Annotated in this window: 130 protein-coding genes, 1 tRNA gene and 1 pseudogene (2 of these 132 cut by a window edge); 85 read left to right on the top strand and 47 right to left on the bottom strand. The window is 41.2% G+C overall.

Going from position 1 to position 110323, the window contains the following annotated elements:
- Window positions 1-505 carry the 5' portion of a transporter substrate-binding domain-containing protein gene (locus OFO01_RS02505; protein WP_270858608.1) on the bottom strand. 302 nt of this gene lie to the left of the window's left edge, so only the first 505 of its 807 coding nucleotides appear in the window; it begins with the start codon at window positions 503-505; the stop codon falls past the left edge of the window.
- Between the two features lie 225 nt (window positions 506-730).
- Here OFO01_RS02505 and OFO01_RS02500 point away from each other — a divergent pair, with 225 nt between their 5' ends.
- On the top strand, window positions 731-1729 hold the full coding sequence (locus tag OFO01_RS02500) for a putative transporter (RefSeq protein WP_270858607.1): 999 nt from the start codon (window positions 731-733) through the stop codon (window positions 1727-1729).
- An 8-nt stretch (window positions 1730-1737) separates the two neighbouring features.
- Window positions 1738-2838 (top strand): Mbeg1-like protein, encoded by a 1101-nt coding sequence (locus OFO01_RS02495; protein ID WP_270858606.1) that lies wholly within the window; start codon window positions 1738-1740, stop codon window positions 2836-2838.
- Window positions 2839-2872: 34 nt separating this feature from the next.
- Here OFO01_RS02495 and OFO01_RS02490 read toward each other — a convergent pair whose 3' ends face one another.
- The gene (locus tag OFO01_RS02490) at window positions 2873-5248 is read right to left on the bottom strand and encodes a ribonucleoside-diphosphate reductase subunit alpha (RefSeq protein ID WP_270858605.1); all 2376 of its coding nucleotides are present in this window, start codon (window positions 5246-5248) and stop codon (window positions 2873-2875) included.
- 185 nt (window positions 5249-5433) lie between these two features.
- Window positions 5434-6762 (bottom strand): adenylosuccinate lyase, encoded by a 1329-nt coding sequence (gene purB, locus OFO01_RS02485; RefSeq protein WP_270858604.1) that lies wholly within the window; start codon window positions 6760-6762, stop codon window positions 5434-5436.
- A 148-nt stretch (window positions 6763-6910) separates the two neighbouring features.
- Between purB and OFO01_RS02480 the strand changes: the two genes are divergently transcribed.
- Together OFO01_RS02480 and OFO01_RS02475 are read left to right on the top strand one after the other, a co-directional pair.
- Complete coding sequence (locus tag OFO01_RS02480; protein WP_333720417.1) at window positions 6911-7738, top strand: RluA family pseudouridine synthase; 828 nt, start codon at window positions 6911-6913, stop codon at window positions 7736-7738.
- A 200-nt stretch (window positions 7739-7938) separates the two neighbouring features.
- Window positions 7939-8376 carry a hypothetical protein gene (locus OFO01_RS02475; protein WP_270858602.1) on the top strand — a complete coding sequence of 146 codons (438 nt, stop codon included), beginning with the start codon at window positions 7939-7941 and terminating at the stop codon, window positions 8374-8376.
- A gap of 130 nt (window positions 8377-8506) precedes the next feature.
- Here OFO01_RS02475 and rlmN read toward each other — a convergent pair whose 3' ends face one another.
- From rlmN to hisF, 3 genes are read right to left on the bottom strand one after another with little or no spacing between them, the layout of a single operon-like run.
- Window positions 8507-9574: a 23S rRNA (adenine(2503)-C(2))-methyltransferase RlmN gene (rlmN, locus tag OFO01_RS02465; protein WP_270858600.1), complete on the bottom strand. Its 1068-nt coding sequence runs from the start codon at window positions 9572-9574 to the stop codon at window positions 8507-8509.
- Window positions 9571-10080 (bottom strand): purine-nucleoside phosphorylase, encoded by a 510-nt coding sequence (locus tag OFO01_RS02460; RefSeq protein WP_333720420.1) that lies wholly within the window; start codon window positions 10078-10080, stop codon window positions 9571-9573. Before OFO01_RS02460 ends, rlmN begins: the two co-directional genes overlap by 4 nt.
- A gap of 2 nt (window positions 10081-10082) precedes the next feature.
- Window positions 10083-10841 (bottom strand): imidazole glycerol phosphate synthase subunit HisF, encoded by a 759-nt coding sequence (hisF, locus tag OFO01_RS02455; protein WP_270858598.1) that lies wholly within the window; start codon window positions 10839-10841, stop codon window positions 10083-10085.
- Window positions 10842-10928: 87 nt separating this feature from the next.
- Between hisF and rsmA the strand changes: the two genes are divergently transcribed.
- The 6 genes from rsmA to ybaK all read left to right on the top strand — a co-directional run bounded on the left by rsmA (window position 10929) and on the right by ybaK (window position 16510).
- Window positions 10929-11732: a 16S rRNA (adenine(1518)-N(6)/adenine(1519)-N(6))-dimethyltransferase RsmA gene (rsmA, locus tag OFO01_RS02450; protein WP_270858597.1), complete on the top strand. Its 804-nt coding sequence runs from the start codon at window positions 10929-10931 to the stop codon at window positions 11730-11732.
- On the top strand, window positions 11713-13767 hold the full coding sequence (locus OFO01_RS02445; RefSeq protein WP_270858596.1) for a ribonuclease J: 2055 nt from the start codon (window positions 11713-11715) through the stop codon (window positions 13765-13767). Before rsmA ends, OFO01_RS02445 begins: the two co-directional genes overlap by 20 nt.
- A gap of 10 nt (window positions 13768-13777) precedes the next feature.
- Window positions 13778-14737, top strand: a complete 960-nt coding sequence (locus OFO01_RS02440) for a KpsF/GutQ family sugar-phosphate isomerase (RefSeq protein ID WP_270858595.1) — start codon at window positions 13778-13780, stop codon at window positions 14735-14737.
- A gap of 1 nt (window position 14738) precedes the next feature.
- Window positions 14739-15509, top strand: coding sequence for a pseudouridine synthase (locus OFO01_RS02435; protein WP_270858594.1), 771 nt, complete (start codon window positions 14739-14741; stop codon window positions 15507-15509).
- 173 nt (window positions 15510-15682) lie between these two features.
- Window positions 15683-15967, top strand: coding sequence for a hypothetical protein (locus tag OFO01_RS02430; RefSeq protein ID WP_270858593.1), 285 nt, complete (start codon window positions 15683-15685; stop codon window positions 15965-15967).
- 51 nt (window positions 15968-16018) lie between these two features.
- Entirely contained in the window at window positions 16019-16510 is a 492-nt protein-coding gene (gene ybaK / locus OFO01_RS02425; protein WP_270858592.1) for a Cys-tRNA(Pro) deacylase, read from the top strand.
- A 44-nt stretch (window positions 16511-16554) separates the two neighbouring features.
- Here ybaK and OFO01_RS02420 read toward each other — a convergent pair whose 3' ends face one another.
- The 3 genes from OFO01_RS02420 to OFO01_RS02410 are packed head-to-tail and all read right to left on the bottom strand — an operon-like array spanning window position 16555 to window position 18988.
- Entirely contained in the window at window positions 16555-17508 is a 954-nt protein-coding gene (locus tag OFO01_RS02420; protein ID WP_270858591.1) for a hypothetical protein, read from the bottom strand.
- A complete protein-coding gene (locus OFO01_RS02415; protein WP_270858590.1) occupies window positions 17505-18428 on the bottom strand; it encodes a DUF3137 domain-containing protein in 924 nt (307 codons plus the stop codon). Before OFO01_RS02415 ends, OFO01_RS02420 begins: the two co-directional genes overlap by 4 nt.
- Complete coding sequence (locus tag OFO01_RS02410) at window positions 18428-18988, bottom strand: LemA family protein (protein WP_270858589.1); 561 nt, start codon at window positions 18986-18988, stop codon at window positions 18428-18430. The genes OFO01_RS02415 and OFO01_RS02410 overlap by 1 nt, the downstream gene beginning before the upstream one ends.
- A gap of 115 nt (window positions 18989-19103) precedes the next feature.
- Here OFO01_RS02410 and OFO01_RS02405 point away from each other — a divergent pair.
- Window positions 19104-19180 (top strand) — tRNA-Met (locus OFO01_RS02405).
- Window positions 19181-19212: 32 nt separating this feature from the next.
- Here OFO01_RS02405 and OFO01_RS02400 read toward each other — a convergent pair.
- Window positions 19213-20109 (bottom strand): AraC family transcriptional regulator, encoded by an 897-nt coding sequence (locus OFO01_RS02400; protein WP_270858588.1) that lies wholly within the window; start codon window positions 20107-20109, stop codon window positions 19213-19215.
- Window positions 20110-20247: 138 nt separating this feature from the next.
- Here OFO01_RS02400 and OFO01_RS02395 point away from each other — a divergent pair, with 138 nt between their 5' ends.
- Complete coding sequence (locus tag OFO01_RS02395; protein WP_270858587.1) at window positions 20248-21390, top strand: iron-containing alcohol dehydrogenase; 1143 nt, start codon at window positions 20248-20250, stop codon at window positions 21388-21390.
- A gap of 42 nt (window positions 21391-21432) precedes the next feature.
- Here the strand turns inward: OFO01_RS02395 and OFO01_RS02390 are convergent, their stop codons facing one another.
- Together OFO01_RS02390 and purM are read right to left on the bottom strand one after the other, a co-directional pair.
- The gene (locus OFO01_RS02390) at window positions 21433-21876 is read right to left on the bottom strand and encodes a tetratricopeptide repeat protein (protein ID WP_270858586.1); all 444 of its coding nucleotides are present in this window, start codon (window positions 21874-21876) and stop codon (window positions 21433-21435) included.
- 29 nt (window positions 21877-21905) lie between these two features.
- Complete coding sequence (gene purM / locus OFO01_RS02385; RefSeq protein ID WP_270858585.1) at window positions 21906-22889, bottom strand: phosphoribosylformylglycinamidine cyclo-ligase; 984 nt, start codon at window positions 22887-22889, stop codon at window positions 21906-21908.
- A gap of 81 nt (window positions 22890-22970) precedes the next feature.
- On the opposite strand from purM, the gene coaE reads away from it, so the two are divergent.
- The 5 genes from coaE (at window position 22971) to OFO01_RS02360 (ending at window position 26193) form a co-directional block, all read left to right on the top strand.
- On the top strand, window positions 22971-23567 hold the full coding sequence (coaE, locus tag OFO01_RS02380; RefSeq protein ID WP_270858584.1) for a dephospho-CoA kinase: 597 nt from the start codon (window positions 22971-22973) through the stop codon (window positions 23565-23567).
- Entirely contained in the window at window positions 23564-24415 is an 852-nt protein-coding gene (locus tag OFO01_RS02375; protein ID WP_270858583.1) for a diaminopimelate epimerase, read from the top strand. Before coaE ends, OFO01_RS02375 begins: the two co-directional genes overlap by 4 nt.
- Window positions 24416-24424: 9 nt before the next feature.
- The gene (locus OFO01_RS02370; RefSeq protein WP_270858582.1) at window positions 24425-24799 is read left to right on the top strand and encodes a VOC family protein; all 375 of its coding nucleotides are present in this window, start codon (window positions 24425-24427) and stop codon (window positions 24797-24799) included.
- An 83-nt stretch (window positions 24800-24882) separates the two neighbouring features.
- On the top strand, window positions 24883-25284 hold the full coding sequence (locus OFO01_RS02365; RefSeq protein ID WP_270858581.1) for a hypothetical protein: 402 nt from the start codon (window positions 24883-24885) through the stop codon (window positions 25282-25284).
- A 573-nt stretch (window positions 25285-25857) separates the two neighbouring features.
- A complete protein-coding gene (locus OFO01_RS02360) occupies window positions 25858-26193 on the top strand; it encodes a hypothetical protein (RefSeq protein ID WP_270858580.1) in 336 nt (111 codons plus the stop codon).
- Here OFO01_RS02360 and OFO01_RS02355 read toward each other — a convergent pair whose 3' ends face one another.
- Entirely contained in the window at window positions 26194-27318 is a 1125-nt protein-coding gene (locus tag OFO01_RS02355; RefSeq protein WP_270875516.1) for an AAA family ATPase, read from the bottom strand.
- Window positions 27319-27554: 236 nt separating this feature from the next.
- Here OFO01_RS02355 and rpsJ point away from each other — a divergent pair, with 236 nt between their 5' ends.
- The 24 genes and pseudogenes from rpsJ to OFO01_RS02235 all read left to right on the top strand — a co-directional run bounded on the left by rpsJ (window position 27555) and on the right by OFO01_RS02235 (window position 38827).
- Entirely contained in the window at window positions 27555-27866 is a 312-nt protein-coding gene (rpsJ, locus tag OFO01_RS02350; RefSeq protein ID WP_270858578.1) for a 30S ribosomal protein S10, read from the top strand.
- An 11-nt stretch (window positions 27867-27877) separates the two neighbouring features.
- Window positions 27878-28456 carry a 50S ribosomal protein L3 gene (rplC, locus tag OFO01_RS02345; protein ID WP_270858577.1) on the top strand — a complete coding sequence of 193 codons (579 nt, stop codon included), beginning with the start codon at window positions 27878-27880 and terminating at the stop codon, window positions 28454-28456.
- The gene (gene rplD / locus OFO01_RS02340) at window positions 28453-29067 is read left to right on the top strand and encodes a 50S ribosomal protein L4 (protein ID WP_270858576.1); all 615 of its coding nucleotides are present in this window, start codon (window positions 28453-28455) and stop codon (window positions 29065-29067) included. Before rplC ends, rplD begins: the two co-directional genes overlap by 4 nt.
- A 1-nt stretch (window position 29068) precedes the next feature.
- The gene (locus OFO01_RS02335) at window positions 29069-29350 is read left to right on the top strand and encodes a 50S ribosomal protein L23 (RefSeq protein WP_270858575.1); all 282 of its coding nucleotides are present in this window, start codon (window positions 29069-29071) and stop codon (window positions 29348-29350) included.
- Between the two features lies 1 nt (window position 29351).
- On the top strand, window positions 29352-30182 hold the full coding sequence (gene rplB / locus OFO01_RS02330; protein ID WP_270858574.1) for a 50S ribosomal protein L2: 831 nt from the start codon (window positions 29352-29354) through the stop codon (window positions 30180-30182).
- A gap of 2 nt (window positions 30183-30184) precedes the next feature.
- A complete protein-coding gene (gene rpsS, locus OFO01_RS02325; protein ID WP_270858573.1) occupies window positions 30185-30466 on the top strand; it encodes a 30S ribosomal protein S19 in 282 nt (93 codons plus the stop codon).
- 10 nt (window positions 30467-30476) lie between these two features.
- Window positions 30477-30788: pseudogene (gene rplV, locus OFO01_RS02320) on the top strand (50S ribosomal protein L22); the annotation flags it as partial.
- Window positions 30789-30807: 19 nt separating this feature from the next.
- The gene (rpsC, locus tag OFO01_RS02315; protein ID WP_270858572.1) at window positions 30808-31503 is read left to right on the top strand and encodes a 30S ribosomal protein S3; all 696 of its coding nucleotides are present in this window, start codon (window positions 30808-30810) and stop codon (window positions 31501-31503) included.
- 2 nt (window positions 31504-31505) lie between these two features.
- Entirely contained in the window at window positions 31506-31931 is a 426-nt protein-coding gene (gene rplP / locus OFO01_RS02310) for a 50S ribosomal protein L16 (RefSeq protein ID WP_270858571.1), read from the top strand.
- Complete coding sequence (rpmC, locus tag OFO01_RS02305; RefSeq protein WP_270858570.1) at window positions 31918-32100, top strand: 50S ribosomal protein L29; 183 nt, start codon at window positions 31918-31920, stop codon at window positions 32098-32100. The genes rplP and rpmC overlap by 14 nt, the downstream gene beginning before the upstream one ends.
- Window positions 32101-32110: 10 nt before the next feature.
- Complete coding sequence (gene rpsQ / locus OFO01_RS02300) at window positions 32111-32362, top strand: 30S ribosomal protein S17 (RefSeq protein WP_270858569.1); 252 nt, start codon at window positions 32111-32113, stop codon at window positions 32360-32362.
- The gene (gene rplN / locus OFO01_RS02295; protein WP_270858568.1) at window positions 32362-32730 is read left to right on the top strand and encodes a 50S ribosomal protein L14; all 369 of its coding nucleotides are present in this window, start codon (window positions 32362-32364) and stop codon (window positions 32728-32730) included. Before rpsQ ends, rplN begins: the two co-directional genes overlap by 1 nt.
- Complete coding sequence (gene rplX / locus OFO01_RS02290) at window positions 32730-32963, top strand: 50S ribosomal protein L24 (RefSeq protein ID WP_270858567.1); 234 nt, start codon at window positions 32730-32732, stop codon at window positions 32961-32963. Before rplN ends, rplX begins: the two co-directional genes overlap by 1 nt.
- A gap of 2 nt (window positions 32964-32965) precedes the next feature.
- Entirely contained in the window at window positions 32966-33511 is a 546-nt protein-coding gene (gene rplE / locus OFO01_RS02285) for a 50S ribosomal protein L5 (protein WP_270858566.1), read from the top strand.
- A gap of 1 nt (window position 33512) precedes the next feature.
- Complete coding sequence (locus tag OFO01_RS02280) at window positions 33513-33698, top strand: type Z 30S ribosomal protein S14 (protein WP_270858565.1); 186 nt, start codon at window positions 33513-33515, stop codon at window positions 33696-33698.
- Window positions 33699-33710: 12 nt separating this feature from the next.
- Window positions 33711-34106, top strand: coding sequence for a 30S ribosomal protein S8 (rpsH, locus tag OFO01_RS02275; protein ID WP_270858564.1), 396 nt, complete (start codon window positions 33711-33713; stop codon window positions 34104-34106).
- A 76-nt stretch (window positions 34107-34182) separates the two neighbouring features.
- On the top strand, window positions 34183-34719 hold the full coding sequence (gene rplF, locus OFO01_RS02270) for a 50S ribosomal protein L6 (protein WP_270858563.1): 537 nt from the start codon (window positions 34183-34185) through the stop codon (window positions 34717-34719).
- A 10-nt stretch (window positions 34720-34729) separates the two neighbouring features.
- Window positions 34730-35086, top strand: coding sequence for a 50S ribosomal protein L18 (rplR, locus tag OFO01_RS02265; protein ID WP_270858562.1), 357 nt, complete (start codon window positions 34730-34732; stop codon window positions 35084-35086).
- Between the two features lie 15 nt (window positions 35087-35101).
- Entirely contained in the window at window positions 35102-35545 is a 444-nt protein-coding gene (gene rpsE / locus OFO01_RS02260) for a 30S ribosomal protein S5 (protein WP_270858561.1), read from the top strand.
- Between the two features lie 12 nt (window positions 35546-35557).
- On the top strand, window positions 35558-35959 hold the full coding sequence (rplO, locus tag OFO01_RS02255; protein ID WP_270858560.1) for a 50S ribosomal protein L15: 402 nt from the start codon (window positions 35558-35560) through the stop codon (window positions 35957-35959).
- The gene (secY, locus tag OFO01_RS02250) at window positions 35959-37224 is read left to right on the top strand and encodes a preprotein translocase subunit SecY (protein ID WP_270858559.1); all 1266 of its coding nucleotides are present in this window, start codon (window positions 35959-35961) and stop codon (window positions 37222-37224) included. Before rplO ends, secY begins: the two co-directional genes overlap by 1 nt.
- 1 nt (window position 37225) lies before the next feature.
- Window positions 37226-37993 carry a type I methionyl aminopeptidase gene (gene map, locus OFO01_RS02245; protein WP_270858558.1) on the top strand — a complete coding sequence of 256 codons (768 nt, stop codon included), beginning with the start codon at window positions 37226-37228 and terminating at the stop codon, window positions 37991-37993.
- Window positions 37994-38007: 14 nt separating this feature from the next.
- On the top strand, window positions 38008-38226 hold the full coding sequence (infA, locus tag OFO01_RS02240; protein ID WP_005869854.1) for a translation initiation factor IF-1: 219 nt from the start codon (window positions 38008-38010) through the stop codon (window positions 38224-38226).
- Window positions 38227-38278: 52 nt separating this feature from the next.
- The gene (locus OFO01_RS02235) at window positions 38279-38827 is read left to right on the top strand and encodes an ABC transporter six-transmembrane domain-containing protein (protein WP_333720419.1); all 549 of its coding nucleotides are present in this window, start codon (window positions 38279-38281) and stop codon (window positions 38825-38827) included.
- 41 nt (window positions 38828-38868) lie between these two features.
- Here the strand turns inward: OFO01_RS02235 and OFO01_RS02230 are convergent, their stop codons facing one another.
- A complete protein-coding gene (locus tag OFO01_RS02230; protein WP_270858557.1) occupies window positions 38869-39546 on the bottom strand; it encodes a DNA alkylation repair protein in 678 nt (225 codons plus the stop codon).
- A gap of 144 nt (window positions 39547-39690) precedes the next feature.
- On the opposite strand from OFO01_RS02230, the gene OFO01_RS02225 reads away from it, so the two are divergent.
- Both OFO01_RS02225 and OFO01_RS02220 read left to right on the top strand, forming a co-directional pair.
- A complete protein-coding gene (locus OFO01_RS02225) occupies window positions 39691-40467 on the top strand; it encodes a 3'(2'),5'-bisphosphate nucleotidase CysQ family protein (RefSeq protein WP_270858556.1) in 777 nt (258 codons plus the stop codon).
- A 45-nt stretch (window positions 40468-40512) separates the two neighbouring features.
- The gene (locus OFO01_RS02220) at window positions 40513-40899 is read left to right on the top strand and encodes a type II secretion system protein (protein WP_270858555.1); all 387 of its coding nucleotides are present in this window, start codon (window positions 40513-40515) and stop codon (window positions 40897-40899) included.
- A 14-nt stretch (window positions 40900-40913) separates the two neighbouring features.
- Here the strand turns inward: OFO01_RS02220 and OFO01_RS02215 are convergent, their stop codons facing one another.
- Entirely contained in the window at window positions 40914-41516 is a 603-nt protein-coding gene (locus tag OFO01_RS02215; RefSeq protein WP_270858554.1) for a hypothetical protein, read from the bottom strand.
- A gap of 96 nt (window positions 41517-41612) precedes the next feature.
- Here OFO01_RS02215 and OFO01_RS02210 point away from each other — a divergent pair, with 96 nt between their 5' ends.
- From OFO01_RS02210 to OFO01_RS02140, 15 genes are all read left to right on the top strand, one after another.
- The gene (locus tag OFO01_RS02210; protein ID WP_270858553.1) at window positions 41613-42170 is read left to right on the top strand and encodes a TRAP transporter small permease subunit; all 558 of its coding nucleotides are present in this window, start codon (window positions 41613-41615) and stop codon (window positions 42168-42170) included.
- Window positions 42170-43531 (top strand): TRAP transporter large permease, encoded by a 1362-nt coding sequence (locus tag OFO01_RS02205; protein WP_270858552.1) that lies wholly within the window; start codon window positions 42170-42172, stop codon window positions 43529-43531. Before OFO01_RS02210 ends, OFO01_RS02205 begins: the two co-directional genes overlap by 1 nt.
- Before the next feature lie 37 nt (window positions 43532-43568).
- Entirely contained in the window at window positions 43569-45374 is a 1806-nt protein-coding gene (locus OFO01_RS02200; RefSeq protein WP_270858551.1) for a biotin/lipoyl-containing protein, read from the top strand.
- 158 nt (window positions 45375-45532) lie between these two features.
- Window positions 45533-47116, top strand: coding sequence for a phosphoenolpyruvate carboxykinase (ATP) (gene pckA / locus OFO01_RS02195; RefSeq protein WP_270858550.1), 1584 nt, complete (start codon window positions 45533-45535; stop codon window positions 47114-47116).
- The gene (locus tag OFO01_RS02190) at window positions 47091-48392 is read left to right on the top strand and encodes a CAP domain-containing protein (RefSeq protein WP_270858549.1); all 1302 of its coding nucleotides are present in this window, start codon (window positions 47091-47093) and stop codon (window positions 48390-48392) included. The genes pckA and OFO01_RS02190 overlap by 26 nt, the downstream gene beginning before the upstream one ends.
- 9 nt (window positions 48393-48401) lie before the next feature.
- On the top strand, window positions 48402-49799 hold the full coding sequence (argH, locus tag OFO01_RS02185) for an argininosuccinate lyase (protein WP_270858548.1): 1398 nt from the start codon (window positions 48402-48404) through the stop codon (window positions 49797-49799).
- Window positions 49769-50440: a uroporphyrinogen-III synthase gene (locus OFO01_RS02180; RefSeq protein WP_270858547.1), complete on the top strand. Its 672-nt coding sequence runs from the start codon at window positions 49769-49771 to the stop codon at window positions 50438-50440. The genes argH and OFO01_RS02180 overlap by 31 nt, the downstream gene beginning before the upstream one ends.
- A 218-nt stretch (window positions 50441-50658) precedes the next feature.
- Window positions 50659-51906, top strand: coding sequence for a phosphoribosylamine--glycine ligase (gene purD / locus OFO01_RS02175; RefSeq protein ID WP_270858546.1), 1248 nt, complete (start codon window positions 50659-50661; stop codon window positions 51904-51906).
- A 4-nt stretch (window positions 51907-51910) separates the two neighbouring features.
- Window positions 51911-52357 (top strand): RDD family protein, encoded by a 447-nt coding sequence (locus OFO01_RS02170; protein WP_270858545.1) that lies wholly within the window; start codon window positions 51911-51913, stop codon window positions 52355-52357.
- A gap of 28 nt (window positions 52358-52385) precedes the next feature.
- Window positions 52386-54593, top strand: a complete 2208-nt coding sequence (locus tag OFO01_RS02165; RefSeq protein WP_270858544.1) for an LPS-assembly protein LptD — start codon at window positions 52386-52388, stop codon at window positions 54591-54593.
- The gene (locus OFO01_RS02160) at window positions 54590-55324 is read left to right on the top strand and encodes a phosphoribosyltransferase family protein (protein ID WP_270858543.1); all 735 of its coding nucleotides are present in this window, start codon (window positions 54590-54592) and stop codon (window positions 55322-55324) included. The genes OFO01_RS02165 and OFO01_RS02160 overlap by 4 nt, the downstream gene beginning before the upstream one ends.
- On the top strand, window positions 55308-57440 hold the full coding sequence (locus tag OFO01_RS02155) for a polyribonucleotide nucleotidyltransferase (protein WP_270858542.1): 2133 nt from the start codon (window positions 55308-55310) through the stop codon (window positions 57438-57440). The genes OFO01_RS02160 and OFO01_RS02155 overlap by 17 nt, the downstream gene beginning before the upstream one ends.
- Window positions 57441-57452: 12 nt before the next feature.
- Window positions 57453-58307: a universal stress protein gene (locus OFO01_RS02150; protein ID WP_270858541.1), complete on the top strand. Its 855-nt coding sequence runs from the start codon at window positions 57453-57455 to the stop codon at window positions 58305-58307.
- A gap of 41 nt (window positions 58308-58348) precedes the next feature.
- Entirely contained in the window at window positions 58349-59512 is a 1164-nt protein-coding gene (locus tag OFO01_RS02145) for an MFS transporter (RefSeq protein ID WP_270858540.1), read from the top strand.
- Window positions 59509-60000, top strand: coding sequence for a methylated-DNA--[protein]-cysteine S-methyltransferase (locus OFO01_RS02140; RefSeq protein ID WP_270858539.1), 492 nt, complete (start codon window positions 59509-59511; stop codon window positions 59998-60000). Before OFO01_RS02145 ends, OFO01_RS02140 begins: the two co-directional genes overlap by 4 nt.
- A 1-nt stretch (window position 60001) precedes the next feature.
- On the opposite strand, the gene OFO01_RS02135 is transcribed toward OFO01_RS02140, so the two are convergent.
- Together OFO01_RS02135 and OFO01_RS02130 are read right to left on the bottom strand one after the other, a co-directional pair.
- Window positions 60002-60241 (bottom strand): cyclophilin-like fold protein, encoded by a 240-nt coding sequence (locus OFO01_RS02135; RefSeq protein WP_270858538.1) that lies wholly within the window; start codon window positions 60239-60241, stop codon window positions 60002-60004.
- A gap of 27 nt (window positions 60242-60268) precedes the next feature.
- A complete protein-coding gene (locus OFO01_RS02130; RefSeq protein WP_270858537.1) occupies window positions 60269-60529 on the bottom strand; it encodes a helix-turn-helix domain-containing protein in 261 nt (86 codons plus the stop codon).
- 84 nt (window positions 60530-60613) lie between these two features.
- On the opposite strand from OFO01_RS02130, the gene OFO01_RS02125 reads away from it, so the two are divergent.
- Window positions 60614-61354, top strand: coding sequence for a type I restriction endonuclease (locus OFO01_RS02125; RefSeq protein ID WP_270858536.1), 741 nt, complete (start codon window positions 60614-60616; stop codon window positions 61352-61354).
- A gap of 381 nt (window positions 61355-61735) precedes the next feature.
- Here OFO01_RS02125 and OFO01_RS02120 read toward each other — a convergent pair whose 3' ends face one another.
- The 5 genes from OFO01_RS02120 to OFO01_RS02100 form a co-directional block, all read right to left on the bottom strand.
- Window positions 61736-62131 (bottom strand): cyclophilin-like fold protein, encoded by a 396-nt coding sequence (locus OFO01_RS02120; RefSeq protein ID WP_270858535.1) that lies wholly within the window; start codon window positions 62129-62131, stop codon window positions 61736-61738.
- A gap of 16 nt (window positions 62132-62147) precedes the next feature.
- On the bottom strand, window positions 62148-62816 hold the full coding sequence (locus OFO01_RS02115; protein WP_270858534.1) for a flavodoxin family protein: 669 nt from the start codon (window positions 62814-62816) through the stop codon (window positions 62148-62150).
- A 36-nt stretch (window positions 62817-62852) separates the two neighbouring features.
- Entirely contained in the window at window positions 62853-63137 is a 285-nt protein-coding gene (locus OFO01_RS02110; protein WP_270858533.1) for a hypothetical protein, read from the bottom strand.
- Between the two features lie 62 nt (window positions 63138-63199).
- Window positions 63200-64150, bottom strand: coding sequence for an aldo/keto reductase (locus tag OFO01_RS02105; RefSeq protein WP_270858532.1), 951 nt, complete (start codon window positions 64148-64150; stop codon window positions 63200-63202).
- A gap of 111 nt (window positions 64151-64261) precedes the next feature.
- Window positions 64262-65233: an aldo/keto reductase gene (locus OFO01_RS02100; RefSeq protein ID WP_333720416.1), complete on the bottom strand. Its 972-nt coding sequence runs from the start codon at window positions 65231-65233 to the stop codon at window positions 64262-64264.
- Between the two features lie 176 nt (window positions 65234-65409).
- On the opposite strand from OFO01_RS02100, the gene OFO01_RS02095 reads away from it, so the two are divergent.
- Entirely contained in the window at window positions 65410-65952 is a 543-nt protein-coding gene (locus tag OFO01_RS02095; protein WP_270875515.1) for a hypothetical protein, read from the top strand.
- Between the two features lie 52 nt (window positions 65953-66004).
- Here OFO01_RS02095 and OFO01_RS02090 read toward each other — a convergent pair whose 3' ends face one another.
- The 9 genes from OFO01_RS02090 to OFO01_RS02050 all read right to left on the bottom strand — a co-directional run bounded on the left by OFO01_RS02090 (window position 66005) and on the right by OFO01_RS02050 (window position 73478).
- Complete coding sequence (locus tag OFO01_RS02090) at window positions 66005-67006, bottom strand: aldo/keto reductase (RefSeq protein ID WP_270858530.1); 1002 nt, start codon at window positions 67004-67006, stop codon at window positions 66005-66007.
- An 11-nt stretch (window positions 67007-67017) separates the two neighbouring features.
- Complete coding sequence (locus tag OFO01_RS02085; RefSeq protein ID WP_270858529.1) at window positions 67018-68004, bottom strand: alpha/beta hydrolase; 987 nt, start codon at window positions 68002-68004, stop codon at window positions 67018-67020.
- Between the two features lie 39 nt (window positions 68005-68043).
- Window positions 68044-69342 carry an NTP/NDP exchange transporter gene (locus tag OFO01_RS02080; RefSeq protein WP_270858528.1) on the bottom strand — a complete coding sequence of 433 codons (1299 nt, stop codon included), beginning with the start codon at window positions 69340-69342 and terminating at the stop codon, window positions 68044-68046.
- A gap of 33 nt (window positions 69343-69375) precedes the next feature.
- Window positions 69376-69999, bottom strand: coding sequence for a flavodoxin family protein (locus tag OFO01_RS02075; RefSeq protein WP_270858527.1), 624 nt, complete (start codon window positions 69997-69999; stop codon window positions 69376-69378).
- Window positions 70000-70024: 25 nt separating this feature from the next.
- Entirely contained in the window at window positions 70025-70576 is a 552-nt protein-coding gene (locus tag OFO01_RS02070; protein WP_270858526.1) for a flavin reductase family protein, read from the bottom strand.
- Between the two features lie 10 nt (window positions 70577-70586).
- Entirely contained in the window at window positions 70587-71696 is a 1110-nt protein-coding gene (locus tag OFO01_RS02065; RefSeq protein WP_270858525.1) for a carboxymuconolactone decarboxylase family protein, read from the bottom strand.
- A 10-nt stretch (window positions 71697-71706) separates the two neighbouring features.
- Entirely contained in the window at window positions 71707-72594 is an 888-nt protein-coding gene (locus tag OFO01_RS02060; RefSeq protein WP_270858524.1) for an aldo/keto reductase, read from the bottom strand.
- Between the two features lie 87 nt (window positions 72595-72681).
- Entirely contained in the window at window positions 72682-73140 is a 459-nt protein-coding gene (locus OFO01_RS02055) for a hydrogenase maturation protease (RefSeq protein ID WP_270858523.1), read from the bottom strand.
- Complete coding sequence (locus tag OFO01_RS02050; protein ID WP_270858522.1) at window positions 73137-73478, bottom strand: formate hydrogenlyase maturation HycH family protein; 342 nt, start codon at window positions 73476-73478, stop codon at window positions 73137-73139. Before OFO01_RS02050 ends, OFO01_RS02055 begins: the two co-directional genes overlap by 4 nt.
- A gap of 161 nt (window positions 73479-73639) precedes the next feature.
- On the opposite strand from OFO01_RS02050, the gene OFO01_RS02045 reads away from it, so the two are divergent.
- From OFO01_RS02045 to hisIE, 6 genes are all read left to right on the top strand, one after another.
- On the top strand, window positions 73640-74416 hold the full coding sequence (locus OFO01_RS02045; RefSeq protein WP_270858521.1) for a hypothetical protein: 777 nt from the start codon (window positions 73640-73642) through the stop codon (window positions 74414-74416).
- 2 nt (window positions 74417-74418) lie between these two features.
- Window positions 74419-74970 carry a molybdenum cofactor guanylyltransferase gene (mobA, locus tag OFO01_RS02040; RefSeq protein WP_270858520.1) on the top strand — a complete coding sequence of 184 codons (552 nt, stop codon included), beginning with the start codon at window positions 74419-74421 and terminating at the stop codon, window positions 74968-74970.
- Window positions 74960-75934 carry a phospholipase A gene (locus tag OFO01_RS02035; protein WP_270858519.1) on the top strand — a complete coding sequence of 325 codons (975 nt, stop codon included), beginning with the start codon at window positions 74960-74962 and terminating at the stop codon, window positions 75932-75934. Before mobA ends, OFO01_RS02035 begins: the two co-directional genes overlap by 11 nt.
- 474 nt (window positions 75935-76408) lie before the next feature.
- Window positions 76409-77335, top strand: a complete 927-nt coding sequence (locus OFO01_RS02030; protein WP_270858518.1) for a branched-chain amino acid transaminase — start codon at window positions 76409-76411, stop codon at window positions 77333-77335.
- Window positions 77336-77343: 8 nt separating this feature from the next.
- A complete protein-coding gene (locus OFO01_RS02025; RefSeq protein ID WP_270858517.1) occupies window positions 77344-78426 on the top strand; it encodes an SPFH domain-containing protein in 1083 nt (360 codons plus the stop codon).
- Window positions 78427-78489: 63 nt separating this feature from the next.
- Window positions 78490-79290 (top strand): bifunctional phosphoribosyl-AMP cyclohydrolase/phosphoribosyl-ATP diphosphatase HisIE, encoded by an 801-nt coding sequence (hisIE, locus tag OFO01_RS02020; protein ID WP_270858516.1) that lies wholly within the window; start codon window positions 78490-78492, stop codon window positions 79288-79290.
- 158 nt (window positions 79291-79448) lie between these two features.
- On the opposite strand, the gene OFO01_RS02015 is transcribed toward hisIE, so the two are convergent.
- The gene (locus tag OFO01_RS02015; protein ID WP_270858515.1) at window positions 79449-80054 is read right to left on the bottom strand and encodes a lactate utilization protein; all 606 of its coding nucleotides are present in this window, start codon (window positions 80052-80054) and stop codon (window positions 79449-79451) included.
- Window positions 80055-80302: 248 nt separating this feature from the next.
- Here OFO01_RS02015 and rpmJ point away from each other — a divergent pair, with 248 nt between their 5' ends.
- From rpmJ to OFO01_RS01980, 7 genes are all read left to right on the top strand, one after another.
- Window positions 80303-80416: a 50S ribosomal protein L36 gene (gene rpmJ, locus OFO01_RS02010; RefSeq protein WP_270858514.1), complete on the top strand. Its 114-nt coding sequence runs from the start codon at window positions 80303-80305 to the stop codon at window positions 80414-80416.
- Between the two features lie 3 nt (window positions 80417-80419).
- Window positions 80420-80788: a 30S ribosomal protein S13 gene (gene rpsM / locus OFO01_RS02005; RefSeq protein ID WP_270858513.1), complete on the top strand. Its 369-nt coding sequence runs from the start codon at window positions 80420-80422 to the stop codon at window positions 80786-80788.
- Window positions 80789-80798: 10 nt separating this feature from the next.
- The gene (rpsK, locus tag OFO01_RS02000; RefSeq protein ID WP_270858512.1) at window positions 80799-81191 is read left to right on the top strand and encodes a 30S ribosomal protein S11; all 393 of its coding nucleotides are present in this window, start codon (window positions 80799-80801) and stop codon (window positions 81189-81191) included.
- Window positions 81192-81209: 18 nt separating this feature from the next.
- Entirely contained in the window at window positions 81210-81836 is a 627-nt protein-coding gene (rpsD, locus tag OFO01_RS01995) for a 30S ribosomal protein S4 (protein WP_270858511.1), read from the top strand.
- A gap of 10 nt (window positions 81837-81846) precedes the next feature.
- Window positions 81847-82866 (top strand): DNA-directed RNA polymerase subunit alpha, encoded by a 1020-nt coding sequence (locus OFO01_RS01990; protein ID WP_270858510.1) that lies wholly within the window; start codon window positions 81847-81849, stop codon window positions 82864-82866.
- Window positions 82867-82875: 9 nt separating this feature from the next.
- Complete coding sequence (gene rplQ, locus OFO01_RS01985; RefSeq protein WP_270858509.1) at window positions 82876-83232, top strand: 50S ribosomal protein L17; 357 nt, start codon at window positions 82876-82878, stop codon at window positions 83230-83232.
- A gap of 154 nt (window positions 83233-83386) precedes the next feature.
- Entirely contained in the window at window positions 83387-85192 is a 1806-nt protein-coding gene (locus tag OFO01_RS01980; RefSeq protein ID WP_270858508.1) for a Na/Pi cotransporter family protein, read from the top strand.
- Between the two features lie 75 nt (window positions 85193-85267).
- Here the strand turns inward: OFO01_RS01980 and OFO01_RS01975 are convergent, their stop codons facing one another.
- From OFO01_RS01975 to recA, 6 genes are read right to left on the bottom strand one after another with little or no spacing between them, the layout of a single operon-like run.
- A complete protein-coding gene (locus OFO01_RS01975) occupies window positions 85268-85885 on the bottom strand; it encodes a hypothetical protein (RefSeq protein WP_270858507.1) in 618 nt (205 codons plus the stop codon).
- A 10-nt stretch (window positions 85886-85895) separates the two neighbouring features.
- On the bottom strand, window positions 85896-86528 hold the full coding sequence (locus OFO01_RS01970; protein ID WP_270858506.1) for an NAD(P)H-dependent oxidoreductase: 633 nt from the start codon (window positions 86526-86528) through the stop codon (window positions 85896-85898).
- A 9-nt stretch (window positions 86529-86537) separates the two neighbouring features.
- Entirely contained in the window at window positions 86538-87272 is a 735-nt protein-coding gene (locus OFO01_RS01965) for a hypothetical protein (protein WP_270858505.1), read from the bottom strand.
- Window positions 87269-87811, bottom strand: coding sequence for an FtsB family cell division protein (locus tag OFO01_RS01960; protein ID WP_270858504.1), 543 nt, complete (start codon window positions 87809-87811; stop codon window positions 87269-87271). The genes OFO01_RS01965 and OFO01_RS01960 overlap by 4 nt, the downstream gene beginning before the upstream one ends.
- Window positions 87811-89061: a phosphopyruvate hydratase gene (gene eno / locus OFO01_RS01955; RefSeq protein ID WP_270858503.1), complete on the bottom strand. Its 1251-nt coding sequence runs from the start codon at window positions 89059-89061 to the stop codon at window positions 87811-87813. The genes OFO01_RS01960 and eno overlap by 1 nt, the downstream gene beginning before the upstream one ends.
- Window positions 89061-90098: a recombinase RecA gene (gene recA, locus OFO01_RS01950; protein WP_270858502.1), complete on the bottom strand. Its 1038-nt coding sequence runs from the start codon at window positions 90096-90098 to the stop codon at window positions 89061-89063. Before recA ends, eno begins: the two co-directional genes overlap by 1 nt.
- Window positions 90099-90222: 124 nt before the next feature.
- On the opposite strand from recA, the gene OFO01_RS01945 reads away from it, so the two are divergent.
- The 3 genes from OFO01_RS01945 (at window position 90223) to OFO01_RS01935 (ending at window position 93104) form a co-directional block, all read left to right on the top strand.
- Window positions 90223-91086: a menaquinone biosynthesis family protein gene (locus OFO01_RS01945; RefSeq protein ID WP_270858501.1), complete on the top strand. Its 864-nt coding sequence runs from the start codon at window positions 90223-90225 to the stop codon at window positions 91084-91086.
- 163 nt (window positions 91087-91249) lie between these two features.
- Window positions 91250-92290 (top strand): DUF3137 domain-containing protein, encoded by a 1041-nt coding sequence (locus OFO01_RS01940; RefSeq protein ID WP_270858500.1) that lies wholly within the window; start codon window positions 91250-91252, stop codon window positions 92288-92290.
- Window positions 92291-92327: 37 nt separating this feature from the next.
- Window positions 92328-93104 (top strand): UDP-N-acetylmuramate dehydrogenase, encoded by a 777-nt coding sequence (locus OFO01_RS01935; protein ID WP_270858499.1) that lies wholly within the window; start codon window positions 92328-92330, stop codon window positions 93102-93104.
- Between the two features lie 141 nt (window positions 93105-93245).
- Here OFO01_RS01935 and OFO01_RS01930 read toward each other — a convergent pair whose 3' ends face one another.
- The 3 genes from OFO01_RS01930 to dnaG all read right to left on the bottom strand — a co-directional run bounded on the left by OFO01_RS01930 (window position 93246) and on the right by dnaG (window position 97068).
- Complete coding sequence (locus OFO01_RS01930; RefSeq protein ID WP_270858498.1) at window positions 93246-94328, bottom strand: DUF362 domain-containing protein; 1083 nt, start codon at window positions 94326-94328, stop codon at window positions 93246-93248.
- A gap of 83 nt (window positions 94329-94411) precedes the next feature.
- Complete coding sequence (locus OFO01_RS01925; RefSeq protein ID WP_270858497.1) at window positions 94412-95398, bottom strand: argininosuccinate synthase domain-containing protein; 987 nt, start codon at window positions 95396-95398, stop codon at window positions 94412-94414.
- A complete protein-coding gene (gene dnaG, locus OFO01_RS01920; RefSeq protein WP_270858496.1) occupies window positions 95395-97068 on the bottom strand; it encodes a DNA primase in 1674 nt (557 codons plus the stop codon). Before dnaG ends, OFO01_RS01925 begins: the two co-directional genes overlap by 4 nt.
- 60 nt (window positions 97069-97128) lie before the next feature.
- Here dnaG and OFO01_RS01915 point away from each other — a divergent pair, with 60 nt between their 5' ends.
- From OFO01_RS01915 to OFO01_RS01890, 6 genes are read left to right on the top strand one after another with little or no spacing between them, the layout of a single operon-like run.
- Entirely contained in the window at window positions 97129-98154 is a 1026-nt protein-coding gene (locus tag OFO01_RS01915) for a tetratricopeptide repeat protein (protein WP_270858495.1), read from the top strand.
- Window positions 98132-98557 carry a ribonuclease HI gene (gene rnhA / locus OFO01_RS01910; protein ID WP_270858494.1) on the top strand — a complete coding sequence of 142 codons (426 nt, stop codon included), beginning with the start codon at window positions 98132-98134 and terminating at the stop codon, window positions 98555-98557. The genes OFO01_RS01915 and rnhA overlap by 23 nt, the downstream gene beginning before the upstream one ends.
- 58 nt (window positions 98558-98615) lie before the next feature.
- Window positions 98616-99287 carry a ribonuclease III gene (gene rnc, locus OFO01_RS01905; RefSeq protein ID WP_270858493.1) on the top strand — a complete coding sequence of 224 codons (672 nt, stop codon included), beginning with the start codon at window positions 98616-98618 and terminating at the stop codon, window positions 99285-99287.
- Window positions 99288-99295: 8 nt separating this feature from the next.
- Window positions 99296-100366: a chorismate synthase gene (gene aroC, locus OFO01_RS01900; protein ID WP_270858492.1), complete on the top strand. Its 1071-nt coding sequence runs from the start codon at window positions 99296-99298 to the stop codon at window positions 100364-100366.
- 22 nt (window positions 100367-100388) lie between these two features.
- A complete protein-coding gene (locus OFO01_RS01895) occupies window positions 100389-101468 on the top strand; it encodes a hypothetical protein (protein ID WP_270858491.1) in 1080 nt (359 codons plus the stop codon).
- A gap of 15 nt (window positions 101469-101483) precedes the next feature.
- A complete protein-coding gene (locus OFO01_RS01890; protein WP_270858490.1) occupies window positions 101484-102137 on the top strand; it encodes a CatB-related O-acetyltransferase in 654 nt (217 codons plus the stop codon).
- A 50-nt stretch (window positions 102138-102187) separates the two neighbouring features.
- Here the strand turns inward: OFO01_RS01890 and purN are convergent, their stop codons facing one another.
- The 6 genes from purN to tig are packed head-to-tail and all read right to left on the bottom strand — an operon-like array spanning window position 102188 to window position 108062.
- Window positions 102188-102766: a phosphoribosylglycinamide formyltransferase gene (gene purN, locus OFO01_RS01885; protein WP_270858489.1), complete on the bottom strand. Its 579-nt coding sequence runs from the start codon at window positions 102764-102766 to the stop codon at window positions 102188-102190.
- Window positions 102748-104139: an NAD(P)H-hydrate dehydratase gene (locus tag OFO01_RS01880; RefSeq protein ID WP_270858488.1), complete on the bottom strand. Its 1392-nt coding sequence runs from the start codon at window positions 104137-104139 to the stop codon at window positions 102748-102750. Before OFO01_RS01880 ends, purN begins: the two co-directional genes overlap by 19 nt.
- Window positions 104136-105653, bottom strand: a complete 1518-nt coding sequence (locus OFO01_RS01875; protein WP_270858487.1) for a YifB family Mg chelatase-like AAA ATPase — start codon at window positions 105651-105653, stop codon at window positions 104136-104138. Before OFO01_RS01875 ends, OFO01_RS01880 begins: the two co-directional genes overlap by 4 nt.
- Window positions 105650-106168 carry a peptide deformylase gene (gene def, locus OFO01_RS01870; RefSeq protein WP_270858486.1) on the bottom strand — a complete coding sequence of 173 codons (519 nt, stop codon included), beginning with the start codon at window positions 106166-106168 and terminating at the stop codon, window positions 105650-105652. Before def ends, OFO01_RS01875 begins: the two co-directional genes overlap by 4 nt.
- Entirely contained in the window at window positions 106168-106752 is a 585-nt protein-coding gene (clpP, locus tag OFO01_RS01865) for an ATP-dependent Clp endopeptidase proteolytic subunit ClpP (RefSeq protein ID WP_270858485.1), read from the bottom strand. The genes def and clpP overlap by 1 nt, the downstream gene beginning before the upstream one ends.
- Window positions 106752-108062: a trigger factor gene (gene tig / locus OFO01_RS01860; protein WP_270858484.1), complete on the bottom strand. Its 1311-nt coding sequence runs from the start codon at window positions 108060-108062 to the stop codon at window positions 106752-106754. Before tig ends, clpP begins: the two co-directional genes overlap by 1 nt.
- 171 nt (window positions 108063-108233) lie before the next feature.
- Between tig and folE the strand changes: the two genes are divergently transcribed.
- From folE to OFO01_RS01845, 3 genes are all read left to right on the top strand, one after another.
- A complete protein-coding gene (gene folE, locus OFO01_RS01855) occupies window positions 108234-108818 on the top strand; it encodes a GTP cyclohydrolase I FolE (RefSeq protein ID WP_270858483.1) in 585 nt (194 codons plus the stop codon).
- 103 nt (window positions 108819-108921) lie between these two features.
- Window positions 108922-110112, top strand: coding sequence for a NifS family cysteine desulfurase (locus tag OFO01_RS01850; protein ID WP_270858482.1), 1191 nt, complete (start codon window positions 108922-108924; stop codon window positions 110110-110112).
- A gap of 9 nt (window positions 110113-110121) precedes the next feature.
- On the top strand, window positions 110122-110323 hold the beginning of the coding sequence (locus OFO01_RS01845) for an iron-sulfur cluster assembly scaffold protein (protein WP_270858481.1). 800 nt of this gene lie beyond the right edge of the window; 202 of the gene's 1002 nt are visible here — the first part of the coding sequence; it begins with the start codon at window positions 110122-110124; its stop codon lies beyond the right edge, outside the window.

Raw genomic sequence — 110323 nt, 5'->3', positions numbered from 1 at the left:
TATAGCAATCGACGCTGTCGTTGCAGTAAGTGATAGGAATCCCCTCTTTATTTAAAAATGCTTCGCCTGTGGTTTTAAGCAATGCGCCGATTTTTTTGCCTTTTAAATCCAAGACGGATTTGATGTCGCTACCTTTTCTGGTGAGAAGACCCAAATTTACAGTAAAATACGGAGCCGTGAAGTCGGCTAAATGGGCGCGCTCTGGCGTTACAGACACAGCGGCAACTATCATATCAGCTTTATTTTCTTGCAAAAGCGGAAAACGCACATCGTTGGTAACGCCCATGAGACTTATGTGGCCTTGTTTCTCGCCAAAAATCCTTTTTGCCAAAATTTCGGCAAGCTCGACCTCGAACCCCTCAAATTTACCATTGACAAGCTCGCCAAATGGCGGTTCAGCGTCATACACGCCGATACGGATTTCACCTCGCGCTCTAATCTCATCGAGCGAATACGAAAATGCGCTTGTCGCAAGGACAGCCAATGCCAAAAGAAACTTTTTCATGGTATTTCCTTTTTGTAATTTTGCGCAAATTTGCGCCTGGCAAATTGAAATTTGCAACTTTTGCGGGGGGGGATTTACTCCTTTTTGATATTTTATCGCAAAGAGTAGCGAAAATTTAATTAAAATTTAATAATACATATTACAAATTTAATTTAAATTTTACAAAAATTTCAAAATTTAATAAATTTCAGTAAAATCACGGATTAAATTTCACAAAGGCGGGTAATGTTTTCATCGTTTTTTAAAAGCAAAAAATGGCGAATTTTGGCTTGGGGCGGACTAATTTTTATACTCGGTATTAATCTTTTTCAAACCATTTTAAATGTCAAATTTAACGAGTGGTATAGGGCGTTTTACGATATGGGTGGTGAGATCGACAAACACACGATTGACGAGTTTTATGAGGCTATGCTTTTGTTTTTGTGGCTTGCGATGTGGTTTATAGCAGCGGCAGTTTCAGAGCGCTATATCACGCGCGTATGGGTGCTAAAATGGCGCGAGGCGATGACATTTTCATACATTGGCTTTTGGCGCAGGGTAGAGCGCGATATCGAGGGTAGCTCTCAGCGTATCCAAGAGGATATTTATCGTTTCACAAAAACGCTCGAAGATGTCGGCATGCGAATTGTCTATGCCTTTATGACGCTCTTTGCGTTTATTCCGATTTTATGGGGGCTAAGTAGCGGGATAAATTTGCCCTTTATCAAGGATATTCCGGGCTCTCTTGTTTGGATTGCGCTAGCTGTGAGCGTGGGTGGGCTTGGCGTATCGTGGTTCGTGGGACGCTACCTGCCACGCCTAGAATACAACAATCAAAAGGTCGAAGCGGCCTTTCGAAAAGAGCTAGTTTTTGCCGAGGAAGATAAGGCAAACTATGGTAGCGAGGATAAAATTTACTCGCTTTTTGACAAGCTTAAATTTAACTACCACAAGCTCTTTTTGCACTATTTGTATTTCGATACTTGGCTTCACACTTACTCGCAAATCCTTATCATCGTGCCATATCTCATCATGGGGCCAGGGCTTTTTACCAAGGTAATCACGCTTGGCGTGCTAATCCAAACAGCAAATGCCTTTAACAAAGTGCGCCAAAGTTTTAGCGTATTTACGGAGAATTGGACGACGATAACCGAACTTCGCTCGATCCACATGAGGCTTAGCGAGTTTGAAAAAAATATAGGCTATGATCCGTGTCTTGCGCTTGAAAATGAGAGTAAAATTTAAGGCAAAAAATGGCGAATATAAATGATTATCTATTTTGGCGTGGGGATTTGAAATTTGGCATAGGGTGCGAATTTAACGAGCTTGACGCACTTGTTTTGGCACGATTTTCGTATTTGCCATTTCATAAAATTTCATTTACGCCAAATTCTAGCATAGGCAAAATTTGCCAAAATTTGCAAAATTTGAGTGATAGCGAGTTTTTGTGGGACGGCGATAAGGACCTTGCTATAAATTTAGCCAAAAGCGAGCGATTTGGGGATTTGATAGTAAGTGATTTTCAGCGAAACAACGACAAAGAGGCAATTAGCCAATTTGGCGCAGTCTGTATCCATACTGACATAGATGAAGTTTTCATCTCATATCTAGGCACGGATAATTCGATTTTGGGCTGGCAAGAGGACTTTAATATGGCGTTTATGAGGGATCTGCCTTGTCAAATACTTGGCGCACAGTATTTGGAAAAAATCGCTTCAAAATATCCACAAAAACGCCTCAAAATTGCAGGGCACTCAAAGGGCGGAAATGTGGCGATTTATGCTTCGCTTCTTGCGCCAAAAAATATCCAAGAGCGTATTTGCAAGGTCTATAACTACGACGGACCGGGATTTTGGGATAAATTTTATGAGCAAAATTCCAATGCTGAAATTTTAGGCAAAATCCAAACCTATATCCCACAAAAATCGATTATCGGCAATCTGTTTTCGCACAAAGAGAGTGTTAAAATCGTGCAAAGTAGGGCGCGAGGGCTGTTGCAACACGATATTTTTACGTGGGAAGTAGGCAAAAACGATTTTATTTATGTGCCAAATCTAACGCGCACGAGCGAGATTATCGATGAGACACTAAGTCAGTTTTTGCGCACGACAAGCCCATTTTCACGCAAAATTGCAATCGAGGCAGTATTTGAGATGCTAAACTCGACAAACGCGCAAACTTTTGTAGAAATTCCACAAAATTTAAGTGCAAATTTAACCCAAATTCTCAAAAAATATGGCGAAATTCCAAAAGAAGATAAAAAAATGATAGCAAAAATGTTAGGCAAAATTTTGCGCTCTTATATCAAAGTTTCTAGGCAAAATTTAAAGACAAAAATCAAAAATTTGAAGTGAAATAGGGGATAAAATGGCAAATTTTGCCATTTTATTACTGACACCCTTCACACTCGATACTTCTGTCTGCGACATCGGAGTTGAAATCATCAGTTGAAGGGCTTTCGCTTCGCAGATAATATGTCGATTTAATGCCAAGCTCCCACGCAAGGGTGTAAATGTCATTTAGCACCTTACCGCTAGCCTTATCAAGCGTGATGAAAATATTTAGGCTTTGACCCTGATCTATCCATTTTTGGCGGATTGCACCCGCTTTTATAAGCAGTCGCTGGTCTAGCTCGTATGCTGGAACATAGGCTTGCCAAGTATCTGGGCTTAGATTTGGCACGACAACAGGAATCATACCGCTTAGGTTGTGTTCAAACCATTTGCGTTTATAAACAGGCTCGATAGTCTGCGTTGTGCCGACTAAAATCGAAATCGATGAAGTCGGCGCAATCGCCATTAAATAGCCGTTTCTCATGCCGTCTTTTTTGACTTTTGCGCGAAGTGCGTCCCAGTCGCAAGAGTTATCTTCAAAAAGCCCCCCACGACCGACTAATTTTTTAGCATTTTCGTTTGCTAAATCGATTGGGAAAATTCCTTGCGACCATTTTGAGCCCTCAAATTCAGGGTATTTGCCCTTTTCAAGAGCTAAATTTGATGAAGCGTAAATGGCGTTGTAACTTATGTTTTCCATGATTTTATCGATTGTCTCAAAATGCTCGTAACTTCCCCAAATAATGCCCTTTTCGGCAAGCATTTGCGCTTCGCCCATTACGCCTAAGCCTATGGCGCGAGAGCGTAAATTCGTGCGTTTTACCTTTGCGTGTGGGTAAAAATTTAGCTCGATTACATTATCTAGCATTCGCACGGCGATCGGCACGACGCGTTTTATGTCTTCTTGGGTGTGAATTTTGCTTAAATTTATGCTTGCGAGATTGCAAACTGCCGTTGCGCCCTCATCTACGCCCTTTTCGACGATGAAAATGTCTTTGCCGTTTATCGTATCAAGTGCCGTGATTTTTTTGGCTTTTTTGGTGATTTTGCCATTTACCACTACTTCTTCGTTTTCTTCAAAAAGCTCTTCCGTGCCGTCAGCATAGACGATTTTAGTTTTGTAGTGGTTTGCCTGTGTATTTTGAAAAATTTCGGTGCATAAATTCGAGCTTCTAATAATGCCTTTGTGCGAATTTGGATTTACCCTATTTGCGTTATCTTTAAAGCACAAAAACGGCATTCCCGTCTCAAAATAGCTTGTTAATATCTTTTTCCAAAGCTCTTTTGCCATAACGGTTGATTTGCTGATATTTGGGTCGTTTTCGTAGGCGATATATTTTGCTTCAAATTCTTCGCCCCATACATCGCACAAATCAGCCACATCGACAGGGTCAAAAAGCGTCCATTTTTCGTTATTTGCTAGGCGTTTCATAAATAAATCGTTTATCCACAAAGCAGGGAAAATTTCATGCGCCCTACGGCGTTCTTCGCCCGAGTTTTTACGCAAATCCAAAAAGTCGTTTATATCCATGTGCCACGGCTCGATATACACGGCGATTGCGCCTTTTCTGGTGCCTAGTTGATCCACAGCCACGGCTATGTCGTTTGTGATTTTTAGGAAAGGTATTATGCCACCGGCTGCGTTTTTGTGTCCGTCTATGCTACCGCCCATTGCGCGGACTTTGCACCAGTCCCAGCCGATACCGCCACCGAATTTTGATAAAAGCGCCATTTCTTTGTAGCTATCAAAAATTCCTTCGATATTATCTGGCGTGCTTCCTACATAACAGCTTGAAAGCTGGTGGCGTGTAGTTCTAGCATTTGAGAGTGTCGGAGTGGCTAACATGACTTCAAATTTGCTTATTAAATCATAAAATTTTTTCGCCCAGCCTTGGCTGTCTAGCTCATTTTGCGCCAAAAACATAGCTATCGCCATAAACATGTGCTGTGGAAGCTCAATCGGTTTTGCTTGTCTGTCTTTTATGAGATAGCGGTCATAAAGCGTTTTAATGCCAAGATAGGTAAATTGTAAATCGCGCTCTGGCTTAATGTAGGCGTCTAAGTCGTCTAGGTTGTATTTTTCTTTTAGCCCTAGCATGATGCGACCCTCGCTCTCACCGCGCTCAAAGTAGGTTTGAAGCGATTGATAGCCGGTGAAGCCAGATACTTTGTGATACAAATCATAAAGGAAAAGTCGCGCTGCCACAAATGTCCAGTTTGGGCGGTCTATGTCGATTTTATCGACGGCGGTTTTGATAAGGGTTTGCTGGATTTCCTCTGTGGTAATCATATCGCGAAACTGAATTTTCGCATCGACTTCTAGCTCGCTAAGGCTGACATTTTCTAGCCCTGCTACCGCGTCCCCAGTGAATTTTTTGATTTTTGAAATATCGAGTTCTTCGGTTCTACCGTTGCGTTTAATAACTTTCATTTTTGCGTCCGTTTCTAAGAAAAAATAATTGTGCGATTGTATCTTTTTAAAGCTTATGATTTAAGAAAATTTATCAAAATTTAGCTTCGAAGTTTTGCTAAATTTCAAGTTAAATTATTATGGGAAAATTTGGCTATTTTTTGATTTTATGATAGAAAATTTAGCCCAAAATGGGCTAAATTTATTTACCCAAACACACGGGCGAAAATCTTATCCACATTTTTGGTGTAATATCCATAATCAAAGCAAGATTTAATCTCATCTTCGCTCAAAGCTTTTCGCAAATCATCATCGGCTAGTAAATTTTGCAAATACAAACTAGCTCCGTTTTCATCGATAGCTTTTTTGCCTTCTTGCAGATCCGCCCAAACTTTCATCGCGTTTCTTTGCACGATTTTATAGGCTTCTTCGCGGCTCAAACCTTTTTTAGGAAGTTCTAGCAAAACTCTTTGCGAAAAAACTAGTCCGCCCGTTAAATTTAAATTTTTCATCATATTTTCAGGATAAACGACTAAATTTTCGATCAAATTTGCAAGGCGATTTAGCATAAAATCAGCCGTTACAAAGCCATCTGGCAGTATAAATCTCTCAACCGAGCTGTGGCTAATATCCCGCTCATGCCACAAAGCGACATTTTCCATAGCAGGGATCGCCATACTTCGCAAAACCCTGCAAAGCCCGGTTACATTTTCGCTAAGCACCGGATTTCGTTTGTGTGGCATTGCCGAGCTTCCTTTTTGTCCGGTAGCGAAATACTCTTCGCACTCATAAACTTCTGTTCTTTGGTAGTGGCGGATTGCCACGGCGATTTTCTCGCAACTTGAAGCCAAAATTGCCAAAGCGTTCATCACTTGTGCGTAGCGATCTCTTTGTATGACTTGGTTTGACGCTGGGGCTGGTTTTAAGCCTAGATTTTGGCAAACTAGCTCTTCAAGCTCTAATGGAGCGTGAGCGAAATTTCCCATTGCACCGCTGATTTGACCCACACTTATGACGCCATAAGCGTGTTTTATCAGCTCTAATGCGCGGTTAATTTCATCATGCCAAATCGCCAAAACTAAGCCAAAAGTTATCGGTTCGCCGTGAATTCCGTGGCTTCTGCCGACCATAAGCGTATTTTTGTGCTTCATCGCTTGATTTTTGATTGCTGATTTTAGGGCTTCGATGTCAGCGATAATCAAATCCAAGCTATCTTTTATCTGCAACGCCACAGCCGTATCGATACAATCGCTACTTGTCATACCATAATGCACAAATCTGCTCTCTTCGCCCAAGCTCTCGCTCACGCTGGTTAAAAACGCAATCACATCGTGCTTTGTCGTTTTTTCGATTTCGTCTATGCGTTCGACGCTAAATTTAGCGTTTTTGCAGATTTTTTCGCAGTCGCTATCCGGGATAAAGCCAAGCTTGTTCCACGCCTTGACTGCTGCCAACTCCACTTTTAGCCAAGCGTCGTATTTGGCAAATTGCGTCCATTTGTCTTTCATAATTTTTCGTGCGTATCGCTCTACCATTTTTGTGCCTTTATTTGAAATTTGATATAATCCAAAATTATATTAAAAAAGGGCTGAAAACTTAGTTAATATGGCGTATGAGAAATTTAGTTTAGGCGAATTTTCGAATCGGCGAATTTTTGAGATTTTGCTGGGTTTGGGACACGATATGAAAAGCGCTCAAAGGCTTTGCGACAAGGGCAGGGTGCTGGACGGCTCAGGCGTGGTAATGGCAAAAAACAGCGTGGCAAATGGGGAGATTTTTTTGATAGATTATAAATGTGAGCCGAAGGGAGCGCGCGCGATTTTTGAATGCGAAGAATTTGCCGTTTTTGACAAACCTAGCGGAGTGCTAAGCCACCCAAATGGCAGGCATTGCAAATATTCGCTTTATGATGAAATTTGGTCGCTTTACGGTCGCTCTGCGGCGGTCGTGCATAGGCTCGATAAAGAGACAAGCGGCGTGATACTGGTCGCAAAAAATTTGGCTAGTTTAAATGCATTGAAAATGCTTTTTGAAAATAGGGCAGTGAAAAAATCATATTTTGCTTTGGTGAGCGGGAGAGTAGAGCGAGAATTTGTAATCGATGAGCCAATAAGCGAGAGTTTAGAAACCGACGAAGTAATGATTAAAATGCGAATTTGCGAAAATGGCAAAAAGGCGATAACCGAGATTTATCCGATAGAATATTTTAGCGAATTTAATGCGACTTTGGTTCGAGCCGTGCCGCTTACCGGAAGACAGCATCAAATTCGTTTGCATTTGTTTCATGTGAAACACAAAATTTTAGGTGACCCACTTTACGGGACTGACACGGCGACTTTCGAAGCGATTTTGGACGAGAAATTAAGCGTGAGTGAGCGGATAAATCTAACAGGCGCTTCTAGGCTTTGCTTACATGCAGCGAATTTGCGCTTCGAATTTAACGGGAAAATTTATGATATTCAAACAAAGGCTGATTTTAAAAGCGAGTTTTTGAAAGCGTTAAAATTTTGAAACAAAACGGATATAAAAATATTGCCTCAATAAATTCTGTATTTATTACAAATTCCTAAATTTGATAAACTGATTGATATTATGAAAAAACAGTAGCCAAATCAGCTAAAATTTGCAAATTTAAGCAAATTTTAGGGGGGGGGGGGGGGTAAAATATGGGAATTGAATTGTATTCAATAATTTCATTAAAAGGATTTTCTATGAAAAAATCATACTTAGTCTATGGAGTAGTTTTATCTTTTGTTTTGGCTGGTTGTAATTATACTCCGCCACCGAAACACTCAGACATATATTTAAATGATGAAGCTAAAAGCGTTTTACTTAGCGAAGGAACTATGGTAAATTGCCGTGTATTAGGACAGGTTGAAGGCAAAGATGAAAGATATGAAGGAGAATATCCGCCTGCGATTTACACGCAACTTGATGATAATGCAAAAAATGATTTGAGAAACAATGCTTCTGTGTATAATAAACAAGATAGATTGATAAGCGTTAGAATTTTAAATAAAGAAATTCATTGCTTTGACCCAAGACTTGGCTGGACAAATTGCAGTAGCGCATATATGAAAGCATACCCTAATAGTGAAGTAAAATATTTAAAATATAAAGGTGAAATTTTAGATTGTGGCGAAAGATAAGCTCAAAGAATTTGCGAATTTTTAAATTTTAAATTCGCAAATTTACTCTTTTTTCTCGTTCAAAACTACGAACAAAATTCCGCCAATGCCTACAACTGCGACAATGGCGATGAAAACAATTTCGATTATATCAAGTGTGCTCATTTTTGTTTCTTTCTTTGAGTTGTCCGCACGCAGCACTTATGTCAAGCCCTTTGCTTTGGCGAATCGTGCAGGTTACGCCATGCGCGCTGAGATAATCTTGGAATTTCACCATATTTTCGGTGCTTGGGCGCAGATACGGGCTTCCTTCGTGCGGGTTAAAGTATATCAAATTTACCTTTGCTTTTATGCCGTGAAGTAGCTTTACAAGGGTTTTTGCGTCGCTAGGGCTATCATTTACGCCGCCCATGACAAGGTATTCAAACATCACTCGCTTTCGCATATCTATGGGGAAATTTCGCACGGCGTCCATAACCGAAGCTATGTTGTAGGCTTTGTTTATCGGCATTAGCTTAGCGCGAAGCTCGTCGGTTACGGCGTGAAGTGAAATGGCTAGTAAAACGCCCAAATCCATTTTGCCAAGTTTTTTTATCTGCGTGGCAAGACCGCTAGTGCTGATAGTTTGGCGGCGCGGAGCGATAGCTAAGCCGTCATTTTCTTTTAGAATTTGCACAGCTTTTGAGACATTTGCTAGGTTATCAAGCGGTTCGCCCATACCCATATATACGACATTTACGCGTCTTTCGTAAGGGATTTGGTTTGCGATTTTTATGTATAAAATTTGTCCTACGATTTCACCTGCTGTGAGATTTCGCACAAATCCGCCTTTGGCAGTCAGGCAAAATGCACAGCCCATTTTGCAACCAACTTGCGAACTAACGCAGATTGTGTATCTTGCATGGCGTGAAATTTTGCCGTTTTCGTCGGCGACTTCATCTTTCATAGGAAGCAAAACGCTTTCTATGGTTTTGCCGTCTTTTAGCTCGAAAAGATATTTTTTGCTTCCGTCGATACTCTCTTCGCATTTCACGCATTTTACAGGGTCTAAATAGAAATTTTCGCTTAAATTTGCCCTTAATTCCTTTGGTAAATTTAGCATTTCGTCGAAATTTTTAACACCTTTTTTGTAAATCCACTCGTAAATTTGCTTGGCTCTAAATTTTGGCGTTACAAGCTCGGATAGTTCATCAAGTGTGAAATCTAGGATATTTTTCAAATTATTCCTTTTTGTTTTAAGTGATTTTCTAATATTTCTTTGGCTTTTGCGTGATTTTTCAAAAAATCTGCGTGTGCGTTTTGGTTGCAAAAATTCGTCGCGACGAAAATTCCGCGAGCTGGGATTTTGAAACTTTCGGCGACTTTGACGACAGAGTAAAATTCCATATTTTCGATTTTGTAGCCGAGTGTGGCGAATTTTTGCGCGCAAATTTCGTCTGTGGTGATGAAATTTGATGAGTTGCAAAATGTTTCATATGAAACATTTGGGTCAAAAATCGGGCTGTATGAATAGCCTAAAAGCTCGGAAATTTCGTGGTTTGTGGCCGTTTCGCACTCAAAAATATCAAAAATTTTACCTTCGCCATATAGACCGCAACTGCCTATAAACAAAATTTCGCTATGTTTTTCGCTCGCTAAAATTTTGGTTAAATTGACAGCGCAATCCACGAGCCCCACGCCGACAGCGCGCGCGAAGTCGAATTCTTCGCCATTTCCTGCGCACACTATCAACTTCGAACCCTTATGCCGTTTTGCAAAAGATAGGCTTTTAAATCTTTGATTTTTATCTCGCCGAAGTGAAAAATGCTCGCCGCTAGTGCCGCGTCAGCCCCACACTCAAAGGCTTCTTTAATATGCTCCATATTTCCTGCACCGCCACTTGCGATGACGGGGATTTTTAGCATTTTGCTAATTTTGCCCGTGACTTCTAAATCAAAGCCATTTTTGGTGCCGTCGCAGTCCATGGAAGTGAGCAAAATCTCCCCTGCACCGCGGTTTTGCACTTCCTCTGCCCACGCGTAGGCGTCCAGGCCCGTATCCTCTCTGCCACCTTTGACAAAGACATTGTAGCCCTCGCCAGTTCGTTTGACATCGATTGCCACGACGACGCATTGAGAGCCAAATTTTTTCGCTGCTTCGTCGATTAAACCTGGGTTTGCGATAGCCGATGAGTTTAGGCTGACCTTGTCGCAACCCACATCCAAAAGTCGCGAAATATCGTCGATTTTGCGGATTCCGCCACCCACGGTTAGCGGGATAAAAAGCTGTTTTGCCACGCTTTCGACCACATGCACGATAGTGTCGCGATTCTCAAAACTAGCCGTAATGTCTAAAAAACAAAGCTCGTCTGCGCCCTCGTCGTTATAGCGTTTTGCGATTTCGACAGGATCGCCTGCGTCGCGTAAATTTACGAAATTTACGCCCTTTACCACACGCCCATTTTGCACATCTAGGCATGGAATTATTCGTTTTGCAAATGTTTTCAAAATTTTGCCTTTTAAAATTTTTGTAAATTTTAGCCAAATTTCGCTTATATAACCATTTTATAAGTAAAAATTGGATAAAATCTCTCGATGATAGTTGCAAAGAAAAAATTCGGACAAAATTTTTTAAAAGATAGTTTGATTTTAGACAAAATTATCCAATCGATTCCCAAAAATGCTGAAAATATCGTAGAAATTGGGCCTGGCTTGGGTGATTTAACTCGTAATCTTTTAAAGAGTTATAAAGTAAAAAGTTTCGAAATTGATAATGATTTATATCAGATTTTGTGCCAAAATTTCGCCACAGAGATAAAAAACCGCGATTTGGAGCTGGTTTTGGGCGATGTTTTGGAAATTTGGGAAAATTCTCTTAGCGAAAAACCATATTTTTTGGTTGCGAATTTGCCGTATTATATCGCGACAAATATAATCCTGCGAGCCATTGAAGACCCGCTGTGTGAGGGTTTGGTCGTAATGGTGCAAAAAGAGGTCGCGCAGAAATTTTGCGCAGTTTCTGGGAAGCGGGAATTTGGCGCGATTTCGGTTTTGGCTAGCCTCTGTGGCGGGGCGCAGTATCTTTTCGAGGTGCCTCCACACGCTTTCGAGCCAGCTCCGAAGGTCATTTCGGCCGTGATGAGGATAGAAAAGACGCGCAATCCTTTCCAAAGCGTGGAGCAAAAGCGTGAATTTGAGGCGTTTTTGAGAGTGTGTTTCGCCTCTCCTAGAAAAACACTAGCCAAAAATCTAAGCGCAATTGCGTCCAAATCAGATATAACCCAAATTTTCGAAGAACTAGAAATTTTTGAAAACACAAGACCGCACGAGTTAAATTTCGCCTTATTTTTAGATATTTTTAAAAAATTAAAGGTGAAAAATGGAAGAGAAAAAAACTAACAACCAAGCGCAAAACTCTGATTTTACAGGCCCTGAGCGCTTAAAAAAGGTAAATAGACGCCGCAGACACAGGGAAAATTTAAAAAAATCGTTTGATGAGAGCAAAAATCAAAAAGACGAGCAAAAAACCCCAGCAAACGAAAATAAAAAAAATAAAAAATCAAAAAGCGAAAAAGCGCAAAATTTAGCTAGCGAAACAGCCGTGCAAAGCCCAAATTCAGAAGAGGGCGCTAAAAAGAAAAAACGCTCTAAACGCAAGACAAATATGCCAAAAAGCCTAACCGGTACCGAGCCATGGCATGTGGCTATGGACGAGGCAATCGCGGCGAATAAGGCCATGCACGAAGCAAGGCTCTATCCGCTAAAAAATGCGAGCTCGGCTGAGACTATCCGCATAACTCCGCTTGGCGGACTTGGCGAGATTGGCGCGAATATGACGATTTTCGAGACCGCTACGAGCGCGATTATCGTCGATGTGGGTATGAGTTTTCCGGACGATAATATGCCTGGCGTGGATATTTTGATCCCTGATTTTAGCTATGTTCGCAAGATCGCTGACAAAGTCAAAGGTATCATCATCACGCACGCGCACGAAGATCACATTGGCGCAATGCCGTATTTTTTCAAGGAATTTCAATTCCCAATCTACGCTACGCCACTACCTTTGGGTATGATTTCAAACAAATTTGAAGAGCATGGCTTAAAGGCGGAGCGAAGCTATTTCCGCCCAGTGCAAAAGCGCAAAATTTACAAAATCGGCGATTTTGAGGTCGAATTTATCCACATAACGCACTCGATTATCGACGCTAGCGCGCTTGCGATTACCACAAAGGCCGGCACGATTATCCACACGGGCGATTTTAAAATCGATCACACCCCAATCGACGGCTATCCGACCGATTTAAACCGCTTGGCGCATTATGGCGATCGTGGCGTAATGCTACTGATGAGCGATAGCACGAATTCTCACAGAGACGGCATTACCAAATCCGAAAATTCAGTAGGCAGGACATTTGACGGCATTTTTGCTAGCTCGAAAGGGCGCGTGATTATGAGCACATTTAGCTCGAATATCCACCGTGTCTATCAGGCGATCGAGCGCGGTGTGAAATACGGCCGCAAGGTCTGCGTGATAGGGCGAAGTATGGAGCGAAACCTATTTACGGCAATGGAGCTAGGCTATGTCGAGCTTGATCGTAAAATTTTCATCGATCCAGATGAGGTCAGCAAATACCCTGATAATGAGGTCTTAATCGTAACCACAGGCTCTCAGGGCGAGACTATGAGCGCGCTGTATCGCATGGCCACAGACGAGCACAAATACATAAAAATCAAACCAACTGATCAAGTTATCATTTCGGCAAAGGCGATTCCAGGTAACGAAAACAGCGTCTCAACCGTGCTAAATTTCTTGCTAAAAAGCGGTGCAAAGGTGGCGTATCAGGATTTCAGCGAAATCCATGTCAGCGGACACGCTGCCCAAGAGGAGCAAAAACTAATGCTTCGCCTAATCAAGCCGAAATTTTTCCTACCAGTCCATGGCGAGTATAACCACATAGTCAAACACCGCGAAACTGCGATAGAATGCGGGATTGATGAGAAAAATATCTATCTGATGAACGACGGCGATCAAATGGAGATTTGCGAAAAATACCTAAAACGGGTCAAAACCGTCAAAACTGGCAAGGTTTTCATTGACAATCAAATCAATAAGCAAATTTCCGATGAAATCGTAAAACACAGGCAAAATTTGGCCGACGCTGGCGTGGCTGTAATCATCGCTCAAATCGACAAAACAGCCAAAAAGCTTATCAAATCTCGCGTCATTACCTACGGGCTTGTCGCAGAGTCGCAAACATCTGCCTTTACCAAGGATATGGAAGGCTTAATCGAGCAGTTTTTGGCAAATATGAAAACCGAAATTTTGCTTGATAACCGCGTGTTAGAGTCGCAAATTCGCCAAGCCGTGCGAAAGCACATTTTTAGAAAAACGAAAAAATATCCGACAATTGTGCCGGTTATTTACCTAATGTAAGGGGCATTTTATGGGCATTATACAAAACGCAAAAGAGGTTTTAAGGCTCGAAGGTAGCGAGCTTTTACGCCACGCAGAGCTTATCGGCGATGAAATCGAGAGAGCTGTAAATTTGATTTTAGAGTGCAAAGGCAAACTAATCGTAACAGGCGTGGGCAAAAGCGGACATATCGGCGCGAAAATCGCTGCTACTTTGGCAAGCACAGGCACGCCTAGCTTTTTCATGCACCCCACAGAAGCCCTGCACGGCGATCTTGGTATGGTCGGCAAAGATGATTTGGTTTTGGCGATTAGTTTTAGTGGCGAGAGCGAAGAGCTGGTTCGAATTTTGCCACACATTAAGCGATTTGGCGTAAAAATCATCGCAATGGCAAGTAACAAAAATAGCTCTTTGGGGCGAATTTGCGACGAATTTATTAGTCTTAAAATCGAAAAAGAAGCTTGTCCGCTTGGGGCTGCGCCTACGGTTTCTACCACGCTAACATTAGCGTTAGGAGACGCGTTAGCCGTGTGCTTAATGAGTGAGCGAAAATTTCAAAAAGAAGATTTCGCAAACTTCCACCCGGGCGGAAGTCTTGGCAAACGCCTTTACCTAAAAGTCGCCGATGTCATGCGAACTAACGATTTGCCGATTGTTAGTGAGAGTGTTAGTCTAAAAGAAGCCATAAATGCGATGACGCACGGCAAACTAGGCACCGTTTTGCTAACTAACGCTAACGGCAAACTAACGGCGATTTTAAGCGACGGAGATTTGCGACGGGCTTTGATGAGCGAGAATTTTAGCCTTGAAGAAAGCGCGATTAAATTTGCTACAAAATCGCCAAAAACCATTGAAAATTCGAAAATTTTAGCTTCAAAAGCACTTGAAATGATAGAAAAATTCAAAATTCAGCTTCTTGCCGTTACGGACGAAAACGGCACCCCAATCGGCACCGTGCATATCCACGACCTTAAAAACATAGGGCTGTAAAATGGAAAAAATGCGTTTAAATAAATTTATCTCGCACAACACGGGCTATTCACGCCGTGAAGCCGACGAGCTAATCAAAAACGGCAAAGTTAGCATAAACGGGCGAGTTGTTAGTGAGTTTGTCGAAGTCAGCGGCGAAGAAAAAATCCGTATAAATGGGCGTTTGGTCAAGAAAAAAACCGAATTTAGCGTGATTGTCTATCACAAACCAAAGGGCGAATTAGTCACCAAAAAAGACGATCGCGGTCGCAAGACGATTTATGACAGCTTGCCAAACGGATTTTCTAAATTTGTTAGTATCGGACGGCTTGATTTTGCCAGTGAAGGGCTTTTGCTATTAACTGACGCCCCTGCTATCGCCACCGCACTCATGAAAAGCGACATCGAGCGCGAATACTACTTAAAAGTCAAAGGCGAAGTAACCGACGAAGTCGTAACAGCCATAAAAGAGGGCTTTTACGCGGACGACGCCACAAAGGGCGCTCACGCCAAAAGCAAAATCAAATCAATGGAATTTAAGCCATTTTTGGCGTATCGCATAATGCCAAGCAGTGGTGGATATACCAAAATCAAAGCTATCATAAACGAGGGGCAAAACAGAGAGCTAAGGCGATTTTTTGGGTATTTTGACCTAGAAGTGGTAGATCTCAAACGCACGGCATTTGGGCGGGTTACGCTAGGGACTTTGAAGCCGGGCAAATGGCGATATTTGGATAGTAGCGAGTATGACGATCTGAGAGATTTTTTGAAACAAGAAAATATTCGTTATTGATTTTTTGAATTCATAAATTTAGGTTGAATTCAGCCTAGCTTTTGCGTGATTCGTCGTGTTTGCTTCGTTCGATAGGCAAAACAGCCTTATCTCACTCGCAAACACTCGAAAACACGCAAAATCGTCGGCATACGCCGTTTAAATTTATAAATTTTAAGGATACAAGACAATCTATGAGTAAAGAAAATATTATTAGATTTTTAAAAAATATTGCAAAAATCCATATTCCAGTTTTTATAATTCCTTTTATAGTTGAAAGAGAAGCAAATGTTATAGGATTTACAATTGTTTTTTGTCTTATAGGTTTAAGTTTGTTTTATTTTATATGTTTATTTGGTGTGGCTATCACAAGTGGAAAAGAAAATTCTAAAAAATTATCTTCATTTTTTGCAGATAATTTATTTTTTGGAATATGTTTATGGATATTGCTTGGAAGTTTAAATATTGCTTTGAGCTAAAAAAAATTTAAATTTTATGATTTGCAGATAAAAAATATAAAAGGCTTAAAAATGTCCAAAAAAATAGAAAAAACTAACGCTTGTCGCATACTTGACGGGCTGAAAATTCATTACGAAATACTTGAATACGAAGTAGATGAAAACAACCTTGACGCTGTGCATGTGGCAAATTCGTGCAAAAAGCCTATCGAGCAGGTCTATAAAACGATAGTTTGCGAGTGCGGAAACGAATATATCACGGCGTGTTTGCAAGGTGATTTAAGCCTTTATTTAAAGGCGTTAGCTAGAATTGCAAAAGTCAAACGAGCAGAGCTTTTGAGCTTAAAAGAGCTAACAAAAATCACAGGATATGTTAGGGGCGGTTGCTCGCCACTTGGCATGAAAAAGCACTTTCGCACATTTATCGACTCACGCGCGCTAACACAAACGCAAATTTGCGTTAGCGCTGGAATTCGGGGCAAACAAATTTGGCTAAATCCAAACGATTTAGCGACTGCCACAAAAGCCGAATTTGGCGAATTTGCCGTGAAATTAGAAGGCTAAATTTCAGCGCTCGAATTTACCCTAAATTTAAAAGCCAAATTTCGCTAAGAGCGCATTTCGTTTAGCAAAGCCGTAATCTTTGGCTCTTCGCTCGCTTTGATTTCGCTAGTGGCGAAGGATGCGAGATTTCGCGCGATTTCTATCATCATATTTATGCTTAAAATCACATTTGCGTTTTGGTTCGTGTCTATGCGAGTAAAGAGCGTGTCGTTCGAAACCGCGATAAATACGGAGTTGCTCACAGCGTGCATTTGCACTGGGGAGTTTAGGCTAATGCTGATGAGTTCGAGCGTGGTTAGGATTTTGCCGTCTTTTAAAACCTCGCTGTCAAAATTCTCGCCAGCGTAAATATCGAAAATATCGGACTTGGCGATATTTGCCTTTTGGAGTTTGAGATGCGGGGTTTGGAGCATAAACTCACCCTTGCCAATCGCCGAAAAATCGCTAGCAAAGGCGAGCGGATAGTCAAATTTCGCTATAAATCCAGTGTAAATTTTGCCGTCATTTATGCGCCCCCACTCGAATTTATCAAGTCCGAGCAAACTTTTTTTTCGTTTGTTAGTGCGTGTTAGCGCGGCGTCGCCAAATTTCGCCTCGATTTCACCTACTTTGCCTACTAGTGATCGTTTGCAAACGCATGTGTTAGCGTCTTTTTTAATCGGAAGCGAGCTTAAATCCTCTAAAAAAAATGCGCCAAAGGGCTTAAAAGTAAGCCCAGTTTCCTTGGCGATCCAGAGCAAAATTTCATTGTCAAACGCCTTGTCAAGCAGGGCTGAGAAGTGCTGTTTTTGGTTTTTGTCAAAATACGAGTGCGCCAAAATCCCGCAAATCCCAATCAAACAGCCCAAAATGATTTTAAATTTCAGCGAATATCCGCCACTTAAAATCAAAAATGCCAGCGCACAAACTACGCAAACGACGATAATTAGCCGTTTTTTCGCGCTCGCTTCATTTTCTAAAATCGTCTTTTTTTTCAGCTCAAACGATACTATACTCATATTTTCTCCACAAATGCTTTTTGATTATTTTTCAAAATTTTAGCCAAAATTTTAAATTTTTCCAACTCCTTTTTTAGCGTGACGGCTAGGGAGTTTTCGCCAAGGAGCGGGTATGAAATATTTGGCTCGAAGCTGTTTTTACCAAGCGCGATATATAGCCAAATTTTACCTCCCTCACACGCTAGGCTAAGTGGAGCTTTGAAATAATCCCTAAGTGCGATCAGCTGCTCCATAAATTTGGGCGTTAGTATGTAATGCGCGCTGATAGGATCATTTGAATATGTGCGGAAATAGTGCTCAAACTCAGCGTTATCCATACTAACGCGTTTTAGGTGTGAGTTAGCTCTGGCGTTAGTGTCGATGACATGGAGCGTGGAGGCGAAATTTTGGTTAAATTCGGCTATGAGCGTTATACCGTAAAACAGGGTTGTTAGTTTGGGCGTTTGTTTTTGGTTAGTGTTTGTTTGTGTTTGTTTGGCAAGATAAATATCGCAAAACTGCGCCCTCACGCCCTCGATCTCGCCAGCGAAAAAATCATCGCCCCTATACACGCTAAAACCGCTTTCGTAAAACCCGGGCGCGTTAAATTCGGCGAATTCGAAAAATTTCTTGCGCTCGTAGCTTAAATTTTCGTCTTTGGCGATTAGGCTTAGGATTTCGTCCTTAAAGCGCGCGTTAAAGGGCGTTATAAGCCTAGCGTGCGAAATACTAAAAAACATAAGCGAGGCAAAAACGCAAATTATGCTAGAAATGAGCAAATCAGGCACAAATCGTAGCAAAACGGGGAGCAGGACGAAAATGAGCGCAAAGGAAGCTACCTTTAAAATGCGTAAATTTTTAGCGATTTTTGCCCGTTTGGTTTCTAAAATTTCTAAATTTTGGATAATTTCTTCGTTTTTAAATTTTAAAATTTTTTCCATTATTTTAGCATTTCTGATAAATTTGGCGCGCGTTTTTCGCTCTCATCGGCGGCGAAAAATTCGCTTTTTTTGAAGTGAAAAAAGCTAGCGATGAGGTTTGTGGGAAACATTTCGCATGCGTTGTTATACACCATAACTGCGCCGTTGTAAGCGCGTCTGGCTGCGCTGATTTGCTCTTCGACTTCGCTTAGCGTGGCTTGGAGGTGAAGGACATTTTCGTTGGCTTTTAGCTCTGGGTAGTTTTCCACAGCGATTTTTAGTGAGCCAAGAGTGCGCGAGAGTTCGGCGTTTAGGGCGAATTTTTGCGCATCGTTTGTGGCGCTCATCGCTTCGCTTCGCAAAGCCGTGATTTTGCTCAATACTTCGCGCTCGTGCGTTAGGTAGGCTTTGACAGAGGCGAGTAAATTTGGGATCAAATCGTAGCGTTTTTTAAGCTGTGTATCGACGCTAGAAGCGATATTTGCGACCTGATTTCTCTTGGCAATCAAAGAGTTATAAATCCCAATAATGCTAAAAATCAAAACGGCAACAATGATTAAAAAAATAGTAAAACCGCCCATATTTTCCCTTTGAAAATGAAATTTTGCTATTTTAGCATAAATTATATTTAAAATTTTGCGCTTTTTAAATTTTATATAAGTAAAATTTGGATAAACTCCATTTTTCCTACAATGTGTCAAGGTAGCTCAGCTGGTTAGAGCGCTGGTCTCATAAGCCGGAGGTCGAGAGTTCAAGTCTCTCTCTTGACACCATTTTTTTTATACGATTTTAAATCACACCGATTTTAGCTCAGCGTCAATTCTTTTAGCGTTTGGATATGCGCTTTTGGGGGCAGTCCATACATGCGCGCGTATTCTCTGCTAAACTGACTCGTGCTCTCATAGCCCACATCAAACGCCACTTGCGAGACCGAAGTTGTGGTATTTAGCAGCATAAATTTCGCCTCTTCTAGCCTAATTCGCTTTTGAAATTCTAGCGGCGAAAGGGCGGTAAATTTTTTGAAATTGTGGTAAAAAGACGAAACGCTAATGCCGATTTTTTCAGCCAAATCGCTCATATTTATCGCTTCGTTAAAATGCGCTGAAATCTCGCTGATAGCGTGTGCGATTTGGTTTTGCATGGTGCCATTTAGGATAAATTTGTATAAGAAATTCGCAGCTCCCTCATCGCCACTCATCAGCGAATACAAAACCTCTTTTATAGATAGATTTACCAAATACTCGCTGTGCGCGCCACCTCGTTCTAGTAAATGCACCAGCCTAGCGATAGAATCAGCCAAATCGAAGCCGATTTTGCTCACATACAGGCTCTCTTTTAGCTTTTTTTTCGACGGGGTGAAATTTATGTTTTTGATCGCCTCTGCCAAATCATCGACTTTAAATTCGACAATAATTGACAAAAGTGGGCATTGTGTAACCCTGCCCGAAATCGGTATGTGAGTAGGGGTGAGCATGAATTGGTCTTTATTATAAAAATACTCTTTGCCATTAAATTTCACTAGCTTGTTTCCGCGTAGAGCGATACAGATACTAGGCTTGTAAATTCCGCTGCGAAACTCGGTAGTTTCGTCCGCGCGGTAAAATTTAATCTGCTCGATTTGTGTATCTATAATGCCGTAATTTGGATAATTTTTATCAATAAAATTTGCAATTTCATCTAAAATTTTGTTTTTATCCCTCATTTTTACCCCTTTTGAAATTTTGATTTATTTTAGCAAAGAATTTTAAATTTTGCAGAATTAGGCAATAAATTTGTAAAATTTGTCTATAAGAATTTTGTAAATTCGGTTATAATGTGCGAAATTTTTTAAAGGAGAATTATGGAAAATTTCAGTTTTAAAAACCCTGTGCAGGTCGAATTTGGCAAGGGCAAAGAGAAAAATATCGGCGAGTATATGGAAAAATACGGCGCGAAAAAGGCGCTTGTCGTCTATGGAAGCGATAGAGTGAAAAAATCTGGGCTTTTTGATACAGCCATAAATTCGCTCAAAGCGCACGGCATAGAATACGCTGAGCTTGGCGGGGTCAAAAGCAATCCAGTGCTTAGCAAAGTCCATGAGGGCGTGAAAATCGCGAAAGATTTCGGCGCAGATAGCGTGCTAGCAATCGGTGGCGGAAGTGTGCTAGATAGCTGTAAGGCAATCGCGGCAGGAGCGTGCTATGAGGGCGATGTGTGGGACTTTTTCTTCGCAAAAGAGGTTCAAAAAGCACTTATGATTTTTGACATTATCACACTTGCCGCGACTGGTTCTGAGATGAATAGAGGCGGCGTAGTTACAAACGAAGCGACAAAGCAAAAATTTGGCATAGACGGTCCAGCTTTGTTCCCAAAAGTTTCAGTCATAAACCCAGAGCTTCAAGCTACCGTAACGCCTGAGTATTTGGTGTATTCGGCTAGCGATATCATCGCACACTCAATCGAGGGCTATTTCACAGCCACAAAACACCCTGAAATCATCGACATGTATATCGAAGCAAACATCAAAACCGTTATGAAAACAACCGAAATTTTGCTTAAAAACCCTGATGATTACGAAGCTAGGGGCGATTTCGCATGGGCTGCGACAATGGCGCTAAATGGGCTAACTTATGTGGGCGTGAGCGGTTATAGCTACCCAAATCACATGCTAGAACACGCAATGAGCGCGGTGGTCGATTGTGCGCACGGAGCGGGGCTAAGCGTAATAATGCCAGCGTGGATGAAATGGTATAAGAAAAATAATGAAGCCAAATTTGCTCGTTTCGCCAAAGAGATTTTTGGGCTTGATAGCGCAGAGGCTGGAATTGACGCGCTTAAAGCGTGGTTTGATAAGGTTGGCACACCAACTAAACTTAGCCAGGTTAAAATTGATGATAGCAATGTAGGCGAAGTCATGGAAATCATCGTGCGAGACGCGCCAAAATGGGGCTTACCACAATACGACGCAAAAGCTGTGAAAGAGATTTTTGATCTAGCAAAATAGTTTGAAATTTGGCGGAATTTTAAAATTTCGCCAAAATTTAATTTAATATCCCTCTGATTTTAGCCGCTCGCAGGCTCCCCTATCTCCGTTTTTGCACCTGCTTCTGAAATGTTCGACTGATGCCAAACCTCTTTGATAAACACTGCAAGCATTATCGGCATGCTCTTTGTCGCAACATAGTTTTAGATATTTTAGTGCTTTTGCTGAATTTTTCTGTGTGCAATTGCCTCTTATGTAAATACCCGCTAACCTCAGGCAAGCGCCATAAAAAAAGGTTTCATCCGAATTACATATTTTTTCGTAGTATTTTATGGCTTTTGCGCCAACTTCAAAATTTTTGGTTTTATCGCAACTATTTTCTAAATTTGTCGCCAACTCAAAGCATTTATCTAAATTCCCAGCCTCGCACTTTTTTTCGAGCTGAGAAATTTGTGTGTTAGCAAACGCACTAACACACAAAACCAAACAAAAAACGAAATTTTTCATAAATTTGTTAGCCTTTGTTAGCGCGTGATTTACGCCATTATTACGCCATTTCCCTCGCATACTTCGCCGATAACATATCCGTCAGTGTTAGCTAACACAAAATCAGCGTTAGCCTTCGGTGCGACTAACACCAAACCCACGCCGTTATTAAATGTGCGCTCCATTTCGCTAGCTTCTACCTTTTTGGCTAAAATTTTAAAAATCTCAGGCGTTTTGATTGCGTTTTTCTCGATTTTTGCACCAAGTCCAGCAGGGAATACACGAGGCAGATTTTCTACCAAACCACCACCTGTGATATGCGCGCAGGCGTGAATTTTATCTTTTAAAGCCAAAAACTCTTTTACATAAATTCTAGTCGGTTCTAAAAGCGTGTCGATTAGGGTTTTTTCGCCGATTTTCTCGTCAAATTTCAGCCCTAGCTCAGAAACTACTCTGCGCGCTAGCGAAAAGCCGTTTGAGTGCAAACCGCTACTAGGAAGTGCAATCAAAACATCGCCACGCTCTACAAATTTCGTGCGATCTATCTCGTCTTGCTCGGCTATTCCTACGGCAAAACCAGCCAAATCGAAATCTTTGCCCTCATACATCGACGGCATTTCGGCTGTCTCGCCGCCGATTAGCGCGCACTTAGCCATTTTGCAGCCTTCGGCGATACCTGCTACTACGCGTTTTGCGCTTGCGATTTCTAGTTTTGCCGTAGCGTAATAATCTAGGAAAAATAGCGGTGTAGCGAAGTTGCAGATGAGGTCATTGACGCACATTGCGACTAGATCGATACCCACGCCGTCAAGCTTGTCTGTGTCGATTGCTAGGCGAAGTTTGGTGCCTACGCCATCTGTCGCGCCCAAAATCGCTGGTTTTTTATACCCGCTTGGTAGCGCGAACGCACCGCTAAATGAGCCAATTCCGCCAATCACGCCTGGGGTCATTGTGGATTTGACTAGGGGTTTTATACTTTGCACAAACTCATTTCCTGCGTCGATATCGACACCTGCTTCTTTGTAGCTAATCACGGTTTTTCCTTTTTTTGGATTTATTAGAAAATTAAATTATTTTAGCTAAAATTGCATAAAAACGCTATAAAGGGGTGTGAAATGGCATATAAAAATGGTTATGTAATCACAGGCTCGATAGGATCTGGCAAATCTAGCGTTAGTAAAATTTTGCGTGATTTGGGCTATCAAATCATCGACGCAGACGAAATCTCGCACCAGCTATTGGATAAATCCTGGATAGATATTTCAAAAATTTTTGGCAATGAATACATCATAAAAGACGGCAAATCCGTGCGAATCCGCAGGAAAAAGCTAGGCGATTTGGTCTTTAACGACAAGTCAGAGCTTGCCAAACTAGAAGCAATCTTGCACCCAAAAATCAAAGATCAAATTCTAAGACAATCTGAAATTTTAGAACACCTAAATAAGCCGTTTTTCGCCGATATTCCGCTGTATTTCGAGCGCCAAAAATACGATGAATTCGATAAAATCGTAGTCGTATATGCCCCACACGACTTGCTTATAGAGCGCATTATGGAGCGAAACGCACTAACGCGTGAGCAAGCCACGCTTCGCGTTAGTTTGCAAGCAGATATCGAATTTAAGCGCGCAAACGCAAATTTTGTTATAGAAAATGTTAGCGATAAAATAACACTTGAAAAAAATGTGAAAAAATTTTTAAAGGAGATCAATTGAATTTTTCAAAGTATAACGCATGCGGAAATGATTTTGTAGTAGTTGAGTTTTCACAAAGTGCCGAGCGTGGCAGTCTAGCTAGGGTGCTTTGCAACCGTGCAGAGGGTATCGGAGCCAACGGATTTATTTCGTTAAGCAACCAAAAAACCCCTGGAAGCAACGACAATAATATCATTGTGGAGTTTTACAACCCAGACGGCACCAGAAGCCCGATAAACGCAAACGCCGCAATGGTCGTGTGTATGTATGCTTACGAGCGATTTTTATCTGGCAAAAATGTGAAATTTAAAAACGACGCCAATGTAATAAACGGCGAAATTCGCGGATTTGACACAGGCAGAAGCGTGAGTTTTGGCACAAAAAAACGAGATTCAAATTTTGGTCAAATTTACGGCATGGGCTCAAACCGCGCAATCACGGCAAATGTCGAGGTCGAGTTTGATAATGTCAATCGCCTTGGCGAGGGATTTATGAGCAATGGCCACATGTGGTATTTATACGAGGTCGGTATGCCAAATGTCGTAACCTTTGTCAAAGATTTGAGCGCATACAACCACACCCTAGCTACCGAGTTTAGCGAGAAATTTAATGCCAATGTAAGTTATGCTGAGATGAGTAACACAGGGGTTAGGGTGCGCACATACGCACACGGCGCGAAAAAAGAGGTGCTATCATGCGGAACTGGCATAGCTAGCGCATATATCGCGGGCAGAGCGCACTATAATCTGAGCGAAAACGCAAATATGGCGTGCGTGAGTGGCGAAAAAATCGGCGTAAAAATGCGTGGCGAGACTGCGTGTATATCAGGCGATGTCAGACACCTTTTCGACGGCGATTTTATCGCGTAAAGGGCTAGCGTGAAAATCAAAAATATCGATCACTTTGTGATTTTAAGCGCAAATTTAGAGGCGACGCTGAAATTTTACGGCGAAATTTTGGGGCTTGAAATCGTGCAAAACGGCGCCAAAATGGCGGTGAAATTCGGAGATTCTAAAATCAATATCCACCAAAAACTAGCCGAATTTCTACCCGTAGCGAAAAATCAAACCTACGGCTCGGCTGATTTTTGCCTAATCGCGCAAGGGGACATCGATGAAATCGCGCGCGAAATCACCTCTCGTGGCGCTATGATCGAGCTAGGACCTGTGGAGCGAACCGGCGCACTTGGCAAGATGAAAAGCGTGTATCTATACGATCCAGACGGAAATTTGGTCGAAATTTCGGTTTATTAAATTTGATTTGGCGTAAATTTTGCAAAATTTGCGCCAAATTTGCCTTAAAATTTCAAAATTTCATAAATTTATCAAGGATTAAAATGAAAAAATTTCTTAAATTTGGCTTTGTGGTTTGCGTGGCTATGGGGCTTGCGGGCTGTGGCGACCTTTGTAGAACAGAGCCAAATGAAAAGGCAAGTAAAATTTTACATACCGAGATAAAAAATACAGATAAAAATTGGATGTATAGTTGTGGTTTTGTAACTGATTTGGAAGAATATGTTTTAAATATCTATGGATTTAATAATTTAGAATTAGAACAAATAATGAAAAATGTATCAGAATCTTCTAAAATTCAAGGTGTAAATATGAAAATATTGATTTACAAAACACCGCTTCATTTTTCTAGTAATTCTAATAATTCAGGGGTTACTTATAGTCGAGTTGTCAAGCCAAATGAAAAACCATTTTTAACGATAAAAATCAAAAATAAAGGAGAGTAAAATGCCAAAAGTTACGATTTACACAGATACTTGGATTGTTCCACATACATTTTAGGCGTTACGGACAGTAGAATTTGGCGCTAAAACATAGTTAATTTGCGCACGGAACCTGCGCCTCGCAATGGCGGCGAATTTAGTGTCTGTGAATTTTTAGCTCGTGGATTGCTTCGGCGTTTCGCGCTCGCAATGACAAATCGAAGTAAATTTGCACCATTGTCGAAGTGGTTTAGGGAAATTTATATTTTGCTTTTAAGTGTCATTGCGAGGGATTTTGCGCCAGCAAAATTCCGTGGCAATCTACAAAGCATAAATTACCAACCGCAAAAATGGCAAAATTTGAAATTCTAAAATTTCATGAAAATTAAAATTCTGCTATTTGTTATACTATTTATTTTAGCTTTGTAGATTGCTTCGTCGCTGTTTCACAGCTCCTCGCAATGACATTTAAATGCAAAATTTTGCATTTATAATAAAAGGCAAAATTTCGGCGCAGTATTCAAAATTTGCGTAAGCGAAATTTTAAAATAAAATTTAAAAGTTGTATAATCACGGACTTTATTTTAAGGATTAAAAATGAAAAAATTTTTGATTTTGTGCTTTGTTTTTATTGTAATGCAAGCTTCGCAAATAGGTGATGCGAAAAATGATTTTGTGTTAGCGATTAACCATTTTTACAAGTATTTTTTAGAAAACGGACAATTCGATGAGATGGCGCAAAATATGACAAAAATCGTGTTGCCGATTAAGGTAGATGGCGTAGTTTGCGTTGATTTTGATGTAAAAAACAAAAGCGAACTTGAAATAAAAATGAATAAAACTGATGAAAAATGTAGGGATTTTGCACGAAATAGCGGCAAAGTTATCGATATTAAGGGCGCACAAACTAAGGGCAAAATTATTACTCGATAATCACAACCCAAGTGCGAAGCTGTGAAACGGCACGACTTCGCACTTTATCCCCTCGATTTCAAGCGCGCCTGTATTTGCCATGGAGATCACGGCAAGGCGCGTGATTTTGAGCCGTTTTAGCTCCAAAATTAGCTTTTTAAATCTCAAAAACACAATCTCACTCGCGCTAAATGGCACGACCAAAACCCCTAAATTTCGGCTCGGCAGGTAAAAATCCAAATCCTTGGTGTAATAAATGGGTGCGCCTAAATTTGCCAGCTCGCAATACACGGCGTTTAAAAATTTTTTCACAAAATCCTTTTTGAAACCGAGAATTTCTTTGAGATTGAAATTCGAAAAGAACATCTTTTTCGCCGCTTTTTCATCGCCAAATTTTGGGATAAAATTTATGAAATTTTCATCGTCAAATTTCGCTATGGCGGCATAGACGCTGTCCTTTGAAATGCGGATTTTTTCCTTTAAGCTCATATAAATTTTATTTGCGCTAAATGACGCTGCGACGAAAGCCGCGCACTCTTTTAAAATTTTAATCTCGTTTGCGCTTAGAGCCGATTTTAGCGCGTTTTGCTCGGAATTTATGCTTGCTGCGTGGTGCAAAAGTGAGCCACCCACGCTACCGCCTTGTGAGAAAAATGCCGAAATAATGGCGTTTATCTCGCTGTGTCGTTTATCGAAAGCGATAAATTCCTCAAAACAAAGTGGCGTAATTTTTAGCTTTGCAAAATTTGCTAGCTCAAAGCTACTTTTGCGCGTTGAGATGATAATGCTTTGCAAATTTTGCGAGGCGGCAGAGTTTAGCAAATTTTGCAAATGCGAAATTTCGCCCGGCGAAATTTCATCTAAATTATCCAAAAAAAGCGCGATAATCTGCGAATTTTGCTCTAAAAATTTAAAAATTTTATCAAATTCATCGCTTAGATTTAAAAATTCATAGCGCAAATCCGCGAAATTTATATACAAAAATTCGCCCTTTTTGAAATTTGAAATATAATCAAACAAAATCAAACTTTTCCCAGCCCCAAGCGCGCCATAAAGTATAGTTTTGGGCGTATCAATGGAGGTTTTTCTAGCTATAAATTTCGCCTCTTCTGGCGGATTGTCATAAAAATATTCTAAATTTTGCATAAAACGCATTTTAAAATTTTCCTTATTAAAAGGAAATAAATTCAGCAAAATTTACAAAATTTTAAAATTTAAAAAATTTTGCTCTAAATTTCAGAATATTTCCTTATAAAAAGGAAAAAATTCTATAAAATTCACCGAATTTCTTGACAAAATTTTGCCTTTTTCATATAATCCCAGTCTTTTGTTTTTAAGGCAAAAGGTCACGCGTTGTGACAAGTTCTTTTTAAGGAAAGCAGATGCAAAAAATCAGGTTAAAGTTAAAAGCTTATGACCATAGGGTTTTAGATCGCACAGTTGCGGCAATTGTAGAAGCCGTCAAGAGAACAGGCGCCGATGTGAGAGGTCCAGTTCCAATGCCTACGAAGATCAAACGCTACACAGTCTTGAAATCTCCACACATTAACAAAGATTCGAGAGAGCAGTTTGAGATGAGAATTCACGCTCGTATGCTAGATATCGTAGCGGCAACCCCTGATACAGTTGATTCGCTAACTAAACTTGACTTAGCCCCAGAAGTTAATGTCGAAGTTCATGCGATGGGCAAATAAGGAGTTAAAGTATGGAATATATCGTAGAAAAAATAGGCATGAGTAGAACAGTCGGCATCAAAAGCACGCCTGTAACGCTTTTAAAGCTTATTAATACTAAAATTTGCGAAGTATGCAACGACAAGCAAGCTATCGTAGCTTACGCTAACGGCAAAGCATACAACAAATCTATCGCAGGAATTCAGAAAAAATATAGCCTAAGCAAAGAATTTAACAAATTCGCGACACTAAATGTCGAAAATGCTGAGGTCGGCGATCAAAGCACAGAAGTATTAAGCTCAGCTAAAATCGTAAAAGTTACTTTTACTTCAAAAGGTAAAGGTTTCCAAGGTGTTATCAAACGCCACGGTTTCTCTGGCGGTCCAGCAGCTCATGGCTCACGCTTCCACAGAAGACCAGGTTCTATCGGAAACTGCGAGTGGCCAGGTCGCGTCCAACCAGGTATGAGAATGGCAGGTCACACAGGCAATGAGACAATCACTGCTAAAAACGAGATAGTAAGCTTCGATGCTGAGAATAAAATTTTGGTAGTAAAAGGTTCTATCCCAGGATTTAATGGTGCAATGGGCAGAATAAGGATAGTAAAATGAGTAAAGTAAGCGTTCTTAATGAAAAATTAGAAAAAGCTAGCGAAATCGAGCTTCCTGCAAAATATGCAGAGGTAAATTCGCACAATTTATATTTATATGTAAAATCTTACCTTGCTTCACTTCGTGCAAATACGGCACAAACAAAAGGTCGTTCAGAAGTTAGCGGTGGTGGCAAAAAACCATGGCGTCAAAAAGGTCGTGGCGGTGCAAGAGCTGGTTCGACTAGAACAAATGTTTGGGTTGGTGGTGCGGTTGCATTTGGTCCGACAAACAACAGAAACTATGAGCAAAAAGTCAATAAAAAACAAAAACGCCTTGCGCTTGAATTTGCTATGAACGAAAAAGCAAACGAGGGCAAATTTTATGTTTTCGATAACCTAAGCGTAGAAAGCGGCAAAACAAAAGACGCTGCTAAATTTATCGAAAAACTAGGTGTAAGAGATGCTTTAATCGTTAAAAACGAGCTAGATGCACAAACACTTTTAGCATACAGAAATTTGAAAAATTGCTATGTAGTTGATGCTAGCGAAGTAAATGCTTATTTGGTTGCAGTATATAGCTCAATCGTATGCGAAAAAGCTGCATTTGAAACATTGGTGAAAGAGGACTAAAATGGCAGATATAACAGATATCAAAACTATACTTTATACAGAAAAGTCTCTTGGCCTACAAGAAAGTGGCGTAGTTGTTATCCAAACAAGTCCGTCAATGACTAAAAATGGACTAAAAAGCGTTTTGAAAGAATACTTTGGCATCGTGCCTGTAAAAGTAAATTCATTGCGCCAAGATGGTAAAGTTAAAAGATTTAGAGGAAGATTAGGCGTAAGAGATGATGTAAAGAAATTTTATGTCAAACTTCCAGAGGGTGCAACCCTAGAAAATGCGGAGGCGTAAGATGGCGATTAAAACATACAAACCATATACTCCAAGTAGAAGATTTATGACAGGCCTTAGCAGCGATGATATCACTGCAAAAGCAAGCGTTAGAAGCCTACTTGTAAAAATCCCAGCCGCTGCTGGTAGAAACAATAATGGTCGCATTACAAGCCGCCATAAAGAAGCTGGTGCTAGCAAACTTTACAGAATTATCGATTTCAAAAGAAGAAAATTTGGAATTCCAGGTAAAGTAGAGGCTATCGAATACGATCCAAACAGAAATTGTAGAATCGCTTTGATCTCTTATGCTGATGGCGAGAAACGCTATATCATCAGACCAAATGAATTAAATGTAGGCGATGTCGTTGCTTCTGCTGAGGCTGGACTAGATATCAAACCGGGCAACGCAATGAAAATGAAAAGTATCCCAGTGGGAACTATCTTGCACAATATCGAGCTAAAACCTGGCAAAGGCGCTCAAATGGCTAGATCAGCTGGTGGATATGCTCAACTAATGGGTAAAGAGGAAAAATATGTAATTCTTCGTTTGCCAAGCGGTGAGATGAGAAGAGTTTTGGCTGAGTGTATGGCTACTATCGGCGTTGTTGGTAACGAAGACTGGGCCAATGTCGTTCTAGGAAAAGCTGGCCGCAATCGCCACAGAGGAATTCGCCCACAAACCAGAGGTTCTGCTATGAACCCAGTAGATCACCCACACGGTGGTGGTGAAGGCAAGAAAAATTCAGGTCGTCACCCAGTTACTCCATGGGGCAAACCTACAAAAGGTGCGAAAACTCGTCGTAAAAAAGCTAGTGATAAGCTTATAATTTCTAGAAAGAAAGGAAAATAAAAATGGCTAGATCGCTTAAAAAAGGTCCTTTCGTAGATGATCATGTAATGAAAAAAGTAGTAGCTGCAAAGGCTGCTAACGATAACAAACCAATTAAAACTTGGTCAAGACGCAGCACAATCGTTCCTGATATGATTGGACTAACATTTAATGTGCATAATGGCAAAAATTTTATCCCAGTGTATGTTACAGAACACCACATTGGTTATAAATTAGGTGAGTTTGCTCCTACTAGAACTTTCAAAGGCCACAAAGGCTCAGTTCAAAAGAAAATCGGTAAATAAGGGGAAATAAATGAGTAAATCAACTATCAAATTTGTTCGCCTTTCACCGACTAAGGCAAGACTTATCGCAAAACAAGTTCAAGGCATGAACGCTGAATTTGCACTTGCTACATTGGAATTCACTCCAAATCGTGGTGCAAAATATATCGCTACTGCTATTTCAAGCGCAGTTGCTAATGGCGGTTTTGAACCAGAGGAAGTTATAGTAAAAAGTTGTCGCGTAGATGCTGGTCCTGTTCTAAAAAGATTTAGACCACGCGCTCGTGGAACAGCAAGCAGAATCAGAAAGCCAACTTCACACATTAGCGTTGAAGTAGCAAAACCAAGTAAGGAAGCGTAGTATGGGACAAAAAGTTAATCCGATTGGTTTAAGACTAGGTATCAATAGAAACTGGGAATCAAGATGGTTTCCTGCTAAATCAACACTATCAGAAAACATCGGCGAGGATTACAAAATCCGTAAATTCCTAAAAGCTAAACTTTATTACGCAGGAATTAGCCAAATTCTTGTTGAAAGAACAGCTAAAAAAGTTCGCGTAACTATCGTTGCAGCTCGCCCAGGTGTTATCATCGGTAAAAAAGGTGGCGAAGTAGAGAATTTAAGAGCCGAAGTTGTTAAACTAGTAAATAAAGATGTGAATTTAAACATCAAAGAAGAGCGCAAAGTCGGCGCTAATGCACTTTTGGCAGCTGAAAATGTAGCTATGCAATTAGAGCGCAGGGTTGCATTTAGACGCGCTATGAAAAAAGTAATTCAAGGTGCGCAAAAAGCAGGCGCAAAAGGTATTAAAATTTCAGTTTCTGGCCGCTTAGGTGGCGCTGAAATGGCTCGCACAGAGTGGTATTTAGAGGGACGCGTTCCACTTCACACTCTAAGAGCAAAAATCGATTATGGTTTTGCTGAGGCTCATACTACATACGGAAATATCGGTATTAAAGTTTGGATTTTCAAAGGCGAAATTTTGCAAAAAGGAATTCAAGCTGAAAAAACAGAAGAAGCTTCTAAAAAACCACGCAGAACAAGAAGAGGTAAATAGCCATGTTGATGCCTAAAAGAACAAAATATCGTAAGATGATGAAAGGTCGCAATCGCGGCTACGCAACTCGCGGTAATGCTTTGACATTTGGTGATTTTGGTATCAAAGCTGTTGAAGCAGGTAGAATTAATTCACGCCAAATCGAAGCAGCTCGTATCGCGATGACTCGCTATGTAAATCGCCAAGCTAAAATTTGGATTAAGGTATTTCCTGATAAACCACTTACTAAAAAACCTCTACAAACTCGTATGGGTAAAGGTAAAGCTGGTGTAGAAGAGTGGGTAATGAATATCAAACCAGGCAGAATGATTTTCGAGATGACTGGTGTAAGTGAGGAGCAAGCAAGAGCAGCTCTTACGCTATCAATCCACAAATTACCTTTCAAAACAAAAATTGTAACTAGGGATAGCGAAAATGAAATATACTGATTTGAAAGATAAAGATTTAGCTGAGCTAAATAAGATGTTAAAAGATAATAAGTTGCTTTTATTTACGGCTAAGCAAAAGCTTAAAACAATGCAGTTAAGCAATCCTAATGAAATTCGTGCGATCAAAAAAGATATCGCTAGAATCAATACTGCTATAAAAGCAAAATAAGGATAGAGTTATGGCATTTAAAAGAGAAATTCAAGGCGTAGTCGTAAAAAAAGCGGGCAATAAAACTGCTACTATTTTGGTAGAGAGAAGAGTTATCCACCCAAGATATAGAAAAATCGTCAAAAGATTTAAAAAATATCTTATCCATGACGAGAACAATATCGTCAAAATCGGCGATACTATATCAGCAGTTGAGTGCAGACCACTTAGTGCGAAAAAAACATTTCGCTTAAAAGCGGTTTTGAAAACAGGAGTTGAATAATGATACAAAGTTTTACAAGACTTGCAGTAGCTGATAACAGCGGTGCAAAAGAACTTATGTGTATTAAAGTTTTGGGTGGTAGCAAACGCCGCTATGCAACAGTAGGCGATATTATAGTTTGTTCTGTAAAAAAAGCTCTACCAAATGGCAAGATTAAACGCGGTCAAGTTGTAAAAGCCGTCGTCGTTAGAACAAAAAAAGAGCTTCACAGAGGAAATGGCTCTTTGATTAGATTTGATGAAAATGCAGCTGTAATTTTGGATGCAAAAAAAGAGCCGATTGGCACTCGTATTTTTGGCCCAATCGGTAGAGAAGTCAGATACGGCGGTTTTATGAAAATCGTTTCATTGGCTCCGGAGGTTCTATAATGGCAGTGAAATTTAAGATTAAAAAAGGCGATCAAGTAAAAATTATCGCAGGTGATGATAAAGGCAAAACTGGCGTTGTAAAAGCTGTTTTCCCTAAAAAATCACAAGTTATAGTTGAGGGTTGTAAAATAGCTAAAAAAGCTGTTAAACCAACTGAGCAAAATCCAAGTGGCGGTTTCACAAACAAAGAAATGCCTATGGATATTTCAAATGTCGCATTGGTTGAGGGTTGATTATGAACAGATTACAAACTAAATATGTTGAGTCAATTAGACCAGCTTTACAAAAAGAATTTGATATAAAAAATCCTATGCTAATTCCGGCACTTGAAAAAATCGTAATTAGCGTTGGTGTAGGCGAATCTGGTAAAGATCAAAAAGTGCTTCAAAACATGGCTGATACAATCTCTTTGATTGCAGGTCAAAAAGCACTTATTGTAAATGCAAAAAAATCAGTTGCTGGTTTTAAAGTCAGAGAGGGATTTCCTGTCGGTATTATGGTTACATTGCGCAAAGAGCAAATGTATGCGTTTTTTGATAAACTTATCTCAATCGCATTACCAAGAGTAAAAGACTTCCGTGGTGTTGCACGCAATGGCTTTGATGGTCGCGGTAACTATAACTTCGGTTTGCAAGAGCAATTAATGTTCCCTGAGGTAGAGTATGATAATATCCTAAGAACTCACGGTATGAACATTACAATCGTAACTACAACAAATAGCGATAAAGAGGCGTTTAAATTGCTAGAATTATTTGGCATGCCTTTCGCAAAAGGAAAGTAATATGGCAAAAAAATCAATGATAGCTAAGGCAAAACGCCCTGCTAAATTCAGCTCTCGTGCATATACAAGATGCCAAATTTGCGGTCGTCCGCACTCTGTTTATAGAGATTTTGGAATTTGCCGTGTATGTTTAAGAAAAATGGCTAATGAGGGTCTAATCCCTGGCCTTAAAAAAGCTAGCTGGTAAGAAGGAGTAGATATGGTAAATGATCTTATTTCAGACGGATTAACCCGCATTAGAAATGCAGCTATGAGACGCTTAGACACTGCTAAATTGTTTCACTCAAATGTTGTAGAGGCTACTCTTAAAATTTTAGCTCAAAAGGGCTATATCGAGAGCTACAATGTAGTAGAAGAGGGAAACAAAAAATTCATCAATGTTGTTTTAAAATATGATGAAAAAGGCAGAAGTGTAATCAACGAAGTAAAAAGAGTTTCAAAACCTGGACGCCGTGTTTATCAAGGTAAAGACGAGATCAAAAGATTTAAAAATGGTTATGGAACAGTAGTTGTTAGCACTAGCAAAGGCGTTATGAGCGGTATCGAAGCTAGTAAAGCTGGCGTTGGCGGCGAAGTGCTTTGCACTATTTGGTAAAAAGTTCTACTTTTTATGGCATTGTGGTATCCATTCGTAAAAGTAGTCATACCCTAGACAAATAAAAAGGAAAATTATGTCAAGAATTGGTAAAAAACCTATCTCTATTCCAAACGGAGTAGAGGTAAAAATCGATGGTTCATCTTTAAAATTTAAAAAAGCAAACAACGAAAGAGTCCTTGATTTAAAGGGCAATGTCGATGTTAAAATCGAAGATGGCCAAATTTCATTTTCACCAAAAGGTGAAGATAGACAAAGCAGAGCGTATTGGGGAACATACCGTGCGCTAGCTAACAACATCGTTATTGGCCTAACTGACGGCTTCACAAAACAGCTTGAAATCAACGGCGTTGGTTACAGAGCTGCGATGAAAGGCAAAGTTTTAGAGCTAAACCTAGGTTTTTCTCATCCGATAAATTTCGATTCACCAGCAGGTATTGAAATTTCAGTAGATAAAAACATCATCACAATCAAAGGCGACGATAAACAAAAAGTTGGTCAAGTCGCTGCTGAGATTAGAGGATTTAGACCACCTGAGCCATACAAAGGCAAAGGTGTAAAATATGTCGAAGAGCATATTATCCGCAAAGCCGGTAAAACATCTAAAAAATAAGGGTTGAGAAATGACAGCAAATGTATTAAAAAGAAAAATATCTCTAAGAATTAAGAGAAAAAGAAGAATTCGTGCAAAAATTTCCGGCACTAGCTCTTGCCCTAGAATTTCTATTTTCAAATCAAATAGAACAGTTTATGCGCAAGTAATCGATGATGTTGAGGGAAAAACAATATGCGCTGCCAGCGGTAAAACTTTGGGTGTGAAAGCAAACAAAGAAGGCGCTGCTAGCCTTGGCAAAGATTTGGCTGCTAAGCTAAAAGATAAAGGCATTTCTGAGGCGCTTTTTGATAGAAACGGTTATTTATATCACGGAGTGATTGTAAGTTTTGCTGATGCGTTACGCGAAAACGGCATCAAACTATAAACCAAAGGAATTATCGTGGAAAAATATAATAGAGAAGAATTCGAAGAAGTAATCGTTAATATCGGTAGGGTTACAAAGGTCGTAAAAGGTGGTAGAAGATTTAGATTTACTGCCCTAATCGTTGTTGGTAACAGAAATGGTTTAGTTGGCTTTGGTTTTGGAAAATCAAAAGAGGTTCCAGACGCGATTAAAAAAGCCGTAGATGATGCGTTCAAAAACATCATCGAGGTTAAACTAAACGGTTCGACAATCACTCACGATGTAGAGGTTAAATATAACGCTAGTAGAATTTTACTTAAACCAGCTAGCGAAGGTACCGGCGTAATCGCAGGCGGATCTGTTCGCCCTGTTTTAGAACTTGCAGGCGTTAAAGATATTTTGACTAAGTCTCTTGGTTCAAACAACTCATCAAATGTCGTAAGAGCTACAATGAAGGCTCTTAGCATGCTAAAACACTAACAAGGATTTAAGATGGGATTAGAAAATCTTCAAAAAGCACCAGGCTCTACTCATAGCACCAAAAGACTAGGTCGTGGTCAAGGTAGCGGTCTTGGCAAAACAGCAGGTCGCGGTGGCAAAGGTCAAACTGCGCGCACTGGCTCACATGAAAAAAGAGGTTTTGAGGGTGGCCAACAACCACTTCAAAGAAGATTACCAAAAGTTGGTTTTTATTCAAGATTTGAAAAACCTTATGTAATCAATGTAGAAAAAATTTCAGCTGTAAAAGAGCTAAGCGAGATTACAGTTGATACTATCAGAACTGTTCATAAAATGTCTAGCTCTGTAAAAGTAGTAAAACTTATCGGTGCAAGTGCAAAAGATCTTGCTAGCAAGATAAAAGACGAAAATGTAAAATTTAGCGGACAAAACTAATGAACAAAACACTTCGCAACAAGATACTCATTACATTGGGTTTTCTATTTGCTTTCAGGCTACTGGCTTATGTGCCAGTGCCGGGCGTTGATGTTGAGGTGATAAAAGAATTTTTCAATACAAACAAAGACAATGCCTTTGGTATGTTTAATATGTTTAGCGGTGGCGCGGTCGAAAGATTTAGCGTCATTTCGCTGGGCATTATGCCATACATTACAGCTTCGATTATTATGGAGCTATTATCTGCTACATTTCCAAATTTAGGCAAACTAAAAAAAGAGCGCGACGGTATGCAAAAATATATGCAAATTATTCGTTACGCTACAATCGCTATTGCGCTTGTGCAAGCAATCGGTGTTAGTATCGGTTTGCAGGGCATTACGGGCGTAAATGGCGCGAAGGCTATCATGGCAGAAAATACAAACGAATTTATATTTATTTCGTGTATTTCTATGCTTGTAGGCACTATGCTTTTGATGTGGATTGGCGAGCAGATTACTCAAAGAGGTGTTGGAAACGGCACGAGCTTAATCATCTTTGCCGGTATTGTTAGCGCGATACCAACGGCGATCGGCGGCACAGTTCAGCTCGTAAATAACGGCGAACTTAATATCTTAAAATTAATCGCAATCGCCTTAATTATTTTTGCTACAATCGCGGCGATTTTGTATGTCGAGCTAGGCGAGCGCAGGATTCCAATCTCGTTTCCTCGCAAAATTTTAATGGCGAACCAAAACAAACGCATTATGAATTATGTGCCAATCAAGCTAAATTTAAGCGGTGTTATTCCGCCAATTTTCGCTAGTGCGGTATTGATGTTTCCTAGCACGATTTTGACTGCTAGCACAAATTCTTTTGTCCAAAAAGTAGCTGACTTTATCAATCCAAGTAGCTATTTCTTTAATCTTTTGACATTTATTTTAGTTGTATTTTTTGCGTATTTTTACGCTTCAATCGCGTTTAATTCCAAAGATATCAGCGAAAATTTGAAAAAACAAGGTGGATTTATCCCTGGAATTCGTCCAGGTGAGGGCACAGCGACATTTCTAAACGATGTTGCATCTCGCCTTACATTTTGGGGTTCGATTTATTTGGGTTTAGTAACCGTTATTCCATGGTTGCTAGTCAAATTTATGGGTGTTCCATTTTATTTCGGTGGCACGAGCGTGCTAATCGTAGTATCGGTCGCACTTGATACTATGAGAAGAATCGAAGCGCAAGTGTATATGAACAAATACCAAACCCTAAGTGCCGTTGGACTATAAAATGGCAATTTTACTCAAAAATCAAAAAGATTTAGAGGGTTTGCGGGCGGCGAATAAAATCGTCGCCGCTGCCCTTGATTATGCGGAAGAATTCATAAAGCCAGGTATGACGCTTTTAGAAGTGGATAAAAAAATCGATGATTTTATCACGAGCAAGGGCGCGTATCCTGCATTTAAAGGGCTTTATGGTTTTCCAAACGCAGCTTGTCTTTCACTAAACGAAGTTATAATCCATGGCATACCTGATAACACTATCCTAAAAGAGGGAGACATACTAGGCATTGATCTAGGCTCCCGCTTAAATGGATATTACGGCGATAGTGCACGCACTTTGCCGATTGGCAAAATTTCAAAATCAGACGAAGAGCTCATCGCATGCAGCAAAGACGCACTGTATCATGCTATCGACACGATAAAGGTCGGCATGCATTTTAAAGAGCTATGCCTAGCTATCGAGCAATTTATCAGAGCGCGCGGATATGTGCCACTATATGGATTTTGCGGACATGGAATCGGCAAAAAACCGCATGAAGAGCCTGAGATCCCAAATTATTTAGAAGGCAACAATCCAAAATCTGGTCCCAAAATCAAAAACGGCATGGTTTTTTGTATCGAGCCGATGATTTGCCAAAAAGACGGCACCCCAGTCGTGGGCGCAGACAAATGGACGACGACGAGCAAAGACGGCCTTAGGACGGCTCATTATGAGCATTGCTTGGCTGTGGTAAATAACAAAGTCGAAATTCTAAGCAAAAGCTTGAAAGATTAAAAGGAGAAAATTTAATGGCAAAAGATGATGTCATTGAGATTGATGGCAATGTAATCGAGGCGTTGCCAAATGCGACATTTAAGGTCGAGCTTGATAATAAGCATGTGATTTTGTGCCATATCGCAGGCAAGATGCGTATGCACTATATCAAAATCATGCCGGGCGATCGCGTCAAAGTCGAGCTTACGCCATACAGCCTTGATAAGGGCAGAATCACTTATCGCTACAAATAAATTTTGCATTGTCTAAAATTTAACTGCATAGTTAAATTTTAGATACTTTTTTATAATTAAAATCTTATTAAATTTTTTCGAGCACTCCTTTCCTATGCTTTTTACATCTGTGGTTTCGATTTTGGGAAGTGTTTTTATGCTATATTTTTACGAGCCGATTGTAGCGAGCTTTTGTCTAATCATAATCGCTGTTTTAGCGCCCTTTTTGCCACGATATATTCGCAAAAACGATAGATTTTATTTGAAGCTAAACAACCGCAACGAAAACGAGGTAAATCTCATAGAAAAAGGCAGCCCTATCGCCGTTTCGCGCCACTACGATTTGCTTTCGCGTATTCGCATAGCTATCTCGAACCGCGAGGCGATCGGCTATCTCATCGTAGGCTCGATTTGTGCGCTAGCGTTTAGTTTGGCGGCTTATCTTTTGGCGCTCAAACAAACAGACGCTGGGTATATTTTTACGGTGATGAATTATATTTGGACTTTTGCGATTAGCCTAGATGACGCACCGCGCCTAATCGAAGAGTTTTCGCAGCTCAAAGACATCGGCAAAAGAGTAAATGCGCTAGAAAACGACAGCGAAACAAATAAACAGGATTGAAAAGAAATTTGAAATTTTGATAAATTAACTTTCCGCGAGATTTAGGATTTCGCGGATTTTAACGCCTTAAATTTTGCCTTGCTTTGCTCGGTGAAACGCAGGCTTTCGCAAATTTTTTTAATCGCAAGATTTTTGATTTTTTCGTTTTCATATCCCTGCAAAAACTCATAAATTTCACGCTCAAATTTCACGGCGAATTCGCACAGCGCCCACGCTACCGCCATTTGGACATAGTATTTCTCGCTTCGCTCAGCGCGCGCGGTATCTAGCAAAAGCGCCAAATCCCGCGAATTTACGAAATTTACCAGCAAATTTACATAAAAAAACCGCTTCTCAAACTCGCCCCTAGCCTCCCTAAACCCAAGCGTAAATTCCCGCCAAAGCTCTAAATCATTTTTGCGTTTGGCGCAAAATGTATCGCAAACGCCCCAGTTTGTGATACGCGGGATAAAATCTCGCGCCAAATTTATGCGATTTTTTTCGCTGATTTTTAGCGAATTTATCAAAATCGCCTTTAATGTCATTTCTTCGCTAAATTCGCCCTTGGCGCGGATAAATTCTAAAATTTCGCCCTCGCTTTGCTCGCGCAAAATCTGCTTTGCAAGCGTGCGTAAATGTGGCATTTTTACGCCCAAAATTCGCGCTCCCGGCAGAATTTTCGCGCTAAATTTGGCGTATTTTTCATCGCTTAAATTTCGCAAATTCTCTAAAATTTCCATTTTTGCCCCTTGAATTTGCAAAAATTTTATAAATTTTGCCCTTAAAATTTAATCTAGCTTTTTTAAAGCTTTGTTGTGCTAAAATACAAATCTTTCAATTCTACGATTACAACAATTCTTACCGCTTATTTTTTGGAGGCGAAAATGAATAAAGATGAACTTTTGAATTTAGCCGTGGTTGCGGCAAAGCGCGCAAACAAGGCGATTATGGAGCATTATGAGAAATTTGATGTCTATGTCAAAGAGGACAAATCTCCGCTAACAACCGCGGATTTGGCTGCAAATGATGCGATTGTAAGCACGCTAGCACCCAGTGGGATTGCGATTTGCTCCGAAGAGAGCGTGATGAGCGCAGATGAGCGCATGAGCGCGAAGAGGTTTTGGCTAGTCGATCCGCTTGATGGGACGAAGGAATTCATCGCGCGAAATGGCGAATTTTGCGTTTGTATCGCGCTGATAGAGGACGGAAGGCCGATTTTGTCGGTGATTTCATCGCCTGTGAGCGGGGATGTATTTAGCTCGAACGGCGGCGGCGTGGTGTATAAAAACGGCGCGCAAATTCAGCGCAAACCTAGCTCGCCAAAGACCTTTATGATAGGGCATCATGGCAAGGGAAGCAAGTATATGGGGCTATGCGAGAAGTTTGGCTTCGAATTTACTCGCTATGGCTCTGCGCTGAAATTTTGCGTAATGGCGGAAAATGGGGCGAGTGCGTATGGTAGGTTTAGCGATTGTTCGCTGTGGGATATCGCGGCTGGGGATTTTATAATCCACCAAAGCGGCGGCGCGATAATCGACCTCAAAACAGGTGTCGCTCCGCTATATAACGGCAAAAGTCTGATAAATAACCACTACATCGTCGTCGATGCAAATACAATAAATTTATTATCAAAAATGGTAGAATTTGCGAAAAATTTATAGATTGTGGTAAAATACGCCTGCAAAATTTTTATCAAAGGATAAAAAATGAAACAGGCTTTTACAATGATCGAATTAATTTTCGTGATTGTTATTTTGGGTATCTTGGCGGCGGTAGCTATCCCTAGACTAGCTGCTACAAGAGATGACGCAGAGATTGTCAAAGCGGCGCAAAACATCACTACATCGCTAACCGATCTCATGGGGTATTACACGGCAAAAGGTGCTTATGCGCAGGAATTTAAGCAAATGACAAGTGTTGCAAATCCTATCAAAGTAAAAGATAATGTTTGCGCTACATACTCATTTGTAACCGATAAGCAAATGTTGCTAAAAAGAGGCTACGACGGGATTTGCACTAGCGTTTGGAGGTTTAATGATCTAAAAGATCTATCGACCATTTACAGCTCAGACGCTCTAATCATCGTAGAGTAACTCTCACGCAGGGGCTATCCCCTGCGCCTAATAAATCCCAAAACCACTCCCAAAACACAGACAAAAGCAAAAAACCCAAATACAATAAACCAAAGCGTAGGCAAACTTAGGCTTTTTGAGCTTACAAAAAGATACCAGCCATCATTATAGGCGCTAATTAAATTCGCGCGCATACCGCTGATTCCGAAATTTGCAGGCGGTGTGGGTATATCAAAAGTGCAAGAATTATATGATTTAAAAAGCGAAATTTTATTTAAATCAAAACTCAAAAATTTATTCGCCCCAGCGCAGTTCATCACGCCGTCCATATCGCTACTAGCGCGCACTGCTTTGTGTAGATACGATAGGCTTTTCGCACAAATTAGCCCGCCAAGCGCGCCATAAAACCACAGAAAATACCCACAAATCGCGCTTAGGCCCTCCTTGCTAAATGCCACAAAAATCACGCCCAGAGCTAAAACGCACAGATCAAACCTAAGCCTAGCGCTGAAAATTTCAGGATACATAAACAAGAAATTTTGCAAAAAGCAGTATGAAAAGCAAACCCACAAACCCGCCCAAACTGCGCAAAATAGCAGAAATTTGCGAGAATATTTATTGTTAAATTTTAAATCCATTTTTATCCTTTTTTGCTCGTTATTTTATTATTTTTTGCGCTAAATTTCGATAAAATCGCAGGTTTATTTTGAAATTTAATGCAAAAAGGTTCAAATTTGAGGAAAAATCTCCAAATTTTAGAAAAAATTTTCGATAGTTTTGCGAAAATTTTAGGTTTTTTTAGCATTGTTTTTTTAGCACTTTTAGTCCTTTGTGTTTTTTACAATGTCGTTGCGCGCTATCTCTTTCCAAGCGCGAATTCTGTGGCTATGCAAGAGATTAGCTGGTGGCTGTTTTCGGCGATGTTTTTGTTCGGCTCGACCTATACTTTACAGCAAAATTCCCATGTCAGGGTCGATGTGCTATATGAAAAATTTCGCCCCAAAACAAAGGCGATTATCAATATTTTAGGCACAATCTTTTTTATTTTGCCATTTGTGGCGCTCGTGGCGTATTTTTCGCTAGATTTCGCGCTCGAAGCTTACAAGAGCAAAGAATCCAGCCCAAATCCAGGCGGATTAACGAATTTATGGATAATCAAATCATTTATTAGCCTATCTTATGTCTTTTTGTTTATTTATTCGTTTGGGTTTTTGATAAAAAATATAAATTCGCTAATCCACAACCACCACGGCGAATTTTTAGACGAAAATTCTAGCGCAAAGGCTGTGTAATGATAGGGATTATAATGTTTGGCGCAGCGCTTTTTATGCTGCTTTTGGGATTTCCGGTAGCCTTTACATTTGGGGCTGTGGCGGTGATTTTTGGATTTATTTATGGCGTGAGTGAGGCGTGGGAATACGCCGAGGGAAGCGAGGTTTTCACAGAGGCTATAAGCGAAATGAGCAATCAGTTTTTCTCTCTTATGCCAAACCGAATTTACTCGATTATGGAAAATCAGCTTCTAATCGCGGTTCCGCTTTTTATTTTAATGGGTATGATTTTGCAAAAAACGCGCTTAGCTGAGAGGCTTTTGGAGTCAATGGCGTTTTTATTCGGCGGGGTTCGCGGCGGCGTGGCGATTAGCACGGTTTTGGTGGGTGCGCTTTTGGCGGCTACGACTGGAATCGTGGGTGCTAGCGTGATCGCTATGGGTATTATTAGCCTGCCTGTGATGATGAAATACGGCTACGACAAAGCCCTATCTACCGGCACTATCGCAGCTTCTGGCACGCTTGGACAGATTATTCCGCCCTCAATCGTGCTAATCATTTTAGGCGATGTTTTTTCGGTATCAGTAGGCGAGCTATTTTCCGCAGCTATCGTGCCGGGGCTCGTTTTGGTGGGACTTTATATAGTTTTTATCCTCATAATATCGTATGCCAAAAAAGACTGCGCGCCCGAGCTTCCTAAAATCGATGATGAAACCAAAGCTCGCCAAATTTTTAATGCTCTAAAAAATGTCGTGCCTGTTTTTGTGCTGATTTTGTTAGTTTTAGGCTCTATCTTTGGCGGTATCGCAACCCCTACAGAAAGCTCATCTGTGGGCTGTGTGGGCGCGATAATTTTGTCATTTTTATACCGCACATTTTCATTTTCTTTGCTTTACGACGCACTTCGCCAAAGCGTGAAAATTTCGGGCATGGTTTTTATGATTTTAATGGGCGCAACAGCCTTTTCTATGATTTTTTCATACACAGGCGGGGATTATGTCGTGGAGGATTTCATGCACGCGCTTCCTGGCAAAGAGTGGGGATTTATCGCGCTAACTATGATTGTCATCATAATTTTGGGCTTTTTCCTTGATTATGTTGAAATTTCATATATCATTTTGCCGATTTTATTCCCGATAGTCGAAGCGATGAATATAAATCCAGTTTGGTTTGCGATACTAATCGCTGTAAATTTACAAACATCATTTATGACGCCACCTTTTGGATTTTCGATATTTTTCTTAAAAGGCGTCGCGCCAAAATCAGTGCGCACGACAGACATTTATCGTGGAGTGTTGCCGTTTATCGGGCTTCAAATTTTAGTTCTTTTCGCCCTTGCGATTTATCCAGAAATTTTTGGATTAAAAGCTTTTTTAGGCTAGAAATTGTAGAATTTAGAATTATTTTAAAGGAGTTAGCATGAGCAAAAAATTTATTGATGTTATGGACACTACATTTCGCGATGGTTTCCAATCTGTCTTTGGTGCGCGTGTAGCGATGAAGGACTTTTTGCCAGCGGTGAGCGCGGCAAAAGAGGCTGGGATTAGACACTTTGAATTTGGCGGTGGAGCTAGATTTCAGAGTCTGTATTTTTATCTAAACGAAGACGCGTTTGCGATGATGGATAAATTCCGCGAAACCGTGGGAGACGAGGCAAACCTGCAAACCCTAGCCAGAGGCGTAAATACCGTTACGCTTGATACTGGTTCGCGCGAAATGATAGACATGCATGCCAAACTCTTTGCCAAACACGGAACTACGACTATTCGAAATTTTGACGCCCTAAATGATGTCGAAAATTTAAAATATAGTGGCGAGCGTATTAGAGCGCATGGCTTAAAACACGAAATTACCGTTACTATGATGGATTTGCCACCTCGTTGCTCTGGCGCGCATGATCCTGAATTTTATGCTGGAATTTTACGCAAAATTTTAGAGGCTGGAATTCCTTTTGATAGCGTTTGTTTCAAAGACGCTAGCGGAACTTCAAGCCCACAAAAGGTTTTTGAGACCGTAAGAAGAGCGCGCAAACTCCTAGGAGGCGATGTTCATATCAGACTTCACACCCATGAAACAGCCGGCGTTAGCGTGGCTTGCTATCAAGCAGCCCTAGCAGCAGGCGTCGATGGAATCGATCTAGCTGCTTATCCAGTCAGCGGAGGAACTAGCCAACCGGATATTTTGACGATTTTACACGCGACAAAGGGGCAAAATTTTGATTTTGGCTTTGACGCTGAGAAAATTTTAAAATACGAAGAGGTTTTGGAGGATTGTTTGAAGGATTATTTCTTGCCACCAGAAGCGACAATGGTAAGTCCGATAATCCCATTTTCGCCTATGCCGGGCGGTGCCCTAACCGCAAATACGCAAATGATGCGCGATAACAAAATCATGGATAAATTCCCCTCTGTCATCAAAGCTATGCGCGAAGTCGTCGAAAAGGGCGGTTATGGCACGAGTGTAACTCCTGTAAGTCAATTTTATTTCCAACAAGCATTTAATAATGTAATGTTTGGGGACTGGAAAAAAATCGCTGAGGGATACGGCAAAATGGTGCTTGGATACTTTGGCAAAACCCCAGTTGCCCCTGATAGCGAGGTCGTAAGATTAGCTAGCGAGCAGCTTGGCTTAGAGCCTACTACCAAAAATGCCGTTGATTTGGCTGATTTGGACGAGACAAAGAGCATTGCTTATGCCAAAAAACAGCTAGAAGATGAAAATATCGAGCCAAGCGAGGAAAATATATTTATTGCTCTTGCGTGCCGTGAAAAGGGCATTGCCTTCTTAAAAGGCGAGGGCAAGGTAATGATCCGCAAAAACGAAGCAAAAGAATCTAGCGAGGGCAGTGAGAAAAAGGCAAAATCTGATAAATTTGACATTAATGTCAATGGCAAAGCCTATGCGGTGGAATTTAGCGGAAATAAGGTCTTAGTAAATGGCGATAGCTACAATGTCAGCATTGGCGCGCCAGAGCCTAGCGAGGCCAAAACTGAGGCGAAATCAAGTGCAAATAGCGATGATATCGTGGCTAGCCTGCCAAGCAATGTCTTTAAAATTTTGGTCAAACCTGGCGAAAAAGTCGTAGCTGGTCAAACCGTAGTCGTGCTAGAAGCTATGAAAATGGAGATAAACATCGAAAGCCCAAGAGACGGCGAAGTCGCTGAAATTTTGGTATTCCAAGGTCAAAGCGTCGATGCGGGCGAGCCACTAATCCACTTAAAATAACTTTAAATTTAACTACCACAGGGGCGGAATTTAGCGGGTTTCGCCCCTTTTTAAATTTACAAAAACGATAATTTTACTTCAAATTCCACAATCCTAATAAAGGTTAATCAAATTTCGATATAATTACTTATTTATAATTTTTTAAAAAAGGATTTAAGATGAGAATTCCAAATGATTTTGAAAAACTAGGAATTAGCGGTGAAAAAGAAATTTTTTATAATCTTAGCTATGATGAGCTTTTCGAGCACGAAAAACGCGCAAACGAGGGAAAGGTAAGCGATAATGGCACCTTTATGGTAGATACTGGCATTTTTACAGGTAGAAGCCCAAAAGACAAGTATTTTGTAAAGCAAGATCCAAGCGCGAAATATATTAGCTGGGGCAAAATCAATCAACCGATTAGCAAAGAGCTTTTTGATAAACTTCTAGCAAAGGCCAAAAATCAGCTTTCAAACAAATCAATCTATGTCCAAGACGCGTATTGTGGCGCTAGCCTAAAAAGCCGTAAAAGCGTGCGCTTCGTAACCGAAGTAGCGTGGCAAGCGCATTTTGTAAAAAATATGTTTATCCGCCCAAGCGATGATGAGTTAGCAAATTTTCACCCAGATTTCGTGGTTTATAACGCTTGCAAATGCGTAAATGAGGATTATGCCAAAGACGGGCTAAACTCAGATGTTTTTGTAATCTTTAATGTCGAGGAAAATGTCGCAGTCATCGGTGGAACATGGTATGGTGGCGAGATGAAAAAAGGAATTTTTTCTATGATGAATTACTGGCTACCATTAGAGGGCAAAATGTCAATGCACTGCTCAGCAAATGTCGGCAAAAACGGCGACACTGCGCTATTTTTCGGACTATCAGGCACTGGCAAGACTACACTCTCTACTGATCCAAACCGCGCGCTAATCGGCGATGACGAGCACGGCTGGGACGATGAGGGCGTGTTTAACTTCGAGGGTGGTTGCTACGCAAAATGTATAAATCTCGATCCAAGCTCAGAGCCTGAAATTTATGGTGCGATTAAACGCAACGCACTTTTAGAAAATGTCGTAGCTGACGCAAACGGCAAGGTCGATTACACCGATGCTAGCAAGACAGAAAATACCCGTGTAAGCTATCCAATCGAGCATATCGCAAACCACGAACCAAGCCTAAGCGCAGGGCACCCAAAAAATATCATTTTCCTAAGCGCTGACGCTTTTGGCGTTTTACCGCCTGTTGCGAAGCTTACAAAAGAACAAGCGATGTATTATTTCCTAAGCGGATATACTGCCAAAGTCGCAGGAACTGAGCGCGGTATCACCGAGCCTGTGGCGACTTTTAGTGCTTGCTTTGGTGAGCCGTTTATGCCACTTCACCCGACAGTTTATGCAAAACTTCTAGGCGAGAAAATCGACAAACACGGCGTAAATGTATATCTAGTAAATACAGGTTGGAGCGGCGGTGCTTATGGCGTTGGCAAACGCATGAGCATAAAGGCAACTCGTGCTTGTATAAATGCAATCCTTGATGGAAGTATCACAAAATGCGAATTTGAAAATTTTGATAAATTTAATCTAGCCGTTCCAAAAGAGTTAGCTGGCGTTGAGACAAAACTTCTAAATCCAGCCAACACTTGGGAAAATGCTGATGAATACGCAAAAACTCGCGAGAAATTAGCGAAAATGTTTGTAGAAAATTTCAAACGCTACGAAGATGTCAAAGAGGGCGTAGAGTATGCAAAAGCCGGCCCAAAAGCTTAAAATTTGGCTTTTGTTAGGCACTGCGGGCTTGTTTTTGGGTTGCAAAGGCGAGCCTGCGAATTTAAAAGAACCGCTTCCTAGTAAAAGCGGTTTTTCTTTTTATGATACGCCGATAAACTACATAAACTATATCCGCCAAAGCTCGAATTTAAACCCATTTGCGCCAAATTCGCTTTTAGACAAGGCTGCGCTAAATCACGCCAAATATGTCGTTACAAACGATGAAATCACCCATGATGAGAGCGAGGGAAGGGCTGAATTTAGCGGCAAAACCCCAAGCGATCGCGCATTTGCGGTAGGGTTTAACTCTGGGATTGTAGAAAATCTCTCTTACAACGCCCACGATATCAAAGCCTCAATTGATGGGCTATTAAGCGCGATTTATCATCGTTTTGGGTTTTTGACATTTGACGCAAATCTCCTTGGCGTGGGATACTATGAGCAGGGCGAAAAATCTGCCTATGTCTATGAAATGGGAAATGAGTATTTAGAGGAAATTTGCGGTGGCGGAAAAAGCCAGAGTGGGGACGGCAAATTTATCATAGGGCTTTGCAAAAATAAAAGCCTTGCCATACGAAACGAAAACTACGAGCGCACCAGATCGCTAAATACCACGCCTTACGCGCATTATCCAAACAAAGAGCCAGCACTTGCATTTTTTAGCCATGAGCTTCCAGATCCCGTGCCAGAGTGCGCGATTACAGCAAATCCTATTAGCATAGAATTTCACCCCCAAGCCAAATCTGTGGAAATGCTCGAATTTAGGCTATTTGATAGCGAGGGAGCGGAGATTAAAGATACTAAAATTTTGGATAAAAAAAGCGATCCAAATAGGCGTTTTAACGACAAACAATTTGCGCTTTTTAGCAAGGAAGTGTTTAAATTCGACGCTACTTACACGGCGGAATTTAGCTATAAACAGGGCGAAAGGCAGGACAAAATTCGCTGGGATTTTACTACCCAAACCCCAAAATATGACTATTTTATAGTCAGTGGTGGAGAGAATTTAGCCATAAAAAACGGCAAATTTTACGATATATTTTTTTCGCCAAAAGACTGCAACGATGAGGTGAAAAACTACAAAACCAGCTACAATGGCGCAATCGACAAGCCCGAAATCCAAAACATCGCCACAAATATGCTAAGGGTGCGCGTAAATGGCGAGCGGGGCGCCAAGCTCGAAATCAGCACGGATAATGGCAAAGTGGTGAGCTTGTATCTAACAGACGAGCCAAAAAATTCTAGTTTGAAACGCAAAATTATAAATTTATTCTAAGGATTATTGATGAAAAAAATGTGGGAAGGCAGGTTTAGTGAGGCTAGTAGCGAGCTTTTGGAGAGATTTAACGCTTCGATCATGTTCGATAGGGAGCTTTACGAGGACGATATCGCAGGCTCAATCGCTCATGCAAGCATGCTAGGCGATGCAGGAATCATCACCAAAGACGAAGCTAGCGCGATAAAATCTGGTTTGGAACAAATTTTAGCCGAGATTAATGAGGGGAAATTTGAGTGGAAAATCGCCGATGAGGATATCCACATGGCAGTAGAAAAACGCCTAAGCGAAATTGTAGGCAAAGAAATCGGTGGCAAGCTCCATACTGCGCGCTCTCGCAACGATCAAGTAGCCCTTGATTTCAGGCGTTTTGTAATGCGAAAAAACCGCGAAATTTCAGCTGAAATTTTAAATTTAATCAAAACCTTGCTTGAAATTTCAAACTCCCACACAGATACTTTAATGCCAGGCTACACTCACCTCCAACACGCCCAGCCTGTAAGCCTTGCCTTTCATTTGCTAGCTTACATTTATATGTTTAAGCGAGATTATGAAAGGTTTGTGTCAAGCTTCGAGCGCGGAAATTTCAGCCCGCTTGGCTCGGCTGCGCTTGCAGGCACCCCACACCGCATAAATCGCCACGCTACGGCTAGTGCGCTTGGATTTTATGCCCCTATGGAAAACGCTATGGACGGCGTGAGCGATAGAGATTTCGCCCTTGAAATTTTATTTAACATTAGCCTATTTTTCATGCATGCTTCAAGGCTGTGCGAAGAGCTGATTTTGTGGAGTTCGAGCGAATTTGGTTTTATCACTATCAGCGATGCGTATTCGACTGGAAGCTCGATAATGCCACAAAAGAAAAACCCCGATGTAGCCGAACTAATCAGGGGCAAAACTGGCAGGGCTTATGGAAATTTAATGGGGCTTTTAACCGTTATGAAGGGCCTTGCTCTGGCGTATAACAAAGACATGCAAGAGGATAAAGAGGGCGTGTTTGATAGCGTAAAAGCTATTTTGGAGAGCGTTGCAATCCTAAATGAAATGCTAAAAACAGCCAAATTTAACAAAAAAAATATGCTAAGCGCGACTGAGCGTGGCCATTTAAGCGCGACTGATTTGGCGGATTTTTTGGTGCGAGAAAAGGGCGTGGCGTTTCGCGAGGCGCACTTCATCACCGGAAAATGCGTAGCCGCAGCAGAGAGAGCGGGCAAGGATCTAAGCCAAATGAGCGCAGAAGAGCTTCGCGGGGTCGATGAGCGAATCACGCCTGATGCGCTTGCATTTTTGGGGCTAAAAGCTTCGATGGACGCTAGGAAATCTTTCGGCGGGGCTAGCAGTTCTAGCGTGCTAGCACAGATCGCGAGTGTGCAAAAGTGGCTGGGCGAGAAGAGCAGCTCTATTTAGTTTCAAACACTAAATTTGACGATGAGAGGGTGATTTGGCTAAATTTATGCGAGATAAAATTTCATAAATTTAGCATAAATTCCAAATTCGACGCACTTATTTTTACATCGAAAAATGGGGTAAAATCTTTGGAATTTAACGGCATTAAATTTGATGAAAATATCCAAATTTACGCCATTGGCAAGGCGTGCGCTGACGAGATAAGAGCCCAGGGATACAAAAATATTTTCGTAGCGCAAAACTCCCATGGCGACGAATTTGCGCGCGAGATTGCCACGCATTTAAAGGGCAAAAGCGTGCTTTATATCAGTGCCAAAGACAGAGTGTCAAATTTACCCCAAATTTTGCACGAAAATGGCGTAAATTTAGCCCATATAATCGGCTATGAAAACAGACCCAAAAAAGCTAGCATTTCGCAAAAACCAGCCACAAATTCCGTGATAATTTTTACTTCGCCACTAAATGCGAAAAGTTTTATCTCAAATTTTGGCTGGGATAGCTCATATCAGGCGATTTGCATAGGAAATAGCACGGCTAAAATTTTATCTAAATTTACAACGCCCATAATCAGCGAAAATCAAAACATAAAAGCGTGTGTGGATTTGGTGTTTGCTTGTATTTTAAGGCAAAAAAACATATAATTTCGCTTGCCTGGGTGATGCGCCAGCGTTATTTATGAGGGTCTAACATATTTTAGTAGGCGACGATGTGATTTGCCGGTGTGACGCGGCTCGGTTTGAGGCTCTGAGCTTACGGGTTGCGACCTAAGGGCTTGTCCTAGTTGCAAGATTGGCTTTGTTTTAGGCCGAATCTTTTTCACGCAACGCTCACTTGGGCTATTTTTACACGGAGTTTTACCTTGAAAATTTTAATCATCGGCAGTGGTGGCAGAGAATACGCTATCGCACTTAGACTAAAAGAGGATAAAAATGTTTCAAATCTATATTTTGCCCCAGGAAATGGCGCGACTAGCGCACTTGGCGAAAATTTGGATTTGAAAACTTTTGAGGAACTTGCAAATTTTGCGAAAGACAACAAAATCGATTTGACGATTGTAGGCCCAGAAGATCCGCTTACAAAGGGCATTGTCGATGTATTCAAATCAAAAGGTCTAGTGATTTTTGGACCAAGCAAAGCGGCAGCTCGTTTAGAGGGTTCAAAAGCCTATATGAAGGAGTTTTTGGCTCGCAATGCTATCCGCACCGCTAGATTTTTAAACAGCGATAATTTCGAGGAAATTTCTAAATTTATCCACACCCTAGATGAAAAAGTCGTTGTCAAAGCCGACGGGCTTTGTGCAGGCAAGGGTGTAATAATCGCTCAAAACCACGATGAGGCCAGAGACGCGGCATGGGAAATGCTAAAAGGCAGTTTCGGAGACGCTGGTAAAACCGTGGTTGTCGAGGAGTATTTAGACGGATTTGAGCTTAGCTTTTTTGCGATTTGCGACGGGGATAATTTCGTCTCTTTGCCAGTAGCCCAAGATCACAAACGATTGCTAAACCGCGATCAGGGTCCAAATACAGGCGGTATGGGCGCATACGCTCCAAGCCCGCTAGCAGATGAGGCCCTGATAAAAAGGGTCGAAAACGAAATCGTAGCTCCGACTTTAAGAGGTATGAAAAAAGACGGCAATCCGTTTTGTGGAGTGCTTTTTGTGGGGCTTATGATTGTGGGCGGAGTGCCGTATGTGCTCGAATACAATGTCAGATTCGGCGACCCTGAGTGCGAGGTTTTGATGCCTTTAATCGACGGAAATTTAAGCCAAATTTTATACGATGCAGCCACTGGCAAGCTAACAGACATCAAACTCCGCGATAAATTCGCCGTTGGCGTCGTAAGTGCTAGCGAAAACTACCCTTATAAATCTACGCCAAAAACAAAGATTAATTTAGGCAAAATTCCAGCTAACACTCACATTTGTTATGCTGGCGTTAGCGAAGAAAATGGCGAAATTTACGCAGACGGCGGAAGAGTTTTGGTAAGTGTGGGTGTAGCTAATAATATCAGAGAAGCGCGAAATTTAGCCTATGAATTAGTCAAAAATATAGAATTTGAAGGCGAACAACACCGAAGCGATATCGCATATCAGGCACTTAGGGACTAAGTAGGTGATTGCTAGTCTTCCTAAGAGAATTTTCGCCTTTATTTTAGATGAGGTGATTATGGGCGTGCTTTTTACCTTTATGCTCATTAGCGTGGCTTCCGAGCCCTTGCTTGCGGCCTCACAGATGAGTGGAAGCGACCCAATGGCGCTAAATAACGCAATCGCGCCGTATTTGCCCTATTTAGTAATGGTGAAATTTTTATATCACGCGATATTTGTATATTTTTATGGCGCGACTTTGGGAAAACTAGCCCTAAAAATAAAAGTCATCAGTGCAAGGGACGAAAACGAGAGGCTTAGCTTTGGCGTTTGCGCGTTTAGATCGGGCGTTAGGCTTGTTAGTGAAACAGCATTTTATATTGGATTTTTGTTTGCATTTTGGACGAAATTTCGTCAGAGTTTGCAGGATTTGGCAGCAAAAACCTTGGTGGTAGAAATTGAAAAAAAGTAAAATTTTAATATTAACATTTGGTGCATTAGTGGCAAATTTGCTTAACGCAAAGGTGCAAAATGTCGAGTTAATCGCCGATAATGTCGAGCGAAACGGCTTTTTAACCATAGCCAGAGGCAATGTAACTGTGTATTCACAGGACTATTTTCTTACAGCCGATCGCGCCACTTATGATGAAAAAAACGAAATAATCGAGCTTTTTGGCAATGTAAATGCTATGCGTGGGGATAACGAAACCACCAGAGCCGAATACATTAAAATCGATTTGAAAAACAATACCCAAGAGGGCAAAGCGACCTTTATGATGGATAAAGACGCTGAGCTTTGGATGCAAAATGATGAGAGTTGCAGTGATAGCGAGTATTACCGTGTCAAGGGCTCTGTGATATCTAGCTGTAATGTCAATGATCCAGACTGGAAAATCAAATTTAGCAGTGGCAAGCTAAATAAAGAGAGCAAATTCTTGCACCTTTTCAACCCTAGATTTTATATCGGCGATGTGCCTGTGTTTTATCTGCCGTATTTTGGCGTGCCTACTGATACTACCCGCAGAACCGGTCTCTTGCCACCAGAGGGCGGATATATCGGCGATGAGGGCGTGTATTATAAACAGCCGATTTATTTCGCGCCGTATGATAGCTGGGATTTGCAGTTAGATCCACAGGTTCGTTCGCGCCGTGGTTTTGGTGTGTATGGGACATTTAGGTTTGCGGATTCGCCGTATTCAAGGGGCGAAATTCGTGGCGGCGTGTTTGATAATTTCACCCGCGCCCAAGAACGCTTAGAGTATAAAAACGAAAAACACCACGGATACGAGATCGAATACGATAGAAGCAAGCTAGCTGGATACCTAATCGACGGAAATTTCAAAGAAAATTTATGGATTGACTTTACGAAATTAAACGACCTTGAATACTATGATTTAAAGAGCAAAGGCGGCGTCGATGAGGACGATAACGCGCTAGTAACCTCTAAGCTAAATTATTATTTGACGACAGATGACCATTATTTCGGGCTTTATGGCAGGTATTATATCGACACTAGCAAGCTCAACCAAGATAGCGTCTTCCAAAACCGCGATACGGTTCAAGAGCTACCGACTGCGCAATATCATAAATTTATCGATGATATCTTTGTGCCAAATTTGCTCTACTCTGTGGATTTAAAGGCGCGAAATTTCACCCGCCAAGAAGGCGTTACCGCGCGCCAATATGAGCTTGATATTCCGCTTGGTTATAGCGATAGATTTTTGGGCGATTATTTGGGACTTAGCGTGAGCGAGCGTGTGTATATGACGCATATAGATTGGAGCGATAAATACTACTATGCAAATGGCGAGCTAGAAGCCGATAAAAGCACATTTTACGCCAATCAATACACCGAATTTTCAGCATTTACGGATTTAGCCAAGGCGTATGAGAGCTTTTATCATACTATGACTTGGAGGGCTGATTTAAGGATTCCTGGCTGGCAAAAGGGCGAGATTGATAAGAGAATTTTAAAATCTCACCAATACGAATACGATGAAAAAAATGGAAATTTACGCAAATCCCGCTTGGCAAGGTTACAAGATTCGCTGTATTGGGAGGATAATTTCCTTGGCGAGCTTGGCGAAGAATACACGCACGAAAATATCGCCCTTGGCATGACGCAGTATTTTTACGATGAAAATGGGCGCAAATTTATCCGCCACTCGGCTAAACAAAGCTATGATTTTGACGATGAAGAGCTGGGAAATTTCGACCATAGATTTGATATTTATTTCGCAAATGGGCTAAATTTGGGGAATCGTTTCACATACTCGCACAAATACGATAGTTTTAGCAAGGTTCAAACCTACGCAAACTACTCGAATTCTGATTTTAGCGCGAGCATAAGCCATGCTTATACCTACGATCAATTCGGCGACGAAAACGAAAAAAGGTATAAAAAAGACAACTACACAATCGCAAATTTAAGCGCGAATTTGCCGGGAAATAACAAAATTTTCGGGCGCTGGGAGTATGATTTGGCTAGGTCGTATTCAAAAATGTGGAGGCTAGGTATCACGCATACGAGAAAGTGCTGGAACTACTCTTTCGTCTATCAAGAAGACATCGAGCCAAAAAACACGAGCAATGCTGATTACACCAAGGCTAAAAAAGAGCATGGATTTTACTTTTTCGTAAATTTCTACCCATTTGGCGGGGTTGGATATGATTTTTCGGTTGATACCGAGTATGGTGAAGTGCAATGATACCAAGAGCGGAATTGATGTTTGAAAACGAAGTAGAAGCAGCCGAAAAGCTAGCTGAAATTTTGCCTTCAAACGCGGTAAAAAACGAAAATTTCCTAATCATAGCCCAGTCGTTATCATCGATTTATTTGGTAAAAAGACTATCTGAAAAGCTAAATTTAAGCTATGAATTTTTATTTAGCGAGATGATTTATGCGCCAAATAATCCAGAGTGTGTGATAGCCTGTGTGAGCGAAACGCAAGAGATAGTTTTCATAGATGAGCTTGTCAAAAGCTTTGGGATAAGTTTGGATTATATTTATGGGCAGGCTAACCGCAAATATGAGGAAAAAATTTTAAAAAATGTCTATAAATTTCGCAAGGGCGCGCTCTTGCCTGATTTGGCTAGAAAAAATGTAATCTTGGTCGATGAGGGTTGCGAGAGTGGGCTTACGACGATGACATGTATAAAAACCCTAATCAAACTAAATGCAAAGACGATTTTTTATGCTACGCCGGTTATTAGCACTGATAATGCCGAAGAGATAGAAGCCGCGGTAGATGGGCTATACGCCGTGCATAAAATAAAAGATTTTGTAAATGTGGATTTTTATTACAAAGAGAAAAAAGAGGAAAAAGCCGAGGATATTATGCAAATTTTAAATAATTGCGAATTTTACCTACCATTTCACAAAGAAAAAAACATTGATAAAAACGAAAACAAGGAGAGTAACAATGCAGTGCAAGATTGATGTAAATAATCAATTAGAAATTTTTGACATAGACAAGGTCGCAAAACAAGCAGCGGGTGCTGCGCTTATGCGTGTGGGTGATACTGTGGTGTTAGCTACGGTCGCTAGGGAAGATAGACAGGTAGAGGAAGATTTCTTGCCACTAACCGTGCAATATATCGAAAAAATGTATGCTGTGGGAAAAATCCCTGGCGGATATATCAAAAGAGAGACCAAACCGGGCGATTTTGAGACATTAACCAGTCGCATAATCGATAGATCGCTTCGCCCACTTTTTCCAAAAGGATATGCCTATCCTACCCAAATCGTAGTTTATGTCCTTTCAGCAGATCCTGAGGTGGATTTGCAGGTCGTGAGCTTAAATGCGGCAAGTGTGGCGCTATATCTAAGCGATATTCCTATGAAAGCCCCTGTTTGCGGTGTCAGAGTAGGCCAAATAGACGGAGAGTTTGTGCTAAATCCGTCAAATTCAGCCCTTAAAAAATCAGCCCTTGATCTGTATGTAGCTGGCGTGGGCGACGAGCTTTTGATGATTGAGATGCGCTCGCTCCCTCAAATCGTAGATGGCGTCCAAAGCATGAACGAACTACCAGAGGATTTGACAGCCCAGGCGATAAATTTCGCTGCTAAGGCTATCGAAGAGGGCTCACGCAAATACGAGGAAGCATTTTTAGCGCTTAAAAAACCAGATGCAAATTTAGAGTATAAACCAGAAATCGAAGATGAAAATATCGCCAAATATATCGATGAAAACTATAAAGACGCCGTAAAAGAGGCGATTAATCAAATGGCAAAAAGCGAGCGCGCAACCGAGCTAAATAAAATCGTAGATAAAATTTTAACCGATGAAATCGCGGTGCAAAACGAGTGGCAAAAAGAAGTAGTAACAAATGTCATTGGCAAATACAAACGCCAAATTATTCGCACTCAAATCATCGAAGAGCGTCGCAGAGCCGACGGACGCGCGCTAAATGAGGTGCGCCCAATCAGCATTGAGACAAACATTTTGCCACGCGCGCACGGCTCATGCCTCTTTACCCGCGGTCAAACACAGGCTTTGGTAGTTGCCACACTTGGTGGAGATAGCGACGCTCAGCTTAGCGATAGCCTAACTAGCCCAGAGCCGATAGCTGAGAAATTTATGTTTAATTACAACTTCCCTGGATTTTGCGTAGGCGAAGCAAGCCCGCTAAAAAGCCCAGGCCGCAGGGAGCTAGGACACGGAAATTTGGCAAAACGAGCGATTTTTCCAAGTATTGATATAAATTCGCCTCAATCAATGCGCGTAGTAAGCGAAATTTTAGAGAGCAACGGATCTAGCTCAATGGCATCGGTGTGCGGTGGCGCACTATCGCTTCGCGCAGCTGGTGTAAAAACCATAAAACTAGTCGCAGGTGTCGCAATGGGACTAATCTTTGAGGGCGAAAAACACGCGATTTTAACCGACATTATGGGCTTAGAAGATCACGACGGGGACATGGATTTCAAAGTCGCTGGTAGCAACGACGGAATCACCGCGCTTCAAATGGATATCAAGCTTGGCGGAATTAGCCTAGAAGTGCTAAAAGAGGCGCTAGCGCAGGCCAAAGAGGGCAGGGCGCATATATTAAATTTAATGGAGGAAGCAAACGCAAATATCGTAATCAACGAAGCCGTGCTTCCAAAACTCGAAATTTTCAGCGTCGATCCTAGCAAAATCGTCGATATCATCGGTCAAGGTGGAAAAACGATTAAAGAAATCACCGAAAAATTCGGCGTTAGCATTGATTTAGATCGCGAAAAAGGCGAGGTTAAAATCCAAGGCGCGAACAAAGACGGCGTCGATGGCGCAAAAGAGAGAATTCTTTCTATTGTTTCAAATTCGAAAGATTTCCGCAAGCCGCGTGGCGATAGAGGCGATAGGCACGAGCGCAAAGAGGTAAAATTTGAAATCGGCGAGGAATTTGACGGCGTAGTGCAAAGCTCGCTAGATTTTGGCACATTTATTTCACTTCGTGACGGCGTAGATGGGCTTTTAAGAGCGAAATTTATCACAACTCCATTTAAACCGGGCGATGTGGTTAGAGTGCGCGTAACAGAGCAAAAAGGTAGTAAAATTTCACTAGAATTAGTGTAAAAAGGAGGCAAAATGGAGCTTAAAAAACTTTTTTTCCCAATCGGTGGCGGCGAAGAGTTAGAGGGCAGAATTCGTGGTGCGTTGCTTGTGAATAAATTTTTTGGCACACACATGAATATCATGGCATGCCAGCTAGATCCTAAGATGATTTATAATGTCCGCATGACGCTAAAAGGCGGGGTTTTGATGGACGAGTTTTTGGAGTCGGCAAACGAGGAGATGAAGGCTGAGCGCGATGAAATCGGCGCAGTTTTCGAGGCAGAGTGCAAAAAAATCGGTCTTGATATGCACGAAGATGAGAGAGTGGGAAATAGTGCTTGCTTGCGCCATTTGGTAGGAATTCGCTCTGAGCTAGTTGAAAAGCACTCTAAATACTGCGATCTTGTCGTGGTCTCAGTGCCCCCAACAGGCACGATTACGGGCACTTTCGAGGCGGCTGTTTCAAAAAGCGGCAAGCCTTGTATCGTAATCCCAAGAGAGCTAAAAAGCTTTAAAGCTGATAAAATTTTGGTCTCTCTCACCGGCACGGCTGCAAGTGCCAGAGCGCTCGATCACTCGTTAGACTTGCTCAAAAAAGCGCAAAATGTCACAATCATCACAGCCAATCACTATCTCCAAGATAGCGCAGAAGAGACTAAGCGCAGAATCACCGAGTATCTAGCACTGCACGATGTGAAAGTCGATAAATTCGAGCTTTTAAACATTGACGGCAAAATTCCAGGTCAGGTTTTGATAGACTATGCAAACAACGGCGGATACGATTTAATCGTCGCTGGACTTCACTCAAACACTGGAATTAAGGAAATTCTGCTTTCAGGAACGAGCAAATTTTTCTTGCAAAATACGCAAATTCCTGTTTTAATGTAAATTTTATATGGGATTTTCCCATATAAAATCCTAAATTTAAAATGAAAAACAAATTTGTCTATATTTTGGCATTTTCGCATTTGTGCTGCGATATAAATCAAGGCGCACTCGTGGCGATTTTGCCGTTTTTAATCGCCAGCTATCACTACGATTACGCAACCGCTGCAAGCCTAGTCATGGTCTCAAATATCGTTGGTTCGCTAATCCAGCCCGTTTTTGGCTCGCTCGCTGATAAGAAAAACACCCCTTACATTATCCCGCTAGGTCTTATTTTAGCAGGTGGCGGTATCGCGCTAAGTGGCGTTGCGCCCTCGTTTGCCGTGCTTTGTGCGGTCGTGATGATCACAGGAATTGGCGTGGCGATGTTTCACCCACAAGCCGCAAGAGCCATAAATAAATGCTCTAATGCGCACAACAAAGCCCAAAATATCGGCATTTTCTCATTTGGTGGGATTTTGGGATTTTCTTTGGGTCCGCTTTTCATGACAGCGATTATTAGCGCGTTTGGGCTAAAAGGCACACTGATTTTCATAATTCCGCAAATTTGTGTCAGTATCGTATATAGATTTTTTTACGCCGAATTTAAAAGACTTGGCGAAATTACACCCAAAACAGCCACAAACACCCAAACTAACGGCGTCGATGACTGGGGCGGATTTTATAAACTCATGGCGTTAATCTGCGGGCGTTCTATCATTTTTCACGGATTTAATACATTTTTGGCGCTTTATTTTATCTACGAATTTGACCAAAGCAAGGCTTACGCAAACACGCTACTAAGCGCATATATCGGCGTGAGCGCGATTTTTACCCTTCTTGGTGGCAGATTTGCCGATAAATTCGGCTTTACAAAGATGATAAAAATCTCATTTCTTTGCCTTTTGCCGATTATGATAATGCTAGCAACCATGCAAAATTTGGGCTTTGCTGTGGTTTTATTAGCACCGCTTGGCATTTTTCTAGCTCTTTCTTATAGCCCGATTATCGCACTTGGGCAGGGTTATTTGCCAAACCGCGTTGGGCTTGCTTCTGGCGTTACATTTGGGCTGACCGTTAGTATCGGCGGGATTTTTGCGCCGATTTTGGGCTTAATAGCCGATAAATTTGGACTTAGTTATGTTTTATACACGCTTTGCGGGGTTTGCGTTTTGCCACTAATCATGGCGTTTTTCTTGCCAAATTTAGAAAAAAAGCAAAGCTTATGAAATATTTTTGGCATTATAGCTCACCGCTTGGCGAGATTTTTATGCAAAGCGACGGAGCAAATTTAACAGCACTTAAATTTGGCAAATTTAGCGATTTTGGCACAGAATTTAAAGAGCAAAATTTGCAAATTTTTGAAGATACAAGTGCTTGGCTGGATATTTATTTTAGCGGAAATTTACCAAATTTCACACCCAAAATTTCACTAATTGGCAGCGAATTTCAGCTTGAAATTTGGCAAATTTTAATGCAAATTCCTTTTGGGGCGACCATGACTTATGGCGATATTGCGCGCAAAATCGCACTAAAAAGACAAATCCCAAAAATGTCCGCCAGAGCCGTAGGTAGAGCAGTGGGAGCTAATCCTATCGCGATAATTATCCCTTGCCACCGAGTTATCGGCAGTGGCGACAAACTCACAGGCTACGCACACGGGCTGGATAAAAAAGAGTTTTTGCTAAATTTAGAAAATGCGAAATTTAGGGCTTAATTTAATCCGCTTTTTGGATTAAAACTCTTTTGCATTTTATGATTTCATCAAATCCGCTTTCGAATTTACCGAGATTTATGACGCCTTCGTAGTATGGCTGAGGTTTGTAGTAAAGCACTAAATTTCCCCACGGCGAGAAATAGCCTAAATCGCCAACTTTGCCGTCCGAGCTGGGATCACCAGTAAAATTCAATCGCACGGGCAAATCCGCGATTTTTTCTCGTCCTGCGTAATCTTTCAAAAATTGGAAATTGTAATTAAGAAAATTTTAAATAATATCTTCTAAGATTTCGCAAATACTGATATTTAAAGCTTTTGAAATTTTATAAATATGTTCTAAATTAAAATGTTTTCCATAGCGATTGTTTTCGCAATTTGAATAAAATGCAACAGATTTAATGCCGATCTCCAAAGCCAAATCAAGCTGCGAAATTCCCTTGCTTTCGCGCAAATTTCGCACATTTTGAGATACTTTTTTGTAAAATTCTGTTATTTCTTGTTCGTTTATATTGCTAAATTCTTTATTCATATTTATCCCATAGGTTAAATGAGATTTAAATTTATCAATGCTATAATGCTTTTTCTATATCCTATGGGATAAAAAGGAGAAAAAGTGGATTTAAAAGAACAAATTAAAATAATTGGCGCCAATGTAGCAAAATTGAAAGATAGTATCCAAACAGAAGAGGCAACAAAAACAGCTTTTATAATGCCTTTTATACAAGCTTTGGGATATAATGTTTTTAATCCATTGGAAGTTATACCAGAATTTACCGCAGATATAGGAATAAAGCAAGGTGAAAAAGTTGATTATGCTATTTTTAAAGATGAAAAACTTATTTTATTGATTGAGTGTAAAAAAATTGGAGCGGAATTAAATTTAAATAATGAAAGTCAATTGTTACGATATTTCCATGTAAGCAATGCCAAATTTGCCATTTTAACAAATGGTGAGTCATATAAATTTTATTCTGATATAGAGCAGGAAAACAAAATGGATACAACTCCATTTTTGTCATTTAATATAACAAAAATTAAAGAAAATCAAATTTTGGAATTACGCAAATTTTGCAAAGAAAATTTTGATTTTGATAAAATTTTAGACACTGCTACAACTTTAAAATATTCAAATTCTATTAGAGAGGCTATAAAAACTGAACTGAGCGAACCAAGTGATGAATTTTTAGCTGTTTTTATAAAAAGAGCATATAATGGTAGAATTACAAAAAAAGTTTTGGAACAATTTAACTCGATTGTTAAATACAGCCTTAAACAATTTATAGATGATAGTATCACTGAAAGATTACAAAATGCTATAAAAGCAGAAGCCGAGCAACAAACTCCACCGCCATAAATAGAAGAAGAAATTCAAGAAAACGGCGGGATAGTAACAACAGAGGAAGAGTTAGAAGCTTTTCGTATTGTTAGAGCTATTTTATGCGATAAAATTCCTGTTGAGAAAATCCACTACAAGGATACAAAATCATACTTTGGTATTTTATACGACAATAAAGTAACTAAATGGATTTGCAGATTAATATCAACTGAAAATCGCAAGATATTGATGTTTCCGACAGATAGTAAAATCGAAGAAAGGATTGAAATTACTGATATCAGTGATTTGTATAAATTTAAAGATAAATTTGCGCAAGTTGCATTGGCATATTGCGAATAAAATAATAGCAAAAATAAATTCGCCAAAACTGGCGAATTTATTAAATTTATAATTTAAATTTTAATCCGCTTTTTGGATTAAAACTCTCTCGCATTTTATGATTTCATCAAATCCGCTTTCGAATTTGCCGAGATTTATGACGCCCTCGTAAAAAGGTTGCGCTTTGTAATAAAGCACGAGATTGCCCCATGGCGCGAAGTAGGCTAAATCGCCGACTTTGCCGTCCGAGCTGGGATCGCCGGCAAAATTTAATCGCACAGGCAAATCCGCGATTTTTTCTCGCCCTGCGTAATCTTTCAAATTTAACTCTAATGGCAAATTTTCATAAAAACTCTTTGCCGCGCCAGTATCGCTCAAAACAGCCACCGCGCGGACATTTTCACAACTAAATTCTACTCTCATATCGCCTCCAAATGCAAAAATTATATTCAAACACAAAAAAAGTAGTTTTTTCATAAATTTCCTTTTAAATTTAGCCCAAATTCATCTGCGCTAACTTCGCCCCAAGATTAAAAGCGTTTTGCAAATCTATCGGAAACTGCGTTTCTCGCACCATTTTTTTGTGCGGTTCGCTAAACATATTACAATCATACTTCGAATAGTCCTTAAACTGGTAAGTATCGCACACCAAAAGCGTCTCGCAGTGCCCATAGACCATTTTTAGTCCGAGCTCGTTTCCGCTCCACATCGCTTCCATGTTATACTGCGCGACCTGCTCCTTTGTCGCGTTCATCGTATAGATTAACCCAAGCGGGATTTTTTTCTTTAAATTTAGCTCATAGCGTCCGTTTTCATCTAGCATATACGACCCACCGGCAAAAAGCATACGCTCTAAGAGGTTTCTAAACATGCCTGTCGGATAAAAATCATAAATCGGAGAGCCTATTATTAGGGCATCGGCGTTAATTATTTTTTCTAAAATCTCTCTTGCTCCGTCTTTTACGGCGCAAAGTCCGCCTAGACTTTTGCCCTTTCTTTTACAGGCAAAGCAACTTATACAGCCCTTAAAATCTATATCGCCTAAATTTATAAACTCAGTTTCTGCACCCACGCTTTGCGCGCCTTTTTTGCTAGATTTTAAAATTTCAGCCGTGTTGAAATTTTTCCTTGGACTTGCGTTTATGATGATAACTTTTTTCATATTTTTCCTTAAATTCCTTGCCTAATCCTGCAAATTTTATTTTAGCAAAATCCCGTTAGCATTTAGCCACGCTTTTATATCATCGCCGAGAGTCGCACCGCCTGAATAATGCAAAGCAAATAAATCACCGCCAACTAGCCAAGCAAGGTATTCGGCGATGATTTTTGTATTTAATGTGCGAGTATAATAAACAATCAAAATTTTATGATTTTTAGCAAATTTGCTTAAATTTTCTTTTAAATTTGGGCTTAAATTTGCCACACTAAATACCGCCATAGTGCCAAAAATAGCGGTATTTTTAATAAATTCTCGTCTTTTCATCAAAATTATTTTTTACCCCAGTCTTTTATACCGCCACCTTGAAACTCTTCTATTCCCCTGTGTCAGTGGATTTCGATTTTATCAAGCGTGCTTTGAAGTTCGCTAAATTCGCTCTCGCTTAATTCCACACTCCAAGCACCTAAATTTTCTAAAATCCGCTCTTTGTTTTTCGAGCCCGGAATCGGCACGACATTTGGATATTTGTGCAACATCCACGCTAAGGCGATTTGTGCAGGAGTTGCGTTTTTTCGTTTGGCAAATTCACTCACAAGCTCTACCAATGGAGCGTTTTTTTGCATATTTTCCTTTGACAACTGCGGGATAAATTTCCTAACATCATCGCTATGCGAAAAATCGCTTTTAGCGTTTAATTTGCCCGAAAGCAGACCGCTAGCTGTTGGCGAAAACGGCACCAAGCCGATATTGTTAGCTAAGCAGTATGGCAAAACTTCGCTTTCGCAATCTCGCTCGACCATGTTATAAAGATTTTGCACGGCTGAAACAGGCGTGATTTCGTGTGCTTTTTGGATAGTGTTTTTAGCAACTTGCGAAAGTCCCCAACCGCGAATTAATTTCTCATCAATCAATTTTCCCATAGCCTCAGCTACGATTTCTACGGGGATTTCAGGATTTACGCGGTGTAAATAATACAAATCAACATAATCAGTTTGCAGATTTTCAAGCGATTTTTCTAAATGCCTTTTGATAACCGCATACGCCGAGCCTTCGGCCGAAATTTCAGATTTGTCAAACATTAATTTTGTAGCCAAAACCACGCTCTTTCTAAATTCTTTTACGGCTTTTCCTAAAATTTGCTCGTTGTGTCCGTAGTGGTAGAGTTGTGCGCCGTAAATTTCGGCAGTATCGAAAAACGAACAACCAAATTCAAAAGCGGTTCTAATGGCTTCAATGCTGTAATCAATGCTAGGAATTTGTCCGTATCCGTGCGAAAAGCCCATGCAACCAATGCCGATTGGCGAAACTTCTATGTTGCCTAATTTTCTTGTTTTCATCATTTTGCCTTTTTTTGATTTCATCTGCGTTTAGTAAATTTAAGCCAAATTTGCAACTACGCCTAAAATCAGCGAATTTTTCAAAAAATTTCTTCGTTGCATAAAAACCCCTTAATCAGGTAGTTTCCAGCCGTTTAACCTTTCTACCGTCGCAGGGTCATTGTGATAAACTTCGCTAAAAAGGGATTTTTGCTCGTCCATATTGGCGATTGTTTGCATATCGTTTGTGCTAAGCTCGAAATCAAAAACGCTGAAATTTTCTATCATACGATTTTTGCGAGTGGTTTTTGGTATGACGATAATGTCAAGCTGGATAAGATAGCGCAAAATCGTCTGAGCCACGCTTTTGCCGTATTTTTCGCCGATTTTTTTGAGAATTGGGTTGTTAAACATATCGTTTCTACCCTCGCCAAAACTCGCCCAGCTTTGCACAGCTATGCCATATTTTTTGGCGATTTCGCGGTCAAATTTACGCTGATGAAACGGATTTAGCTCGATTTGATTAAGAGCTGGTTTGATTTCGTTATTTATGGCGAAATCCACTAAGCGATCAGGATAAAAATTGCTAACGCCGATTGATTTTATGCGTCCTTCGTTTTTTAGCCTACTCATCGCGCGCCACGCTCCGTAAATGTCGTTATATGGCTGGTGGAGCAAAAGCAAATCAAGATAATCTAAATTTAACTTTTTCATACTAGCTTCAAAACTGCGTAAAACGCCACTTTCTGTCGCGTTGCTAACCCAAATTTTGGTCGTGATAAAAAACTCATCTCGCTTAATCCCGCCTTTAATAGCCGAATTTACCGCCGCTCCCACGCCAAGCTCATTTTGATATGCCTGAGCCGTGTCGATAGAGCGGTATCCCACGCTAATGGCGTCTTCAACGCACCTTTGGGTGTCGTTTTGTGGGATTTGATACACGCCGTATCCTAAAATAGGCATTTTGTTGCCGTCATTTAAAGTGATAAATTTCATAGCTTCTCCTTTTAAATTTTGCGAATTCGCGTTTAAATTTAGCGCACCGCCAAACATTGCCACACCACCTAAGATCGCAGAATTTTTTAAAAATTCCCTTCTTTGCATAAAAATCCTTTCGGCAAATTTGATGAAATTTTAGCAAATTCGAGAGTAAAATTCATAGAACAATTCTCCAAATTCCTTGCCTAATCCTGCAAATTTTAATTGTTTTAAAAATTTATCTTAAATTTTATATAATTTTGAAATTAAATTCATAAAAATGGATATAAAAAAGGTTTATAATGTGGTTAAATTTGCGTAAATTTTTTGGATTTTTGGCACTTTTGCTATGTTTGATTTCATTTTTTTATGCCGTTTTTATGCAACTGAGTGGTAATTTTTTTGCGATTTTATACTACCCAATAAGCGCTATTTTCTTCCTTTTTTCTTTGTATTTTTATTTCAAACAAGATAAAAAAACCAAAAGGCAAATGGTTGGTTTTGCTTTGATTTTTGTTTTCATTGTCTTACCTTTTGTTAGTGTGAAATTTTATAATTATGCTTTTAAAGAGCCAAGCTATTTGGTGGGTGAAATAATTTTGGCTAAAAAAATCTCGAATTCAGACGGAAATATCACAAAATATCTAAAACCACAACTCATACAAACCATAAAATCACAAAATTTAGATTATCTAAAATCACAAGGTTTTAGCGTAAATTCGCAAAGCGAACGCACAAGTGCATTTTTTAAAGGTATCGTCAAAAGGCAAAATTTCGCAATATCAATAATAATTGAAAATGACAAAGTGGAAGTCCTAGCGTTTAGTGGATACAATGCGTTATGAATTTACTTAGGCGATTTTGCCTAAGTAAATTCCTTGCCTAATCCTGCAAATTTTATTTTCGCTCGATTCGCTCTGGGCCGCCTTTGTTGATAGCGCCTACCACTTTGTGTGGGACATACAGCTCTTCGAGGTATTTGATCTCGCTATCATCAAGGCTGATTTCAAGGCTTTTAGCCCAGTCATCTAAATGCTCTGTTTTAATTGCTCCAAGCACAGGGCTATCCACACCCTTAGCAAAGTGCCACGCTAATGCGATTTGCGCCATGCTCACACCACGATTTTTCGCTACTTCATCAATCCTAGCGATGATTTTAAGGTCGCTTTCTTTAAATTCATCGTATTTTACGCGCAAAACCTTGTCTTCATCTACGCGTTTTGAATACCCGTCCCACGAAGTGTGAGCTAAATGTCCCCCAGCTAGCGGGCTATACGGCGCGATACTGGTGCCAAACTGCCTACACACGGGGATCAAATCCCGCTCATCTTCCCTATAAATCAGGCTATAATGGTTTTGCATAACGCTAAATTTGGTCAAATTTTCACGCTCGGCGCATAGTTGCATGTTAAAAAACTGATAGCCATACATCGCACTAGCCCCGAGCGTTCGGACTTTTCCGGCTTTCACTAATTCGTGCAAAGCGCTCATAGTCTCAAAAATTTCGTGGTCGTAGTCGAAGCGATGTATCATATACACATCGACATAGTCCATATTTAGGCGTTTTAGTGAGCCTTCGATTTCACGCATGATTGCCGTTTTGCTTAGTTTGCCTTCGTTGAAAAATACCTTAGTTTCGATGACGACATCTTCTCTTTTGACGCCTAAATTTCGAAGCGCCTTGCCTAGATAAATCTCAGAATCGCCGTTGGTATAGACATTTGCGGTATCAAAATAATTTATACCAAGCTCCAATGCCCTTGCGACAACCTTTTCGCAGGTTTTTTCATCAGCGTCAGTCCAAGTAAGAAAGTTTGGATTTGGTCTGCCAAAACCCATGCAACCAAGGCAAATTTGCGAAATTTTAATGTCAGTTTGCCCTAAATTTGTGTATTTCATAATCTCTCCTTTTAATATCTGTTTATAAAATCTTTGATTTCGATAAACGAATTCTCGCTCTCCCAAAGCTCTGGCATCACAAGCGCGAAATCGTGTGGCATACCGCTATACACGCTCAGGCTAAATTCGCCGTTAGCTTTGGTTAGTCTGCGCGCTAGTTCGACGCCGTCATCGGCTAATAGCTCGTATGCGCCCACTTGGATTAGCATTGGTGGCAGGTCGCTCAAATCGGCGTATAATGGCGAAAGGCGTGGATCTTTTAAATCGAAATTTTTCGCATAGCTTGGCGGAGCGATGATTTCTTTGTAGAGAAATTTGTTTTTTTCGCCCAAAACAGCGTCTTTTTTGGCGTTGTTTTTTTTGGAAGCCAAAGCCATACTCATATCCGTCCATGGCGAGATTAGCACCATAAGGCGGGGTTGCGCGATATTTTTTTCTTTTAGATACAGGCTTAATGCAAGGGCTAAATTTCCTCCGGCACTATCGCCGATGATTGCGATATTTTCGGGCTTTACGCCACTATTTAGCAGATATTCATACGCGCTAAACGCATCTTCAAGTGCGGCAGGGTATGTAAATTTAGGCGCAAGGCGGTAATTTAGCATATAAATTTCCTTCGCGCCCGTAACCGAAGCGTGTTTTAGGGCGAAATTTCGGTATCTATCGTGCAATCCACCCACATAACCGCCGCCGTGGAGTTGCAATATGGTTAAATTTGAGTTTGATTTCAAATTTGCTAATTTTTCGATTTTTAGCTCACCGCTCATAATCTCGCTGTGCTCCCAACCGCTAGGCGCACTAAATGGCGCAGGTTTTGGCGCGTTTTTATCAGGGTTAAAAAATTTATCCATTTGCGCTGCCATATACTCTTGCTTCGCGCTATTTTCGAATTTCAGCCCCGAATTTTGGGGAGTTGTATCGTGTTTGGCGCACCCTGCTAGGCTTAGTGCCACAGCCACGCTCGCACAAAAAAGCGAAAATTTATTTAAATTTTTCATATTTTTCCTTTCATTAAATTTTGCCTAATTCTGCAAATTTTATTTTAATTTCTCATATTTTTTACTTAAATTTAGGCCCAAAATTCCCCATACAAACGAAATTATTGCGCCTAAAATCAAAACTCCACTCGCGCCAAATTTAGCCAGTGCTACGCCCTCGACCTGCGATGAGAGCGCGTCTCCACCACGATAAACGACCGTGTCAAGGAAGTTTTTGACCTTGTATTTGCTCTCGCTATCAAGCGGGACAAAAAGCATTTCGCGAGCCGGTTTTACAAGGGCGTATTCGCCGATTCTGCGCAGGCTCATCACAAGCGCAATGCCCCAAAATGCTGGGTGTGTGAAGCTTAGCATAATAAATCCGAGCGCAATCACAAATCCAAGCAGAGCCAAAAGCCACTTTATGCCAAAAAATTTAGCGATTTTTGCCGTTAGGAAAATTTGTATAAAAAAACTAGCGCTTTGCACGATGAGATCGATGTTCGCAAAGGCTGCCGCCCTTGCTTCACGCGTCTCAAAAACCGCGCGCACAATCCTAGCTTGTTCCATGTATAAAAATGTGCTAACGCTAGTTAGCAATAAAACAAAGCCTACAAAAGATAGCAAATAGGGCGATTTTAAGATGATTTTAAAGCCATCAAGCGGATTTTTGCTAGGTAGGGGAGTGCTGAATTTTTGTGTGAAATTTGCTTTTTCGCTCTCGTTTTGGAGCAAATTTAGCCCCTCTTTTATGATTAAATTTTTTAAAATCAAGGCAAAAAGTAGCAAAAACGCCGATAAAAATATGAAATTTTGCGTCGAAACTTCTCGCAAAAAGCTAACCAAACCAGCCCCTGCAATCCCGCCTAAACTCGCTCCTGCGCTGATTATGCCAAACATTGATTTGCTGGTTTCTTTGCTAAAAACATCTGCTAGGACGCTCCAAGCCGAGCTTATGACAAAGAGATTAAAAACGCTAACCCAAATGTAAAAAACCTTGCAAAGCGTGGCAAATGCGGGGCTCTGGGCGTCAATAAATCTCATAGCCACGAAAAATCCTAGCAAATTTAGAGCAAAAAATATAAAAATGGCGTCGGTGTAGAGTTTGCGTTTGATAGTCCCGCTTAGCCACATAGCCACAAACGAACAAACAATCGTAGCGACAAAAGTGCCTAAAAATAGCCATTTTAGCTCGTCGCTTCCGCCGTGAATCCCAAGAGCGTCGCGAATCGGGCGGAGTAGCGCATACGAGCAAAAAAGCGAAAAAATAAAAAACGCGCTGTAAAGCAAAAGCTTGAATTCTTCGTGCTTTATCTCAAAAATTGAGTGAATTTTATCTGTAAATTTCGCCTTATTCATTTTAAAATTTGCCTACGATAAATTTTTGCGCATTTACCTAATGAAATTTGTCAAAATTTGCTCTTCATATTCTGGCATAGCAACAGCATTTTTGGCAAATTCTTTGTTTTTGACAAACCAAGCGATATTTTTGGCTAGTGTTCGCATGGTCTGCAAGCCCTCTTCGTCCTTTGGAAGGTCATCAGGCGTCATGGCGTGGGCTTCGTTCCAATACTGCGAACCAGCCAAAAACATATTTGCAATCGTAAAAAATTTATTTAGCCTATCAAAACTCGCACTAGCCCCGCCACGCCTAGCTATAAGGACACTTGCGCCGATTTTACCGCTAAATTTATTTCCACCCACGAAAAAAAGCCTTGTCAAAAACGCCTGAATTCTAGCTGTGGGTCCAGCGTAATATACAGGGCTTCCAGCTACTATGCCGTCGAATTCGTCAAGCCTTTGGATTATGTCATTTATGGAATCGTCTTTTATGGCACAACGCCCTGTTTTGGCGCAAGAAAAACAGGCAATGCAATCATTTATCGCCTTTTTGCCAAGGTATAAAATTTCGCTTTGAACGCCGTTGTTTTCAAGCTCTTTTGCGATTTCGCTTAATGCTAAATTTGTGCTTCCGTTTTTGTTCGGACTGCCGTTTATTAGTAGGATTTTTGACATATTTGCTCCTTAAATTTACTAAATTTCACACGCCCTTGCCGTCAAGATAAAATTTTTTCCCTGCGACATAATGAAGCGTTTTTAGCTCATCGCCAACTTCATCAAAACGCCAATGTGAGCCGTCAAAAACCCTATCGTCGCCATAAGCTGCCACAACCTGCCCGATAAAAAGGTCGTAAGTTTGCTCGTTGTGAGACTCTGGGATAACCTTGCAAATTATCCACGCAGCGCAACCTGCGACTAGCGGGACTTTGAAGTCATCTTTATAAAACAGCTCCACGCCGTCCATTTTATGCGGGTTGTCGAAGCGAGAATTGTTTTCATCGCCCAAATTTAAAAGTAGATCTTTTTGCGTAAAAACCGGAATTTGCACCGCAAAATATCCGCTTTTTTCGATTAAGGTGCGTGTAAATGAGCCATTGTGTGGCACTATCGTAACTTTGTCGTAATCAAGCGGACACGCCCAAGTAACCGCCATAGCGTTTTTTACGCCATCAAATTCAGCCGAGACTATCGTCGTAGCACCGTGGTTTAAAATGTGGTAGGATTTTTGAATATCGACATTAATAATTGCCATTTTTTGCTCCTTATTTTAGCTTTTTATACTGCTCGTCGCTTACTGGTTCTAGCCACTCGTTGCTAGTCTCGACGCCATCGACTTCGACGGCGATATGCGCAAACCAGCTATCCTTTGCTGCGCCGTGCCAGTGTTTGACGCCAGCTGGTATATTTATAACATCACCTGCTTTCATTTCGATCGCTTCCTTGCCCCATTCTTGGTAGTATCCGCGACCTGCTGTGGCGATTAAAATTTGACCGCCACCGCTTTTGGCGTGGTGGATATGCCAGTTGTTGCGGCAGCTCGGCTCAAAGACCACATTATACATTTTGACCTGTTGGGTCGAAATAGCGTTTAGGTAGCTGTTTCCGCTGAAATACTTCGCATACGCGCTGTTTAGTTCGCCCACGCCAAATGGGCTAATTTTGGCGAATTCGTCCTTGCTCATGGCACTAGGATTGCTAAATTTGGCCGAATTTGAAATATTTAAAATTTCATTTATTTGTGCGTCTGTAACGCCGTTTAGTTTAGCGATTTTTATGTGAGCGTCCCTTTGTGGCTCGGTGCCACTCATCGCCGCTAATGCTGCAACCGTGATGATCTCGCGCTCCTTCCACGAAAAAATTTCGCTCGCAAAAATATCGCCAAATAAATGCGCCTTCAAATAATAATCCACATCTGCGCTAAGTGCGCTTAAATCGACTTTTGAGCCCACTAAATCGGTTTGTGTTTTAGAGCCGATTTCAAGGCTATTTAAATTTTTCTCTATGATTTTATTTTCCGTGCCTTGCGTGGTTTTCAAGCCCATTTTTTCGCGCTCTTTAAGCGTTTCGCTTAAAACGCCAAGCCCATTTAGGGCTTTTGGAAAGCCACAATACGCATAAAGTTGCGCCATTAAATCTTTAATCTCAGCCACGCTTATACCGCTATCAAGCGCAGAATTTACAGCGTTTTTTAACTCGGTCAAATTTGAACTAGCCAAAAACGCTGAAATTTTGGTTAAATTTAGCTCTTTTTGGTTTAAATTTTTGATTTCGTTTTGTGAAATTTGCATATTCTTCCCCGTTTCATTTGCCATGCAAACCCCGCAAAATAGCGAAGTTAGGGCTAGTGTTAAGATTGATTTTTTAAAAAACATACTCTCTCCTTTAAAATTTTTCAAGATTTGCGATTTTTTTCATATCATCATCGCTAAGTTTGAAATCAAAAATGCTTATATTTTCGATCATACGGGACTTTGTCGCGGTTTTTGGGATAGTGATGATATTTCTTTGTATTTGCCAACGCAAAATGACCTGCGCCGCGGTTTTGCCGTATTTTTCGCCAATTTTTTGAAGCGTTTCATTTTTTAAAATTTTAGAACTTCCTGAGCCAAAAGGCGAATAGGCTTGCGTGGCGACACCTAGTTTATCAAGCCCGTTTTGCGCACGAATTTGCTGTTTGAAAGGGTGAAGCTCGATTTGATTAAGCACAGGTTTTACACTAAATTCATCGCAAAGCTCTCTCACTAAATCCACGCTAAAATTGCTAACGCCGATTGATTTTATTAGTCCCTTTTCTACTAGCTCACAAAACCCAGCCCAAATGCCCTTAATATCGCCATAAGGAGCGTGGATTAGATACAAATCAATATAATCAAATTTAAGCGCATCTAGGCTTTCATAAACTGCTCTTTTTGCGCCCTCAAAGCCCACATTTGCGCCCCATTGAAGCTTTGAAGTTACGAAAATCTCATCTCGTTTTATGCCACTATTTCGCACAGCTTCGCCCACGATCTCTTCGTTGCGGTAATACTGCGCCGAGTCAATGTGGCGGTAGCCCACTTCTAAGGCATTTTCGATAGCTTTTAGCCCGTCCTTGCCACGAATATCCCAAGTGCCATAGCCCAAAATAGGGATTTCCCTGCCGTTATTTAAAGTGAAATTTGGAACTAAATTTTGCATTTTTGCTCCCTTGTTTGCAAAAAGCGAATTTGCGCTCACAATCGCGCCTGCGCCAAAAATTACAGAATTTTTCAAAAAACTTCGTCTTTGCATAAAATTTCCTTGAAAATTTTAAAATTTCGCAGAAATTTTACCAAATTTGGGGTGGAATTTGGTAGAACAATCCTCCAAATCCCTTGCCTAATCCTGCAAATTTTTGTCTAATTCTTTGATTTTTTCGATTGCAAGAAGTGCGCCAGTTTTGGCTGTTTGCGAGAGCGTGGAAGAAAATTCGCCTAAATTTAGCAAATCAACCTTAATGCCTAAAAATAGTATTTTTGGGATAAATTCGCGCAGGTATTTGATCCACACGCACGCTGGGATATTGTGTGCGCTGTAAAAATAACTCACATCATCGCTTAAATCCACGAATTCGCACTCAAATTTGGCGTTTTCGTCCATTATCACGCCGATTGCATCGACAGCGACTAAGATTTCTGGCGCGTAAGCTCTGATTTTGGAAAATTCATTTTCTGGCATGTCCCCGCCAAAAAATACCTCCCAGCCCGGAAGCTCACGCATAGCGATTTTACCGACCTGTGCGCCTACGCCATCATCGCCACGAAGCTCGTTTCCCACGCATAAAATCGCTTTTTTCATCTAAAAACTTTCCTAAGCGTTAAATAACCCTCATCTAAATCTTTTAAAAACTCACCCAAAGCCGAATTTTTAAGGCTTTGCAAAAGTTTTATGGCGTGTTCTGGGAAGATTTCGATTTCATTTATCGTAGCGATATTTCCTAGCTTAAATTTCGCGTATTCATCGCCCGCGCTTAGTATCTCTTCCCACTCGTTTTCGCTAAATTCGCAAATCTTCTCGCTAAAATCAATCGTGCCAACCCCATGCCCAAGGCTCGTAAAAATGGTGATATCCCTAAATTTCGGCGCAGCGTCTGGCTCATCTACATGGCGTTTTGTCAGCTTCCAAACCTCTATCATAATCCTGCCTTAAATTTGAAATTTTGCGAAATTATACAGATAAATTCTTAATTATTAAAATTTAAAAAAATCCAAAATTTTGCCCTTTATTTGCTATAAAAGTAGTATAATCTTTCACTTAAAAGCAAAAGGCTTTTAGGACAAATTTTAAGGAGGGCGGTATGAAGGTTGTAAGTATTGTTGTAGTAGATGGCAGTGTCGTAAATGAATCTGATTTGATTACAAGTATTGCGTCGTATGATGATTTTAGCGCGATTAGCGCAGAGCTTCGAAAAGCCCTGAAAAAAAATTATATTAACAAGTCGCAATATACGAAAATTTACAAAAAAATCACCGCGCAAACTGGGTTTTCGCGCGCGAAATTTGACTATACTCCATACGCGAAAGATATCGAGGAGCTGGTTTCAAGGGGATACACGGTCAAAGCGATTTTGGCCCATATCGGCGAGAAGGACGCGGAGTTTAAAAAATCTGTGAGCGCTTCGGGGCTAACGCACTTCATAGCTACGAATTGTAAGGACGAAAAAAACAAAATTCGCGCAATCGCAAAGAGCAAAAACGAGCTTTTGCAAGCGTATAAATTTGAGCTTAAAAAGCTCCATTTCAAGGGCATTTCTGACAAAGATATTTTGCGAGTAATGAGAGAGAAATACCCTGAGGATTTCACTAAAATCACAGAGGCGCAAATCCATGAGTTTATAGAAACCAACGCCAAACTCGATATGGGGCGCAAAATTTCACTTCTTAAAAAACCAAGCCTGTATGATGAGCATTTCGACGAGATTATGAGCTTGTATAAAAGTGGCATGAGGGTCTATGATATCTGGAAAACACTAAGGCAAAAATACCCAAAACTAGCCAAACTTCAAGCCCCAAGCCTGTATCATTTCATCGGAAATAACGCACTTGGCAAGGCAAAATATATGCAAGAAGGATAGGCTTGGGCGAGCCTAGAATTTGCGTGATTTTGTGCGGCGGCAAAAGCTCTCGCTTTGGCAGAGATAAGGCGATAGAGCCATTTTTGGGCGAGCCTAGCATGACGCATTTTTGTTTTAAAAGGTATTCGCGCATTTTTTCGCAGGTTTTCGTCTGCGCAAAATCGCAAAAATTTAGCCCCCCGCTTCCTTTGATAAAAGATGATTTTGAGGATTTTTCGCCTATGGGCGCGCTGTATTCAGCACTAAGGGGATTTGCTGGGGAAAGGGTTTTTATCGTGCCTGCTGATACGCCATTTGTGAGCGAAGAGGCAATTCGCGCGCTTTGGGAGAGTAGGGCTGAGATTTCGCTTGCAAGTGATGGCGAAAAAATGCATAATTTATGCGGATTTTTTAGCGGGGATTTGGCGGAGCGTGCGCTGGAATTTTACCGCAAAAACAACCATAAAATCGGCGAATTTATTACTTCTTGCGATAGTGAAATTTTAAAATTTGAAGACAAAGCGCAGTTTTTAAATATCAATTACGAAAGCGATTTGGAAAAAGTTGAAAACTAAAATTTTATTTTTGGCGCTATTTAGCGTTTTGCGCGCAGATGATGGCGAAATTTTGGCGAAAGCTAGGGATTTTGAGGCAAAGGGCGATTATAAAAACGCTATGATTTATTATAAAAAATTAGCTCTTGCAAACACTGGCGCGCAAAATTCAAACGGAATTTCAAAGCCAAATTTAGCGTCAAATTCTAGCAAAAATTCGGCGCAGTATCCGAAAAAGCAAAATTTAGCGAATTTAGATTTGAATTCCGCGCCAAAACCAAGCAAAAAACAGAATTTTAGCGAATTTCTGGGCATTAAATATTACGAGCCAATTTACGCTCTCTTTACTCACGATCATCATAAAAAAGAGGGTCGTAGCCCCAACGAAGCGCACTTTGCGTTTAGTTTCGAACGGCCTATAAGCTATGATTATTTTGGCTTTGGCGAGAAAATTTCCTTTGCTTACACACAAAATTCGTGGTGGCAAATCACCGCTGATAGCGCGCCATTTAGGGAAAATAACTACAAGCCAGAGCTTTTTATGAGTCTGACGCCAGATTTTGCCGATGAGCTAAAACTTGGCGTTTTGCACGAATCAAACGGCAAGGACGGGGCGGATTCGCGTTCAATCAATCATCTTTACGCGCAAAGTTCATGGAGATTTGGAGGCTTTGAAATCACGCCGAGACTTTGGTATGCTTTCGGGTTAGATCAACGCAACAAGGACATTAGCGAGTATATGGGCTATGGGGATTTGCGCGCTTTGTATAGTTTCGGGCGACACAAAGTCATGGCCAAATGGCGCAACAATCTGCGCTTAAACTCGCAAAATCGCGGTGCAATCGAGCTTGATTTTATATTTCCGCTATTTAACAGCGGGCTTTATGGGTATTTTAGGTATTTTAGTGGATACGCTGAAAGCCTAGCGGATTATAAAAAAAGTGTCGATAAAATCGGCCTTGGCGTCTCGTTTGTGGAATTTTAAATTTCGCCAAATACTGACCTTGAATTTTGTATAATTTGTCATTACAAGAAATGCGAAGCATTTCAGTTAAATAAAACCAGCTAAATTTAGAAAAACGAAGTTTTTCTAAATTTAGCCACTTCTAAGGTTTTACAGGGGTGGGGGTTGGTAAGGGGGAGGGTAGCGTCTCCTAAAAAGCGCGCCCTCCCCCTTACAGAGAATTTCACGGCGCAGGTTAAATTCAAAAAATCGTTCAATGCTAAATTTAGGTTGAATTTTGAATTTAAATTTTTCTGGATTGCTTCGCTCGTTACACTCGCTCGCAATGACACGGAATTTGCGCACTTTAAATTTTATTCTCGTAGATTGCTTCGCTTTCTACGAAAGCTCGCAATGACAGATTAAACAAATTTAAAAAAGCCCAAATTTTGAAAAGTCAAAATTTATAAAATTTTAGATAAAATCACAGGTTTAAATTTCAAAAAAGGATGTAAAATGGCAAAGGTTCAACCGGCAAATTTAATTTGGAAAAACGGCTCGCTAATCCCATGGGCTGAGGCTACAACGCATGTTTTAAGCCACTCGCTTCACTATGGCAACGCAGTATTTGAGGGCGTAAGAGCCTACAAGACAGACAAGGGTTATGCGATTTTTCGCCTTGATGAGCACACAAAAAGACTTTTAGTTTCAGCCAAACTCTGCCTAATCAAAACCCCTTATAGCTTCGATGAGTTGCGTCAGGCGCAAATCGATGTCGTAGCCAAAAACGACTTTGATCAAACCGTCTATATCCGCCCGCTAATCTACCTAGGATACGGCTCTATGGGCGTTTCATTAAAAGATGTCCCAGTCGATACCGTAGTAGCTGCATGGCAATGGGGCGCGTATATGGGCGAGGAAGCCCTAAGAGCGGGCATTAAGGTCAAAATTTCATCTTGGGCGAAACCTGCTCAACACTCAATGATGGCTAAGGCAAAAGCGAGTGCGAATTATTTCAACTCACAAATGGCAAACTTCGAGGCTGTCGATGCTGGATACGATGAGGCGCTACTACTTGATCCACAAGGATTTGTGGCAGAAGGTCCAGGGGAATGCTTGTTTATCGTAAAAGACGGCGCACTAATCACTCCGCCAAACGATACTAGCTTGGAGTCAATCACTCAAAACTCAGTTATCCAAATCGCCGAGAGTTTGGGCATAAAAGTCCTTCGCCAACGCATTTCGCGCGATCAAGTCTATGCGGCTGATGAGGCGTTTTTCACAGGCACAGCTGCCGAGGTTACGCCGATTAGTAATATCGACGGACGCATTATCGGCAAGGGTGAAATGGGCGAGATCACAAGCAAATTGCAAAAAGCGTATTTTGCGGTCGTTACTGGTAAAGACCCTAAATTTGAGCACTGGCTCACATATATCAAATAAGGATAATTATGCCGGCAGATTTAAATGATTATTTCAACAAAAATAAAAAAAATGGTGGCAATGAAAATGGCGGATTTAGCTTTAAGGGGCCAAATTTGCAGAATTTAGGCGGCTTTAAATTCGGCGGATTTTTCTACTTTTTAATCGCTATTATCGCGCTTTTTATTATTGCAAAACCGTTTGTGACAATCCAATCTGGCGAGGTTGGAGTTAAATCAAATTTGGGTAAATACGATCCCACACCGCTTGGCGCCGGAATCCACTTTTTCGTGCCGTTTATCCAAGATATTTTTGTGATTGATACGCGCGTGAGAATCATCAACTACACTAGCAACGAGGATATGGCTACAAGCAGGGCAAGTGGCGGAAGTATCGGCGGAATCATCCGCAAAAATTCGCTTTCAGTGCTAGACTCTCGCAACCTGCCAGTAAGCGTGGATATCACCGTGCAGTATAAACTAAACGAGAGCACCGCGCCTGCGACAATTGCTGAGTGGGGGCTTTTATGGGAGGATAAAATCATCGATCCTCGCGTCAAAGATGTCGTGCGAAGCGTCATCGGAAACTACCCAGCCGAGGAGCTTCCGACTAAGCGTGAAGAGATTGCTAAGGCGATCGATCAAGGAATCCGCTCGAATATAGACGCGCTTTCAAATTCGCCTGTGGAGCTAAGAGCTGTGCAACTTCGCGAGATAATCCTACCGCCAAAAATCAAAGAGCAAATCGAGCGCGTGCAAATCGCCAAACAAGAGGCAGAGCGCACCAAATACGAGGTCGAGCGCGCTAACCAAGAGGCTCTTAAAAAAGCAGCCCTTGCCAAAGGTAACGCTGACGCTGTAAAAATCGAAGCCCAAGGCAAGGCGGACGCCGTGAAAATCGAGGCTGATGCGCAGGCGTATGCAAACACAGAAATCGCAAAAAGCCTAAATCAAAATTTGCTAAATTTAAAGCAAATCGAAACTCAGGCGAAATTCAACGAGGCTTTGCGTGAGAACAAAGACGCGCAGATTTTCCTAACCCCAGGCGGTGCGGTGCCAAATATCTGGGTCGATACCAAAAACAAACCGCAACAATCGGCGATTAGCGAATAATAAATTTTGCAATCCTTTCCTAGGATTGCAAAATCGCGTAAATTTATCAAAAACGGAGATTTTATGATTAAGGTTGATTGGCAAAAGGTCGCTGGCTTGCTCCCAGTGGTGGTGCAAGATTACAGCGACGGGGCTGTTTTGATGCTTGGCTATATGAACGAAGAGGCGCTTGCTTTCTCGCTAGAAACGGGGCTGGCGCACTATTTTTCGCGCACGAAAAATCGCATTTGGAAAAAGGGCGAAGCAAGCGGAAATGAGCAAATCATAAAATCTGCGTTTTTAGACTGCGATAATGATACGCTATTGCTCAAAGTCGAGCAAAAGGGCGGTGTGGCGTGCCATACGGGAGAGAAGAGCTGTTTTTTTAACGAAGTAAAATTCGGCGAGAATTTGGCAAATTTGGCGCAAAATTCGGAGCAAAATTCGCAAAATTTGGGCGATGAAAACACTGCGCCCAAAACTGCGCGCAAAATTTCGCCTTATGATATTTTAGATGAAATTTACCATGTTTGCTTGGATAGGAAATTTAACGCTGACCCCGCGAAATCGTATGTCGCAAGCCTGTATAAAAAGGGCGAAAATAGCTATCTTAAAAAAATCGCCGAAGAGGCGTGCGAGTTCGCGCTAGCTTGCAAAGATCTAACCCGCGCAAAATCTGCGCCAAGTAGCCAGCGGGCGCAATTTGGCGAGCATAGAGCGGGCGAGCCAGAATACGACGCGATTTACGAGGGCGCGGATATTATTTTTCACATGCTTGTGGCTTTGGCAGATCATGGAATCCACCCTGAGACGATTTTGCGCGAGCTTGCACGCCGTGAGGGTATCAGCGGGATAGAGGAGAAAAATTCAAGGCAGGAAAAATAAAATCCTGCGAATTCGCCGTCATTACGGGCAAAGCGTTGTAATCTAATAAAATTTGAATAAATTTTGAAAATTTTAAGCTATGGACTTTTAAATTTTTCCACTCGTATATTGCCATTGTGAGCAAGGTGTGCCCGCAATGACAAAACAGCGAAATTTGCTTAAAATCCTAAATTTTCGTTGATCAAAATCACTTCGTATTCACAGCCATACGGCGGATAGTAAAATATGCTAAACCCCCTGCACATGCGCTCTTTGCTCTTGCAGTCGTAGCATTTATCCCCGTTTGCCACGCACGGGGTTTTTGATTTAAAGCGATTTGTATTTTTCACGGCGGCTATGTCTCTAGCCCTGCTCATCGCACTATCAAAATCCGGAGCGATTTTGTTTTTGCCCACGATGAAATAGACCTTTTTGTGCCCGTAGCAAATCGCTGCTATGCGGTTGCCGGTGCCGTCGATGTTGATGATTTCGCCGTCTTCTGAAATGCCATTGACAGACGAGATATAAACATCGGTCGTAAGGGCTTTTTTGCGCGTTTCATCGACGCTGAGATTTTTGTCAAGTAGCCAGTGCCAGTAGGTTTCGTTGTGCTCTCTGAGGCTCTCATACAGCCCCATTTCCTTGACGCTCATCGAACCGCCAAAGCCCACGCTGACATCGTGGATATAGATATTTAGATACTCCACAGCCTTTTCTTTGCTCTCAAAAGCGCTGACCTTGTAACCTAATTTTTCCAAATTTTTGGTTATTTTGTCGAAATTCATACCTGCCCCCTGAAATAAAATTTGGTTATTTTATCAAAATTTGCAAAAATTTAATTTAAATTTTGCGTGTTAAATAAGTAAATTTAAAGCAAAATTTGGATAAATTTTACCCTTTGCAACTAACTGCGTGAAGAAGTGTTTTCAAAATCACCGCTATTTTGAAAACAGTTGGTTTGATACTTTCGCCTGAAATTCGTTAAACCTAAGTGCAAGTTGCATTGAGCGGAATAAAATTTTAGGAGTGTAGGATGAAAGTTCGTCCTTCTGTTAAGAAGATGTGCGACAAATGTAAAGTCGTCAAACGCAAAGGTGTTGTCCATGTAATTTGTGACAATCCAAAACATAAACAAAGACAAGGATAAGTTATGGCTCGTATCGCAGGTGTTGATTTACCAAAGAAAAAAAGAATTGAGTATGGCCTAACTTATATCTATGGTATAGGTCTTTTCACTTCAAGAAAAATTCTTGATGCCACTGGCATTTCTTACGACAAAAGAGTTGCTGATCTAAGCGAAGATGAGGCTGCTACAATCCGCAAAGAGATCCAAGAAAACTATATGGTTGAGGGTGATCTTAGAAAAGAAGTTGCGATGAATATCAAAGCTTTGATGGATTTGGGTGGTTATAGAGGTTTAAGACACAGAAAAGGTCTTCCTGTTCGCGGTCAAAAAACAAAGACAAATGCTAGAACCCGCAAGGGCAAACGCAAAACTGTCGGCGCGGCAACTAAATAAGGATTAAGAAATGGCAAAAAGAAAAGTTGTTAAGAAAAAAACCGTTAGAAAAAATATAGCAAAAGGTATCGTTTATATCTCTGCTACATTTAATAACACAATGATTACAGTTACAGACGAAATGGGAAATGCTATCGCATGGAGCAGTGCTGGCGGACTAGGATTTAAAGGCAGCAAAAAATCAACTCCATACGCAGCTCAACAAGCAGTAGAAGATGCGCTTGGCAAAGCAAAAGAGCATGGCATTAAAGAAGTTGGTATCAAAGTTCAAGGTCCAGGTAGCGGTAGAGAAACTGCTGTAAAGAGCGTGGGTGCTATTGAGGGTATTAAAGTTACATATTTCAAAGACATTACTCCTTTGGCTCACAATGGTTGCAGACCACCAAAACGCCGCCGCGTATAATAAATTTAGGAGAATATAATGGCTAGATATACAGGACCAGTTGAAAAATTAGAAAGAAGACTAGGCGTTGATTTATTTATGAAAGGCGAAAGAAGACTAGCTGGAAAAAGCGCTCTTCTAAAAAGACCTTATGCGCCAGGCCAACACGGACAAAGACGCGCTAAACTTAGCGAATACGGCTCACAACTAAGAGAAAAACAAAAAGCTAAATTTATGTATGGCGTTAGCGAGAAACAATTCCGCAAACTATTCGCAGAAGCTGCTCGTCGCGATGGAAACACAGGTGCGATTTTAATCCAACTATTAGAGCAAAGACTCGATAATGTAGTTTATAGAATGGGCTTTGCTACAACTCGCCGTTTTGCAAGACAACTTGTAACTCACGGACATATTTTAGTCGATGGAAAAAGACTAGATATCCCATCATACAATGTAAAAGCTGGACAAAAAATCGAAGTTATCGAAAAAAGCAAAAACAATCCTCAAATTTCAAGAGCGGTTGATTTGACAGCTCAAACAGGTATCGTTGCTTGGGTCGATGTAGAGAAAGAGAAAAGATATGGAATTTTCTCACGCGTTCCAGAAAGAGATGAAATAGTTATTCCTGTCGAGGAAAGATTTATCGTAGAGCTTTACTCTAAATAGTAGGTGAAACATGAGAAAAATTACAACATCAGCTCATATGCCAACTGAATTAAAGGTTGAAAATGTCAGCGAAAATGTTGCTAAAATCGTAGCATATCCTTTTGAGACAGGATACGGCGTCACTCTGGCTCACCCTTTAAGAAGATTGCTATATACTAGCACCGTCGGATTCGCTCCAACTGCTGTCAAAATCGAGGGTGTAACCCACGAATTTGATAGTATGAGAGGTATGCTCGAAGATGTTGCTGCATTTATCATAAATTTGAAAAGCCTAAGATTTAAAATCAAAGGCGATTCAAAAAGAGAGGTTGTAGAATACAGCTTCAAAGGACCAAAAGAGATTTGCGGAAGTGATCTTGCCAACGATTTGGTCGATGTAGTAAATCCTAGCGCATATTTGGCTACTATTAACGAAGATGCCGATTTGAAATTTACTCTAATCGTAGAAAAGGGCATTGGTTATGTTCCAAGCGAAGAGATAAGAGACACTCTTGATAGCGATTATATCGCGCTTGACGCTTTCTTTACGCCTGTTACAAAAGCAGTGTATGATATCGAAAATATCCTAGTCGAGGATAACCCAGACTTCGAAAGAGTAGTATTTACGATCACAACTGACGGACAAGTAAGCGCAATCGACGCATTTAAAAATGCGTTAGAGGCTATGTATCAACAACTAAGCGTTTTCAAAGGCATAGTAAATATCAATATTTCTGATACTTTGGGAAAACAAATCCCTACAAATTCAGAATTTGCTAAATTATTTGAAAGCATTAATAGTTTGAATTTAAGTGCAAGAAGCTTTAACTGCTTAGAAAAAGCCGATATTAAATTTGTCGGTGAAATCGCTATTATGAGCGAATCAGAGCTAAAAGACCTTAAAAATTTAGGTAAAAAATCTCTTGAAGAGATTAAAGGCATTATGGAAGAAATCGGTTATCCATTGAGTAATGATAAACCAGAATTTTTAAGCAAAAAAGATAGCCTTAAACAAAAGCTTGAAGAGCTTAAAGCACAATCAAAAAATTAAGGATAATAAATGAGACACAATCACGGATATAGAAAGCTAGGTCGCACTTCGTCTCATCGTGCTGCACTGCTAAAAAATTTAACTATCGCACTAGTAAATAGCGGCAAAATCGAGACAACGCTTCCTAAGGCAAAAGAGCTTAGAAGTTATGCTGAAAAACTAATCACAAGAGCTAGAAAAGGCGATAGCGAAGCTCATAGATTTGTTTTCGCTGCATTACAAGACAAAGGCGCAACAAACAAACTAGTTACCGAAATCGCTCCAAAATACGAGGGCGTAAATGGTGGCTATACTCGTATCATTAAAACTCGCGTTCGCCGTGGCGACGCAGCTGAGATGGCATACATCGAGCTAATTAGCAAGTAATCAAAATTCGGGAGAAATCCCGAATTTTAAATTTTAAAATTCTTCAAATTTCCCTTTAAATTTCAACCTTTAAATTTAGATTTTAATCCCAAATTTACGCAAAATATTGTAACATTTCGACTTTTAAAAGCCTCAAAAATAAAAAAGGAAAAAGTTGCAAATCCAAAATGATTTTTTAAAAAAACTAATTGATTTAAGGCACAAAATCGCCTTTGGCCTTATCCTTATCATCGCCTGTGCGCTAATGGCGTATTCAAAAAGCTTTATGACAATCGCCTTTGGAATTTGCATTTTTATCTTTGCGATAAATTTGCTAAATCAAGCCCTAAGCGGTCTAAGCATAATCGAAAATTTCTTGCACAGCGTAACTTCTAGCAAATTTAAAAGCTTTCTTTTTGGGTTTATCACGACCTTTATCATGCAATCAAGTGGCCTAGTTAGCGTGCTTGCGATATCGTTTTTAAGCGCGGGGCTAATCGGGCTTAGCGCTGGGCTAGCTATCATTTGCGGGGCAAATTTAGGCACGGTTTCTGGCGGCTGGCTCTTTGCACTGGGGCTAAAAACGCAAATCGCATACTACGCAATGCCTCTGATAATCCTAGGCTCGCTGTTTTTATTCACCAAAAACCAAAATTCCAAAAGTTTTGGCTATTTTTTATTTAGCTTAGGGCTTTTGTTTTTAGGAATCCACTATATGAAGGGCGGATTTGAGGAAATCAAAGACACGGTCGATCTAGCAAAATACGCTATGAGCGGGTTTGGCGGGCTTTTGATTTACACATTTGTGGGTATTGTCATTACGATACTGACCCAGAGCTCGCACGCCACGCTCGCCCTTGTCATCGCAGCTCTTGGCGCGTCGCAGATAAGCTATGAAAACGCAATCGCAATCGCCATTGGCTCAAATATCGGAAGCACAATCGTGGCAGTTATCGGCTCACTTTCGGCGAATTTCGACGGGAAAAAGCTAATGCTTGGCCATGTGATTTTCAATGTCGCCACGGCTGTTTTGGTGATCGCACTGATAAAATACTTTGTGCTTGCCACAGACTGGGTGAGTGCGTATGTGGGGATAAAAAGCGATGATTACGCACTCAAACTCGCTGTTTTTCACACGATTTTTAATACTTTTGGGTGCATGATTTTTTATCCGCTGACCTCGAAACTAGAAATTTTACTAAACAAAATCATTACCGGCAAGGTCAAACGCGCCAAAATCATCAAGGCAAAATTTCTCGATGAAAACGCGCAAAAGGTGCCAAATACGGCATTTATCCTGCTTATCAAAGAAATGGGCAGGTTGTATTCTAACACCGTCTCAATCGTGGCAAAATCAATCAGTATTAGCAAAAATGACCTTAGCTCAGAGCTTGGCTCGGCTGAGATTATCGCCAAACGCTCGAAGCCAAAGGAGATAAATTTCGACGAGCTTTACGAAAACCGCTTTAAAGAGCTTTACTCGCAAATCACAGACTATCTCATCGGCGCTAGCGCAAATGCCAAAGACAGCGATTTGGCGCGCTTTATGAATATCCGCAGAGCTAGCCTGCTTCTAGCCGAAACGCTAAAAGATGTCAAACTAATCCAGCCAAATATCTTTAAATTTATGAGCTCATCGAACGAACATATCCGCGCCGAATACGACAAACTGCGCGCAAAAATCGTAAAAATGCTCCGCATTATGGAGAGTTTGCGGGATTTCGAAATTGATAGCAAAGAGGGTATGAAGGAGCTTAGGGCACTTTTTGAAGAATACCGCAAAAGCGCGCTTGCACCCGATAAACTTCTAGCCGAAAAGCTCATTTCAAACAAAATGGCGACCTCGCTGATGAACGATATGGAAATCGTCAATGAAATCACTTCAAGGCTTTTAAAAATCGTGGAAATTACATTTAATTACGGCAAAGAAAACGATGATTTTGAAATTATCCGCGATAATCTGCGCCCAAAAGAGGTGTGAAATTTCGCTTTTGTGTCAAATTTAAGTAGTAAATTTTCGCCAAATTTGGCCCCTTTTGGCAAAGGGGCTTTTGGATTAATCCGCCAAATTTATCGTATCGATAATCTCTCTGGCATGGATTGCATAATCGTTAGCAAGGGCTTTTTGGAAAATTTCGGCTAGTTGCTCATACGAGCCATCACCTCCGCCGAAAAACTCGCTGTCGCCAAAATTTCGCTCGTTTGTAGAGATTGTTTTATTATAAATCGGCTTGCCGTTTTTTAGAATTTTAAGCTTCAAATCGTAGCTGATAAATGGTTTTGCCGTCACATCGAAGCCGTCTGCGCTATAAAAGCCAAATTTAAAATCGCTGATTTGTGGGACGATTAAAAGCGCTGTTTGGCTTATGAGTTTTTCATCATTTACGAGATTTGCGCGGAGCAAATACGAGCCGATAAATCGCTTCGTTTCGCCCCCGACAAACTCACCAAGGCTAAGGGTTAGATCCTTTTTTTTGCCAAGGCTAGTTGAAGAGATGAAAGTTTGCTCGCTCATAATCTCAGCTGGGATATAAATTTGGGCTTCCTGCATGGCGTTTGCGACTAGGATATTTTCATCATACGGGGCGACATCTGCGCCGTTTTTGAACTCGGCCTTGTGCGCGCAACCAGCAAAAAGCGCGCAAACAAGGGCAAAAGAAAAAAGCTTTTTCACGAAATTTCCTTTATTTTATCACTTTTACGACATCGTCAAATGCACGGCGCAGTTTTTTAGGCTGTGGATTTATGCGATATCCAAACGGAAGCACGAGTGCCACGCGGCGGTCGTTTGGCTCATATCCTAGCACTCTTGTAAGTTCAAGTCTATCATCAATCCCCTCGATTGCGCAGCTATCGATCCCACGGCTTGCGGCCTCGTTCATCATAGTCATCGCTGCGAACATACACTGAGCGTGCGACCAGCCAAATAGCAACTCATCGTCGTTTTTGAAATTTGCATTTAAAAATTCATCGTAGAATTTCACCCTTGCCTCGCACTCTTCCGCGCTTTTGTCCTCACGGCGAGAAATCATTTTGGCGATGTATTCGCTGCCGTTTTTGAGCTCAGAAATTTTCGCCATAATTACGACAAGGCGCGCCGAGGTGGTGATTTGAGGCTGTTTCCAGCAAAGATTGCAAATTTTTTGCTTCATTTCATCATTTTGGATAACCAAAAAATCCCATTGTTCAAGCCCAGTCGAGCTTGGAGCCAAAATGCCCGCTTCTAGGATTGCTCTGAAATCCTCGTCTGATATTTTTTTGTTTTCGTCAAAAATTTTGCATGCGTGGCGAAAATTTAAAATTTCTGTATGTGTCATACTCTCTCCTTATTTTAGTTTGATTATGTAGCCATTGGCGAAATTCTCAAAGCTAGCGTTTGATTCGCCGCTGATTTCGAGGCTGTAAAACCCCTCATCTCTGGTGATATTAATGTCATAAAACCCGCCCACATTTACCATAAATCCAGCCTGACTAAGCTTCATTTCGTCCCTAAAAAGCTCGATTTTTGCAAATTTGCTTTTGTTTGTATCGAGGGATTTAATCTCATCTTTTGTGATGATTTCAAGACTATGATTTTTGATAACGAACTGCAATTTATCATCAAATTTAATCGTCTCTAACGGCAAATCAAGGCGTGGCGTAAAGTATGGCTTAGGCATAGAAATACCGCCGTTTTGCTCCAAATTTGGGTCATTTGAAGTGACAGAAACATCTAAAATTTTAGAAAGCGCAGGTTTAGCTCGCGCACTTAGCATAAAATCATCTCGCCAATCCACAGAGCGATTTATGTCGATGATTTTTTCCTGTGTTGCGCCGTTTTCGTCGCTATAACGCACTACGATTTGTGTGATTACCTTGGCGTTTGAGGGGAGCGAAAACAGCTGCGAGGTAAAGTCATCTGGCGGGATTATGGGCTTTATGACTTGAAATTTAGGCGCACTTAAATTTTGCTCTGCGCTTGAATTTTTGTCTTTGTTTGTGGAATTGGCGTCTAAATTCGCGCTAGAATTTGTATCAGCTAGCAGTAAAACTGCGCATAAAAAGGGTAGTAAAATTTTCATTTAACCAAATCCGGATCTAGCAATCTGCGCTCCAAATATGTCTTTTGAAGCTCGGCATTTTCGCTTTTTAGCCTTTCGATATCCGAAAACAAAAATGCCTTTTGCTTCTGCAAATCGCGCAAAACCTCCAACGAGCGCTTGCCAAAAAGCACATCGTATAAGAAAAATCCAGCATAAGCGATAGCCACTAACCCGCAAAGCGCAATGGCGATTTTTTTAAATGGCGATTCGATTTTTCTGAAATTTCTAGGTTTGCTAAATTTTGGCGAATTTTGAGAATTTTGAGAATTTTGTTTTGGCGCAGTATTTGCTGTGCGAGCAGAATTTGCGCCCGAATTTGGCTTTTGCGCCGAATTTGCGCTATTCGCGCTAAATTCTTGTTCGTAGAAATTCCCGGCTAAATTTTCACTTTTGCCCTCTTGCTCATCGTAAAATTTAGCCCCGATTTGGCTTAAAATTTCGCTATCATCGCCAAATTGTGCGCGCTGGGCGTAAGAGCCAAGCTCGCGCGCACCACTACCCTTTTTTTTAAAAAGCATTATAGTCTGTTGCCCAAAAATTCGTCGCTTTCGCACTCGATTTCAAGTAAGCGGTTGTATTTTGCGTTGCGCTCGCTTCTTGAAGTAGCGCCCGTTTTGATTTCGCCTGTATTTAGCGCAACCGCGAAATCAGCGATAAACGCATCTTCGCTCTCGCCACTTCTGTGGCTCATAATGCAGCGATAGCCGTTGCGTTGCGCTAGGCGCACGGTTTGCATGGTTTGGCTAACAGAGCCAATTTGATTTGGTTTAATCAAAATCGCGTTTGCCACGCCTTTTTTGATACCTTCTAGCAAAATTTTCTCATTTGTTACAAACAAATCATCGCCTACAAGTTGCACTTTTTTGCCAAGGCGCTCGGTTAGCTTTTTCCAGCCGTCCCAGTCATCTTCGCTTAGACCATCTTCGATTGAGAAAATTGGGTATTTTTCGCACAAATTCGCGTAGTATTCAATCAACTCTTCGCTTGTGAATTCTCTGCCTTCTAATTTGTATTTTCCGTCCTCGTAAAGCTCGCTAGAAGCGACATCTAGGGCGATTTTGATCTGCTCGCCCGGTTTGTATCCAGCTTTTTCGATTGCGCTCATAATGATTTTAATCGGCTCTTCGTTGTCTTTTAAATTTGGTGCAAAACCGCCCTCATCGCCCACAGCTGTGCTATGACCTGCGTCGTTTAGGATTTTCTTTAAGGTTTGATAAATCTCAGCTGCTGCGCGCAAAGCGTCGCTGAAATTATCGAAACCAAACGGCATAATCATAAATTCTTGGAAATCCACGCTGTTGTTTGCGTGTGCGCCACCATTTATAATATTAAACATAGGCACAGGCAAAATGCTAGCGTTTGCCCCACCTAAATAGCGATATAGTGGCATATTTAGGCTTTTTGCAGCCGCTCTTGCAACCGCCATAGAGACGCCCAAAACAGCATTTGCACCTAAATTTGAGTAATTCTCAGTGCCGTCAAGCTCCAACATAGTATCATCAATAAATTTTTGATTATACGCATCGGCTCCCACGATTGCCTCAGCGATTGCTTCATTTACATTAGCGACCGCTTTTAGCACGCCTTTTCCGCCAAATCTCGCGTCTTTATCGCGTAACTCCAAAGCCTCTCTTTTGCCAGTGCTAGCCCCACTTGGCACTACTGCGCTCGCTACTGTGCCGTCGCTTAGCTCGACTGTGGCTTTGACCGTCGGATTACCTCTGCTATCTAAAACCTCGATTGCATAGACATTTTCTACAAATACCATTATTCTTCTCCTTTATCATCATCGCTAGAATCGCTTAAATTCACGCCTTCGCTTCCCATTTGTTCTTTTATTTTGCCTAGAATTTCATCGGCTACGCTTGGATTGTTTTCTAGGTAAATTTTGGCATTTTCTCTACCTTGACCAAGCTTCGTATCGCCATAGCTAAACCACGCGCCACTTTTATCGACAATGTCGAGTTTGACGCCATAATCTATTAACTCGCCTACTTTGGATACGCCCTTGCCAAACATAATGTCAAATTCTGCCACTTTAAACGGCGGAGCGACCTTGTTTTTGACCACTTTTACCTTCGCGCGGTTGCCGATTGGTTCCTCGTTTTGTTTGAGTGTGGCGATTTTGCGGATATCGATACGCACTGATGAGTAAAATTTCAGCGCATTTCCGCCTGTGGTGGTCTCTGGCGAGCCGTATCCTGTCATACCGATTTTCATACGAATTTGGTTGATGAAAATCACCGTTGTTCCCATTTTATGCACGACGCCTGTGAGTTTGCGAAGCGCTTGGCTCATAAGGCGGGCTTGAAGTCCTACATGCTGATCGCCCATATCGCCGTCGATTTCGCTCTTTGGCGTAAGTGCTGCGACGCTATCTACAATTATCAAATCAATCGCGCCACTTTTGGCTAGGGTTTCGACGATATCAAGGGCCTGCTCGCCAAAGTCTGGTTGGCTCACATATAGATTGTCTGTATCTACGCCCAAATTTGCGGCGTATTTGACATCTAGCGCGTGCTCGGCATCGACAAATGCGCAAATTCCGCCAGCCTTTTGGCACTCGGCGATGATATGAAGTGTCAAAGTAGTTTTACCAGAGCTTTCTGGTCCGTAAATTTCGATAATTCTGCCCTTTGGCACGCCACCGATTCCAAGGGCGATATCAAGGCCGACTGAGCCTGTGGATATCGCGTCGATTGCCTCGACTTGCTTATCGCCAAGGCGAACCAAAGTGCCTTTGCCAAACGCTTTATCAATCGATTTTAGCGCGGCGTCAAGGGTTTTTTTCTTTCCTTCGTCCATAGTATTCCTTAAAAAAAATTTACCGCTGATTTTAGCAAAATAACTTTAATAATAGGTTGTGTTATATGGCGAAATTTAACCCTTTTTTGTTATGATTGCACAAAATCAAATTTAAGGTAAGATTATGAAAAACATTAGCGTTGCTCACTCGCCCGATGCGGACGATATTTTTATGTATATGGCGATTAAATTTGGCTGGGTAAATTCCGCGTGGCTAAGATTTTCTAACCACGCAGACGATATTCAAACGCTAAATTTGGCAAGTCTTGCTGGGACTTATGATGTTTGCGCTATCTCTTTTGCACTGTATCCAAAAATTTACGCTGATTACGCTCTACTTCGCACAGCTGTGAGCTTTGGCGAAGGCTATGGACCAAAACTGATAAAGAAAAAAGGCGTAAAGCTAAAACCGAATTTCAAAGTCGCCCTAAGTGGCGAACACACGACAAATGCGATGATTTTTCGCATTGCTTACCCAAACGCTAGGATTGTTTATAAAAATTTCTTAGAAATCGAAAATGCCGTGCTTAGTGGCGAAGTCGATGCTGGGGTGCTGATACACGAAAGCATTTTGGATTTTTCTAACCAGCTTTGCGTAGAGCGCGAAATTTGGGATATTTGGAGTGAGTTAAATGGTGAAAATTTACCGCTTCCGCTTGGCGGTATGGCGCTTCGCAGATCGTTACCACTAACTGACGCGATTGAATGCGAAAGGGTGCTGACTGACGCCGTGCGGGTCGCTCACGCAAATAAATCTTTGCTTTCAAAAATGCTGATTGAGCGAGATTTGGTGCGGGTCGATGATAAAAAACTCGAAATTTATCTAGGGCTGTATGCAAATGAAAATTCGATTACGATGAACGAAACGCAACTAAACGCAGCGCAAAAGCTCTTTGATTTGGGCTTTGAAAATGGCTTTTACAGCGAACAAATTTGCGCACGAGATATGCTGATACCGACAGAGTATAATGAGATTAGGAATTCGTAGAATTTTAAAATTTTGCAAAAATACTGCCCTGAAATTTTAAATTCGTGGCAATGACAAATCGAGTGTAAATTTTGCCTAATTTGTCATTGCGAGCGAGTGTAACGAGCGAAGCAATCCAGCCACGCCGTCAGGCGTTTTTAAATTAAATTTAAAGTGAGAAAATTTGACTATAAGAGAAATAGAAGTTTTAAGAAAATTAGCATTAAATAAAATTAACGGACTAAAAATTCCGTTTTTTCTTTCAACTCTCGCAATCCCAATTGCGGTCGGATTTTTGTTATATAAATTTGGCGATATAGAATTTGCTTTGCCTTTGGCTATTGTAATTTTTGGTATGTCAGCGATGAAATATATAATGTTAGATTTTATTGACGCAGACCAGCCTATGACCATAAAAAGAGAAATAATGCCATTTTTGCCGCTGTTAATTTTAATGTATTTTGGTGATGATATAACCAAATTTATACCAAATTTCGGCTATGTATTGCTTACGATATTTACAATACTTGCTATGATTATGTCGTTTTTATTGCTTGTGAAATTCGCAAAAATGGACGAGATAAAAAAATACAAAGATTTATTCAAAAATAGATATTTAAAGGACTATCTTGCAAAATTTGGCTATGAATACCAAGAAAAAGGCTCATTAGACCAAATAATCTTAAAACATAGTAAATTTAACCCGTCCGAAATTTCAAATATAAACGATAAAATTTGTGGAAAAATCGACAAGGTAGAATTTGTTTTTTGCGATTTAATCATCAAAAAAGAGCTAAAAGACGCGCTGTATTTTGGCGTGTTTTTTTATGCCGAATTTAACAAAAACATAAAATCAAAAACTTTCATAAAATCAAAAGACAGCAAGATAAAAAACGCGGAAAATTTGAAAAAAATTGTTATGGACGACACGAAATTTAACCGCACTTTCGAAGTTTATAGCACAGATGCTATAAATGCTATGTATATATTAAGCCCTGCATTGATGAAAAGAATTTTAAGCCTAAAATGGCATTTAAATTTTCCGATTAGCATTAGTTTTGTGGGAAGCAAAATTTACATTTTTATCGATACAGGCAAGGATAATTTCGAGCCAAATATCGATATAAGTGCGATAAAATCGGATAGAATTATCAAAACAGAACTCTCGCACTTTTTATCAATCGTTAAAACTCTAAATTTAAATACAAGAATTTGGAAAGTGTAAAATATTGTATAATAACGCAAAAATTTAAGGCATAGTTATGGCGAAAATTTACAAGGAAATTGACTTTTCAAAATATAGTTCGGTGAAAATCGGTGGCGTGGAAAAAGTTGAAGTTTTAGACGAAAACAGCGAATTTAACGGCTTTGTCGTGGGTGGAGCAAATAATCTTTTAATCTCGCCAAATCCGCCACAATTAGGAATTTTAAGCGATAAATTTGATTTTATTTCGCTTGACGGCGACACGCTAAAAATCGGCGCAAAAACAAAAAGCGGTAAAATTTACAACTTCGCAAAACGGCAAAATCTCGCAAATTTCGAGTTTTTAAAAAATATTCCTGGCACACTTGGCGGACTTCTTACAATGAACGCTGGGCTTATGGGCTTTGAAATTAGCCAAAATTTGCTGAGCGTTCGCACAAATCTTGGCGAATTTGGCAAAGACGAGTTAAATTTCGCCTATCGCCACAGCGAAATTAACGGAATTATTTTGGAAGCCAAATTTAGAGTTTCGCGCGGGTTTAACGCAGCTCTTAGCGAAGCAATCGCGCAAAAAAGGGCAAATCAGCCGCGTGGTGCAAGTTTTGGAAGCTGTTTTAAAAATCCAAATGGCGAAAGTGCCGGTAGGCTCATTGAGGCTGTGGGCTTAAAGGGCTTTCGTGTCGGCGGGTGCGGATTTAGCGAAATCCACGCGAATTTTCTTATCAATTACGGCGGCGCGACATATTTTGAGGCAATTACGCTCATAAATTTAGCCAAAATGCGCGTAAAAGCCGAATTTGGCGTGGATTTACACGAAGAAGTGGTGATTTTGTGATTGTAAAATTTGGCAAAATTTAGCCAAATTTTGGCGTAAATTTTACAATGAAAATTCCTTGCCAAAATTCGGCATGTCTAAATTTCACACGAAATTTAGACAGATATCATCAAACGGTGTGGCTTTGGCGATATTTTTTACTTACTGACCGTCAGAGACCCATTTTCCGCTGATACCCTTTACGGCGTCTGCTACTTTGATTTCCACATCGCCGTTATCTATATCTATCAGGCGGTAGCGGTCGTTGCCCATATCCATTTCCTTCATATACGAAAGCTGTCTAAGTCCATGGCGAGTTTCTATGCGCTCGACGAGATCGTGCTTTGATGACTCTGGCAAGGCATAGACGAGATCAACTGATGCCTGATCTGCTGCTAGGATATCAAGCGAGGCGACAATACCAATATCAGGAGTCACGACAGGATCTGCGCCAGTTCCTTCGCAATCGCAAGAAACACTCATATTGCGCAATACATTTATAAAGGCGATTTTGTGAGCGAAATATGTCGTTATCGCCTTAGTGGATTCGCTCATGCGCTCCATAAACTCTTCTTCGCTGATACTCCACTGACCTTTACCTTCTGCGGAGTGGATCCATTTTTTGCCTATTCGTCCGTCAGCGCAACCGATACCGATATTTTTATTCGAGCCTCCAAATCCGCCCATGGCGTGTCCCTTGAAGTGAGTAAGGGCAAGAAACGAATCATAATCAAGGATATTTTTTCCCATAGACATTTCGCTAAACCATTTACCATGTGGCACTGGTAGCAACGCTGTCCCAGCTTCGTCTATTATATCTACCTTAGAAAAGGTCCAACCATTTGTTTCGAGAGTTTTGCGGTGATCTTCTGTGTTATACCTTGCGCCTGCGTAATATGTGTTTGTCTCTACAATAGAGGCATTAGAAAGACGAGAGCTCATAAGCTCCTTTACCCATGGGCGTGGAATAATATTTGGTCCGTGTGGCTCTCCGGTGTGGAGTTTGACCGCAACTTTGCCGACTAATACGCTTTTGATTTTATCAAATATTTTGACTAGTCCTGCGGGAGAGAGATCCCTTGTAAAATACACATAAGACTCAGGTCCTTTGCGCTGCTCATACGGGATATAGCGTTCTCCGCCGACACCAGGAACTGGGGTTTTAGTGGCGTTTGTTTCGTCTTTTTTCTCTGCTGCGCTAGCATAGTTTGAGAGAGCACCAAGTGCCGCTGCGGCTCCTGCCATTTTCACAAACTTGCGCCTTACAATATCTTGCATAGCCTATACCTCTCTTTCTTAAATATTATATAGTTCTATTATAAAATAATTCAGTTAATAAAATATTTTTGCGCTTCGGCTTTATCCTCAAACGGCGTGGCTATAAATTTTTCGTTTTCAATGATGACTTCATAGCTTTTGCCTGGTTGAAATTTCATATAAGTTAGCGCAAATTTCGCCGCTAACTCCATGTCATCGCGACTAGCACCACGCGAAATGAGCGAGTATGCACCTACGAGCGGTTCGGTAAATTTAATGCGAGTAAATTTAGGATTTTGGATATTTCTTAGGCGCGCATTATCATCTTCGTTGCGTCCGATTATCATTTTTGCGCCACCACTTAGGCGCAAATGACGGCCAAATTTTAAAATTTCAGCGTCCTGCGAAGTCTCGAATTTTTCAAATTTCATCATATCTTTGATTTTATCAGCGTAGCTTTGGATCGTAAGCAAACACCCGCCAGCCGGCGTTTCGTAATCATCAAAGCCAAATTCCCCCGCTAACTCCATTTGGCGCGTTCGCCCCCTGCCACTGATATCTAGCAGTTTTTCGCGATCGACCCAGCCGTTGATTTCAGGCGCGCTTGGTGCCATTAGTTTCGCGCTTAGCGGGCGCAAGATTAGGTTATTTTCATCGCTACTTAGTTTGCGCACCTGCGCCATTGCAGCGGCTCTTTGGCTCATCGGGCGCTGTCCTAGCACCTCGCCAGAAATCACAAAACTAGCCCCAAGTGCTTTTAGCATAGAAAGCGCGGTTTTAAACATATATCCATGGCAGTCTATACAGGGGTTAAACTGCTTGCCATAGCCGTATTTTGGGCTAAAAAGCACATTTTGCAAATACTCATCTCTGATATCCACGCGCAAAAACTCAGCCCCAGCCATGCGCGCTCGCTCGCTCATAATCTCGCTTTTATCATCTTTACCACCAAAGCCAATATCCATATAAAGTGCCGTAACGCCGATATTTTGCATAGTTATTAATTTTATGGCTAGCATCGAATCTAGCCCACCGCTAAAAAGTGCGAGTGCCTTCATTTTTTTCCTTTTAATTCGTTTATTTTTTTTTGATATTCGAGGATTTTATCGAGCCTGTCAGGGTCGTTTGAAACAAGCAATTTTTGCATTTGCTCCTCTAAAACCCTGCGACGAAGAAGCATGCAGGCCTTGATAAAATTTGTCTCATTTGTAATGGCTAAAATTTTATTATCCAAGGCAAGCGCGCGCAGGCTTTGCTCGTCATCTTCGCTTTTTTGCGCTGATATTAGGGCTTCATACACCCTGCCATGCATACGGAAATCCTGCACGCTAAGGCAGTTTAGACCGTTTGCCATGAAATTTTCGTTTAAAAGCATGGATTTTATGACTTGAAGCTCGGTTATGTCTTTTAAATTTGAGCTTTCTGGTTTTGGCGCGTTTTCTTGCGGTTTTAAATTTTGCTTTGGCGCGAAATTTGCGCTCGCACCCGAATTTGAACTTAGCGAAAACGCACTAGGCGAAACATCTAAAATTTGCGCTACCAAACTCGTATATGACTGCGCTACCACAGGATTTAGCGCGTTAGTGAATTCTTTGATTTCATTTAGAGCCTGCTCTTTTTGCACAGGGCGGGTTAGGTCGTATTTTTTGGCGATTTCACGGATCAAAAACTCTCCGCCCTCCATGCCATTAGCGTAAATTTGGGCTAGCTCGCGCACTTTGCCAGCTTGCACCATATCGGCTGGATCTGCGCCACCGCCTATGATAACCACGCTATTATCAATGCCGTTTGCACATAAGAGTCTAGCACTTTTTATCGCAGCGTTGATTCCTGCGCTATCTCCGTCGAAGCTTAAAATCACGCGCAAATCCCCGCGCTTAATCAGTGGCAAATGTAGTGGCGTCAAAGCTGTGCCAAGCACGGCTACTGCGTTGTCGATACCTGCTTGGTGAAGCATTATGACATCCATATAGCCCTCTGTGATGATGAGAGTTTTTTTATCATACGCACTTTTTTTGGCTAGATTGTAAGCGTAAAAAATCCGCGATTTATCAAAAACCGCGCACTGGGGCGAATTGACATATTTGGCTGGATTTCCACTAATCGTGCGCCCGCCAAAGCCCACGATTTTGCCCGTGTGGTTGTGAATCGGAAATGTAATGCGCTCGATAAAGCTAGCGTAGCTTCCACGCTCGTTTTGTTTAATCGCGCCCACATTAAAAGCGTCGCGCGCTTCGATTTGCTCGTTTTGCAAAACACGGATTGTCTGCGCGCTAGACCCAGCCCAGCCAAGGCCAAATTTCTGTATCGTCTCATCGCTAAGACCGCGCGAGTGCAGATACTCTACCGCGCTAGGATTGCTATAAAGCTGACTTTGGTAAAAGGCATTTAGAATTTCTAAAATTTTTTTATCTTCGCGCTGAAAATTGCGCTCGTTTGTGTATTCGAGCTCGAAACCATACATCGAGGCTAGCTTTTCTACGGCTTCTTTGAAATTTAGCTTTTCGTAGTCTTGGACGAATTTTATGGCATTTCCACCAGCCTTGCACGAAAAGCAGTGGAAAATCCCAAGCCGTGAGCTTACGCTCATGCTAGGGTGCGAATCATCGTGAAATGGGCAAATTCCGACGAAATTTGAGCCAGAGCGTTTGAGCGGGACATATCTTTCTACGACATCTACGATATCAGCGACGGCTAAAAGCCTTTCAATACTTTCATTTTTAATCATTTGCAAATTATACCCACACTTTGCTATAATCGCCCTTTATTTTATACCACGAGGCGAAATTTGGACAATTTTTTTCTTGATGATCGCGATCCGATTTTTGGGCTAATTGTTTTAATCAGCATTATTTTGTTAGTTAGCGTTCTAAGCTATGTTTGGGGGATTTTTCATAAAAAAAACGAAAGGACAAATTTAGAGAATTTTATCAAAAAATTTGACACCCTCGACGCGCTTAGCGACGCTCACCGCGAGCTTTTATCAAGCCCGCAAATCGATCAGCCTACCCTTGGGGTGTTAGCGAATTCTTTTGTCAAAAGCGGGGATTATGAGCGGGCGATTGAAATTTATCTAATCGCGCTAAATAAAACCACAAACGGCGCACAAAGGGAGTTTGTGCTTACAAATTTAGGCATTGTATATTTTAAAGCCGGATTTATGGGCAGGGCCGAGGAGGTGTTTTTGGAGGCTTTGCGTCTGCGCCCACGCAATCAAACCGCGCTAAATCACCTAACCGTGATTTATGAGAGGCTTCGCAGGTTTGACGAGGCGTTGCAGGTTTTAGACGCACTGCAAGAACAAGGCGTAGATGTCTGGCAAGGCGCGCAATATATCAGAGCTCAAATCATCGCAAATGACGCAAACACGCCATTTAGCGAGAAAATAAGGCAAATTTTAGCCCTAAATTTCAAGGGTGCAAAGAGATTTTGCATAGAGCTTTTTATCAAAAACAAAGAGCCATTTGGCGAATTTAGCGAATTTCCAAATTTGAGCGAGGTGATTGATCTAATCTATCCGCTAAAAACAGCCGTAAATTTGGGCGATAGCGACTATAATGCGCTTTTTTACGCGCTTGGTAGAAGTGAGAAAAAGCCAGAAAAACCTAGCCAAAATTTCGAAATAAACGCCCTTGTAGCGATGAAGAAAGCGGGATTTGCGGGGGCTAGTTTAGCGTTTTCGTATTCGTGTGCGAAATGCAAAAGCCAGGTGGGGATATTTTCTCATCGTTGTCCTGTGTGCTACGAAATGGCTAGCGTAGGTGTTGGCGCGAAAATCTCGGAAGCAAACAATGAAATCGGTCAGACTTTTTAGCGACGGTAGCAGTCTTGGAAACCCAGGAGCTGGGGGCTGGGCGTATATTTTAGAATACAAGGGCGCTAAAAAATGCGAGTGCGGCGGCAGTGCGTGCGCTACAAACAACCAAATGGAGCTAACCGCGGCGATTATGGGCTTAAAGGCGCTTAAAGAGCCATGCGAAGTCGAGCTTATCACAGATAGTCAGTATGTGGTAAATGCGATAAATTCGTGGCTTCATAAGTGGATAAAAACGGATTTTAAAAACAAAAAAAACGAGGATTTGTGGAGGGAGTATATCAGAGTGGCAAACGGCCATAAAATCACGGCCGTATGGATCAAAGGGCATGCTGGGCACCCGCAAAATGAGGCTTGCGACAGCCTAGCTAGGGGCGAGGCGCAAAAATATAAAAAGGCTTAAATTTTGCAATGAGCGTTGCTAAATTTAAGAATTTTTGCAAATTTAATAAAGGAAAAAAATGCAAAATTTATCAAATTTAGAAGAAAAACTTGGTTATAAATTTAAGGATAAGGCAAGGCTTGCGGTCGCGCTAACGCACAGAAGCGCCAAAAATGGCGCAAACAACGAGAGATTGGAGTTTTTGGGCGATGCGGTTATGGATTTGATAGTGGGGGAGTATTTGTTTGTGAAATTTAACTCAAACGAGGGCGATCTCAGCAAACTGCGCGCGGCACTTGTCAATGAGACGAGTTTTTCAAAATTTGCTAGGTTTTTGGAGATTGGGGCGTGTCTAAATATGTCGGCTTCCGAGGAAAAAAACGGCGGCAGGGAGAAAAACTCGCTACTCTCAGACGCTTTCGAGGCGACGATTGGTGCGCTGTATTTGGAGGTGGGGCTAGAAAAAACAGCCAAAATCGTAACCACTCTGCTAGAAAAAATTTATCCAAAGATCGAATTTAACGAGCTTGTGAAGGATTATAAAACCTCGCTTCAAGAAATCACGCAGGCAAAATTCGGCGTTACACCAGAGTATCGCTTACTAGGCTCAACTGGACCTGATCATAAAAAAAGCTTTGAAATGGCGGTTTTCGTGGGTGGCAAGGAGTTTGCGAGGGACATCGGAAGCAGCAAAAAAGAAGCCGAACAAAAGGCAGCAAAGATTGCGATTGAGATTTTAGAAAAAAATTAGGATAAAAAATGAATACATTAGGTATAAAACTCAGGCTTACGACTTTTGGAGAGAGCCACGGCGTGGCGATTGGTGGCGTTTTGGACGGCTTTCCGGCGGGCGTGAAAATCGATACTAAATTTTTACAAGCCGAACTAGATAGACGCAAACCTGGCGGTAAATTTGCTACTTCTAGGAAGGAAGCTGATGAGGTGCAAATTTTAAGTGGCGTGTTTGACGGGCTTAGCACTGGCGCGCCGATAGGATTTGTGATTTACAACGCAAATCAGCACTCAAAAGACTATGAAAATTTAAAAGAGCTTTTTCGCCCGGGACACGCTGATTTTGGCTATTTTGCTAAATACGGCATTAGGGATCATAGAGGTGGCGGCAGAAGCTCGGCAAGAGAAACGGCGATAAGGGTCGCAGGTGGGGCAATCGCACAGATGCTTTTAAATGAATTTGGCGTGAGCGTGAAAAGTGGAATTTTAAGCGTAGGCGAGATTTGCGGGGAAAATTTAGACTTCGCAAATGCCGATAATAGCGAGATTTTCGCGCTTGATAAGGGTGTGGAGAATTCGCAAAAAGAGCTAATCGCAAATTTAAAGAAAAAAGGCGAGAGTGTGGGTGCGAGTGTGCTAACAATCGCAAATGGCGTGCCAAAGGGGCTTGGAGAACCACTTTATGCCAAAATTGACGCGTTAATCGGTGAAGCTTACATGGGGCTAAACGGCGTAAAAGCCGTAGAAATCGGCGACGGCGTGGAAAGCTCACTCAAATTTGGTTCGCAAAATAATGATTTTATGGATAAAAATGGCTTTAAATCAAACCACGCAGGGGGCATTCTAGGCGGTATCACAACGGGTGAGCAAATCATCATAAAAACGCATTTTAAGCCGACCCCTAGCATTTTTGCTGACCAGCCGACTATTGATAAAAACGGAAGCGAAGTCGTGTGCGCTTTGCGTGGTCGCCACGACCCTTGTATCGGAGTGCGTGGCAGTGTCGTCTGCACGGCACTTCTACGGCTGATCTTGGCTGATTTACTTCTATTAAACGCAAGTGCAAATTTGGGGAATTTAAAGAAAATTTACGGATAAAATTTAAATTAAAAGGCAAAAAATGAGAAAGATTTGTTTAATTTTTATATTTTTAAATGTCGCATTTGGCGATATAGCGGATAAATTCGCACAAGAGTGCGAAAACGGAGATGTTAAAATTTGCACACTCTTGGCTAGGAGCTATGAAAGTGGTTTATTAAATAACGAATTGCCATTTGCCTATGAAAAGGTTTTTTTAAAAAATGAGTGTGAAAAAAACGATGCTTTAAGTTGTGCTTTATATACAAATCATTTTGACAAAAAAGATGAACCACAAATTTGGAAAAAAGCCCTAGAAGTTGAAAAAAAAGAGTGCGAAAGTGGGAGTGCAAAAGGGTGTGATTATACAGGACATAGATACGACCATTATGAGCATTATTTTGGTGAAAAATTAGAGAATAATAGAGAAATAGCCGAGCAATACTATGAAAAAGCCAAAGGGCTTTATGAAAAGGAGTGTAAAAACGGCGTGGCTTATAGCTGTTTGCAAATTTGGGAATTAACAACTCGCAAAATGATGAATAGAGATGAAACTTATGGCGAAAAAATGCTTGAAAAGGCACACCAAATTTATGAAAAAGAGTGTGAAAGTGGCATAGATAATATAGAAAGCTGTATAAAAAGAATTTATAATCCGAACAAACCATATAAAAAATTCATGCCTATGCTTAAAACAAATTGTGAAAAAGGAAGCCTATATGCTTGTAAAACATTATTAAATTCCAAATTTTATGATCATCAAGTAGGTAAAAAAAGACTAAAAGAAAAAGAGATACAAGAAATTAGAGAAACATATTTAAGCTTTTTAGAAAAATCGTGCGAAAATGGAAGTGCGGAAGGCTGTTTAGACCTTAGTAGGGTTTATGAGGATTTTAATTTTGGAATAATGGATTTTACAAAAGCCGAACAAGTTCATAAAAAAAGTATAAATTTATTTGCAAAAGAGTGCGATAAAGGCGATAGAAGCAGTTGTCTTGCATTTAGTCGTCAAATTGGTTATTCGTCAATACCTTTTGAAAAAAATGAAAATTTAGCCAAAAAATATTATGAAAAAGCTTGTGAATTGGGCGAAACACTTGCGTGTAAAGCATTAGATAAGTAGCTATATGGAGTAAATATGAAAATTCTCCCAAACCCAAATGAAATTTTCCCCTTGAAATCGGGGTTGGAAAGCGTAACTTACATTAAGCCGACCATTAAAAATAAAAATATAATCGTTGGCGAATTTAGCTACTATGCGGGGCAGGATTTTGAGAGGCAGGTTACGCACCATTATGATTTTATCGGCGACAAACTAATCATCGGCAAATTTTGTCAAATAGGTTTTGGGGTGGAGTTTATGATGAACGGAGCAAACCACGCTATGAGCGGTGTTAGCACATTTCCGTTTTATATTTTTAAGGGCTTTTCGCAAGACGCTCCGAGCCTTGATAAATTGCCGATTAAGGGCGACACGGTGGTCGGAAACGATGTGTGGATAGGGCAAAATTCGCTCATCTTACCGGGAGCTAAAATCGGCGATGGCGTGATAATCGGTGCAAGTAGCGTAGTGAGTGGCGAAATCCCGCCATATAGCATAGTCGCCGGAAACCCTGCACGGCTAGTGCGAAAACGCTTCGATGATGAGATGATAAATTTGCTTTTAACTCTTAAATGGTGGGATAAAAGCGTGGGTGAAATCGAAAATTTAAGCGAAATTCTTTTAAGCGATGATTTAGCAAGCGTGAAAGAAAAAATCAAAGAAATGCTTGGAAAAACCGAACAAATTTAATGAAATTTGATTGAAATTTAGCGGTGCAAATTTCAATCAAAACCAAATTTTTAAATCTCGCCTTTTAAAATTTTAACTATTGTGCGAGGCAGTATTTCATGCTCGATTTCGTGGATTTTGGCTTCCCACTCATCGCGCGTTTTGCCCTCTCTGGCAAACGCTTCTTGGGCTATGATTTTGCCCCCGTCAAGCTCTGCGCTGACTAGATGCACGCTCACACCGCCCACTTGCATATCGCTTGCAAAGCTCTCGTCGATTGCGTGTGCGCCCTTGAAAAGTGGCAAAAGCGATGGGTGTAGGTTAATCGCCCTGATTTGCTCGCAAAATACCGGCGTAAGAACTCTCATAAAGCCCGCTAGCACAGTTAGTTCGGCGCCACTTTTTTTGATAACTTCTACTACTTTTGCGTCAAATTCCTCTCTACTAACAAACGCTTTATGATCAATAACAACGCTTGTTAGTCCGTATTTTTCGGCTTTTTGGATACCTAACGCGTTAGGTTTGTTAGTTAGTGTTAGCACGACCTCGATTTTAATATCGCCAAAAATTTTGCCATGAAGCTTTTCTAAAATCGCCTCTAAATTACTTCCGCTGCCGCTAAAAAGCACGGCTATTTTTTTCGTAACCATTTTATCTCCTCGATGATGTCAAATGGGTTTAGTGAATATGAGTTTTTCTTAAAATTTCGCCCAGCTAGTGCGTGAGCCAAAACGCCATTTATCGCGGCTTCGCGCGAGCTATAACCTTGGGCTAAAAGCCCTGTGATTAGCCCTGATAGCACATCGCCACTGCCTGCTTTGGCTAGCGCGCTAACTCCCCTCTCGCACACAAAAAGCTCGCCACGATGCGCTATAATGGTGTTTGCGCCTTTTAGCACAAGCACGGATTTGGTAGCAAGCGAAAATTTGCGCGCCAAGGCAAAGCGGTCTTTTTGCACTTCGCTCACGCTTAAATTTGCGATTTTTGCCAAGCTTAGCAAGGCGGCAAATTCCTTCGGGTGTGGCGTGATAACGGCGTTTTCGTTAGTTTGCAAAATTTCAATGATTGAGTCAGAGTAGCACAAATCCGCGTCGATGACGCAAGGCGTGTTAGCTAGGATTTGCGTGTCAAATTTCGCCCCTCCTAGCCCCATACCAGCCCCGATTGCGCTAGCGCCCAAAAACTCGTCTTTGCGCATTAAAATCGGATTTAGATTTTTTACCTTGCCTACGACGCTGACTAACCCTGCGCCGATTGCGTGCGCGCTAAGAGCGGCGATTTGGGCTGCGCCACTCATTTCGCCAGAGGCGATAAAAGCGTGGCCAAATTCGCCTTTGTTTGTGTTTTTTTTCTTTCGAAACGGCAGGCGTAAATCTGATTTTTCTAGCAAAAACGCATCAGGCGAAGTGGCAAATTTATCCTCGCAAATGCCTAAATTTGCCAGTTTTATCTTGCCGGTAAAATCTTTTGCCAAATCGCTAAAAAGCGAGATTTTCAGCGCCCCCATGCACACTGTGTAATCCGCCTCGAACGCCATAGGTCTTGGCACGCCAGCCAAATCAATTCCGCTTGGGATATCAATGGCGATTTTTAGGGTTTTGGCATGGTTTGCTCGCCCTAGTATCTCGCATACTTTCTCGTCCATATCGCGCGATAAACCGCTTCCAAAAACGCCGTCGATTATGCAGTCAAATTTGAAATTTTCCAAATTTTGGCTAAATTTCACGCCGACTTTTTTGGCAGTTTCGCTTTGAAATTTAAACGCTTCGTTTTTTGGCTCGCCAAAGATTAAAAACGCCTCGCACAAATAATCCCCGCTTAGCCTACGAAGCACGCAAATAGCGTCGTTTGCGTTATTTCCTGCCCCGCATAGGGCTAAAATTTTTGCCCCCTTTTTCAGCTTTTTGCGGATTAGAATTTCTGCGCCACTAGCGGCGTTTTCCATTAAAATTTTCTCATCAATGCCTAAATTTTGGCTTGCGTTTTTGTCAAATTCGGCTGTGCTAAAATACAAATTTTTCATATCTCGCTCCTAGTTCGAAAGCTTAGAGCTTCGAGTAAATGGGCTTTTGCGATGACCTCGCTCTCGCTTAAATCAGCGATACTTCGCGCTACTTTTTTGGTTTTTATAATCCCTCTTTGGCTTAGATTATACCTAGCAATCGCGCTTTCTAGGATATTTTGCGCGCTTGATTCCAAAACGCAAAACTTCTGCACATCCTTATCGCTTAATTTCGCGTTTAGCTCGTTTTGCTGCCTTAGTTTTTGCGCGCGAAAGGCGCACACCACCCTCTCATACATCTCCTCGCTAGATATGCTAGTTCTATCGTCCTTGCTGACCTCGTCCATAGCCACATACAGATCAATCCTATCAAGCAGTGGCCCAGAAATCACGCTTTTGTATTTTTTGATTTCGTTTGCCGAGCACGAGCACGAGGACGATTGCGAAAACAAATGTCCGCACGGGCAGGGGTTTTGCGCTGCGACAAAGATAAATTTCGTCTCATACTCTGTTTTGGAATTTACCCGCGAGATTAAAATTTTATTATCTTCGAGCGGTTCTCGCAGGCTTTCTAAAATTTGCTTTCCAAAGTGCGGAAGCTCATCGAAAAATAACTCGCCGCCGTTTGCCAAAGCCACCTCGCCGATACGCGCTCCAAGCGAACCACCGCCGAAAATCGAGCTTCTAGTGCTTGTGTGATGAGGCGAGCGAAAGGCTCTGAGTGCGCTAAAATCGACATTTTTGTTGTTTAATGATTCGTAAGCGCACGAAAGCAAAATCTCACTCACGCTTTGAGGTGGCAAAATTTGGGCTATGCGTTTAGCGCACATTGATTTGCCGCACCCTGGGCTACCCTCAAAAAGTATATTATGCATACCGCTAGCGGCGATTAGGCTCGCTCTTTTGGCTCTTTCTTGGCCTTTTATGTCTTTGAAATTTAGGGTGAAATTTCGGTTTGGGACATAAATTTCATCGCCGATTTTGATAACATCTTTAAAAATCGGATGAGTTTCGCTCATAAGGCAGGACGCGGCAAATTCATCATCGCTAAAAAATCTAATCGCTTCTGCTAAATTTTCGACCGCATAAACCTCGTAATTTGGGATTGTGCAGGCTCTAAGCGCGATTTCTTTTGGGACTAAAATTTTAGCATTTTTCACATGCGCGCTTAAAAACAGCAGCGTCGAAAACAAAGAGGCCGTGGATTTGAGCGCCCCGTCAAGTCCAAGCTCGCCAAATACGAAAAAATCGTCCCCGAAGCTCTCTTTTTGCAAAGCGATTAAAAGCGCGATTGCAAGGTCGAAGTGCGAGCCGTTTTTGGGCACATCAGAGGGAGAGAGATTTATAATGATTTTAGAGGCTGGGAATTTGAAATTTAGGCTCATCAAAGCCGCTTTTACCCTGCTTTCGCTCTCTTTAATCGTGGTTCCGGCAAGGCCAACGATATTAAAGCCAGGAAGGCCTCTTACAAATGTGCTTTCTACACTGACACTGATTAAAGTATCGGTAAAAACAGCGCATTTTAGAGATTTCATTTTGATTTTTCTTTTTTGTTTTTGCGGTATTCTTTGTCAAATTTTTTGCGGTTGTTGTAGCCTATGCGCTCGATAAAAAGGTGCCCGTCTAGGTGGTCTAGCTCGTGCTGGATACACACGGCTAAAAGCTCATCGGCGTTTAGCTCGTGTTTTTCGCCATTTCTATCTTGGTAATTTAGCGTGATTTTACGCGCTCTTTTGACCTCTTCGTAGTATCCTGGCACGCTAAGGCAACCTTCTTGGTAGATGATTTCATCTTTTTTTTGTGTGATTACGGGATTTATGAGTTCGAGCAAATCGGCTTTGTCTTGCACGCCCTCTTCGTTGGCTAAATTTATCACAACGGCTCTGATTGGATTAGCCACTTGGATAGCAGCTAGTCCAATGCCGTTTTTGCTTATCATGGTTTCATACATATCGTCTAAAAATTGCGCCAGCTCATCGTCAAATTTGACGACCTCTTTGGAGCGAACATGGAGTTTTTTGTTCGGATATGTAAGAATTTCTAAAACCATTATTTAAAGCTCTTTTCCAATACCTTGTCGATTAGTCCATACTCGCTGGCCTCTTTCGCGCTCATGAAAAAATCTCTCTCGCAGTCTTTTTCGATATCGCTTAAATTTTTGCCTGTGTTTTGGGCTAAAATTTGATTTAGTTGCGATTTCATACGCAAAATTTCTTTTGCTTGGATTTCGATATCAGTGGCTTGGCCTTGCGCTCCGCCGAGAGGTTGGTGAATCATAATGCGCGCATTTGGTAGGGCGTATCGTTTGCCCTTGGTGCCACAACTAAGCAAAAATGCGCCCATTGAAGCAGCCTGACCTATGCAGATCGTGCTGACATCTGGTTTGATGTAATTCATAGTATCATAAATGCTAAATCCGCTCGTAACCACGCCACCAGGGCTGTTGATATACATATAGATATCTTTGTCTGGATCTTCTGCCTCTAAAAATAGCAGTTGGGCTACGATTGCGCTGGCTACATCGTCGTTGATCTCGCCGCTTAGCATTACAATGCGATCTTTAAGCAAGCGAGAGTAGATATCATAGCTCCTCTCGCCTCTGCTTGTTTGCTCGATTACATAAGGTAAAAACATTATTCGCCTTCTTTGTCGTCTTTGTTTTTGCTAAAAATATTGTTGAAAAGTTTTTCCTCAATTAGCGCCATTTTAACAGCTGGCAAAACGCCTCTTTTGCGATATTCTTCAAGGTGAGCTTTCGGATCTAGGCCGTTTGAGTAAGCTTCGAAGTAAATAGCTTGGATTAACTCTTGATCGCTTACATCAATACCGCGTTTTTTAGCCAAAGCGTCGATCAAAAATGTGATTTTTACGCTTTTTTCTGCGCCAGCTCTAAATTCATCGCGTTTTTTCTCGATTGCTTTTTGATCTTTTTTAAATTCTTCGATTGTAGCCTCGTCAAATGAACGCCAAGCGTTGTTGAATTGTAAATTTATCTCTTGCTCGACGATTGATTTTGGCAAATCAAAGTTAAATTTCTCAGCCAAAGCATCAGCCATTTTTGGTTTCAACTCTTCTTCAATTTTTTTGCGAAGTTTGTCGTTTTTGAGTTGTTCTTTTATCGTGCTTTCAACCTTTTCTTTTGTAGGTTTTTCCTCGCCTGGAAGTATGCGTTTTAGCATATCCTCATCAAGCTCAGCAGCTGGTTTTTTGCACTGAATTTCATGTAATTTTACTTTAAAAATCGCGTCTTTTCCTGCAAGGTGTTTCGCGCCGTATTCAGCTGGGAATTTCACGCTTACATCGCGCTCCTCGCCGACTTTTAGACCAATCATACCATCCTCGAAACCTGGGATAAATTGATTTGAGCCGATTTCAAGCACATAATCTTTTGCCTCGCCACCCTCGAAAGCCTCGTTATCAACGAAACCTTTGAAGTCAAATTTGGCAAAATCGCCCTTTTCAAGCTCTGTTTTATCTGATTTTTCTAGTGGAGCGACCATTAGTAAAATTTTGTTTATCTCGTCTTCAATCTCTTTTTTGGTTACGCGAGGTGTCGAAAACTCAGGGATTAGCTCCTCGTATCCGTCGATATTGACCTCTGGGCGGAAAGAAATTTCCATCTCTACATCGATATTTCCGTCTTTTTCATCGTATTTAGAAAAAATTGGCTCGCCGATTACTTCATCGGCTTTTTTATTTACGCTTTTGATTGATTCGTCGATGATATTTTTAAAAATCTCTTGTTTCGCGTCTTGTTCTAACTGCGCGCCGTATCGTTTCATCACGACTGCTACTGGGACTTTGCCCTTTCTGAAACCGTCGATTTTAAGGTTTTTGGCGGCTTTTTTAGCAAGATCATCTACTTTTTTAGCGATAGTGTCTGCATCGATTTTTGTGCTTGCTACTGCGTTAGCAGAGTTTGTTAGCTTTGCATTGATTTCCATAAATTTCCTTTTAAAAAATTTTAAAATTAAAGCGCAAAATATACCAAAATTTTGCTTAATAATTTTAAAATTTGGCAAATTTTATTGTTTGGGGCTAAATTTTGCTTTTAAATTTTAGCGTTATAAAAGGGGAGTTTAAGTAATATGCGCGAAAAATTTTAAAGGAAAAATATGGACGAAAAAAGCAGGGAAGAATTCGCTTCTTGTGTCGCTAAAATGCTAACCCTACTTGGCGAAGACCCTGAGCGCGAAGGGCTAGTAAAAACGCCAGCAAGAGTGGCAAAAGCGTATGAATTTCTTACTAGCGGATACGAGCAAGACCCCAAAGATGTGCTAAATGACGCACTTTTTGAGAGCTCAAATAATGAAATGGTGCTTATTAAGGATATTGAATTTTACAGCCTTTGCGAACACCACCTTTTGCCTATTATCGGGCGGGCGCATGTGGCGTATATACCTAATAAAAAGGTCGTTGGACTATCCAAAATTCCGCGTATGGTAAATATTTTCGCACGAAGATTGCAAATCCAAGAACAACTCACCGAACAAATCGCAAATGCGCTTCAAGAGGTCATCAAGCCCCTTGGCGTGGGCGTCGTAATCCAAGCCCGCCACATGTGTATGGAAATGCGTGGCGTGCAAAAAATCAACTCCACTACGACAACTTCGGCTTTGCGCGGGCTATTTATCAGCCGAAACGACACTAGAAAAGAGTTTTTTGATTTGATAAATTCGCCAAAAACATTTGGATTTTAGCATCGGTAAGTTAAGGTGAAATTTAGTCTAATGATTATATTATCAAACTAGCTTTCAAAAGATTAAATATATCTCATTAATAAAAATTTAAGAAAGGAAATTTATGGAGCGTGTTTATTTAGACAATAACGCTACAACTATGGTCGATCCCGAAGTTTTCGAGGCAATGAAGCCATATTTTTGTGAAAAATTTGGAAACCCAAATTCACTTCATAGCTTCGGTAGCGAAACCCACCCAGCTCTAAGGCGGGCTATGGACGAGCTATACGAGGGGATTGGCGCAGCAGACGCGGACGATATCGTCATCACAAGCTGTGCGACAGAGAGCAACAACTGGGTTTTAAAAGGGATTTATTACGACAAAATTTTATCAGGCGAAAAGGACAATATCATAATCAGCTCTGTCGAGCACCCAGCTATCAGCGCGACCTGTGAGTTTTTGGAGCGAGTGTGCGGGGTAAAAATCATCAAGCTAGGCGTGGATAGCAACGGCTTAATCAGCCTAGATGAACTAAGAGAGAAAATCAACGACAAAACAGCCCTTGTTAGCGTAATGTGGGCAAACAACGAAACAGGCACGATTTTCCCTGTAAAGCAAATCGCAGATATTGCGCACGAATTTGGCGCGCTTTATCACACAGACGCTGTGCAAGCAATGGGAAAAATCCCTGTAAATGTGCGCGCAGCAGGCGTGGATTTTTTAAGCCTTTCTGGGCATAAATTTCACGCTCCAAAGGGCGTTGGCGCGCTATATATCAAAGATAGCAAACCGCTTACTAGCTTGCTTCACGGTGGCGAACACATGGGTGGGCGCAGATCTGGCACGCTAAATGTCGCTAGCATAGTAGGACTTGGCAAGGCAATGGAGTTAGCGAATAAATTTATGGCTTTTGAAAATTCGCATGTCAAAAGGCTACGCGATAAATTAGAGGACGCTTTGCTTGAAATTCCACATGTCTATGTCGTGGGAGAGCGCGAAATTCGTGTGCCAAATACGATTTTGGCTTCAATTCAAGGCGTAGAGGGCGAGGCTATGCTTTGGGATCTAAACAAAGCAGGAATCGCTGCTAGCACGGGCTCAGCATGCGCTAGTGAAGCACTAGAAAATAACCCAATCATGGAAGCAATAGGTGCAGATAAAGAGCTAGCTCACACAGCGCTTCGTTTATCGCTTTCTCGCTTTAATACAGAGGCCGAGATTGATTATGCCATAGAGCATATCAGCAAGGCAATCACCAGGCTTCGCGGGATTTCTAGCACATTTGCTTACGCCCCACAAGGTTATCAAAAATAAGGATTTAAAATGGCAAAAAACGATTTAATAAATGGTTCGATTTGGGAGCAATACTCAAACAAGGTTCAAGATCGCATGAACAACCTTAAATTTATGGGCGAAATCACAGAGGAGGAGGCCGCTGCGCGCGGTGCGAAGCTAATTGTGGCTGATTTTGGCGCAGAGAGCTGTGGGGACGCTGTGAGATTATACTGGCTCATCGACCCTGCTA

Source organism: Campylobacter sp. JMF_01 NE2 (assembly GCF_027737365.1).
Classification (GTDB): domain Bacteria; phylum Campylobacterota; class Campylobacteria; order Campylobacterales; family Campylobacteraceae; genus Campylobacter_B.
Note: the sequence above shows the minus strand (reverse complement) of the source record. Positions and strands in the feature narration are given on the sequence as shown.

Excerpts from the sequence above, each read along its gene's own strand:
- OFO01_RS02500 (WP_270858607.1), top strand. The coding sequence starts at position 731 with ATGTTTTCATCGTTTTTTAAAAGCAAAAAATGGCGAATTTTGGCTTGG.
- OFO01_RS02495 (WP_270858606.1), top strand. The coding sequence starts at position 1,738 with ATGGCGAATATAAATGATTATCTATTTTGGCGTGGGGATTTGAAATTT.
- OFO01_RS02490 (WP_270858605.1), bottom strand. The coding sequence starts at position 5,248 with ATGAAAGTTATTAAACGCAACGGTAGAACCGAAGAACTCGATATTTCA.
- purB (WP_270858604.1), bottom strand. The coding sequence starts at position 6,762 with ATGGTAGAGCGATACGCACGAAAAATTATGAAAGACAAATGGACGCAA.
- OFO01_RS02480 (WP_333720417.1), top strand. The coding sequence starts at position 6,911 with ATGAAAAGCGCTCAAAGGCTTTGCGACAAGGGCAGGGTGCTGGACGGC.
- OFO01_RS02475 (WP_270858602.1), top strand. The coding sequence starts at position 7,939 with ATGAAAAAATCATACTTAGTCTATGGAGTAGTTTTATCTTTTGTTTTG.
- rsmA (WP_270858597.1), top strand. The coding sequence starts at position 10,929 with ATGATAGTTGCAAAGAAAAAATTCGGACAAAATTTTTTAAAAGATAGT.
- OFO01_RS02445 (WP_270858596.1), top strand. The coding sequence starts at position 11,713 with ATGGAAGAGAAAAAAACTAACAACCAAGCGCAAAACTCTGATTTTACA.
- OFO01_RS02440 (WP_270858595.1), top strand. The coding sequence starts at position 13,778 with ATGGGCATTATACAAAACGCAAAAGAGGTTTTAAGGCTCGAAGGTAGC.
- OFO01_RS02435 (WP_270858594.1), top strand. The coding sequence starts at position 14,739 with ATGGAAAAAATGCGTTTAAATAAATTTATCTCGCACAACACGGGCTAT.
- OFO01_RS02430 (WP_270858593.1), top strand. The coding sequence starts at position 15,683 with ATGAGTAAAGAAAATATTATTAGATTTTTAAAAAATATTGCAAAAATC.
- ybaK (WP_270858592.1), top strand. The coding sequence starts at position 16,019 with ATGTCCAAAAAAATAGAAAAAACTAACGCTTGTCGCATACTTGACGGG.
- OFO01_RS02420 (WP_270858591.1), bottom strand. The coding sequence starts at position 17,508 with ATGAGTATAGTATCGTTTGAGCTGAAAAAAAAGACGATTTTAGAAAAT.
- OFO01_RS02415 (WP_270858590.1), bottom strand. The coding sequence starts at position 18,428 with ATGGAAAAAATTTTAAAATTTAAAAACGAAGAAATTATCCAAAATTTA.
- OFO01_RS02410 (WP_270858589.1), bottom strand. The coding sequence starts at position 18,988 with ATGGGCGGTTTTACTATTTTTTTAATCATTGTTGCCGTTTTGATTTTT.
- OFO01_RS02400 (WP_270858588.1), bottom strand. The coding sequence starts at position 20,109 with ATGAGGGATAAAAACAAAATTTTAGATGAAATTGCAAATTTTATTGAT.
- OFO01_RS02395 (WP_270858587.1), top strand. The coding sequence starts at position 20,248 with ATGGAAAATTTCAGTTTTAAAAACCCTGTGCAGGTCGAATTTGGCAAG.
- OFO01_RS02390 (WP_270858586.1), bottom strand. The coding sequence starts at position 21,876 with ATGAAAAATTTCGTTTTTTGTTTGGTTTTGTGTGTTAGTGCGTTTGCT.
- coaE (WP_270858584.1), top strand. The coding sequence starts at position 22,971 with ATGGCATATAAAAATGGTTATGTAATCACAGGCTCGATAGGATCTGGC.
- OFO01_RS02365 (WP_270858581.1), top strand. The coding sequence starts at position 24,883 with ATGAAAAAATTTCTTAAATTTGGCTTTGTGGTTTGCGTGGCTATGGGG.
- OFO01_RS02360 (WP_270858580.1), top strand. The coding sequence starts at position 25,858 with ATGAAAAAATTTTTGATTTTGTGCTTTGTTTTTATTGTAATGCAAGCT.
- OFO01_RS02355 (WP_270875516.1), bottom strand. The coding sequence starts at position 27,318 with ATGCAAAATTTAGAATATTTTTATGACAATCCGCCAGAAGAGGCGAAA.
- rpsJ (WP_270858578.1), top strand. The coding sequence starts at position 27,555 with ATGCAAAAAATCAGGTTAAAGTTAAAAGCTTATGACCATAGGGTTTTA.
- rplC (WP_270858577.1), top strand. The coding sequence starts at position 27,878 with ATGGAATATATCGTAGAAAAAATAGGCATGAGTAGAACAGTCGGCATC.
- rplD (WP_270858576.1), top strand. The coding sequence starts at position 28,453 with ATGAGTAAAGTAAGCGTTCTTAATGAAAAATTAGAAAAAGCTAGCGAA.
- OFO01_RS02335 (WP_270858575.1), top strand. The coding sequence starts at position 29,069 with ATGGCAGATATAACAGATATCAAAACTATACTTTATACAGAAAAGTCT.
- rplB (WP_270858574.1), top strand. The coding sequence starts at position 29,352 with ATGGCGATTAAAACATACAAACCATATACTCCAAGTAGAAGATTTATG.
- rpsS (WP_270858573.1), top strand. The coding sequence starts at position 30,185 with ATGGCTAGATCGCTTAAAAAAGGTCCTTTCGTAGATGATCATGTAATG.
- rpsC (WP_270858572.1), top strand. The coding sequence starts at position 30,808 with ATGGGACAAAAAGTTAATCCGATTGGTTTAAGACTAGGTATCAATAGA.
- rplP (WP_270858571.1), top strand. The coding sequence starts at position 31,506 with ATGTTGATGCCTAAAAGAACAAAATATCGTAAGATGATGAAAGGTCGC.
- rpmC (WP_270858570.1), top strand. The coding sequence starts at position 31,918 with ATGAAATATACTGATTTGAAAGATAAAGATTTAGCTGAGCTAAATAAG.
- rpsQ (WP_270858569.1), top strand. The coding sequence starts at position 32,111 with ATGGCATTTAAAAGAGAAATTCAAGGCGTAGTCGTAAAAAAAGCGGGC.
- rplN (WP_270858568.1), top strand. The coding sequence starts at position 32,362 with ATGATACAAAGTTTTACAAGACTTGCAGTAGCTGATAACAGCGGTGCA.
- rplX (WP_270858567.1), top strand. The coding sequence starts at position 32,730 with ATGGCAGTGAAATTTAAGATTAAAAAAGGCGATCAAGTAAAAATTATC.
- rplE (WP_270858566.1), top strand. The coding sequence starts at position 32,966 with ATGAACAGATTACAAACTAAATATGTTGAGTCAATTAGACCAGCTTTA.
- OFO01_RS02280 (WP_270858565.1), top strand. The coding sequence starts at position 33,513 with ATGGCAAAAAAATCAATGATAGCTAAGGCAAAACGCCCTGCTAAATTC.
- rpsH (WP_270858564.1), top strand. The coding sequence starts at position 33,711 with ATGGTAAATGATCTTATTTCAGACGGATTAACCCGCATTAGAAATGCA.
- rplF (WP_270858563.1), top strand. The coding sequence starts at position 34,183 with ATGTCAAGAATTGGTAAAAAACCTATCTCTATTCCAAACGGAGTAGAG.
- rplR (WP_270858562.1), top strand. The coding sequence starts at position 34,730 with ATGACAGCAAATGTATTAAAAAGAAAAATATCTCTAAGAATTAAGAGA.
- rplO (WP_270858560.1), top strand. The coding sequence starts at position 35,558 with ATGGGATTAGAAAATCTTCAAAAAGCACCAGGCTCTACTCATAGCACC.
- secY (WP_270858559.1), top strand. The coding sequence starts at position 35,959 with ATGAACAAAACACTTCGCAACAAGATACTCATTACATTGGGTTTTCTA.
- map (WP_270858558.1), top strand. The coding sequence starts at position 37,226 with ATGGCAATTTTACTCAAAAATCAAAAAGATTTAGAGGGTTTGCGGGCG.
- infA (WP_005869854.1), top strand. The coding sequence starts at position 38,008 with ATGGCAAAAGATGATGTCATTGAGATTGATGGCAATGTAATCGAGGCG.
- OFO01_RS02230 (WP_270858557.1), bottom strand. The coding sequence starts at position 39,546 with ATGGAAATTTTAGAGAATTTGCGAAATTTAAGCGATGAAAAATACGCC.
- OFO01_RS02225 (WP_270858556.1), top strand. The coding sequence starts at position 39,691 with ATGAATAAAGATGAACTTTTGAATTTAGCCGTGGTTGCGGCAAAGCGC.
- OFO01_RS02220 (WP_270858555.1), top strand. The coding sequence starts at position 40,513 with ATGAAACAGGCTTTTACAATGATCGAATTAATTTTCGTGATTGTTATT.
- OFO01_RS02215 (WP_270858554.1), bottom strand. The coding sequence starts at position 41,516 with ATGGATTTAAAATTTAACAATAAATATTCTCGCAAATTTCTGCTATTT.
- OFO01_RS02205 (WP_270858552.1), top strand. The coding sequence starts at position 42,170 with ATGATAGGGATTATAATGTTTGGCGCAGCGCTTTTTATGCTGCTTTTG.
- OFO01_RS02200 (WP_270858551.1), top strand. The coding sequence starts at position 43,569 with ATGAGCAAAAAATTTATTGATGTTATGGACACTACATTTCGCGATGGT.
- pckA (WP_270858550.1), top strand. The coding sequence starts at position 45,533 with ATGAGAATTCCAAATGATTTTGAAAAACTAGGAATTAGCGGTGAAAAA.
- OFO01_RS02190 (WP_270858549.1), top strand. The coding sequence starts at position 47,091 with ATGCAAAAGCCGGCCCAAAAGCTTAAAATTTGGCTTTTGTTAGGCACT.
- argH (WP_270858548.1), top strand. The coding sequence starts at position 48,402 with ATGAAAAAAATGTGGGAAGGCAGGTTTAGTGAGGCTAGTAGCGAGCTT.
- OFO01_RS02160 (WP_270858543.1), top strand. The coding sequence starts at position 54,590 with ATGATACCAAGAGCGGAATTGATGTTTGAAAACGAAGTAGAAGCAGCC.
- OFO01_RS02155 (WP_270858542.1), top strand. The coding sequence starts at position 55,308 with ATGCAGTGCAAGATTGATGTAAATAATCAATTAGAAATTTTTGACATA.
- OFO01_RS02150 (WP_270858541.1), top strand. The coding sequence starts at position 57,453 with ATGGAGCTTAAAAAACTTTTTTTCCCAATCGGTGGCGGCGAAGAGTTA.
- OFO01_RS02145 (WP_270858540.1), top strand. The coding sequence starts at position 58,349 with ATGAAAAACAAATTTGTCTATATTTTGGCATTTTCGCATTTGTGCTGC.
- OFO01_RS02140 (WP_270858539.1), top strand. The coding sequence starts at position 59,509 with ATGAAATATTTTTGGCATTATAGCTCACCGCTTGGCGAGATTTTTATG.
- OFO01_RS02130 (WP_270858537.1), bottom strand. The coding sequence starts at position 60,529 with ATGAATAAAGAATTTAGCAATATAAACGAACAAGAAATAACAGAATTT.
- OFO01_RS02120 (WP_270858535.1), bottom strand. The coding sequence starts at position 62,131 with ATGAAAAAACTACTTTTTTTGTGTTTGAATATAATTTTTGCATTTGGA.
- OFO01_RS02115 (WP_270858534.1), bottom strand. The coding sequence starts at position 62,816 with ATGAAAAAAGTTATCATCATAAACGCAAGTCCAAGGAAAAATTTCAAC.
- OFO01_RS02110 (WP_270858533.1), bottom strand. The coding sequence starts at position 63,137 with ATGAAAAGACGAGAATTTATTAAAAATACCGCTATTTTTGGCACTATG.
- OFO01_RS02105 (WP_270858532.1), bottom strand. The coding sequence starts at position 64,150 with ATGAAAACAAGAAAATTAGGCAACATAGAAGTTTCGCCAATCGGCATT.
- OFO01_RS02100 (WP_333720416.1), bottom strand. The coding sequence starts at position 65,233 with ATGCAAAGAAGGGAATTTTTAAAAAATTCTGCGATCTTAGGTGGTGTG.
- OFO01_RS02095 (WP_270875515.1), top strand. The coding sequence starts at position 65,410 with ATGTGGTTAAATTTGCGTAAATTTTTTGGATTTTTGGCACTTTTGCTA.
- OFO01_RS02090 (WP_270858530.1), bottom strand. The coding sequence starts at position 67,006 with ATGAAATACACAAATTTAGGGCAAACTGACATTAAAATTTCGCAAATT.
- OFO01_RS02085 (WP_270858529.1), bottom strand. The coding sequence starts at position 68,004 with ATGAAAAATTTAAATAAATTTTCGCTTTTTTGTGCGAGCGTGGCTGTG.
- OFO01_RS02080 (WP_270858528.1), bottom strand. The coding sequence starts at position 69,342 with ATGAATAAGGCGAAATTTACAGATAAAATTCACTCAATTTTTGAGATA.
- OFO01_RS02075 (WP_270858527.1), bottom strand. The coding sequence starts at position 69,999 with ATGTCAAAAATCCTACTAATAAACGGCAGTCCGAACAAAAACGGAAGC.
- OFO01_RS02070 (WP_270858526.1), bottom strand. The coding sequence starts at position 70,576 with ATGGCAATTATTAATGTCGATATTCAAAAATCCTACCACATTTTAAAC.
- OFO01_RS02065 (WP_270858525.1), bottom strand. The coding sequence starts at position 71,696 with ATGTTTTTTAAAAAATCAATCTTAACACTAGCCCTAACTTCGCTATTT.
- OFO01_RS02060 (WP_270858524.1), bottom strand. The coding sequence starts at position 72,594 with ATGCAAAGACGAAGTTTTTTGAAAAATTCTGTAATTTTTGGCGCAGGC.
- OFO01_RS02055 (WP_270858523.1), bottom strand. The coding sequence starts at position 73,140 with ATGAAAAAAGCGATTTTATGCGTGGGAAACGAGCTTCGTGGCGATGAT.
- OFO01_RS02050 (WP_270858522.1), bottom strand. The coding sequence starts at position 73,478 with ATGATAGAGGTTTGGAAGCTGACAAAACGCCATGTAGATGAGCCAGAC.
- OFO01_RS02045 (WP_270858521.1), top strand. The coding sequence starts at position 73,640 with ATGAAGGTTGTAAGTATTGTTGTAGTAGATGGCAGTGTCGTAAATGAA.
- OFO01_RS02030 (WP_270858518.1), top strand. The coding sequence starts at position 76,409 with ATGGCAAAGGTTCAACCGGCAAATTTAATTTGGAAAAACGGCTCGCTA.
- OFO01_RS02025 (WP_270858517.1), top strand. The coding sequence starts at position 77,344 with ATGCCGGCAGATTTAAATGATTATTTCAACAAAAATAAAAAAAATGGT.
- hisIE (WP_270858516.1), top strand. The coding sequence starts at position 78,490 with ATGATTAAGGTTGATTGGCAAAAGGTCGCTGGCTTGCTCCCAGTGGTG.
- OFO01_RS02015 (WP_270858515.1), bottom strand. The coding sequence starts at position 80,054 with ATGAATTTCGACAAAATAACCAAAAATTTGGAAAAATTAGGTTACAAG.
- rpmJ (WP_270858514.1), top strand. The coding sequence starts at position 80,303 with ATGAAAGTTCGTCCTTCTGTTAAGAAGATGTGCGACAAATGTAAAGTC.
- rpsM (WP_270858513.1), top strand. The coding sequence starts at position 80,420 with ATGGCTCGTATCGCAGGTGTTGATTTACCAAAGAAAAAAAGAATTGAG.
- rpsK (WP_270858512.1), top strand. The coding sequence starts at position 80,799 with ATGGCAAAAAGAAAAGTTGTTAAGAAAAAAACCGTTAGAAAAAATATA.
- rpsD (WP_270858511.1), top strand. The coding sequence starts at position 81,210 with ATGGCTAGATATACAGGACCAGTTGAAAAATTAGAAAGAAGACTAGGC.
- OFO01_RS01990 (WP_270858510.1), top strand. The coding sequence starts at position 81,847 with ATGAGAAAAATTACAACATCAGCTCATATGCCAACTGAATTAAAGGTT.
- rplQ (WP_270858509.1), top strand. The coding sequence starts at position 82,876 with ATGAGACACAATCACGGATATAGAAAGCTAGGTCGCACTTCGTCTCAT.
- OFO01_RS01970 (WP_270858506.1), bottom strand. The coding sequence starts at position 86,528 with ATGACACATACAGAAATTTTAAATTTTCGCCACGCATGCAAAATTTTT.
- OFO01_RS01965 (WP_270858505.1), bottom strand. The coding sequence starts at position 87,272 with ATGAAAATTTTACTACCCTTTTTATGCGCAGTTTTACTGCTAGCTGAT.
- OFO01_RS01960 (WP_270858504.1), bottom strand. The coding sequence starts at position 87,811 with ATGCTTTTTAAAAAAAAGGGTAGTGGTGCGCGCGAGCTTGGCTCTTAC.
- eno (WP_270858503.1), bottom strand. The coding sequence starts at position 89,061 with ATGGTATTTGTAGAAAATGTCTATGCAATCGAGGTTTTAGATAGCAGA.
- recA (WP_270858502.1), bottom strand. The coding sequence starts at position 90,098 with ATGGACGAAGGAAAGAAAAAAACCCTTGACGCCGCGCTAAAATCGATT.
- OFO01_RS01945 (WP_270858501.1), top strand. The coding sequence starts at position 90,223 with ATGAAAAACATTAGCGTTGCTCACTCGCCCGATGCGGACGATATTTTT.
- OFO01_RS01935 (WP_270858499.1), top strand. The coding sequence starts at position 92,328 with ATGGCGAAAATTTACAAGGAAATTGACTTTTCAAAATATAGTTCGGTG.
- OFO01_RS01930 (WP_270858498.1), bottom strand. The coding sequence starts at position 94,328 with ATGGCAGGAGCCGCAGCGGCACTTGGTGCTCTCTCAAACTATGCTAGC.
- OFO01_RS01925 (WP_270858497.1), bottom strand. The coding sequence starts at position 95,398 with ATGAAGGCACTCGCACTTTTTAGCGGTGGGCTAGATTCGATGCTAGCC.
- dnaG (WP_270858496.1), bottom strand. The coding sequence starts at position 97,068 with ATGATTAAAAATGAAAGTATTGAAAGGCTTTTAGCCGTCGCTGATATC.
- rnhA (WP_270858494.1), top strand. The coding sequence starts at position 98,132 with ATGAAATCGGTCAGACTTTTTAGCGACGGTAGCAGTCTTGGAAACCCA.
- rnc (WP_270858493.1), top strand. The coding sequence starts at position 98,616 with ATGCAAAATTTATCAAATTTAGAAGAAAAACTTGGTTATAAATTTAAG.
- aroC (WP_270858492.1), top strand. The coding sequence starts at position 99,296 with ATGAATACATTAGGTATAAAACTCAGGCTTACGACTTTTGGAGAGAGC.
- OFO01_RS01895 (WP_270858491.1), top strand. The coding sequence starts at position 100,389 with ATGAGAAAGATTTGTTTAATTTTTATATTTTTAAATGTCGCATTTGGC.
- OFO01_RS01890 (WP_270858490.1), top strand. The coding sequence starts at position 101,484 with ATGAAAATTCTCCCAAACCCAAATGAAATTTTCCCCTTGAAATCGGGG.
- purN (WP_270858489.1), bottom strand. The coding sequence starts at position 102,766 with ATGGTTACGAAAAAAATAGCCGTGCTTTTTAGCGGCAGCGGAAGTAAT.
- OFO01_RS01880 (WP_270858488.1), bottom strand. The coding sequence starts at position 104,139 with ATGAAAAATTTGTATTTTAGCACAGCCGAATTTGACAAAAACGCAAGC.
- OFO01_RS01875 (WP_270858487.1), bottom strand. The coding sequence starts at position 105,653 with ATGAAATCTCTAAAATGCGCTGTTTTTACCGATACTTTAATCAGTGTC.
- def (WP_270858486.1), bottom strand. The coding sequence starts at position 106,168 with ATGGTTTTAGAAATTCTTACATATCCGAACAAAAAACTCCATGTTCGC.
- clpP (WP_270858485.1), bottom strand. The coding sequence starts at position 106,752 with ATGTTTTTACCTTATGTAATCGAGCAAACAAGCAGAGGCGAGAGGAGC.
- tig (WP_270858484.1), bottom strand. The coding sequence starts at position 108,062 with ATGGAAATCAATGCAAAGCTAACAAACTCTGCTAACGCAGTAGCAAGC.
- folE (WP_270858483.1), top strand. The coding sequence starts at position 108,234 with ATGGACGAAAAAAGCAGGGAAGAATTCGCTTCTTGTGTCGCTAAAATG.
- OFO01_RS01850 (WP_270858482.1), top strand. The coding sequence starts at position 108,922 with ATGGAGCGTGTTTATTTAGACAATAACGCTACAACTATGGTCGATCCC.